The organism is Paenibacillus sp. BIC5C1 (genome assembly GCF_032399705.1).
Lineage (GTDB): Bacteria > Bacillota > Bacilli > Paenibacillales > Paenibacillaceae > Paenibacillus > Paenibacillus taichungensis_A.
The window spans coordinates 3,979,339-4,094,681 of record NZ_CP135922.1; the positions used below are offsets into that span (position 1 = coordinate 3,979,339).

95 protein-coding genes and 2 pseudogenes (1 of these 97 running past the window's edge) are annotated in these 115,343 nt (G+C 43.8%); 28 read left to right on the forward strand and 69 right to left on the reverse strand.

All coding sequences use genetic code 11. The features are described 5' to 3' along the window. Both map and RS891_RS17670 read right to left on the reverse strand, forming a co-directional pair. Window positions 1-301, reverse strand: the 5' portion of a protein-coding gene (gene map / locus RS891_RS17665; RefSeq protein ID WP_113054299.1) for a type I methionyl aminopeptidase. It extends 446 nt beyond the left edge of the window; the window shows 301 of its 747 coding nt (coding positions 1-301); it begins with the start codon at window positions 299-301; its stop codon lies beyond the left edge, outside the window. A gap of 27 nt (window positions 302-328) precedes the next feature. Next, window positions 329-1,051, reverse strand: a complete 723-nt coding sequence (locus RS891_RS17670; protein ID WP_315792662.1) for a TetR/AcrR family transcriptional regulator — start codon at window positions 1,049-1,051, stop codon at window positions 329-331. A 200-nt stretch (window positions 1,052-1,251) separates the two neighbouring features. Between RS891_RS17670 and RS891_RS17675 the strand changes: the two genes are divergently transcribed. Both RS891_RS17675 and RS891_RS17680 read left to right on the forward strand, forming a co-directional pair. Further along, a complete protein-coding gene (locus RS891_RS17675) occupies window positions 1,252-1,806 on the forward strand; it encodes a GNAT family N-acetyltransferase (RefSeq protein WP_315792664.1) in 555 nt (184 codons plus the stop codon). A gap of 24 nt (window positions 1,807-1,830) precedes the next feature. Next, entirely contained in the window at window positions 1,831-2,355 is a 525-nt protein-coding gene (locus tag RS891_RS17680; protein ID WP_315792666.1) for a DinB family protein, read from the forward strand. Between the two features lie 151 nt (window positions 2,356-2,506). Here the strand turns inward: RS891_RS17680 and RS891_RS17685 are convergent, their stop codons facing one another. Next, window positions 2,507-3,217, reverse strand: a complete 711-nt coding sequence (locus RS891_RS17685) for an SDR family NAD(P)-dependent oxidoreductase (RefSeq protein WP_113054303.1) — start codon at window positions 3,215-3,217, stop codon at window positions 2,507-2,509. 101 nt (window positions 3,218-3,318) lie between these two features. On the opposite strand from RS891_RS17685, the gene RS891_RS17690 reads away from it, so the two are divergent. Beyond that, window positions 3,319-3,678 (forward strand): MerR family transcriptional regulator, encoded by a 360-nt coding sequence (locus tag RS891_RS17690; RefSeq protein WP_315792668.1) that lies wholly within the window; start codon window positions 3,319-3,321, stop codon window positions 3,676-3,678. A gap of 219 nt (window positions 3,679-3,897) precedes the next feature. Here the strand turns inward: RS891_RS17690 and RS891_RS17695 are convergent, their stop codons facing one another. Further along, window positions 3,898-4,443, reverse strand: coding sequence for a hypothetical protein (locus tag RS891_RS17695; RefSeq protein ID WP_315792670.1), 546 nt, complete (start codon window positions 4,441-4,443; stop codon window positions 3,898-3,900). A 365-nt stretch (window positions 4,444-4,808) separates the two neighbouring features. Between RS891_RS17695 and RS891_RS17700 the strand changes: the two genes are divergently transcribed. Then, on the forward strand, window positions 4,809-5,765 hold the full coding sequence (locus RS891_RS17700) for a zinc-binding dehydrogenase (RefSeq protein WP_315792672.1): 957 nt from the start codon (window positions 4,809-4,811) through the stop codon (window positions 5,763-5,765). A 93-nt stretch (window positions 5,766-5,858) separates the two neighbouring features. On the opposite strand, the gene RS891_RS17705 is transcribed toward RS891_RS17700, so the two are convergent. Further along, a complete protein-coding gene (locus RS891_RS17705) occupies window positions 5,859-6,761 on the reverse strand; it encodes an AraC family transcriptional regulator (RefSeq protein WP_315792674.1) in 903 nt (300 codons plus the stop codon). Between the two features lie 238 nt (window positions 6,762-6,999). Between RS891_RS17705 and RS891_RS17710 the strand changes: the two genes are divergently transcribed. Together RS891_RS17710 and RS891_RS17715 are read left to right on the forward strand one after the other, a co-directional pair. Next, window positions 7,000-7,827 (forward strand): helix-turn-helix transcriptional regulator, encoded by an 828-nt coding sequence (locus RS891_RS17710; protein WP_113054308.1) that lies wholly within the window; start codon window positions 7,000-7,002, stop codon window positions 7,825-7,827. Between the two features lie 124 nt (window positions 7,828-7,951). Continuing rightward, window positions 7,952-8,290 carry a cupin domain-containing protein gene (locus RS891_RS17715; RefSeq protein WP_315796351.1) on the forward strand — a complete coding sequence of 113 codons (339 nt, stop codon included), beginning with the start codon at window positions 7,952-7,954 and terminating at the stop codon, window positions 8,288-8,290. A gap of 136 nt (window positions 8,291-8,426) precedes the next feature. Here RS891_RS17715 and RS891_RS17720 read toward each other — a convergent pair whose 3' ends face one another. Then, window positions 8,427-9,083 (reverse strand): TetR/AcrR family transcriptional regulator, encoded by a 657-nt coding sequence (locus tag RS891_RS17720; protein ID WP_315792679.1) that lies wholly within the window; start codon window positions 9,081-9,083, stop codon window positions 8,427-8,429. A 159-nt stretch (window positions 9,084-9,242) separates the two neighbouring features. On the opposite strand from RS891_RS17720, the gene RS891_RS17725 reads away from it, so the two are divergent. Then, complete coding sequence (locus RS891_RS17725; protein WP_315796353.1) at window positions 9,243-10,433, forward strand: YhgE/Pip domain-containing protein; 1,191 nt, start codon at window positions 9,243-9,245, stop codon at window positions 10,431-10,433. Window positions 10,434-10,594: 161 nt separating this feature from the next. On the opposite strand, the gene RS891_RS17730 is transcribed toward RS891_RS17725, so the two are convergent. From RS891_RS17730 to bglS, 3 genes are all read right to left on the reverse strand, one after another. Beyond that, complete coding sequence (locus RS891_RS17730; RefSeq protein ID WP_315792681.1) at window positions 10,595-13,093, reverse strand: FAD-dependent oxidoreductase; 2,499 nt, start codon at window positions 13,091-13,093, stop codon at window positions 10,595-10,597. Beyond that, complete coding sequence (locus tag RS891_RS17735; protein ID WP_064637503.1) at window positions 13,090-13,404, reverse strand: ArsR/SmtB family transcription factor; 315 nt, start codon at window positions 13,402-13,404, stop codon at window positions 13,090-13,092. Before RS891_RS17735 ends, RS891_RS17730 begins: the two co-directional genes overlap by 4 nt. Window positions 13,405-14,043: 639 nt before the next feature. After that, window positions 14,044-14,757 carry a beta-glucanase gene (bglS, locus tag RS891_RS17740; RefSeq protein WP_315796355.1) on the reverse strand — a complete coding sequence of 238 codons (714 nt, stop codon included), beginning with the start codon at window positions 14,755-14,757 and terminating at the stop codon, window positions 14,044-14,046. Window positions 14,758-15,149: 392 nt separating this feature from the next. On the opposite strand from bglS, the gene RS891_RS17745 reads away from it, so the two are divergent. From RS891_RS17745 to RS891_RS31705, 3 genes are all read left to right on the forward strand, one after another. Then, entirely contained in the window at window positions 15,150-15,767 is a 618-nt protein-coding gene (locus RS891_RS17745) for a TetR/AcrR family transcriptional regulator (protein WP_113054315.1), read from the forward strand. A 30-nt stretch (window positions 15,768-15,797) separates the two neighbouring features. Beyond that, entirely contained in the window at window positions 15,798-17,312 is a 1,515-nt protein-coding gene (locus RS891_RS17750) for a DHA2 family efflux MFS transporter permease subunit (RefSeq protein WP_113054316.1), read from the forward strand. A gap of 158 nt (window positions 17,313-17,470) precedes the next feature. Next, the gene (locus RS891_RS31705; RefSeq protein ID WP_397386961.1) at window positions 17,471-17,746 is read left to right on the forward strand and encodes a YetF domain-containing protein; all 276 of its coding nucleotides are present in this window, start codon (window positions 17,471-17,473) and stop codon (window positions 17,744-17,746) included. A 30-nt stretch (window positions 17,747-17,776) separates the two neighbouring features. Here the strand turns inward: RS891_RS31705 and arsC are convergent, their stop codons facing one another. The 6 genes from arsC to RS891_RS17785 all read right to left on the reverse strand — a co-directional run bounded on the left by arsC (window position 17,777) and on the right by RS891_RS17785 (window position 23,066). Continuing rightward, entirely contained in the window at window positions 17,777-18,196 is a 420-nt protein-coding gene (gene arsC / locus RS891_RS17760) for an arsenate reductase (thioredoxin) (protein ID WP_315792688.1), read from the reverse strand. Between the two features lie 29 nt (window positions 18,197-18,225). Next, a complete protein-coding gene (locus RS891_RS17765; RefSeq protein WP_113054318.1) occupies window positions 18,226-19,521 on the reverse strand; it encodes an arsenic transporter in 1,296 nt (431 codons plus the stop codon). A 74-nt stretch (window positions 19,522-19,595) separates the two neighbouring features. Further along, complete coding sequence (locus RS891_RS17770) at window positions 19,596-19,922, reverse strand: ArsR/SmtB family transcription factor (protein ID WP_315792690.1); 327 nt, start codon at window positions 19,920-19,922, stop codon at window positions 19,596-19,598. Window positions 19,923-20,061: 139 nt separating this feature from the next. Further along, on the reverse strand, window positions 20,062-21,462 hold the full coding sequence (locus RS891_RS17775) for an NAD(P)-binding domain-containing protein (RefSeq protein WP_315792692.1): 1,401 nt from the start codon (window positions 21,460-21,462) through the stop codon (window positions 20,062-20,064). Window positions 21,463-21,540: 78 nt separating this feature from the next. Continuing rightward, entirely contained in the window at window positions 21,541-21,987 is a 447-nt protein-coding gene (locus tag RS891_RS17780) for a MarR family winged helix-turn-helix transcriptional regulator (protein WP_113054543.1), read from the reverse strand. Between the two features lie 122 nt (window positions 21,988-22,109). After that, window positions 22,110-23,066 carry an IS30 family transposase gene (locus RS891_RS17785; RefSeq protein ID WP_315792510.1) on the reverse strand — a complete coding sequence of 319 codons (957 nt, stop codon included), beginning with the start codon at window positions 23,064-23,066 and terminating at the stop codon, window positions 22,110-22,112. A 432-nt stretch (window positions 23,067-23,498) separates the two neighbouring features. Between RS891_RS17785 and RS891_RS17790 the strand changes: the two genes are divergently transcribed. Both RS891_RS17790 and RS891_RS17795 read left to right on the forward strand, forming a co-directional pair. Continuing rightward, window positions 23,499-24,023: a hypothetical protein gene (locus RS891_RS17790; RefSeq protein WP_315792694.1), complete on the forward strand. Its 525-nt coding sequence runs from the start codon at window positions 23,499-23,501 to the stop codon at window positions 24,021-24,023. Further along, window positions 24,005-24,259, forward strand: a complete 255-nt coding sequence (locus RS891_RS17795; RefSeq protein ID WP_315796356.1) for a cupredoxin domain-containing protein — start codon at window positions 24,005-24,007, stop codon at window positions 24,257-24,259. Before RS891_RS17790 ends, RS891_RS17795 begins: the two co-directional genes overlap by 19 nt. Before the next feature lie 142 nt (window positions 24,260-24,401). Here the strand turns inward: RS891_RS17795 and RS891_RS17800 are convergent, their stop codons facing one another. The 13 genes from RS891_RS17800 to pdxS all read right to left on the reverse strand — a co-directional run bounded on the left by RS891_RS17800 (window position 24,402) and on the right by pdxS (window position 40,743). After that, on the reverse strand, window positions 24,402-24,527 hold the full coding sequence (locus RS891_RS17800) for a dihydroorotate dehydrogenase (RefSeq protein ID WP_113054320.1): 126 nt from the start codon (window positions 24,525-24,527) through the stop codon (window positions 24,402-24,404). Between the two features lie 388 nt (window positions 24,528-24,915). Further along, the gene (locus RS891_RS17805; RefSeq protein ID WP_315792695.1) at window positions 24,916-26,397 is read right to left on the reverse strand and encodes a glycoside hydrolase family 32 protein; all 1,482 of its coding nucleotides are present in this window, start codon (window positions 26,395-26,397) and stop codon (window positions 24,916-24,918) included. Between the two features lie 11 nt (window positions 26,398-26,408). Then, window positions 26,409-27,653, reverse strand: coding sequence for an MFS transporter (locus RS891_RS17810; protein WP_315792696.1), 1,245 nt, complete (start codon window positions 27,651-27,653; stop codon window positions 26,409-26,411). Between the two features lie 205 nt (window positions 27,654-27,858). Beyond that, the gene (locus tag RS891_RS17815; protein WP_113054545.1) at window positions 27,859-28,842 is read right to left on the reverse strand and encodes a LacI family DNA-binding transcriptional regulator; all 984 of its coding nucleotides are present in this window, start codon (window positions 28,840-28,842) and stop codon (window positions 27,859-27,861) included. 198 nt (window positions 28,843-29,040) lie between these two features. Continuing rightward, a complete protein-coding gene (locus RS891_RS17820) occupies window positions 29,041-30,123 on the reverse strand; it encodes an ABC transporter substrate-binding protein (RefSeq protein ID WP_315792698.1) in 1,083 nt (360 codons plus the stop codon). A gap of 347 nt (window positions 30,124-30,470) precedes the next feature. Further along, entirely contained in the window at window positions 30,471-31,037 is a 567-nt protein-coding gene (locus RS891_RS17825; protein WP_425476094.1) for an LOG family protein, read from the reverse strand. A gap of 146 nt (window positions 31,038-31,183) precedes the next feature. Beyond that, window positions 31,184-32,062 carry an RCC1 domain-containing protein gene (locus RS891_RS17830; protein WP_315792700.1) on the reverse strand — a complete coding sequence of 293 codons (879 nt, stop codon included), beginning with the start codon at window positions 32,060-32,062 and terminating at the stop codon, window positions 31,184-31,186. Window positions 32,063-32,268: 206 nt separating this feature from the next. Continuing rightward, window positions 32,269-33,621 (reverse strand): FAD-binding oxidoreductase, encoded by a 1,353-nt coding sequence (locus RS891_RS17835; RefSeq protein ID WP_315792702.1) that lies wholly within the window; start codon window positions 33,619-33,621, stop codon window positions 32,269-32,271. 184 nt (window positions 33,622-33,805) lie between these two features. Further along, window positions 33,806-35,857 carry a serine hydrolase domain-containing protein gene (locus RS891_RS17840; protein WP_315792704.1) on the reverse strand — a complete coding sequence of 684 codons (2,052 nt, stop codon included), beginning with the start codon at window positions 35,855-35,857 and terminating at the stop codon, window positions 33,806-33,808. A 118-nt stretch (window positions 35,858-35,975) separates the two neighbouring features. After that, entirely contained in the window at window positions 35,976-37,274 is a 1,299-nt protein-coding gene (locus RS891_RS17845; protein ID WP_315792706.1) for an ATP-binding protein, read from the reverse strand. Between the two features lies 1 nt (window position 37,275). Continuing rightward, complete coding sequence (locus RS891_RS17850) at window positions 37,276-38,016, reverse strand: LytR/AlgR family response regulator transcription factor (protein ID WP_315792708.1); 741 nt, start codon at window positions 38,014-38,016, stop codon at window positions 37,276-37,278. 181 nt (window positions 38,017-38,197) lie between these two features. Continuing rightward, entirely contained in the window at window positions 38,198-39,493 is a 1,296-nt protein-coding gene (locus RS891_RS17855) for an MFS transporter (RefSeq protein ID WP_315792710.1), read from the reverse strand. A 365-nt stretch (window positions 39,494-39,858) separates the two neighbouring features. Further along, the gene (gene pdxS, locus RS891_RS17860) at window positions 39,859-40,743 is read right to left on the reverse strand and encodes a pyridoxal 5'-phosphate synthase lyase subunit PdxS (protein ID WP_218642256.1); all 885 of its coding nucleotides are present in this window, start codon (window positions 40,741-40,743) and stop codon (window positions 39,859-39,861) included. A 131-nt stretch (window positions 40,744-40,874) separates the two neighbouring features. Here pdxS and RS891_RS17865 point away from each other — a divergent pair, with 131 nt between their 5' ends. Continuing rightward, window positions 40,875-42,365 (forward strand): MocR-like pyridoxine biosynthesis transcription factor PdxR, encoded by a 1,491-nt coding sequence (locus RS891_RS17865; RefSeq protein ID WP_315792712.1) that lies wholly within the window; start codon window positions 40,875-40,877, stop codon window positions 42,363-42,365. 167 nt (window positions 42,366-42,532) lie between these two features. Here RS891_RS17865 and RS891_RS17870 read toward each other — a convergent pair whose 3' ends face one another. The 3 genes from RS891_RS17870 to RS891_RS17880 all read right to left on the reverse strand — a co-directional run bounded on the left by RS891_RS17870 (window position 42,533) and on the right by RS891_RS17880 (window position 46,865). After that, window positions 42,533-43,801, reverse strand: coding sequence for a cytosine deaminase (locus RS891_RS17870; protein ID WP_315792714.1), 1,269 nt, complete (start codon window positions 43,799-43,801; stop codon window positions 42,533-42,535). Beyond that, window positions 43,770-45,050 (reverse strand): cytosine permease, encoded by a 1,281-nt coding sequence (gene codB / locus RS891_RS17875; protein ID WP_113054333.1) that lies wholly within the window; start codon window positions 45,048-45,050, stop codon window positions 43,770-43,772. The genes RS891_RS17870 and codB overlap by 32 nt, the downstream gene beginning before the upstream one ends. A gap of 408 nt (window positions 45,051-45,458) precedes the next feature. Next, the gene (locus RS891_RS17880; protein ID WP_315792717.1) at window positions 45,459-46,865 is read right to left on the reverse strand and encodes a family 4 glycosyl hydrolase; all 1,407 of its coding nucleotides are present in this window, start codon (window positions 46,863-46,865) and stop codon (window positions 45,459-45,461) included. A 177-nt stretch (window positions 46,866-47,042) separates the two neighbouring features. Between RS891_RS17880 and RS891_RS17885 the strand changes: the two genes are divergently transcribed. Continuing rightward, window positions 47,043-47,894, forward strand: coding sequence for a helix-turn-helix domain-containing protein (locus tag RS891_RS17885; protein WP_397386963.1), 852 nt, complete (start codon window positions 47,043-47,045; stop codon window positions 47,892-47,894). A 67-nt stretch (window positions 47,895-47,961) separates the two neighbouring features. On the opposite strand, the gene RS891_RS17890 is transcribed toward RS891_RS17885, so the two are convergent. Then, complete coding sequence (locus RS891_RS17890) at window positions 47,962-49,110, reverse strand: phosphotransferase enzyme family protein (protein WP_315792721.1); 1,149 nt, start codon at window positions 49,108-49,110, stop codon at window positions 47,962-47,964. A gap of 122 nt (window positions 49,111-49,232) precedes the next feature. Beyond that, window positions 49,233-50,159: an ArsR/SmtB family transcription factor gene (locus RS891_RS17895; RefSeq protein WP_315792723.1), complete on the reverse strand. Its 927-nt coding sequence runs from the start codon at window positions 50,157-50,159 to the stop codon at window positions 49,233-49,235. Between the two features lie 172 nt (window positions 50,160-50,331). Between RS891_RS17895 and RS891_RS17900 the strand changes: the two genes are divergently transcribed. From RS891_RS17900 to RS891_RS17915, 4 genes are all read left to right on the forward strand, one after another. Further along, window positions 50,332-51,825, forward strand: a complete 1,494-nt coding sequence (locus RS891_RS17900) for an arabinosylfuranosidase ArfA (protein WP_397386964.1) — start codon at window positions 50,332-50,334, stop codon at window positions 51,823-51,825. Between the two features lie 339 nt (window positions 51,826-52,164). Then, a complete protein-coding gene (locus RS891_RS17905) occupies window positions 52,165-53,769 on the forward strand; it encodes a type 2 periplasmic-binding domain-containing protein (protein ID WP_315792725.1) in 1,605 nt (534 codons plus the stop codon). Window positions 53,770-53,801: 32 nt separating this feature from the next. Further along, complete coding sequence (locus tag RS891_RS17910; protein ID WP_315792727.1) at window positions 53,802-54,692, forward strand: ABC transporter permease; 891 nt, start codon at window positions 53,802-53,804, stop codon at window positions 54,690-54,692. A 15-nt stretch (window positions 54,693-54,707) separates the two neighbouring features. Then, window positions 54,708-55,598 (forward strand): carbohydrate ABC transporter permease, encoded by an 891-nt coding sequence (locus RS891_RS17915; protein ID WP_315792729.1) that lies wholly within the window; start codon window positions 54,708-54,710, stop codon window positions 55,596-55,598. Window positions 55,599-55,705: 107 nt separating this feature from the next. Here RS891_RS17915 and RS891_RS17920 read toward each other — a convergent pair whose 3' ends face one another. From RS891_RS17920 to RS891_RS17930, 3 genes are all read right to left on the reverse strand, one after another. Continuing rightward, a complete protein-coding gene (locus RS891_RS17920) occupies window positions 55,706-57,448 on the reverse strand; it encodes a cache domain-containing sensor histidine kinase (protein WP_315792731.1) in 1,743 nt (580 codons plus the stop codon). 22 nt (window positions 57,449-57,470) lie between these two features. Next, window positions 57,471-59,093, reverse strand: coding sequence for a helix-turn-helix domain-containing protein (locus tag RS891_RS17925; RefSeq protein ID WP_181586641.1), 1,623 nt, complete (start codon window positions 59,091-59,093; stop codon window positions 57,471-57,473). 211 nt (window positions 59,094-59,304) lie between these two features. Next, window positions 59,305-61,569, reverse strand: a complete 2,265-nt coding sequence (locus RS891_RS17930; protein ID WP_315792735.1) for a glycoside hydrolase family 3 N-terminal domain-containing protein — start codon at window positions 61,567-61,569, stop codon at window positions 59,305-59,307. A 200-nt stretch (window positions 61,570-61,769) separates the two neighbouring features. On the opposite strand from RS891_RS17930, the gene RS891_RS17935 reads away from it, so the two are divergent. Further along, window positions 61,770-63,791 carry an ATP-dependent DNA helicase gene (locus tag RS891_RS17935; protein ID WP_315792737.1) on the forward strand — a complete coding sequence of 674 codons (2,022 nt, stop codon included), beginning with the start codon at window positions 61,770-61,772 and terminating at the stop codon, window positions 63,789-63,791. Window positions 63,792-63,937: 146 nt separating this feature from the next. Beyond that, window positions 63,938-64,465, forward strand: a complete 528-nt coding sequence (locus RS891_RS17940; protein WP_315792738.1) for a DinB family protein — start codon at window positions 63,938-63,940, stop codon at window positions 64,463-64,465. A gap of 3 nt (window positions 64,466-64,468) precedes the next feature. On the opposite strand, the gene RS891_RS17945 is transcribed toward RS891_RS17940, so the two are convergent. Further along, entirely contained in the window at window positions 64,469-65,545 is a 1,077-nt protein-coding gene (locus tag RS891_RS17945) for an NAD(P)H-dependent flavin oxidoreductase (RefSeq protein WP_315792740.1), read from the reverse strand. A gap of 132 nt (window positions 65,546-65,677) precedes the next feature. Between RS891_RS17945 and RS891_RS17950 the strand changes: the two genes are divergently transcribed. Then, window positions 65,678-66,553: a LysR family transcriptional regulator gene (locus tag RS891_RS17950; RefSeq protein ID WP_315792741.1), complete on the forward strand. Its 876-nt coding sequence runs from the start codon at window positions 65,678-65,680 to the stop codon at window positions 66,551-66,553. 133 nt (window positions 66,554-66,686) lie between these two features. Here the strand turns inward: RS891_RS17950 and RS891_RS17955 are convergent, their stop codons facing one another. From RS891_RS17955 to RS891_RS17965, 3 genes are all read right to left on the reverse strand, one after another. Further along, entirely contained in the window at window positions 66,687-67,865 is a 1,179-nt protein-coding gene (locus RS891_RS17955; RefSeq protein WP_315792330.1) for an IS110 family RNA-guided transposase, read from the reverse strand. A 315-nt stretch (window positions 67,866-68,180) separates the two neighbouring features. Further along, window positions 68,181-68,645, reverse strand: a complete 465-nt coding sequence (locus RS891_RS17960; protein WP_315792742.1) for a phage tail protein — start codon at window positions 68,643-68,645, stop codon at window positions 68,181-68,183. A gap of 19 nt (window positions 68,646-68,664) precedes the next feature. Further along, window positions 68,665-69,144, reverse strand: coding sequence for a GyrI-like domain-containing protein (locus tag RS891_RS17965; protein WP_113054346.1), 480 nt, complete (start codon window positions 69,142-69,144; stop codon window positions 68,665-68,667). A 107-nt stretch (window positions 69,145-69,251) separates the two neighbouring features. Here RS891_RS17965 and RS891_RS17970 point away from each other — a divergent pair, with 107 nt between their 5' ends. Beyond that, complete coding sequence (locus RS891_RS17970) at window positions 69,252-70,214, forward strand: helix-turn-helix transcriptional regulator (RefSeq protein WP_315792743.1); 963 nt, start codon at window positions 69,252-69,254, stop codon at window positions 70,212-70,214. 191 nt (window positions 70,215-70,405) lie between these two features. On the opposite strand, the pseudogene RS891_RS17975 reads toward RS891_RS17970, so the two are convergent. The 3 genes and pseudogenes from RS891_RS17975 to RS891_RS17985 form a co-directional block, all read right to left on the reverse strand. Continuing rightward, window positions 70,406-70,901 (reverse strand): annotated as a pseudogene (locus tag RS891_RS17975) (hypothetical protein); the annotation flags it as partial. Beyond that, complete coding sequence (locus RS891_RS17980; RefSeq protein ID WP_315792744.1) at window positions 70,901-71,416, reverse strand: P-loop nucleotide/nucleoside kinase family protein; 516 nt, start codon at window positions 71,414-71,416, stop codon at window positions 70,901-70,903. The gene RS891_RS17980 and the pseudogene RS891_RS17975, both read right to left, overlap by 1 nt. A gap of 49 nt (window positions 71,417-71,465) precedes the next feature. Further along, on the reverse strand, window positions 71,466-72,377 hold the full coding sequence (locus RS891_RS17985) for a helix-turn-helix transcriptional regulator (RefSeq protein ID WP_315792745.1): 912 nt from the start codon (window positions 72,375-72,377) through the stop codon (window positions 71,466-71,468). 109 nt (window positions 72,378-72,486) lie between these two features. Here RS891_RS17985 and RS891_RS17990 point away from each other — a divergent pair, with 109 nt between their 5' ends. Then, complete coding sequence (locus tag RS891_RS17990) at window positions 72,487-72,951, forward strand: VOC family protein (RefSeq protein ID WP_315792746.1); 465 nt, start codon at window positions 72,487-72,489, stop codon at window positions 72,949-72,951. After that, window positions 72,941-73,522 carry a YdeI/OmpD-associated family protein gene (locus RS891_RS17995; RefSeq protein WP_315792747.1) on the forward strand — a complete coding sequence of 194 codons (582 nt, stop codon included), beginning with the start codon at window positions 72,941-72,943 and terminating at the stop codon, window positions 73,520-73,522. The genes RS891_RS17990 and RS891_RS17995 overlap by 11 nt, the downstream gene beginning before the upstream one ends. Window positions 73,523-73,672: 150 nt before the next feature. Here RS891_RS17995 and RS891_RS18000 read toward each other — a convergent pair whose 3' ends face one another. The 5 genes from RS891_RS18000 to RS891_RS18020 form a co-directional block, all read right to left on the reverse strand. Further along, the gene (locus tag RS891_RS18000) at window positions 73,673-74,641 is read right to left on the reverse strand and encodes a hypothetical protein (RefSeq protein WP_315792748.1); all 969 of its coding nucleotides are present in this window, start codon (window positions 74,639-74,641) and stop codon (window positions 73,673-73,675) included. After that, on the reverse strand, window positions 74,638-75,132 hold the full coding sequence (locus tag RS891_RS18005; RefSeq protein WP_315792749.1) for an RNA polymerase sigma factor: 495 nt from the start codon (window positions 75,130-75,132) through the stop codon (window positions 74,638-74,640). Before RS891_RS18005 ends, RS891_RS18000 begins: the two co-directional genes overlap by 4 nt. A 331-nt stretch (window positions 75,133-75,463) precedes the next feature. Then, window positions 75,464-76,528 carry a Gfo/Idh/MocA family protein gene (locus tag RS891_RS18010; protein WP_315792750.1) on the reverse strand — a complete coding sequence of 355 codons (1,065 nt, stop codon included), beginning with the start codon at window positions 76,526-76,528 and terminating at the stop codon, window positions 75,464-75,466. A 157-nt stretch (window positions 76,529-76,685) separates the two neighbouring features. Next, complete coding sequence (locus RS891_RS18015; protein ID WP_315792751.1) at window positions 76,686-77,576, reverse strand: AraC family transcriptional regulator; 891 nt, start codon at window positions 77,574-77,576, stop codon at window positions 76,686-76,688. Between the two features lie 273 nt (window positions 77,577-77,849). After that, window positions 77,850-78,530: a TetR/AcrR family transcriptional regulator gene (locus RS891_RS18020; protein WP_315792752.1), complete on the reverse strand. Its 681-nt coding sequence runs from the start codon at window positions 78,528-78,530 to the stop codon at window positions 77,850-77,852. A 171-nt stretch (window positions 78,531-78,701) separates the two neighbouring features. Here RS891_RS18020 and RS891_RS18025 point away from each other — a divergent pair, with 171 nt between their 5' ends. After that, window positions 78,702-80,054: an MATE family efflux transporter gene (locus tag RS891_RS18025; protein ID WP_315792753.1), complete on the forward strand. Its 1,353-nt coding sequence runs from the start codon at window positions 78,702-78,704 to the stop codon at window positions 80,052-80,054. Window positions 80,055-80,151: 97 nt separating this feature from the next. Here the strand turns inward: RS891_RS18025 and RS891_RS18030 are convergent, their stop codons facing one another. The 7 genes and pseudogenes from RS891_RS18030 to RS891_RS18060 form a co-directional block, all read right to left on the reverse strand. After that, window positions 80,152-80,790, reverse strand: coding sequence for a sugar O-acetyltransferase (locus RS891_RS18030; RefSeq protein WP_315792754.1), 639 nt, complete (start codon window positions 80,788-80,790; stop codon window positions 80,152-80,154). Window positions 80,791-80,987: 197 nt separating this feature from the next. After that, a complete protein-coding gene (locus RS891_RS18035) occupies window positions 80,988-81,209 on the reverse strand; it encodes a DUF896 domain-containing protein (RefSeq protein ID WP_076289250.1) in 222 nt (73 codons plus the stop codon). 66 nt (window positions 81,210-81,275) lie between these two features. Beyond that, window positions 81,276-81,392, reverse strand: a pseudogene (locus RS891_RS18040) (LLM class flavin-dependent oxidoreductase); the annotation flags it as partial. A 288-nt stretch (window positions 81,393-81,680) separates the two neighbouring features. Continuing rightward, on the reverse strand, window positions 81,681-83,315 hold the full coding sequence (locus RS891_RS18045) for a type 2 periplasmic-binding domain-containing protein (RefSeq protein ID WP_315792755.1): 1,635 nt from the start codon (window positions 83,313-83,315) through the stop codon (window positions 81,681-81,683). Window positions 83,316-83,391: 76 nt separating this feature from the next. Further along, window positions 83,392-84,288, reverse strand: coding sequence for a carbohydrate ABC transporter permease (locus RS891_RS18050; RefSeq protein ID WP_113054359.1), 897 nt, complete (start codon window positions 84,286-84,288; stop codon window positions 83,392-83,394). Window position 84,289: 1 nt separating this feature from the next. Continuing rightward, complete coding sequence (locus tag RS891_RS18055) at window positions 84,290-85,183, reverse strand: ABC transporter permease (RefSeq protein ID WP_113054360.1); 894 nt, start codon at window positions 85,181-85,183, stop codon at window positions 84,290-84,292. A 109-nt stretch (window positions 85,184-85,292) separates the two neighbouring features. Continuing rightward, window positions 85,293-87,758 carry a beta-mannosidase gene (locus RS891_RS18060; RefSeq protein WP_315792756.1) on the reverse strand — a complete coding sequence of 822 codons (2,466 nt, stop codon included), beginning with the start codon at window positions 87,756-87,758 and terminating at the stop codon, window positions 85,293-85,295. Between the two features lie 127 nt (window positions 87,759-87,885). Here RS891_RS18060 and RS891_RS18065 point away from each other — a divergent pair, with 127 nt between their 5' ends. After that, window positions 87,886-88,746, forward strand: a complete 861-nt coding sequence (locus RS891_RS18065) for an AraC family transcriptional regulator (RefSeq protein ID WP_181586642.1) — start codon at window positions 87,886-87,888, stop codon at window positions 88,744-88,746. A 233-nt stretch (window positions 88,747-88,979) separates the two neighbouring features. On the opposite strand, the gene RS891_RS18070 is transcribed toward RS891_RS18065, so the two are convergent. After that, a complete protein-coding gene (locus tag RS891_RS18070) occupies window positions 88,980-90,443 on the reverse strand; it encodes a sensor histidine kinase (RefSeq protein ID WP_315792757.1) in 1,464 nt (487 codons plus the stop codon). A gap of 1 nt (window position 90,444) precedes the next feature. Beyond that, the gene (locus RS891_RS18075; RefSeq protein WP_315792758.1) at window positions 90,445-91,161 is read right to left on the reverse strand and encodes a response regulator transcription factor; all 717 of its coding nucleotides are present in this window, start codon (window positions 91,159-91,161) and stop codon (window positions 90,445-90,447) included. A 161-nt stretch (window positions 91,162-91,322) separates the two neighbouring features. Between RS891_RS18075 and RS891_RS18080 the strand changes: the two genes are divergently transcribed. Continuing rightward, window positions 91,323-92,087, forward strand: a complete 765-nt coding sequence (locus RS891_RS18080; protein ID WP_315792759.1) for a hypothetical protein — start codon at window positions 91,323-91,325, stop codon at window positions 92,085-92,087. 200 nt (window positions 92,088-92,287) lie between these two features. On the opposite strand, the gene RS891_RS18085 is transcribed toward RS891_RS18080, so the two are convergent. The 10 genes from RS891_RS18085 to RS891_RS18130 all read right to left on the reverse strand — a co-directional run bounded on the left by RS891_RS18085 (window position 92,288) and on the right by RS891_RS18130 (window position 111,738). Continuing rightward, window positions 92,288-94,804, reverse strand: a complete 2,517-nt coding sequence (locus RS891_RS18085) for a glycoside hydrolase family 38 N-terminal domain-containing protein (protein ID WP_315792760.1) — start codon at window positions 94,802-94,804, stop codon at window positions 92,288-92,290. Between the two features lie 24 nt (window positions 94,805-94,828). Next, the gene (locus RS891_RS18090) at window positions 94,829-95,797 is read right to left on the reverse strand and encodes an ROK family protein (protein ID WP_315792761.1); all 969 of its coding nucleotides are present in this window, start codon (window positions 95,795-95,797) and stop codon (window positions 94,829-94,831) included. Further along, on the reverse strand, window positions 95,794-97,698 hold the full coding sequence (locus RS891_RS18095; RefSeq protein ID WP_315792762.1) for a class I mannose-6-phosphate isomerase: 1,905 nt from the start codon (window positions 97,696-97,698) through the stop codon (window positions 95,794-95,796). The genes RS891_RS18090 and RS891_RS18095 overlap by 4 nt, the downstream gene beginning before the upstream one ends. A 95-nt stretch (window positions 97,699-97,793) precedes the next feature. Then, window positions 97,794-98,720 (reverse strand): AraC family transcriptional regulator, encoded by a 927-nt coding sequence (locus tag RS891_RS18100; protein ID WP_113054369.1) that lies wholly within the window; start codon window positions 98,718-98,720, stop codon window positions 97,794-97,796. Window positions 98,721-98,823: 103 nt separating this feature from the next. Beyond that, window positions 98,824-106,074 (reverse strand): endo-alpha-N-acetylgalactosaminidase family protein, encoded by a 7,251-nt coding sequence (locus tag RS891_RS18105; RefSeq protein ID WP_315792763.1) that lies wholly within the window; start codon window positions 106,072-106,074, stop codon window positions 98,824-98,826. 34 nt (window positions 106,075-106,108) lie between these two features. Further along, entirely contained in the window at window positions 106,109-108,283 is a 2,175-nt protein-coding gene (gene gnpA, locus RS891_RS18110; protein ID WP_315792764.1) for a 1,3-beta-galactosyl-N-acetylhexosamine phosphorylase, read from the reverse strand. A gap of 14 nt (window positions 108,284-108,297) precedes the next feature. Continuing rightward, the gene (locus RS891_RS18115; protein ID WP_315792765.1) at window positions 108,298-108,480 is read right to left on the reverse strand and encodes a DUF6903 family protein; all 183 of its coding nucleotides are present in this window, start codon (window positions 108,478-108,480) and stop codon (window positions 108,298-108,300) included. Between the two features lie 6 nt (window positions 108,481-108,486). Next, window positions 108,487-109,380, reverse strand: a complete 894-nt coding sequence (locus tag RS891_RS18120) for a carbohydrate ABC transporter permease (RefSeq protein WP_315792766.1) — start codon at window positions 109,378-109,380, stop codon at window positions 108,487-108,489. An 11-nt stretch (window positions 109,381-109,391) separates the two neighbouring features. Further along, window positions 109,392-110,285: a carbohydrate ABC transporter permease gene (locus RS891_RS18125; protein WP_315792767.1), complete on the reverse strand. Its 894-nt coding sequence runs from the start codon at window positions 110,283-110,285 to the stop codon at window positions 109,392-109,394. Window positions 110,286-110,379: 94 nt separating this feature from the next. Next, window positions 110,380-111,738, reverse strand: coding sequence for a carbohydrate ABC transporter substrate-binding protein (locus RS891_RS18130; RefSeq protein WP_315792768.1), 1,359 nt, complete (start codon window positions 111,736-111,738; stop codon window positions 110,380-110,382). Window positions 111,739-111,965: 227 nt separating this feature from the next. Between RS891_RS18130 and RS891_RS18135 the strand changes: the two genes are divergently transcribed. Then, entirely contained in the window at window positions 111,966-112,799 is an 834-nt protein-coding gene (locus RS891_RS18135; protein ID WP_113054374.1) for an AraC family transcriptional regulator, read from the forward strand. A 111-nt stretch (window positions 112,800-112,910) separates the two neighbouring features. Here RS891_RS18135 and RS891_RS18140 read toward each other — a convergent pair whose 3' ends face one another. Beyond that, window positions 112,911-113,858, reverse strand: a complete 948-nt coding sequence (locus RS891_RS18140) for an ABC transporter substrate-binding protein (RefSeq protein WP_315792769.1) — start codon at window positions 113,856-113,858, stop codon at window positions 112,911-112,913. Between the two features lie 31 nt (window positions 113,859-113,889). After that, window positions 113,890-115,197, reverse strand: coding sequence for an NtaA/DmoA family FMN-dependent monooxygenase (locus RS891_RS18145; RefSeq protein WP_315792770.1), 1,308 nt, complete (start codon window positions 115,195-115,197; stop codon window positions 113,890-113,892). Window positions 115,198-115,343: the final 146 nt, after the last annotated feature.

Genomic DNA, 115,343 nt, shown 5'->3' on the forward strand with positions numbered 1-115,343 from the left:
CCCCGTATTCCGCCACGATGTCGAGTTTCAGCAAATCACCGTTCATAAGTACCCGGTTCGAGGGAATACCGTGGGCCACCACATCATTTATCGAAATGCAGGTTTCGGCGGGAAAACCATTATACCCTTTTGTAAACTGCTTGCCACCAAGTTTGCTGATGTGTCTAGCAACAAAATCATTGATTTCCCGCGTGGTGATCCCAGGCTCGATCAGTTTGGTTACCTTACGATAGCAGTCCGCAACAATTTGGCTCGCCGGCTTCATTTCTTCAATTTCTCTAGGTGATTTTATAATGATCATCTTTTATTTATTCGCTCCTTATCGATCCTATAATTTTAGAAACCGGACGATATCCACTGCCTCTTCGTGCAGCTTTTCACGGCGCAGCGAGAGTGAGGCGCAGCCAACCAAGGCGGCCAACAGCATTTCCGCGCGCTGTAGCCGATACGACTGCTCCGCCTTGTTTCCGCTGGAAGCGACATCCTCGTCCGCCGCACGCTCGGTCTCCACAAGCGCGGCAATCGGCGCGAGCACTTCACCCTGAAAAGCGGCCGTGAGCTTGCTCGAGCGTGCTTCAGGTAGCGAGGAAAAGCCCTCGAGAGACAGCTTATACAGTAGGTATAGGGCGTGGTCCTCCGCCCAAAGCTGCAGAATCCGCACGCTGGCGCTGGCGACAGGGCCAAGCTCTTCGGTAGCAGCCGTTTCACGGATTTCGCGTCTGGGTCCTGATGCAGCTGAGTTCCCGGTGTCCACCGCTGGAGGCAAGTTAACATGCCCGCCTGTCATCTCCACCCCCGAAGTCGAATCGTGCGGGGCTACTGGTGCTCCCCCGATCCGCTCCAATGCGTCCCACAACAGATCGTGGAGCAAATCGCCTTTATTGCTGTAATAGTGGTATACCGTGCCATATCCGAGTCCTGCCTGTACAGCCACATCGCGGATTTCGAGTAGAGGTCCTTTATTCAAAAACACATCGGCAGCGGCTTCACGGATTTGCGCCAGACGCCGCAGCCGGATCTCTTCGTTTTGTTCTTTCGTGCGTGGAGTCATCTCGTCCGCCACCTCTTTCTTTTTTTGACCTACTATTATGTCAATATAAAACATTGGTTTACGAATAACAAGAGAAACGCTGTTATAGAAATTCTATTTTATTCACTTTTATGTATTGTGCTAGTAAAATACTATTATTAGGAGAGAAAAAAGGATGGATATTCGACGAATTAAAGTACATTTCAGAGTGGAGCGATAATATGAAGAAGTCTCCGTTGTATGCAGTAACAGATCGGCTTAATATCAGACAATTTGGCTTGCAAGATATGCTGCCTTTCTACGAGTACCGAGCTAATCCAACCGTTTCCCAATTCCAGTCCTGGGAGAACTATACTTATGAGGATGCCGAATTGTTTGTCGAAAAGCAAATGAACCACATTCCTAACCAGCCAGGTACATGGTTTCAATTCGCTCTTGCCTTAGCGGATTCGGATCTGCTTATTGGAGATTGCGCTCTGCATACACCACTTAATGAACCGAGAATTGTGGAGATTGGGTTTACCCTCTCCCCTGAGTATCAAGGACATGGATATATCCATGAAGCGCTAAAGGCGTTGTTGGATTATATTTTTAGAACACTGGGTAAACACAAGGTAATTGCATTTACGGATGTACGAAACGACAAATCCATTCGTGTTCTTGAACGCTTAGGCATGAGGCGTGAAGGGCATTTGTTGCAAAACTACATGTCCAAAGGACACTGGGTGGACGAGTATCAGTACGCCATTCTCCAATCAGAGTGGTTAATTGACTAATCAATTCATGAGGAGAGGTGCTCTATGCCATTCAAAATGACAGAAGCCATTGAGATTCTGGAGCGTACACCACAGACGTTAAAGCACTTGTTATCTGGACTTTCCGAAGGCTGGTTGACTTGCAATGAAGGGGAAGAAACCTGGAATGCTCAGGAAGTCATCGATCACCTTATTGAGGGAGAGAAAACCAATTGGATGACCAGGTTAACGTTTATTTCCAATGAGGGGGGAAGCAATAAACCCTTTCCGGCATTTGATCGTTATTCGCATTTAGGTAGAACATCGGAGGAATCGATCGAGGATAAGTTACTTGAATTTGATATGTTGAGAACACGGAACATTACCGGACTCAAGGAACTAATGGATTCTGAAGCAAAGCTGGAGCAAACGGGAACCCATCCCGCATTTGGTACAGTCACAGCCAGCGAATTAATTGCTACATGGGCCGTTCATGATTTAACACACATCGCACAGATCGTTCGGATAATGGCCAAAAGATACGATTCGGATGTGGGACCTTGGAAAGAATATTTGGGTATTTTAAAATAAAGACCACTCAATATAATCGTGTCATATCTCTTCATTGTTAAAAAAAACAGACGTACCATGGGATGCCCCAAGCGAGTACCCCGGTTTAATACGTCTGTTTTTTAACGAGTACACAACGTACTTTACGATAACTTTGATTTGCAGATCTGCATTACCAACCGTACACGCCCTGCTCATTCAAGAATTCGCCGTTATGATGTTTGCCATCTGTCGCATAACCCACAATAATCGCAGCGGCCTCTTCTTTCGATTTCCCCCCTTCAGCATTACCGTTTAGGTCTGTTGATGTGAAACCGGGGGTTACCGCAAATACTTGAGCTCTGCTTCTTTTCAGTTCATACGCCATGGAAACTGTCATAGCATTGTTGGCGGTTTTGGATGAGTTATAGTCGAACGCGTTTAAAGCAAACCCCGCATTTTGCATATGATCCAGCGAAGCCATGTCGGTCGATACATTAACAATTGTGCCTTCGTTATCTTTGATTAACGGGAACAAGTGCTGGTTCAGACGAAAGGTTCCGAAAAAGTTGACTTCGAAAGCATTCCTCAGATCCTCTTCTTTGGTGTCCGTAAAGGAACGGGAGAAAGCACCCGGCATACCTGCATTATTGATCAGAAGTTTTAAGTCCGGATAATCCTTGATTATCGTAATGGCTGCCCGTTTGATGCTTTCCAAGTCACTCATATCAATTTGCACAAAATCTATGTCTAACCCCTCGGAATTTAACTCAGCTACAGCCGCTTCGCCCCGTTCTGCGCTGCGTGCACCAAGTATGACTCTCCAGCCGGCCTGACCTAACTGCTTGACGATTTCGAATCCGATTCCTTTATTTGCTCCAGTTACAAAAGCCGTCTTCTTCATGCAAATCCCCTTTTCTCTCATTTGATTTCATTAACAATGTATAAGTTACTATGCTACACTTAGTGTAGGTCAACCATAAATTTTGATAAAAGAGGGTTAGCATGTTAACGATTGGTGAAGTAGCGAAGAAAGTCGATATCGCTATCGGAGCGATACGCTTTTACGAAAGAAAGGGACTGTTGAAGCCTGCTGCGCGAAGTGAGCAGAATAACCGTCTTTACACGGAAGATGATCTGAACTGGCTGGTTTTTATCAAGTGCCTTCGCGAAACCGGGATGAGTGTGGAGGACATCAAAACGTATTATGACAAGGTAAATGAAGGAACCTCAACTCTGCCGGAACGAACCAAACTGATTCAAGATCAAAGGCAGAAGCTGTTAGAAGATATCGAGGAGAAAAAAGCGCAGCTCGTTCATTTGGATAACAAACTGGAGCGATATTATCGCGGAGAAAATTATTAAGATAAGTTGAGTTTTAAAGAATACTCCTTTAGTACAAGAAATGAACTATATCTTTCCTCTCTTGTACTGTCATCAGCCAAATAAGACGTTGAACCAAAAGGCAGCCGATCACTTCAATTTGGATCGCGTGCCTTTTGGTCTTATCAAGCACCCTTTCGCGACTGCACCGTTCCCTTCACAAGCAGTCTTCTGGCGAGCCATTACATAAGAACTGCCTGACTAAGCGAGTGGCTTAACAACTTGCGGTAATGACCTTTCGTATTCCTTATATAACACATAACGATAAACACCTCTGGACGAATTTACTGCTTCCCTAGCATGCTCAATGGCTGCTTCATGGCGACCTGCTTTGAGTTCTATTTCCGCGAGCAGCGCTGATTTCATCCATTGCTTTTTGATAGACTCTAGGCGATTTCGCGCCTGACCACTTTCCCCATCCTCCATTAGTAGAATCGTTTCGTAATAAGCGCGGTAATCGGCAAAGCGGATGTTGTGCACGGCTTTTCGAACAGCATTCATATCCTTGCGATAAACGCCGTAAGCCGCCTTGTAAGGCGCCTGTGCCGTTTCTTGCTTATATTTACGCATAAGCTGTTCCATAATTATTACGGCCTCATCTTCAAGTCTGTTCGCAAGTACGTAATTAATGTAAAGTCCCGGACTATTTTGCTGACTACGCAAAAAGGACTCCACACGGTCCATACGCTTTTCCAGCGCTAAAGGGTAATACACGCGGATTATAAAAGCAACTAGAGAAGCACCCATTCCAACCCCTATTGTCAACACTGGAGAATAGTCATTGAATATCATAAAAAAGACAAGTACGAACACTACGCAATAAAACACGACTTCCCACCAAAAGAACTTCATTATTATTCTCCTCCGAACAGCGTAATTAACAATCAATATGTATTATATCAAAAATATATTTCTTTTTTTGTGAATTATTAGGCGATAAAAGATATGAATTAGTCTACCTTTTTTTCTCTCTTTTTTTTTTGGAGTTAGTTTATAAAAAATAGGATTGTGCAATATATCTACAGAAACAGGCAAGCCCCTCCACTCTTTTTATGCGAAATTTATTTAGTAGACAGTCGCGGTTTGACCGTCAAATGAAGGAGGTAATATTGATGTCAATGATGAAAGCAATTCAAGTAGCAGCCAAGGGTGAACCGATGCGACTGGTTGAAGTCCCCATCCCAGCCCCTAAAGAAGGACAGGTACTTCTGAGAGTAGAAGCTTGTGGTATCTGTCATGGAGATGCAAAAGTTAGTGAGGGGGCCACGACTTCTTATCCAAGAATTCCAGGACATGAAGTAGTTGGTATCGTAGAAAAACTCGGGGTAGGAACGATGAAATGGAAAGTTGGTCAACGTGTTGGTATCGGCTGGCATGGCGGGCATGGCCATACAACAGCCCTTACAACGGACGGGGGTTATGCAGAATATATGGTTGCCTATGAAGATGGGTTGATTACAATTCCACAAGAAATCTCGGCAGGGGAGGCAGCCCCACTTCTATGTGCAGGAGAAACCGTCTTCAGTGCATTGCGAAACAGCAAAGCTCGCCCTGGGGATCTCGTCGCAATCTCGGGTATTGGCGGACTTGGGCACCTCGCGATTCAGTATGCAAAGAAAGCTGGATATGAGGTTATTGCCGTATCTCGTGGGAAAGAAAAAGAGAAACTGGCAAGGGAACTTGGCGCACATCACTATATTGATGCCGATACAAAAAAACCTTCCGACTCCTTAAAAGCTCTAGGTGGCGCAAAAGTTATTCTCGCAACAGCTCCCAATGGAAAAACTATTTCTTCACTTATCGGTGGTTTGGGAACAGATGGAGAACTAATCATTGCCGCCGTTTCGGATGAACCGCTGGAATGGTCTGCTATGGATTTTCTGAATGGTCCCAGCAATGTCAAAGGAACATTTACAGACATTAATGAAATGGAGGCTGCAGTAAGGTTTAGCATACTAACAGATGTGCGGCCTATGATTGAAATTTTCCCTCTGGAAAAGGCCCCTGAAGCATTTGAACAAATGATGGCTGCCAAAACTCATTTCCGTGCAGTTTTGCATATTTCTTAATAGTATAAAGATACGAGAAAGAAGGGCACTCCGGAGTGCCCTTCTTTTGTAAATCTCCTCATTTATATCATCAAGCAGATTTTTGAGAGTAGGCTAAGTTCCTGCTCTAAAGCAATCACGTATTTCTTGAACATCCTTCTGTGGTGACCGACCAAATAATCGACGGTAATCCCTTATAAACTGGGAAACACTTTCATATCCTACCTCTAATGCTGCGTCGGTTACATTGGATGCAAGATCAAGCATCAGCCGTCGGGATTCTAACAAACGAAGTTTCTTTTGACATTGCAATGGGCCCATTCCCACAGCTGTTTTGAATTTTTGATGAAAGCTAGATAAACTCATATTACTTTGTTCAGCTAAATCCTCCATCGAAAATGTTTCTTTGTAATTACTTTTAATCCAGCTATTAATGTTATATATAGTACCTGCCTGTTGAATTGAAATCATGCTTTGCAAAAAAAGTTTTCCATACGGACCTGCAATCAAGTTGAAGATTACTTCCCGTTTCAGATGTTTGCTCATAAATGAAAGTTCATTATTATTATCATTCATATCTATAAGACGCAGAATAACCTCTAATAATTTTGTATTGCTTTGTTGAGTTGTGGAGGGGTCTTCTATCTCAAATAACTTTTCAGGCAAATCTCCATCTATATCCAACATAACGGAAGTCACATCATCTACTAGAAAATCAATCGATATAGCGAGAAAAGGTGAGTCCACCGTTGCAAACAGAGTATGACCAGATAACGGGCTATCTATTGCTGATATTAGAAATTCGCCAGGTGAGTAGTCCTTAATACCTGTTGAAAAATGAAGTCGCATCGTATCGCTTACAACGAGCAGTATATACGGATTCTGTATTTCGGGAAGATCAATATTTTGCTGACTGTATCGGTACATATTTAAATATGGGATGTTAGTGGTATTTTTACCTTCTGTTATCCCAATTTGATTTATTTTAAGCTGGAGGTTTTGAAGCAGCTTTTCCATTAGTTTTCATTCCCTCGTAACGTCAAATATTTTGTATGTAGTTTATCATATCACATCGATGGTTTAGTGATTTGTACCTTTTCTCCGATTCGTATTCTGACTTGAAATTAGCCGAATTCGGTATTTTTATTGTTTATAAATATTGACACAATGATAATCATTATCAATAATGTGGAGTGAGTTGTACAAGATAATCGCAAAGTCACCGGCAACCTACTATCGAAATGAGGTACACAACGTGAAAATAGACGTGAATCAGTTAGCAGAACATTTTGCACACATTCCTTTTCAAGTAGAAGGAATATATCGATATGCTACATATCCAGGGGTGTCTCACGCTGATTATACCGATTCTTTTCCCGGATTTGTGTTTCCCCTTACAGGAAAGATACAATTTCAATTTAATGGAACCCCTTATATCTTTTCGCCAGGCAAAGTGGTACATGGTGGTGCAAATATGAAATTGGATGAACAAACGTTTGATAACTCCAATTGGGAATATATACTTGTTTTATACCGGATATGCAGCTCAGAATTAGAAGAATCAAGCTTTTCCCATCAGCATTTTGAATTATCAACGGGACACTCCCCTCGTCTTATGGAATTAATTAAGCAGTTATGGCATGTGTATAATCAACGTGGCGGCATTTCGATGTTTCAAACTGAAATGCTGTTTCGCGATGTGCTGAACGAAGCCTTAATAAGCGTGGCGAATAGACAAATGAGCAGTGAATCAAAGGCTTTATTCGAACGGGTATCTAATTATATCCATGAATACTACTATCATGGCCTTACCATAACATCGCTCGCAGAACAATATAACGTTAATCGAAATCGGCTTTCTTACGTATTCAGAAAACATGCAGGAATGGGACCGGCAGAATATCTATTAAAATATCGTATAAACATGGCACAAAAAATGCTATTTACAAGTGACGTGCCCATACAGCAAATTGCACAAACGGTTGGAATTGCTGACCCCTTTTATTTTAGTAAAGTGTTCAAGAAACAATTTGGATTCTCTCCTACTGAATATCGACAGAAGTTCATCAATAATCCATGCTAACTTCAACAGGCATCCATTTTAAAGCCAAAATTAAATCAGTATACTTATGGCAGGCCAAGGCAACATGATATCTGAATTAAGTATGCAGCATTATATTGTAGGTGAAAAATAAGGAGGGCTTACTATCCATTATCAAACGATTAAACTAAGCGAGGAACTGTCTAAAATAAACGAAAATTGGTCACCCCAACTAATTGGTGAAATGAATGACTATCAATTTAAAATTGTTAAGATAGCTGGCGATTATGAATGGCATGTTCATCCTGAAACCGATAAGTTATTTTTCGTGATTGAAGGCGAGATGATCATTGATTTTCGTGATGGTCAGGTGAGAATTTGTAAAGATGAGATGTTTATTGTCCCGAGGGGACTCGAGATCAAACCCTCCGCTGAAAAGGAATGTCATATCATGTTAATGGAACCCAAAAATGAAGGAAACACCGGTGGAACTGAGTCCGCATAAACAGTCTACTACGTATCGTTGAAGGGAATATGTATTCAAGGAATTTGCTTGTATATTCTAGAAAGGAGCTGAATGCAAACGCTCCTTTCCAAATTACCTTTTTTACCGAAAAATCATGTCTACAACAATCTACTTCTCATTCCTCATTCTGTGCTTTTTCTCTCCCGTTTGAATGGGGATTTCCTACTCTCCGCATCAGGGTTTCCAAAGGGCCACGGCTATTTATTTGAGTTATCATCAACGCAACCTCCCGAGTCGATAGATCGTTTCCTTGTTCCATCCAGTGAGTTAAAAGTCCGATACTGGCCGAGGAGGTAAAGGCCAAAAAGTAATCCCAGGGAATGACGACAGCAGGATCATCTGGCATAATTGTTTCAAAATGTTGAAGCATCCGTTCCGCTATCAGTTCTTTAATCTGAATGGGCAGTTGTAAATCACCATTAGGACTGAGCATGATCCGCAGGTAGTCCGCATGTGACAACAGATATTCCAACAGCTTAAGGATAGCCGGGTATGGTTCCCCTCGCTCAGCATAATGTCCTACCTCCAACGGGTTAAGCTCCACTGAAAGAATCTTTATTCCTTCGAAAATCTCTTTCTTCAGCTGATCAACAAGGTCTGCCACATCCTTGTAGTGCAGATAAAATGTACCCCGGTTTATTTCCGCTCTTTCTGCGAGATCCATAACACTGATCTTGCTCAATCCCTTTTCAGCCGTGAGCTCTAACAAGGCCTGCCGAATAAGTTTCTTCGTTCGGATCTTGCGACGATCTTTTTTTAATTCATGCTCCACTTTGTGTTCACTCCTAATTCAACACCTTTTAGGGCAGTGTTGATTAATGCTCAGTTTATAAAAATGTGATTATTGTTTTTTTTCGTGCAATTATTATAATCAACTTTGTGATGAATAATCAACATCATGATCATTAAAAGGGAGTGAAACGTATTGCATCTGTTCAAAAACAAGATGGTCTTGATGTCACCCATTATTGCTTTGGTTATCATCTTTGTCTTCTCGCTGACTTTATTTCCATCCGTCCAGCCTAAGCCCGACAGCTTACCCGTCGCCATCGTCAATGAGGATCAGGGGGTACAAATCCCCAATCAGCCTCAGATGAATATGGGACAAAAAATTGTGGAAATGATTCAAAAAAGTTCATCATCCGGAGATGATACAGAGCCGGCGGTAAAATGGGAGTCGGTAAACAGCCTGGAGGAAGTCCAACAAGGACTAGACCTTCAGAAGTATTATGCAGCCTTGGTTATCCCACAGGATTTCAGTTCAAAGCAAGCTTCACTCATGACTTCGGCCCCTTCTTCACCTGAAATACAGATTCTGATTAACCAGGGAATGAACATGGCCGCGTCTACTTTGTCTGGACAAATCTTAAACGGAGTCGTTGATAACATCAATAACACGGTACGCACGCAACTACTCGAAGAATTAAAAGCAAAAGGCACAACCCTGACCGTAGAACAAGTTGCTTTTTTGGTGAATCCCATTGCCAAAGATGTGACCAATGTAAATGAAGTCGGCACACACAGTGCAAACGGCAATTCCCCCATTTCTTTATTCCAGCCGCTGTGGATGGCCAGTTTGGCAAGTTCTGCTCTTATTTACACGGCGGTCAAAAAAGCGCCTGTCACTACACGGAAAGGTCGCCTTTCTGTTAAAGCGGGACAGATTTTGACGGGTGCTGTCATTGCTGTTGTCGTAGGATTTGGCTTCACCTGGATCGCAGATCGGATCGTTGGGCTGCAAATAACGAATTTTACCGATACTGCCCTGTTCCTGTCCATTTCGTCATTCAGTTTTTTCCTCATGATCTCGGCCGTCATTTCTCTGTTGGGGCTTGGGGGAATAGCCATTTTTGGCTTAATGCTCTTCTTTGGTGCACCGCTGCTTGCATTGGCGCCAGAAATGATGTCTTCTTTTTATCGGGAGTGGGTGTATCCGTGGCTTCCGATGCGTTTTATGATCGAAGGTTTACGGGGAATTTTCTTCTTTGATCACGGGTTAAGCTGGAGTTCACCACTTTCCGCTCTTGTCTGGATTGGACTTGCGGGAATGCTCATCATACTGGGTAGTGCGTTCATACCGCAACGTCATAAAGAGAGCCGCAATGAAATGATGAGCACATAATCTGGAGAGCGCATAAAGTCCTTTATATGTGACGACACCGTCCAGTTAAGCTGCCAAAGACATAAACGAAACAAAGCCCCTTCACCAATGAAGGGGCTTTTACTATTTTTAAGAGATAATACATGTCACTACACAGCTGAATGGTTTACTACAAACCGATTTTAAATAAATAGATTATGATTTGCATGAGCTGCCTGTCCAAGATAGTAACCCACTCCACCAATGTTAACTGAATCCATTAATTCTTCACGCTGAATCCCCATCAAATCCATGGACATCTGGCAAGCGACAAACTCAACTCCCTGCGCAGTTGCGGTCTGCATCAGTTCTTCCAAAGAAGCAACATTATTATTTTTCATAATGCCTCGAATAATCTTTGGACCCACTCCGAGCATATTCATTTTGGACATGCCTAGCTTGTGGCTGCCTCGTGGTAACATCATGTCAAACATACGGCCAATCATAGTTTTGGATACAGGCTGTGGCTGATGCTTACGAATAATATTTAATCCCCAGAATGTGAAGAACATGGTTACTTTACGTCCACTTGCTGCTGCCCCATTGGCAATAATAAGAGAAGCAATCGCTTTATCCAGATCACCACTGAAGACAACCATCGTGCTGGCAGGCTCCTCTTTAGGCGTTTCCATAGCTGAAGATGTGGTCTGCACGGCATTTTTCTCGATAACTGCTTCAATCGTACCGCCTTTGGATCGTTCCAAGTGTAAGAGTGAGGAGCCAGACATGGTTGCCCATGCTTTCACATCTTCATAAAATCCTGGATCGGAAGCTTTCACCCGCAAAGTCTCGCCATTCGATAGTTGATCCATTTTCTGCTTAAGTTGTATCAGCGGACCGGGACAACTTAAACCGCACACGTTCAACTCGTTATCAATACGCTGTGGCTTTGCAGAGATTGGATTGGAAGGCTCTGTTTCCTTTACAGCATATTTCGGATTGTTGTTCTGATCCTGCCCGTTATTATTTTCATCGTTTCCGGGAGAAATTGGAGCGGGCTGAAATTGTGCTTGGCGGTATGTTTTATAGCCTCCACTCAGATTTTTCACATTAAAGCCATGCTGACGCAAAATCTGCGAAGCTGTATATCCACGCAGACCAATCTGGCAGTATACCCAAATATCTTTGGCTGGGTCTAATTCATCTAACCGCTGACGAAGCTCATCCACTGAAATATTTATGGAATCCGGAATATTTCCATTACGGTGCTCCAGCTCACTTCGTACATCCAGCAATATCGACTGCTCCGAGTGGCGTTCAGATAGCTGATCATAGGTGAACGTTTCAACACGTCCAGCTGTGATATTTTCAGCTGCATATCCAGCCATATTAACTGGATCTTTCGCAGAGGAATACGGTGGCGCGTAACTCAATTCGAGCTCTGTCAAATCCTTGATATGACCCCCAAAATGAATGGCAACAGCAATATCATCAATCCGTTTATCCACACCGTCATAACCAACTGCTTGTGCGCCTAAAATTTTTCCTGCCGGTGTAAACAGCAGTTTAAGAGTAATCGCGCTGGAACCCGGATAATACGATGCATGAGATGCAGGATGCACGATTACAGTTCGATAATCGATGCCTAGACGTTTTAGTGTTTTCTCATTACTGCCTGTAGCTGCTCCAGTCATTCCAAACACTTTAATAATGGCTGTTCCTTGTGTCCCCCTGTAAATGGAACTTAGTCCGGCAATACGATCTGCAACAATGCGTCCCTGTTTGTTTGCAGGTCCAGCAAGCGGAATAGCTGTCTTTGTGCCATGAATGGTTTCAGTTACTTCGATGGCATCACCAACAGCATAGATATGTGGCACACTGCTTTCGAGAGCCTCGTTGACCATAATATGTCCACGTGTTCCCAGGGAAACTCTGCTATTTCTCACAAAAGCTGTATCTGGGGTTACTCCTATTGCAAGAATAACCAGGTCAGCTGTCAGAACACGACCATCAGCAAGCTCAACACCAATGCCATGTTCAAGTGAATGAAAGCCCTGTACACGTTGGGAAAACAGCAGCTTCACTCCATTTTGCTCCATTTCCTGTGCCAAGGCTGCTGCCAGCTCAGCATCAAACGGGGTGAGCAGCTGACCATTACCCTCTACCAACGTTACATCCAACCCGGCTTCCTTTAAATTTTCCGCCATTTCGACACCAATAAATCCCCCACCTATAACAATTGAAGATTCGTTGTTAGATGAATTTATTTGTTTCTTGATCCGATCAATATCTGGAATGCTCCGCACGGTATAAATCAGTGGATTATCCTTACCTGGCAGATTGGGTATGATTGGCTTGGCGCCTGGTGACAAAATCAGTTCATCATAGCTTTCTTCATATGAACCACGCTCCTGGCTTTGTACCCGAACTGTACGAGTATTGGGATCAATCGCGACGATTTCACTTTCTGTACGCACATCAATATTAAAACGGTCAGCCATTCCTTTAGGCGTTTGGACCAGCAGACGCTCTCGATCCTCAATCGAGCCACCAATATAATAAGGTAAGCCACAATTGGCAAATGATATATAGGGTCCTTTTTCAAATATGATAATTTCGGCATGTTCATCCAGACGGCGCAGACGGGCAGCTGCTGATGCCCCACCCGCTACTCCGCCCACAATCAGTACTTTTTTGCTCATGATTCACAATCTTCCTCTCCAAACAAAATAGGGATCATCTGTTCAATCCGTTGGTCGGCAAGCACGTAATTTACTTCAAGACCATTGCGCTCAGTCGTCACAATCCCTGCACTGCGCAGCTTCTGCAAATGCTGAGACACTGTTGATTGGGGAAGATCCAAACACTCCTGCATATATGAAACATTACATTTCTTTTTTCTCATCAACCCACGCACAATGCACAGACGAATCGGATGAGATAGAGCTTTCAGTAAATTAGCAGGTTCATCGAACTGTTTTAAATTAGTGCTATCAAAAGCTTCAGTATTCAAAATTACCCCTCCTGAATCGTTATATCGTAATATTACGATATTTTAATTATAATGTCAAAATTTTTTCATCCCTCGATTTAACTTCAACTTAGATTCTATAAAATGTCGCATCAAAATAATAAAAGCCAGTAACACCAAGACCATTAAGAAAAGCCGATACACACGCAGAAACTGTCATGTTTATCGGCTTTTGGGCTTTCCATCCTATTATGATTGACTCTTCCCTGTTCCTCAGAATCCATATAAAATTAAAGACCTGATAAGAAAGAACATACACAGAACACTCAGCAATAGAAACATCATTGCTGACTGACGATCATTTTTCCACAATCGAATGGTATTAGCAATACTTAAAATTGCCAATGCAACCATATTAATTCGAGTATTCATCTCAACAAAATTAATACACAGGAGAACAAATACCATTACCCCGACAAAAAGAAACCATATTGGTATATTCTTACTAAGTCGTTTAATCATTTTCATTCCCCTTAAAATTTTTTATTCTAACTCTAATAGGGTATTCTTCAAGTTTATTGAAATACCTTCATATTTTTTTATATTAAGCTTTGCTGTATATGTACTCTTTTATTTTAATCTAAATCAAAAAGCAGCCGGTGAGCGGCTGCTTCTGCATCATTAGTTACTCGTATATTTAACCCAATCGTATTCTGCATACAATGGATTGGCACCGTTATAAGGACCTAGCCAGCTATCCACGCCGGTTCCATTCCATATATTCATCATAATTCTACCGGGTGTTACGGGAATATTGCTGGTTGCAGTATGCTTCAATACGCCATCTACATACCATTTGATATAACCTGCTTGCCAATCGAAAGCATAGGTATGAAACCCCTGTGATGCATCAAACCCAAGGTTAATAACCTTCTCATGACCACCAACCCCATTTGTATAATAATTAAACTGCACTTTGGTCGTGTCCTTTCCCAAGAATTCAATATCAATTTCATCCCATTGTGTGCCATGAGCAGGTCCTGTGTACGTGAAAAAGGAGGAGACAATGCCCGTATTTTTGGCAGGCTTCATACTGACTTCATACAGTCCGTATCCGTAATTATTTGTGGATCGATACTCCCCGCAATCAAACTTGTTGTACGCAGAACTTGTCAAACCAAGCTTGAGCTTTCCATCGTTTGTAAAATTGACATTGTTGGCTCTCCACGTGCAATTGAACATATTTCCGTTGGAATAACCATCTGCCTTTTGCCATGTTTCCGGGTTAAAATAAGTTAGTGGTTCCCAGAATACATAACTTGCGAAAGCACTTACCGAAACAAATAAAGATACCACACCTGCCACCACCAAAGTGTACCAAGACTTCCTCTTCATCATACACCTCCATAAACGATTCCACACATGTACGAAGTATGGGCAAGTGATTCCCGAAAAATGAGTAGATTCTCTTGCCGCAGCAGATATGTAAAACGCTTACATGGTTGGTGTTTCCATTCTATCTGGATGTGAAAAGGGTAACTATAATAATCTTTAAAGATAGATATTCATTTCTAAAGATTGACGTGAGGATAAACTACCTCACTTGCGTCAATCATCATGGATTCATGTGCTGGATGAAGAGAGTCAAACCTGCTGATTTCAATTGATCCAAAAGAAAATATGACACGGTGTCATTTTTATTGTTGACGTATGACATTGGTGTCATATATAATTCGTTAATCAGCAATTGTGACACGGTGTCACTCATTAAGATTGGAGGATTATATTTGCCAAAAAAAACATTTTTCCACTTATCGAAAGATAAACAGGACACGTTAATTCAATGTGCCAAAAGGGAATTTTCTCGGGTTCCATTACACGAAGCATCCATTGCCAATATTATCAAAGATGCCGGGATCTCCAGAGGAAGTTTTTATCAATACTTTGAAGAAAAAGAAGATCTGTATTATTACCTGTTGAACCAGTCCTCGCAGAAAAATAGTGAACGATTTATTGCAGCTTTAAAGGAGAACAACGGAGATATATTCGAAGCTTTTATCGATTCATTTCAATTTATGATTCAGAATCACACCAATCAAGAACACAAAAACTTTTTTAGAAATGCCTTTTTAAATATGAATTATAAAACAGAAAAAACATTTACGAAGAACATTTATGAAGAAAATCGGGATAATCACCTTTTACCTATCATTGGGTTAATGAATACAGAAACATTAAATATACAAGGTGAACGAGAATTGCAGCATATTCTAAAAATTATTATAGCTGTAACTTTTGATAACCTTATTCAAATATTCGTAAAAGATTTAACCTATGAAGAAGCTTTAAAAAATTATGGTGAGCAAATGGAACTGCTAAAAAGAGGATTTAAAAAAATTCAATAATCAGAAGTGTAAAAAGGAGAAAACAAATATATGGATTCAGCTTTACAAGAAAAAAAACCACCCTATTTAATGATCGCCATTCTTTTTATCGGCGCATTTGTTTCATTTCTCAATAACTCGCTCTTAAATGTAGCACTGCCATCCATCATGGTGGATTTGGACATTAAAGATTATTCCACGATTCAGTGGCTTTCTACTGGCTATATGCTGGTCAGTGGTATATTGATTCCGGCGTCAGCATTCTTATTAACACGTTTCTCCAATAGAAGTTTATTTATTACCTCCATGGCCATTTTCACTTTAGGTACGGCCATAGCAGCCGTTGCACCAAACTTTGGTTTATTGCTTACAGGAAGAATGGTTCAAGCAGCAGGCTCTTCAGTAATGGGACCCCTGTTAATGAATATTATGCTGGTAAGTTTCCCACGTGAAAAACGCGGAACAGCAATGGGTATTTTCGGATTAGTTATGATTACTGCCCCTGCAATCGGGCCAACATTATCAGGTTTTATTGTAGAATATTATGACTGGCGTTTACTTTTTGAGATGATTTTACCGTTAGCCGTCATTAGTTTACTGTTAGGAATCTGGAAATCCAAAAATATAATGCAGCAAAACAAAAGTGCAACACTGGACTATTTCTCGATCATATTATCATCCATTGGTTTTGGTGGTTTGTTATATGGGTTCAGTTCTGCAAGTTCAGATGGCTGGACAGATCAAGTCGTTTTAATCACTTTAATCGTTGGAGCTATTGCCCTGATCGCCTTCGTTGTGCGTCAATTGAAAATGGATACACCATTATTGGATTTACGTGTTTACAAGTATCCAATGTTTGCCCTTGGCTCTGTTATTGCGATTGTAAACGCAGTGGCAATGTTCTCCGGAATGATTTTAACACCAGCATACGTACAAAACGTAAGAGGTATTACACCACTTGATTCAGGTTTAATGATGTTGCCTGGTGCAATAATCATGGGGATTATGTCACCTATTACGGGTAAACTGTTTGATAAATATGGCCCACGTATTCTCGGCATAATCGGGCTTACAATTACAGCGATCTCAACGTACATGTTGGCAAACCTACAAATCGACTCTACTCACACTTATATTATCCTTGTGTATACTCTGCGTATGTTTGGTATGGCAATGGTGATGATGCCTATTATGACAAACGGCCTGAATCAATTGCCAACACGCTTAAATCCACATGGTACAGCTGTCAACAATACAGCTCAACAAGTGTCCGGTTCAATTGGTACGGCTATTCTGATTACTATTATGAATTCGGTGACAAAAACAAAAGCTGAAGATTTAATGACTGGTGTTGATCCAACAACTTTGACAGCAGCCAATAAAGCTTTATTAACCCAAGAAGCGTTATTAGCCGGAATCCAATATTCATTCTATATCGCACTTGGCATTAATATTGTCGCATTAATATTAGTTTTCTTCATTAAACGAGCGGAAGTCAAAGATGAACCTGTCGAGGCTTTAAAAAATCAACAGGGGAAAACTAAAACAAAACCCGCAGTAAATTAATTAAAAGCATTTGACCAAAAACAATACTGACAAAATAAGAGACGAAATTAAAGAATATACAATATAAATGGAGCTTACTATCGTTAAGATAGCAGGCTCCATTTTTTCTCTCCTCTAAACGCTTTATGATGATCAGATCAACATATCTCAACTTTTATATGCACTGGCAGTCTAAACTACCTTCAGCCCAAGATTTGGGGACTCGAACACATTCCGATAGTTTTCCTAGTACAGTGATTGATAAAGGGGAATTACTGAAAATGTCGATGAAAGGAGAGGAAATTGATGCGGATAAGGTAAGATTCGAGATGCAAAAACAGGGATATGACCATATTAAGGATATAGCTTACGCCGAATATGGTGAGGATGGAACGCTTTATATCATACCGAGAAAGAGAAAGAAAAACCGAACGATCATTAGAAATATGACATAAAGCCGGGAAAGATACTCCCGGCTTTTCGTGTTACTTTCCAGTTTCAGCGAACGTCTGTATCCGCACCCCAATCTGGTCACGAACCCTTTGGAATACAGCCCATCTCTCTTCTTCTGTACCTTGCGCTTTCGCGGGATCATCGAATCCCCAGTGTTCTCGCTTCACTTGTGGAGGGGTCATTGGACATTTATCTGCCGCATCCCCGCATAATGTGACGACGAAATCTGCACTGTTCAGTAGCTCGGAGTCAATGATGTCCGAAGTTTGGCTTGAAATATCGATACCTGCTTCGTTCATCGCTTCAACTGCTTTTGGATTCAAACCGTGAGCTTCGATTCCTGCGCTATAGATGTTCCAGTCCTCACTCAGATATTTCTTGGCCCAACCTTCAGCCATTTGGCTCCGACACGAGTTGCCTGTGCATAGGAAATAAAGTGTTTTTTTGTTCATGTTCATCATCTTCTCCTCGTTGTTTGAATTTATAGAATGCTTAACCACAGATATAGACCCACTAGCGTAATCAGTAGAGTCGGAACTGTGATAATGATACCTGTCTTAAAGTAGGTGCCCCATGAAATTTTGACACCTTTGGTGCTGAGCACATGAAGCCAGAGCAGTGTTGCCAGTGAACCAATCGGTGTAATCTTGGGACCTAGATCGGAACCAATAATATTGGCGTAGATCAACGCCTCCCGAACGGTTCCCGTAGCCGTTGTTGCGTCAATGGCGAGTGCGTCAATCAAAACCGTAGGCATATTGTTCATCAGAGATGAAATGATCGCAGCAATAAAGCCCATACCAATCGTTGCGACGAACAATCCTTGATCTGCCACGGCCTGGATGGCTACGGCCAGCAGATCCGTCAGACCCACATTACGCAAGCCATAGACCACGACATACATACCGATAGAGAAGAATACGATTGCCCAAGGCGCTTCCTTAACGACTACTTTAGTCGGTACAGCAGAGCTTCGAGAAGCCATAATCAGGAAGAATATAGCCACGACTCCTGCCACAATAGATACAGGCATACCAACAAATTCACTGCCAAAGTAACCGACGAGCAGGATGCCAAGTACAATCCATGACAACCTGAACATCTTCAGATCTTTGATCGCTGTTACAGGTGCTTTCAGTTCACTGGCATCAAACCGTTTGGGAATGCTTTTCCTGAAAAAGAGATATAACACACCGATACTTGCAGCCAGTGAAAACAGATTCGGAATAAACATTTTGCCTGCATACTCCATGAAAGTAATACCGAAGAAATCGGCAGATACGATGTTTACCAGGTTACTTACAACCAGTGGCAATGAAGTTGTATCCGCAATAAATCCGCTGGCAATAATGAAGGGAAATACTTTCTTCTCATCAAAATTCAATGCGCGGACCATAGCCAGAACAATTGGGGTCAGAATCAGTGCTCCTCCGTCATTGGCAAAGAAAGCAGAAACTACAGCTCCTAAGATGGAGACGTATACAAACATCCGAACCCCTCTGCCATGAGCCGCCTTCGCCATATGTAAAGCTGCCCATTCAAAGAAACCGATACGATCCAAAATCAATGAGATGATAATAATGGCCACAAAAGCAAGCGTGGCGTTCCATACCATTTGCGTAACATCCCATACGTCCTTGAAATGAACTACGCCTACAAGTAACGCCAGAATTGCTCCGCCGCAAGCAGACCACCCTATGGACAGGTTTTTAGGCTGCCAGATGACGAGCACTAACGTTATCAAGAAGATCATGCAAGCAAGAAAAGTAGAAAACAAACATATACGCCTCCAATCAAATTAAATAAATTTTACATAATCATATAACAATATACTTATATATTGCTCAAAAATTAATTACATACGGATGAAATGTTCTCTTTATTTAGAGACTTAAGAAGGGCTGCAGAATCCGGCATGAATTCCAACACAGATTTAATATAAGGTGTATCCTCTACATTCAAAGAGTAATATACCCATTGTCCACGTTTATTCTCTTTGACCAAACCTTGATCCTTTAACTTGCGCAAATGCTGACTGACCCCAGGTTGCGACATGTCCAAAATGTCTACAAACTCACATACACACCATTCACGTTCTTTGAGGAGTGTAAGTATCGTCAGACGAGTCTTATCCCCCAGCAATTTTAACTTTTCCGATGCTTCTTGAATAGAATCCATATCACTTACCTCCTTCTCTTTATATAAGCACATGCTTATATTATAATGTAGAATTCTTATTGTCAATTTTAATATCCAAGTTAACCTGACAGTATTGGTTAACAGTCGAACCATCACTGTCAGGTTAACCTATTCTACATTAATTGGAACAAGATGAACTACAATCACTTGTCCGCTCGGCTACCTGTACTTCTGAACGATTCAGACTGCATACACCCGTTTCAGGTAGATCCAGTTCTACTTTTGTAGCTGCATCCAGGTCACCTGCCAGAAAAGCTACCACCGAACGAACTTGTTCATATCCGGTAGCCATCAGGAAGGTTGGGGCACGTCCATAACTTTTCATCCCAACAATATACAATCCTTGTTCCATATGACGCAATTCCTTCTCCCCATGAGGACGAACTGTGCCGCAACTATGAACATTCGGATCGATTAACGGAGCAATGGTTGCCACACTTTCTGTGGTCGGGTCGATACTCAGCCGTAGCTCCCTGAGGAAAGACAAGTCTGGCCGACTTCCGGCATTCACGATGATCTCATCAATATGTGCTAGCATCTGTGTCACACCATGTTGCTCTCCGCTTATGGTAATTTGCTTCCCTTCCTGCTTCAGTTCCTGAATATGGAACGGTGTAACAACAGTAATTTTTCCGGAATCCACCAGTTCATGAATACGACGTCCCAGTTCTCCTCGCGCTTCGAGCTGATCACTCGCTTCTCCGCCGTATGCTTCCTCCACGTGATCTTTTCTCATAATCCAGGTCAGTGTCATACCGGAATTTATTTCTTGAAGCATGGCAAGATCAAGTAATGTATTCAAGGCTGAGTGTCCGCTTCCTACTACTGCGACATGTCTATCTGTGTAGCGCTCTCGATCTACTCCAAACACATCCGGAATGCCATAGAATATATGGTTACTAAGAGCTTGTTCCCCAGGAGTCAACACGCCGCTGGCGAGTACAGGGTTAGCATGCCCCCAAGTTCCTGATGCATCAATGATAGCTCTCGCCTCATACCGCTTAGTCTCATCCTCTTCTTCAACGTAGATCATAAAGGGTTGTTTTTCTCGGCTCGCTGTTTTCATTTTATCTGTATTTTTGCGACTGATCCCCACAACACGTGATTTTAAATGAAGATTGGACTGAATCTCCGGAAGTTCTGCGAGCGGGAGCAAATACAGATCTCGCAGTTCATGCCCTGTCGGTAAAACATCGGGAGCAGGGGCAATCCATCCGTTCTTGGATAACAATCGTCCAGCCGCTTTATCTACGTTATACTGCCATGGTGAGAACAAACGAACATGGCCCCATTGGGAGATATTTTCACCCACTTTAGTCCCCGCCTCAAGAATAATAAACGATTGGCCTGCTTCAATCAGATGAGCTGCTGCAGCCAAACCAATAGGTCCTGCACCAATGATAACAACAGGTAGATGGGTTAACTCTCCTTGATTTAAAGATTCCGAAGGGGAAACCTTCTTTTTCTCTAAAGTGGGAGCACAGCAAGAATCAACTTGTTTGAATTCAACGTTTTTCATATCAATGTACCTCCAGTATGTTTAATAAAACTTGCATTTTACAAGTATTAGAGCAATATAACGAGGTAATGAAGCTCATTACCCCAGCGGCGTACAACACATTTTCGATTTTAGCATGCTCTCATTGAGCAGTTTAATGGATTGAATGACCGTCTCCTTTTCCGTATCCGTCATGAAAGAAAAAACCTCATCCAGATGAGTATTCATCTGATGATCAATAGCCGTTGTTACAACCTCCCCTTCGTCTGTCAAACTGAGAATGTATACTCTACGATCCTCAGGCAGTGGTGTCTTTTGAACCAAATTTTTCTTAATCAGTGTCTGCACTTGACGACTAAAGGTTGTGATATCCATGGCGAGCGTTTCAGCAATTTGTTGCATGGACGGCTCATGTTGATGGTTAATTTCGTATAGAATATGGCTCTGAACCAGCGATATTTCATGCTCTCCAACCGTGCAACAGTTTTTATCCAGTAAGCCGAAACGGCGGACCATGATTTGTAGTGGCTCTCTGGGATTCTCAATATCTGACACATCATCACCTCTGGTCATCATTATAAACAAATTACTTGCAGTTTGCAAATATAAAAATTAACACTCTCAATCTATCAAAAAAAGTAATTTAGATTTTTATGTCTGACGGATTGTCAAGCCAAGTGCGACAGTTCCTCTGAAAAGGATTCGTGAGCGGTTCTCCAACTCAGGCATTTACGTGGTCTATTATTGATGAAGTCAAGAGCGTTTTCCAGAGCTTCATCTGTGATTTGGGCGAAATCCGTCCCTTTGGGGAAAAATTCTCTCAGGAGACCATTCGCATTTTCATTCGAGCCGCGTTGCCAAGAAGAATAGGGATCTGCAAAATACACCCGCACGCCATGAACGGCTTCCAGGCTGGTGTAACAGGCGAATTCCTTGCCACGGTCCGCGGTAGCGGTTTGAAATGCACGGATAGGGTACTGCGAAGCCGCTACTCCAAAGGCAATCTCCATGGATAACGCGGTACGATCAGGCATGCGAATCGCTGTGTACAAGCGAGTCTTTCGTTCAATGAACGTCGCTACGCAGCCCTTGCTTTTCCCACGGCCCGAGACCACCGTATCCAATTCCCAATGGCCGAAGGTTTTCCGGTGACGAACCTCTTTCGGGCGCTGAGAGATGGACTTACCCACTGCAAACTTGCCGCGTGTTTCTGCTGGCTTCTGCCTCTTCCCTTTGTGCCTGAGAACGGCAAGCACACCGTTCACCAGACGGCCTGTATACAGCCAACGATAGATCGTTTTAAAACATACCATCGCTTGACCTTCCTGACGCAAACGCTCTACGATCTGTTCGGGAGACCAGGTCGCCTGAAGCTTTTCTTCGATGCGACTCGCGAGTTCGGGATTCCACTTCCCTGCGGAAACGGAGGCCTTACGGCGATGGACATAGCCCTCTTGAGCGTTCGCCGCGCCGTAGGGGTGTTCTGCTGTATTTCGGCGGAGTTCCCGGCCAATGGTGGCATGATGTCTGCCAAGTTCCTTGGCAATGGCTCGGGTACTTTTCCCCTGCTGGTAGAGGATTTCTAGCTTGCTGCGCTCGATTATGCTAAGATGTGTGTAGCTCATGGTGGATTCTCCTTGTGTGAATGTGGTGTAGGAACCTTCATTCTACACGAATCCGGCCATGGGCCCTTTTTTATTTATTTCCAGTAGGTGTCGCACTTCATATTACAATCCGTCGTCTAAAATTTTAACTATAAATTAATTAATAGAAAGAGGTAGCAGGAAAATGTCAAATTATCTTCATACTATTACGACAATCATTTGACTTGTCTGTGACAGTAGTCACGTTCTTATGATAATTCTGATATATAATGAGATGAATGATCTTGATCGTAATGTCAATGAGTAGAAAACTATGCATTATTACTGTAAGGATATTAGGAGGAATAAGATTGTGTTATTAGCGATTTTATGTATAGTATGGTCGTACTATTTACAGCATTCATTGTTCCTAAAACGTATAAGCGAAAAGAAAAACTTACAGGTATGCCTGGCATGATGATCGCTATGACCATTGGCATGATGTCCAGCCTTGCACTTGGTGTACAATTAGGCATTTTGTTTCCACGTGATTTAACAGTCCCATCCATTGCCGCCATATTGTTCGGCCTAGGAGCCGGTTACTTCACAGGCAAACCTATCAGTATATTGGCAACTTTGGATGGAATGTTGGCAGGAATTATGGGTGGCATGATGGGCGCAATGCTCGGGGTAATGATTGGTCCTTCCTATATCATGATGATATTTGTTGATATCCTATTTATTTTTATTTTGAGCGTTGCTCTTCAATTGTCCAATCAAGAAACGGATACTAGCGATAAAACAAATAAAAGTGGGATTGGTATGCCGTTTATTGGAGGTATACTTACTGTAGATTTTGGGATTGTAGCTGTGGGTGCAACGTTATTTTACCAATTTCAACCGAATGATACATCGGCAATTAAATCACAAGAATCACAGATGAGCAAGCTAATTCTAATCAAGAAAATTCAGGATATCAGATTGTTTCCGTCGACGTAAAATCAGAAGGTTTTAGTCAAGAAAATATTGAAGTAAAAGCTGGCGTTCCAACAAAAATAAATTTCATAAAACATACAGGTTATACATGTATAAGAAGTGTTCAGTCTAAAGATTTAGGAATAGATGTGTATCTTGAAAAAGGAGATAACTTCATTACCTTAAAAGATCTGAAACCTGGAACGTACAACTTCAATTGTGGCATGTACATGTATTATGGAACAATCACCGTAGTATAAGCGAGAAATGTAGGATCATAATAGGGAACTTTATGTCAGTGAATCATGACACAAAGTTCCCTATTTAAATTGCTTTCATTAACCATATTACAACAACATAAAAAACCGCCAGCGAAAGCTAGCGGAAATTATATATCATCTATTAAACCAAGAAAGCTTTGGAGATGATAACCAACAGAATAAACAATACCAGAATCGCGCCAACGGACGTGAAACCACCGTATCCTGCCCCAAGTCCGCCTACATTTCCATATCCAACTTCACTCATGCTTCTTCCCCCTCTTCTGTGGTATGTGTTAGATTATTCAGAATTTGTTAATTTGACAAGGCTAAAAATAAAAATAGGCTACTGTTTCGGCCTCCCTTTCAACTGTAAGCTTTTTGTAAGTTGCAGGCACCGATTCCAGTTACGAAATGACTAACTTTATTTACGACATTTCCTTGCACGATGAACTTGAACTGCTAGTTAAAAGTGGCCTCATCCCACTTCAGTCCGTGCAGTCAGCAACGTTGAATCCGCTAGAGGATATACAAAATACGCCAAGCACTTCCCTTCCCGAATTTGAAGCGGAAGGGCTTGGCGTGTCCGTATCTACTCAACAAAAAAGACCGTTTCCGAGTCAATGTAATGTCTCGAAAAACAGTCTTCTTCATCGTTATTCAGCTTGCCAGATATCGTTCAGCTTCCAATATGACAACCCATTTACTTGAGTCTCTCCGCCCTCAGTGATGAGTTCAATATATGAGAGCTTCCCACTCGGATAGATACGACTTGTCATCGTAGCTTGCCCTTCATTTGCGAACATTTCAATGGATGACCGATCCAGAAATACATGTAGTGTCAGCCGTCCCTCAGCATTTAAGTCTGCACGACGAACGCCATCCGTCTTCTTCCCTGATTTGGAACAATCAAGCTTAAGCTTCTGATCTGGAATGGAATAAGTAATTACCGTTTCCTCCTGATCTGTACTGCGAAGCTTCAAGCCTACCCGTTCCGCACTTGTCTTCGTCAGGTCGAACACGACTTTCACTTCAAGCAGATCCGCTTCAACTTCTGTCATGAAACTTCCTGAAATCACGTGATTCTGATACACAACATGTTCTCTTTGGCGAAGCAGCTTCATTTCTTCTACCGGATTCATCAGAACCTTGTCATTTTCACCCAATGTAAGTACACGTGGGATGGTGAGCGCACCGCACCAACCGTCTGCTTTTGTTGGCATATCCGCTTCCCACATATCCATCCAGCCAATCGCAATCCGGCGACCTTGATCATCTAAGAAGGTTTGAACCGCGTAGAAGTCATGACCATGATCAAGCTCAATGAACTCTCCATGCTTGTATTTATTATGTTCATAATCATATTCCCCAACATAGTACCCAGTCTGGAATAAGTTATTGTACTGATCTCCTTGCGCATCAATACCTTGAGGAGAGAACATAAATACATGCTTGCCGTCTAATTCAAAGAAATCCGGGCATTCCCACATGAATCCCATTTCCTTGTCTCCCTGTAAAAGCACACCATGATAGGTCCACGTTCTAAGATCCGCAGATGTATACAGAATAACACGCGGTTCCTCTTCTTTCGTACTGTTCCCCAGGATCATGTACCATTTACCCTCATGTTTCCATACCTTCGGATCACGGAAATGCTGGGAGCTATCAGCCGGAGGCTCTGCGATCACGGGATTCTGTTGTAATTTTGTGAAATGAATGCCGTCTGTGCTTACTGCCACGTTTTGATTTTGGAAGAAAATATTGTTCAGTTGATCAATGTAATGATGTCCAGTATAGATCAATGTCAGTTCGCCGTTATTATCAACTGCGCTGCCTGAGAAGCATCCATCCAGATCACATGCATCTCCAGGAGCTAATGCAATCGGACAATGTTCCCAATGCACAAGATCTTTACTTTTGACGTGACCCCAGTGCATGGGTCCCCAGTTCTCATCATACGGATGATGTTGATAGAAAGCGTGATATTCGCCTTTATACTGAATTAATCCATTTGGATCGTTAATCCAGTTTGCTGGTGCCATAATATGATAGCCTAAGCGGTAACGCTTGTTCATTTTCCCTTCTGCCTGTTTCAAAGATTCCTCAGCTTGCTTCGTATTGTTGTAAAAAGTGTTCATATGTTTTCCTCCTATGCTGGTTCAATATGCGAGTTAGGTTTAGGATCCAGCTTATTCAAGTTTTTCGGCTCTCTCTTTAAGGTAAAGATTGAGATTGTCGTAAAGGCAAATACGAATATCCCCATAAGCACGTAAGTATTCGAGAAACCTCTGATGTCATAAAGAGTACCGGCGATGGGTGAGAAGATCGAAGCTCCTACCTGACTCGTAAACTGGAAACCAACCAGATACAAGATCGATGACAAACGCGTGTCGAAATTAGCAGCCAAGTATTTGAATACAGAGATTAGCATAATGGGCAGTTCCAATGCATGAATCAATTTCATAGCCGAGATACCGTAAGGTCCGATAACGAGGCCGGAACCCATAATACGGAATGCCATTAAGAACCCTGCCAATATCAGGCCCTTCTTAGCTCCAGTTTTGTTTACAATAAATGGTGCTAGGAACATCATGCCTGCTTCCAGGAACACTTGGAAAGAATTTAAGTAACCGTATACTTGATTGCCTAATGCAGTGCTCGAGAATGTCGATGAGAAGTAAATCGGGAATTGCTGATCATACACATTGTATATACACGTAACTCCAAGCACATATAAAATGAAGAACCAAAAGTGCTTATTCGCAAACAAATTACCGACTTGTTTAAAGTTAATGGATTCAGCTCGTTCCATCTCGGATTCTGTCATCTTGACCTTAATTGTCATCATGATGATGAACAGAACGATAGCAGAGACGGATGCAATCCAGAAGTTAATGTTCGGGTTGATATTAAAGAACTGACCAGCAAAGAATGTTGCTGCCGCCCAACCTAGCGAACCCCACATCCGAGATTTACCATATTCAAAGGCATATTTACGGCTGACTTTCTCGACATATGATTCAATAGCACCAATTCCGGCCAAGAAAGAAACACCCAGGTATAGTCCACCTACCACTGCACCAAGAAATACATTGTACTGAAGTAAAGGTCCGTAGATAAAGATATAGAATGGACCAACAAGTAAGAGCAAACCGCTAATTAGAAATAAAATATGCTTTTTCAATCCGATTTTATCCGAAATATAGCCATAAAGCGGTTGCATACATAACGCAAAGATAGCGTTTACAGTAAAGATAATACCAGTCTCAGCACCATTCAGACTGATTTCTTGCCCCAGCCAAATGGAGAACAATGAATAACTTGCTGACCATGTAAAAAAGAAAAAGAAGAAATAGGCGCTTAGTTTCCAATACATGCTCTTTGAATGTCTCATCTCGAACGCTCCTCTAAGTTGAACATTTAATGTGAATGTAAGCACTTTAATGCGCTTGCAAAATCGATTATATGTCAACCGGTTTCATATGTCAACCGCTTGACATATTTTCGAAAGAAAAAGGAGCTTCCCTTAATCCCAGCATCCAAGGGTTAGCTCCATCCGTCTTGTATTCGAAAATTTTGTAGTGATATGAACATTAGAGTTACACTGTACCAGCTTCAATAAGTTTCACAGGCAGATACGTTTCTCGCGGCACCTTACTGAATTCACCTTCAATTTCTTTAATAACTAGCTCGACAGCAGATCTTGCAATTTCCTGTATAGGTTGCTGAATCGTCGTTAATTCAGGAAGCAAGTTACGAGTCGTTTCGGTTCCGTCATAACCAATGACACGAATATCTTCAGGAACACGTTTACCACGTTGTTTTGCTTTAACAATAAATGAAGCTGCCACCAAATCATTACTCGCAAACAGTCCATCTACTTCGGGATGTTCATCAAGCAAACGCCCAATCGGTTCATCGTGATTCTGTTGATGGAATGGATCATATACTTCATAAGTGATCGCCTGGCGACCATGCTGTTCCATGACATCTTCGTATGCTTTTCTTCTTAAGCTTGCAGGAGTTTCCAATTCGACAGGTCCATTAATATGCAGGATGTGCTTGCATCCCTTCTCAATCAGCAGCTCGGAAGCCATTTTTCCGCCCATGTAATTATCCGATCCTACGACAGGAATCGTATCCGATAAGAAGCGATCAATCGCAACGACCGCAATATTTTTCTGATCATAATTCACAATACCTCGGTTATGTGTTCCTACGATAATGCCGTCAACTTGATTGCGCATCAGCATATCCACATATGCTTCTTCTTTATCCAGCTGATTCAAGCTATTACAAATCAGTAGTTTAAAACCTGATGAGGCACAAATATTTTCAATATGAAAAGTCAACTCTCCAAAAAAGGGGTTGCTTGTTGTGGGTATGATTAATCCAATGAGGTTGGTTCGTTTACTAAATAATGACCGAGCTATATCATTTGGAAAATAATTTAGCTGCTGCATCGCGTCATGGACTCGATTCTTTGTTTCCTCACTTATGTAACCTCGATTGTTAAGCACCCGAGAAACCGTCGTAGGTGAAACTCCTGCTAAATCTGCAACATCATTAAGTTTAGGTTTCATTAATTGCTCCCTGCCTTCTTTCCATACCATATGTCCAATTATCCCTCCATTTTAACATGGTTAAACGTGAAAGGACATGCACCAGCCTATAAGAGTCGCAGCTCAAATGAAAACGACAGCCCAGTAAATTACTGTTCTGCCGTTATAATAAACAGGATATTAATTGCATGCATGATGATCAAGCGAGCACATCTGCTCTTACAAATTCAGATCATCTGCGAGTGCTTCAACTCCTGTGAAGATGGAATCCCCATAACCCCAGAAGTTGTTGAAATCAATAACATAAATTTTCTTGTTTTTAATTGCGTTAATACTTTGCAATTGCTTGTTGGCTAGCAGCTTTTCAATCGTTTGTTCCGGATCAATACCGCCGGCATATTTCGAAATAATCATGGCATCTGGATTGATCTCGATTAGCTTCTCCAAACTGAGCGTGCCTTCTTCGTTAATCAGCATATTATGCATATTGATTAATGACATTGCACTTTCAATAAATGTGTCTCCATTTCCGTTGTACACTCCAATGGTTCCATCACCATTATCAAAGAAAGATGCATAATTGATCGTTTCAGCGCTTGCCCGAGCCGATAACGCTTTCTCGCGTGCTTTGAGCTGTTCGATATATGCCGCTGCATTCGCTTGTACGTTAAATATTTCACCTAGCTCAGTGATATCCTGATATAGATTATCTAATTTTGCATCTGTAACGCTAGTACTTTGTACATATGTTTTGATGTTCATCTCATTCAGACTGTTTACAGTGCCAACGCCCCAATCAGCATCTTCAAACAATCCCCCACGCCCCATAACCAGGTCAGGAGAAGCACCTATGGTTACTTCCTTGCCTACATAACCTTCAGATAACACAGGAATTTTTTTGAAATCTTCAGCAATATCATCAGGCACATTGCCAAACAGCGCCGCTACGCCAACAATCTTGTCAGTCAAACCAAGACGAATCAATAACTCCGCTGCACCTTGTGTATTGGCAACCACTCGTTCAGGTGCTTTATCAAAGGTTTGTTCCTTTGCCACCCAGGTGCCGTTTTCAGTTGTATAGTTTGAAACAACGATTGGGTATGTTGTTTGAGCTGCACCTGTAGCATTTTCATCCGTTTTTTGCTCATCTGTTGAAGCATTCGTAGCGCTATCCGTCACGGCTCCCTGTGAGCTTGTGTCTGCATCTTTGCTGCTACCATTACTACTGGAGCAAGCTGCAAGCACCAGAACAAGTGCAGTAATTAAACAAAGGATTGCTCCTTTTTTTACTCGTAAAAACATTCAAAATCTCTCCCTTTTCCTTTTTCTTTTGGCCAATATGTATCATATATCATAGTCATTGTCAGTATACAGCAAATGTCGAATAACGTAAATGATAATGATAATTATTATCACATTAAAATTTTCGATTTATAGAGAAGCACATTCCATTCGTGAAATTTCCAATACCGATTAACTATCCATTCTCTAGAAGCCGTCCGTTTCTAGTAGCAAATCCAGATAATACAAAAAAAGCCGCTATAATAGCGACTTTCAATGGGCCATAACCGATTGTCCCAGCCAGCACGTGCCGTCTTCGAACCTTCCACTCAACCCCGTAATATTGCCCCTGCCCCTGATAGTAAACATTAGTTATATTGACGAATATCAGGCGGTACATAAGTACTTATAAAAGTGTTAATTTCGTCTAAAGAATCTGTAACAAGTATCTTTTGTCTATCTGTTTTCGTTAAGAAACCTTCTTCAACCATCTTGTCATAAAATTGGCCAATCAGATCATAATAGCCGTTCACATTGTAGAAGATGCATGGATTGACATGCTGCCCAATTCTCCCCCACGAAATGACCTCTGTAATTTCTTCAAGTGTCCCCGGTCCACCTGGAATTGCAATATAGCAATCTGCAAGTTCAATCATTTTAGCTTTTCTCTCATGCATATTGGACACAATAATGATTTTGTTAAGCTGCTCATGGGCCAGTTCTCTCGCTTGCAAAAAGGTAGGTATAACCCCAGTAACAATACCACTACGTTGAATCACAGTATCCGCGAGCACTCCCATTAATCCCGCTTTTCCGCCACCATAGACTAGTTCATGTTCCTGGTTAACAATCCAGTTACCTATCTGAACAGCAGCTTTCTCGTAAATGGCGTTGTTACCTTTACTTGCACCACAATATACCGCAATCCGTTTCAATTCAATTCCCCCATCTATTCATACTCATTAAAAAATTGCTCTGAAAATCCGATTATAGACTCGGTTGAACAGAAGCTAATCTATGTTATCAAAAAAAGAACAAGCATGCTATATTGTTATGGAAATATATGAATATCAACAGTAGATTAGCCGCGCCAACTGCTTACATCACATTGACCATATTCATTATCACCCACAGCAACCACCGTACCGTCTGATTTAATGCCGAGAGTATGAGCACAACCCGCAGCAATCGCCACAATGTCACTCCAGTCACCTACATTGCATTGATCGTACTTATTCCAACCCACGGCAACCACCGTACCGTCTGATTGAAGGCCTATGGTATGATTACTGCCTGCTGCGATCGCCACTATACCACACCAGTCGTTTACTTCGCATTGGCCATGTTTATTCCTACCCACGGCAACCACCTTACCGTCCGATGTAAGCCCCACCGTATGAAGATACCCTGCCGCTACTTCAACAATGTCGCTCCAGTCGCTTATATCGCACTGGCCATACTGATTATTGCCCACAATCGTCACGGTACCATCTGATCTAAGCCCAACGGTATGCCAGTCACCCGCCGCTACAGCAACCATATCACGCCAGCTGCTTACCTCGCATTGGCCTTCATTATTTCGTCCCACAGCAATCACCGCGCCATCCGATTTAAGACCAACGCTACGACGCCAACCCGCAGCAATTGCTACAATATCTTGCCACTCGTTTACCTCGCATTGATTGTGTATATTCCAACCCACAGCCACTACAGTGCCCTGAGAGGTTAGGCCGATGGTATGCGCATTACCGGTGTTCGTCGCCATATGAACATTACCAGCAGCTACCGCCACCATATCGCTCCAACCGTTTACATCACATTGTCCAACTTTATTATCACCCACAGCCGTCACTGTTCCGTCCGATCTAAGACCAATGGTATGACGTCGCCCCGCCGCTATGGCGGTATATTTAGGGCGCTTCTCCTTTAACGCCGCTTCAACCGGCGAAGTATAATCCATCTTTTACCTCCTTGAAATAAATTGCCTTAACACCGTTGCAGTATGAATATTATTTTTTTACATCTTACTCTACAATAAATAGTAAATACAACAAATAGAACGGTCGAGCATTGAAATGATTTAGAATGATGTTCATGCCTATTCCGGCTATTCTCACAGTAAAAAACCGTTAACTCTTCTCAGAATTAACGGTTTGAAATCGTACCCTATTTTAATTTAGCCGGTGGAATACTTTGCGGGTTATTAAATACATTTTTCGGATCGTATTTTGCTTTTACTTTTCTCAATCTGGCGTAGTTCTTGCCATAATAGGTCGGCCCTGGATTTTTAATACCTTGGTCTGGTACGTTAATGTAGGACCCTACAATATAAGGTTGTAATTTCTTTCTCGTGTTCCGAGCTAAAGCAATATTTTTAGCTGCACGGGATGGCTTCACCCATGAGCTGTTCCATTCCACATAAAATTCAGCTTTTCGCCAGTAAAACGCAGTGGCTTGAGGAGCAACTCGACTTACTGCACCGCCCCAGTTAAGGAAATAGAAACCGGCTGGTGTACCTTCCTCAGCATTTTCCAGAAACTCACGCATGACTTTGAAGGCTTTATCCGGGAATGGCTGTCTGCCAAAGCCACTGGAAAACTGGTTGCTGTACCTTTGGGTGAGCACGGGATCTGGGGCTAGCAAAAACTTCGTGGCTGCCCTGTATGGCAGGTACAGAATACTTTTTTTGGTAGGCGTTCCTACGCTAAGAATGGGTTCCAACTGACGGAGGGCTTCAGTCTTCGAACCGAGGTATACTCCTAACATGCTAACATTTCCGCCTTTTTTGGGACCAACACTTAGTTCACTTCCCAGCTTGTTACTGGCATTAGGTGCCCAAACTTGCCATTTCTTCACGACTTTTTCGAACTGTTCCCATGGCCATGTGATACTAAATACAGTAGCTTTGGCTGGAGCGCGCCGCACTTTGAATTTATATTTAGTGTACACACCGAAGTTACCGCCTCCGCCGCCACGTGTAGCCCACAGAAGATCGGAATTTTGCTTTTTGTTTGCCCGAATAATTCGCCCTTTAGCGTCAACCATTTCGAGTTCAATTAGATTATCACTGATGAGACCCGTTGTCCTTTGCAGTGGACCAATTCCGCCGCCAGGTGTTATCCCACCAATCCCTACCGTTGGACTGTCACCAAATGGGGCCATAAAACCTTGTCGAGCCAACGTATCCACGATTCTTCCTACTCGATTACCTGTCTCAACAACGGCCGTTCCGCTTTTTTTGTTTAACTTGATTCTCTTCATTTCGCTAACGTCGATGACAATACCACCATTGACTTGAGATAGGTTGGACTCTAAAGCGTGCCTCCCACTTCTCGGACGAATAGGAACCTTATTTTGACGCGCCCATCTTATAGCATTGGCTACATCCTGTGTTTTTTGAGCAAACACAAAAACTTTAGGGAATCTGTCCGTATGCGGATCCCAGTTCTTCCTAGCCACTTCATATCCAGGATCGCCTTTAAATACCACTCGCCCTGTAAGCTTAACTTTTGAAATCACGTATCTATCCAACTCCTTAGTTATGAAAACATATAATTTTCATTAACAAATTAGGCTGATTCCATATAACCTATGAAGGAGAATCAAGTTGTGTTTGGCGTATAACAAAAGAAAAATATCGGATCCCGAGCAACCTACGCTCAGAACCCGATATTTTCGAATGAAATCATTCTCCCTTATGCAATCATTTTAGTTGAATCTTGAAGACATCTCCTGCTTCACCACCAAAGACGATAAAACCACCTATGGGAAGCAGCGTTGATTGTTGATGCGTTGCTTTCGAAAATTGAACCACTTCACCTTTAGCGTTATATACCGCATAACCTCCGCTCTTTGGAGAATCAACCGTTAACGTTTTGTTCGCCGAGCGGGAATCGATGGCATACCACCGAGCTTGACCGTTTGACGGGATGGTCGTGATGCCTATTTTGCCACCAAAGATTGGTTTAATGGCCTCCTCTGCAATATACTCCTGTCCATCCTGAATTAAGTACTCCGCTTCATTCTTAGTGCGGAAATGCAGGTCGAAAGCATCTCTTCCGTTCATAACAGGAATCTGGGCGACATTCTCTGCATTGTCTGGATCCACAACTCGGGTACCGTTCGCATACCCGTTCTCCACATCTACGGACAGGTTTTTGATCAGCATGGATGGAACCAGATAGAAGATCGACGTTATCTTTTCGTCCAGCGCGTAATATTTCGAGCCGTTTCTAGCCTTCCATTTCTCTTTCGACGCAGTGTCCAATGAATTATTTTCCAATTTTTGATAATCATATGTGGTCATCGCCGTTTGCCCTAATCCGGGCAACGTGATATTCGCCTGAACTTTAAAATATACCTTGTTGTTGCTTTCCTTCTCGAAGTTGACCTTCACACTTCCATCGCTACTCGTAAATTTCCCTTCACCTGTGTACACGTAATTCTGCTCCGGGATAAGTCCTCCCTGCATAGCCGGAAGTGCGATCTCTCCATTCTTAACCTCTATATCAAGAGTTGAACCTACCGTTCCATAGAGACCGGAATACGCCGTCAACTCAGCAGGCATCTTCATTTTGACTGGTGGTGAGAATGTCTGTTCAGGCTCTATCTCATCAATGATGCCTTGATCCTCAAGAACCTCCAGCAGAACTTTAGTAGCAAACATCTGATTATAGATAGAAGACCCACCCGAAGAAAGGACGGCCATCGATATATCATGTTCAGGTATAGTGATTAGCGATGCATGATACATCATGGTGTCTCCACCTTTGGAAAGTGCAGTAATGCCATAATCGCTGAACGGTGCAAGTGCTACAGCATCCCATCCTAGTCCATAGTTGAAGGTATTTCTCTCTTCGGACACCCATATTCCTTGACGATATTCATGTTTTTGCATGGATTCTGCTGCTGATTTGGACAGAATATCCGGTTTGTTTCCTATCAACATTTCAGCGAACTTGCTTAATTCTTCTGCAGTCGAGTAGACTCCACCCGCACCGATGATATTGGCATTTTCAACAGGCAGTTTTGTTTCAAACGAAGGCCAATATGTTTCGGATAATTGGTTTTTATCAAAAGAATCAAGTGGTGTCTTGGTTGCTTGCAGCTGTAACGGATCACTGATGAACTTGGCAATAAATTCGCTATAGCTCAATCCACTCACCCGTTCAACCAATATCTCAAGCAACTGAAAGCCATCATTGCAATAGACGGAATAGGCTCCCGGGTTTGATTTTAATTTCTCTGACTTAAGTTTGAGTAGTAATTCATCATGATTGCGGGTATCCGTATCGTCAAATAACATACTGTTGCCATAATGGGTACCATAGAGCCCGGAAGAATGATTCATGAGCATTCGCGGGGTTATTTGGGTATACCGGGCATCTGCCATTTCAAAATCTTTAATATAGGATGTGAGGGGCTGATCCAGATTCACTTTACCGGAATCCACCAGCATCATGGTGGCAGCCGTGACAACCATTTTGCTAACAGAGCCTATTCCAAACATCGTATCCTTATCGACAGGTGTCTTGGATGCTTTGTCCTGGAATCCAACACTGTCGGATAAAATGATCTTCCCTTCATCCATGATCGCATATTGTAAACCTGTGACACCATAGTTCTGCACCATCTCTGTGGCGAGTCGCCCAGCCTGATCCTCAATCGCCCCCATCTTGTTCGTCTCTGCCCTGACATCTGTCAGCGGAATGACTACAAGTACAGCCGTACATAACATACTGATTAGTTTCTTCATAATAATATCTTCCTCCCTTATGATACTGCTCATATGATTGCATTCATCATATCGGGGAATAAGCATATATAACGATAACGAGCCCTGAATGGAAAAAAACAATCCCCGAACGGTATGTTCAGAGACTGTCCATGTCAAAAGGAAGCACAACCATGTTATTAAATGTCCGATGATGATTCTCGATACTCATATGTCCGCCATACTTGTCGCACATCCTCGATATATTCGTTAAGCCGATCCCATGAAACTCGGGATTGGGCTTCTCACTCTTGAAGTGAGCCAATTTTTGTTCCACATGATTTAAAATCTGGATTACAAGTGTAGACGCCGTGGAGTGAATTGCAATCAGGATATACCTGTCTTCGGCATGTTTAACTTTCTTGGAAGCTTCGATGGCGTTATCCAACATATTGCCGAGCACAACACACAGATCATAACGATCGATATGAAGATGTTGTGAATGGAGTTGAATACGGGTGTCGACTTTGATCCCGTTTGCCTGCCCCACGGCGATGGTATTCGTAACAAGAGCATCAATAACAAGGTTGCCGGAGTTCACCCGCTGGTACGCCCCTTCGATCTTATTTAATGTGAGTTTAATATGCTCACCTGCGGCATCAAGCTTGTTTTGCTTGATACACTCTTCAATGTACAGGAACTGCTGGTTGGTATCATGGATGATGCTTTTCACGTTTTTGAAACTGTGCACTGTCTTCTCATAGTTGGCGTCCTGATAGTCCATCTGACGCTGTAGTTGAACATTTTCATGTGCGAGCTGAACCTTTTCTACCATATTATCGAATAGATAAACAATGAATACATTAAGAAAAAGGGAGCCTAACACGGAAACGACATAATATATGTTTTTTTCACTATAAGTTGAGGCCACATTGATCTGATAGATCGTAATGGTAGGTACAATCAGAAACAAGAAATAATAACGATAATGCATAGCGAAACTTCTCCGTTTGGCAATCAAACGCACAATCTGGATCACAATGAACATGATACCGCAACCAAGCAGCATCACTTTGGAGAACACCCAGTGATAATCCACGTTGAAATGATCCCATATGCTGTAATCCGTGGAATCAATCGCACTCATAATATATACGGCAATGTAATTTACCGTTGTGAGCAGTACTGCATAGAGGATGGTAAATGCAATTTTTTTGATGAATTCCACCTCATAGGATTGTGCCAGGCTGAAGATGAATAACAATGCAAAAGCGGACGAAACGACAGGTGAAAATGAAGATACCAAATAGAAATACCCCAGTACAACAAATACAATGAAATAGATCGCTCTGTATGGCTTTCGTCTGGACTTGCCCAGCACGGAATTGAAGTAAAAATTCACCTGGAATGCCATAAGTAAAGGAACGACGAAGACGGACAAGAGTACATACATATCCATATCACTGAATCCTCATGATCATATATTTGGTATAGGCATCCTTGACTTCCTTGACTTTGGAGCGCCCTATAGGTAATTCCGTACCATTTAACATGACGACTTGGGTACCCACAAACTTCTGGACATGCATCAGGTTGATGATAATTGAGCGATGAATTTGCAAGAAACCATGGTCTTTCAAAGCGGCAGCATAACCGGATAGGATGCCTTTGCTCTCATGCGAGTTTTCCTGAGTCACAAATTTTAATTTGTTCTTGATCGTCAAACTCTTCATAACCTCAATCCAGAGAATATCATCGTATTTCAATAGCAGCTCTTCATAATCTGACTTAATCAGTACATACTTTTTGTCCAGCGCTTTAAAATATTGGCACAGCTTAATCATCTTCTCCTCGAAGATATCCGGCAGGATTGGTTTGATCAGATATTGAAAAGTTACCACATCAAAGCTCTCCACCATATACTCCGGATAGCTTGTCAGAAACATGATTTGCACATCCAGATACTTCATATTCCTGATTTCTTTGGCTGTCTGGATTCCGTTCATTCCGCTCATCTCCACATCCATGATGAGGATATGAAACGCGTCTCCAACGTTATTATAATGTGAGACGAGCTGCTCACCGGATGCAAATAATGTAATTTGGAAATCAATATTCGTTTTTAGAGACAAGGAGATAAGCATCGTTTTTACAAGTTCTCTTTGTTTCTCCTCGTCATCACAGATTGCAACATTGAACATGTTTGAACATCCGCCTTTCATCGACATCGATGCTGAATTTCACTCTCAAATATACTATTTTATCACAGGTTTAAGGATGAAATTCGGATGAAACGCATGATACAGACTCTAAAATGCACAAAAACCGTTAACCTTTTCAGATTAACGGTGTAATTTTTAAATAGTTATGAAGCCTCCAGTATTATGATTTGGGACGTACCCAAACAACTACGGGGATTAGAAGCAAGGACAGGAAACCGCCGATTAGGGAGAGTGTTGAAAAACTTGTTTGTGCCACAACCATGCCAGACATAGCGCCTCCAGAAGCCCCTGCCAAAGCGATCAGCACATCCACCATCCCTTGAGTCTTCGCACGAACCTGAGGAGGGGTAGCATCGACGATGGTCGCAGTTCCACTGATCAAACCAAAATTCCATCCGAGCCCAAGAAGGGCTAAAGCCAGGATAAGGAGTACCATGGAATCAGCAGGTGCAAATGCGGCCAGCAAACCTGCAATTAGCAATGTCACGCCAGAAGCATAAGACATCAACGTACGCCCAAACTTATCGACGAGAACACCGGTAATCAAAGAGGGCAGATACATGGCCGCAACATGGATACCGATAACAATGCCTACATCGCTTATTCCATGTCCATGATGTGTCATATGAACAGGAGTCATGGTCATAATGGCAACCATGACAATCTGGGTAAGAATCATGACCGTTGCGCCGATGACGATGCCACGCTTATGGACGCTCGTTATCCTATTATTCGGTTGTTCTGTTCGATCATGTCTCTCTTTTTCCGCAATGGCTTGGGCCACCATGAAAGGATCGGGACGCAGAAATAGGAGCAGTACCACTCCGGCAACAATGTAAGCTACTGCCGCGAGCATAAACGGTCCCGACAATGCTGGAGCACCTATGGATACGGAAAATCTCCCCATTACATTTACTAGATTGGGACCGGCAACTGCACCAAATGTAGTGAACACCATGGCCATGCTTATTGCTTTCGCTCTTTCTGTGGGCAGTGCCAAATCGGTACCCGCATATCGAGCTTGCATATTTGTCGCCGTACCTCCCCCATAGACTAACAATGAAAGAAAGAGTAGCGGTAAATTGTTGAATATAGCCGCAAGCACGACACCAACCGCGCCAAGGCCCCCTGCCAGAAATCCGGTGGCCAATCCAATTCTACGGCCCTTTCGCTGAGAAAGGCGACCCACAAGCAGCGCCGCTGCGGCAGAACCCAACGTAAATAGTGCTGTTGGGATTCCGGCATAACGGTCCGTTCCTAGCATATCCTGAGCGAGCAATGCTCCCACTGTGATGCCAGCGGCGAGCCCTGCACCACCAAATATTTGAGATGCGATGACAATGCTCAATGTTCTTTTTTGCAGCTGACGCTGCTTCTCATGTGACTCTACGTATCCTTGAATTTCTGCGTTAAGGCGTCCATTCTTATCTTGATTCTGGATCGTTTCAAACGACATACACGTACACCTCTTTATTTAACGAATTGAATGAATAATAACTATTGTTCCTTGTGCTACACTCCTTCTATGTTGACATCAGACTTTATTCTTGGTTCGGCTAATTTCATTATATAAGAGTACAATCAGCCTACAATCCCAGAACGATGGGATATTGACTTGGAGAAGGAGCCACCTTTGTAGCCGACATTAGATAAAGCCATGTTATTCACAACAACTCTCTCAAAAACAATAAAAAAGCCGATCAATTTTATCCATTGATCGGCTTTTCTTGATATCTACTCCTACTCCATTCAAGCTCAATGCTCATATACAGGCTGTGTAGAATCATAACAATATTTTAAAACTACTGTTCTATTTACGCCTTACCAACCGCGGTTGGACATGCGCTCTTCTGGAGCCAATTTAGAAATTTCAATGCCTTTCATAGGGGCGCCCAAGTTTTTGGATACTTCGGCAATTAGCTTGTAATCCGTGTAATGTGTAGTAGCTTCAACGATTGCACGAGCGAATTTCTCAGGGCTATCTGATTTGAAGATACCTGATCCTACAAACACACCGTCTGCTCCTAGGTGCATCATTAGTGCTGCGTCTGCCGGAGTGGCTACACCGCCTGCTGCAAAGTTAACGACAGGAAGTTTTCCATTTTCATGAACATCGCGCAGTAATTCATAAGCTACGCCCAGATTTTTTGCTTCAGCGTATAACTCATCCTTGGACATGTTTTTTACTTTGCGGATCTGGCTGTTAATCAGACGCATATGACGAACTGCCTCAACAATGTTACCTGTTCCAGGCTCACCTTTTGTACGAATCATCGAAGCACCCTCGCCAATACGGCGAAGAGCTTCTCCCAAATCCTTGGCTCCACATACAAATGGTACGGTGAACTCATGTTTATCGATATGGAACACTTCGTCTGCAGGCGTAAGAACTTCACTTTCATCGAGATAGTCCACACCTAGAGATTCAAGTACTTTGGCTTCTATGTAATGACCGATACGAGCCTTGGCCATAACCGGAATAGATACAACCTTCATAACCTCTTCCACGATGGTTGGATCTGCCATACGAGCTACACCGCCAGCTGCGCGAATATCGGAGGGTACCCGTTCAAGAGCCATAACAGCTGTTGCCCCTGCTGCTTCAGCGATTTTAGCTTGCTCTGCATTCATGACGTCCATGATGACGCCGCCCTTTTGCATCTCAGCCATTCCTCTTTTTACACGATCTGTACCTGTTTGCATGATTGTATTCCTCCTAATTAATGTATTGTTTCACTTCAACCTATGATTTAGTATAGAATGAGAATGGATAACTAAAAAGATCCAATAATTTCGGTTTTTATTGTACCACTTCTAAATTAACCTCTGGAGGGCATATGCAATTTCATGTAGCTTACAGTTCATATTTGAACCGAAAATATACCAAGATGAAGTCTCTCTATCATGCGATTCGTGATGCTATTCATGAAGGCAATCTGGTGCATGGCGAGAAGTTACCCTCTACGAGAGAATTAGCTGCGACGTATCACATTTCCCGAGGCACAGTGAATCAGGTATACGATACGTTGACTGCTCAAGGTTACATTCATTCAGAGCATGGAAAAGGAACCTTTGTTGCTTATCAGTTGGATTTAAGCAATGATGTATCCAACGTGAAGGCTTGCACTCATCACTTATCTGCCTGGGGCAATCGTATTCAGCAGTTTGAACAGCACACAAATCATAGGAACTCACAAACCAATGCACAAACAAGCATTTCCAGAATAGAAAGCGACGAAGTTATTGATTTTAGCAAATACCAGCCTGATTTCTCCAAATTCCCATACGATGAATGGAATAATCGATTGTATGCTGAGATACGAAATCGGGAGCATCACATCGAAACAACCTCTGTTCTTGTAAGTTCAACTGGAGAGCCGAAATTGCGAGAAGCCATTGCTGCCTACCTTCGGCGGATGCGGGGCATTCAAGTCGATGCAGATCATATTGCAGTGACTGCAGGCTCTATGCAAGCTATAGCTCTGCTCACTCAAATACTTGCAGATCCTGGAGATCATGTAGTGACCGAAAGCCCTTGTTATGTCGGGATTTCTCAAGCCGTGTTGGCTGCGGGTGCTAAGTTAATTGAAGCCAACCTCGATGGTCAGGGCGTTGTTCCGCAAAACTGGGACGCACGTATGCTGTTTGTCACGCCGTCACGACAATTTCCTACGGGGGAAATGCTTAGCCTTGAACGCAGACAAACATTGCTGGACTGGGCACATCGTCGTGATGCTATGATTGTCGAGGATGATTATGATAGTGAATTCCGATATCGTGGAATGCATGTTGAACCGCTGAAAACATTGGATAAAGCGGGACGCGTAATCTACCTCGGTAGCTTCACGAAAACCTTGCCTTTAGAAGTACGGCTTGGTTATGTTGTTCTCCCCCCCACTTTGGCAGACACCTTTAGGAAAGCACAGGCATTATACGAGCCCAGACCTGTCAATCTGATCGAGCAGCGGGCATTAGCAGCATTTATGACAAGCGGCCAATATGAGCGTCATCTGCGTAGGATGAATCGTTTATACAGTCGCAAATTTCATCTGTTACTCAAACTTTTGAACGAGCAACTCTCTACATGGTTTGATTGGGTGGAAAACGAAGCCGGTCTGCACGTGTTTGGCTGGTGGCGAGGAGATGCGTCCACTTATGAAGTCTTTCGCGCATCGGCTAGGTCAGAAGGGGTTATATACTCAGAAGTCAGCAGTTCAACGTCTGATGGTACAAAGTATGGTATCTATTTATCCTTTGCACATTTGTCAGATGTTCAATTACAGGAAGGCGTATCCAAATTAAAAAATGCCGTCATAGCTCCATTGTGAACTTTTTCTCTTTCTTGTCTCTCTCGTCTTTTAAAAAGGAACACCAAAAATCCCCTCTGTTGTACAGGAAGAGTTCACAATCACGGAACTCTATTGACCTGTCCACCCTGAGGGGATGTATTGGTTAATGCAAGGGCTCTGGTTAAAGCATCGCACTTTTCATTTGATTATTTATTGAAAGTAACCTTCTCCGAACCACCTTCAAGAATGATCGACGTATCTCTCGGTTTTGTTTCCGCGATTTTGCGGCCACCTCTATATGAGTAAAGTACACCAGCCTGTTTGCGAACAGCCTCGTATTCGTTCTCTGCTTCAAGAACGATGAAGTTGGCAGGTTTTCCTACTTCAATGCCGTATACATCCTCGATATGCAACGTTCTTGCGCTGTTTTTCGTAATGAGATCGACCGAATTTACGATTTGATCATAACCCAGCAACTGCGAAGCATGAATACCCATGTGAAGTACTTGGAGCATGTTGCCCGTTCCCAGCGGATACCATGGATCGAAAATGTCATCATGACCGAAACATACGTTAAGACCAGCTTCCTGCAGCTCTTTGACACGAGTCAGACCTCTTCTTTTTGGATACGTGTCGAAGCGTCCTTGCAGGTGAATGTTGACCAACGGATTGGAGACGAAATTGAGGTCAGCCATCTTCAGCAATCTGAACAATTTGTACGTATATGCGTCATTGTAAGACCCCATTGCCGTTGTGTGACTTGCCGTGGTACGAGAGCCCAGTCCACGTTCGTAGGCTTCCTTGGCAACGACTTCCACAAAGCGGGATTGCTCGTCATCGATCTCGTCGCAATGGATGTCGATCAAACGATCGTATTTTTCGGCAAGGTCAAAAGCAACCTTCATCGAATCAACGCCGTATTCTCTCGTGAATTCGAAGTGCGGAATGCCGCCGACAACGTCAACGCCCATTTTCAGTGACTCTTCCAGCAGTTCTGCACCGTTCGGATAGGAATGAATACCTTCCTGTGGGAAAGCCACAAGCTGGATGTCGATGTATGGTGCCATCTCTTCTTTTACTTCAAGCATCGCTTTGACTGCCGTCAGGCTTGGATCTGTAACGTCTACATGTGTCCGAACATGTTGGATCCCCTGCGCCATCTGCCATTTCAGTGCTGTTTTGGATCGGGTTTTAACATCTTCATGTGTCAGGAATGCTTTGCGTTCCGACCAACGTTGGATGCCTTCAAATAGCGTTCCGCTCAAATTCCATTCCGGCTCGCCAGCGGTTAACGTTGTATCCAGATGGATGTGAGGCTCAATGAATGGTGGCAGTACAAGTGAACCGTTGACGTCAAGTATCTCCTCATTTGCAGTGGCTTGAAGCTCCTGCGTAATTTGTTCGAACTTCCCGTCCTTCACGATGATATTCCATAGACCTTCTTTACCCCGCAATTTTGCGTTCTGTATAATCATTTATTTTCCCCTTTTCTTTGTTGGATTCTTTGTTAGGAACGATCAACATCAACACGATGTAGGCCACCGCCGTACCGAGTAGTGCATTCAGTGGTGTAACTCCTGGAGCCAGCTGAGCAAACGCAACGCCGATGGCCCAAGCAACCATTGCTACCCAGTTTACCGTTTTGAAACTCATCTCGGCAAACGGTTTATAGTTTCTGCGTTTCACGAAGAAGTAGTCCGCGATGATGATGGCACCAATGGACGGTACCGCCGCGCCCAGCACATTCAGAAAGCTGACGAAATTGTTGTACATCCACATGGCGAATACTGTACCCACAATGCCGTTTACGATGACGAAGAACTTTTTCGAAATTTTAGTGATGTTGGCAAAACCAAGACCCGATGCATATAAGGCATTATCGTTGGTTGTCCAGATATTGAGTCCAAGAACGATGATCGCGGGAATGAGCAAGCCTTGCAGGAACATGACCTCAGAGATATCAGCCAGGTTATATGCCATTGCACCAACTGCCCCGAACAGGAACATAAGCGAGTTCCCAAGGAAGAAGGCAATAACCGTCGCGGTAACCGCCTGCTTGGACGTCCGGGAAAATCGGGCAAAATCGGGCGTCAGCGTTCCGCCACTAATAAATGAACCGATACAAATGGTCAATGCTGCTGCCGCGGTGAGTGTCTCTGTCGGCGTGTAATCGAGCAATCCTTGCAGACCCCCCAGCGAGCCTGCCCCTTCGAACATGGAGTAACCGCCGAGAATGGCAATAGCAGGAACCGCGATATAACCCAAGATGACGAGCGACTTCATACCGAAGATGGCTGATGCCGTCATAGCAAGACCGAACAACAAGATTAACAGATACACGTTCCAATCCATCGCTTTGGCAACCGGAATTGCGAACATGGCCACGCCTACCCCGAACCATCCGACCTGTGTGAAGCCGAGCAGAAATGATGGCAGGTACGATCCTTTCGCACCAAACGCATATTTAGCAAGTAAATGTGTGGAAAGGCCTGTCTTGGCAGCGATATGCGCTAGTGCTCCAGTATAGATACCGAGCACCAGATTGCCCGCAAGCACGATGCCAATGAACTCCATGAACGTCAAACTGACTCCAAGCGTCCCCCCTGCCAACATACTCGCCGAGAAGAAGGTGAAACCCAACATGACGGATAACGTCTTCCAAAAATGATTTCTCTGCGTTTTTGGCACCTCTTGCCATGAAAACTCTTGATCTTGTTTGCTCATCAGAATACCTCCAGCTTAAAGTGTATCTGATACCAAAAAAAGCAGAAAAAAGAGGCTACTCGTCAAGTTATACACTGACAAGTAGCCTCTTTTTGCATCATAATCCGCGCGAAGACGCAGAGCATCCCTGAGGGGATCTGCCCTGTTTCACGCGTGATTATAAAATCCGCTGCCCTTGCCAGCCTCTCTGGACTGAATTAAAGGTACCAGTATTCAATTACATTTATTATTTTAGAAAACGCCGCAGATGTCAATGTCATTATTATCCAAAGGTTATAAAACCCTTCTACAACAAGCTATTTTTATACTTATTTATCTTTTCAAATAAACTAGCACTTATTAATAAAATCAAAGACCACGTAGTTTCCTTCAGAAGGGTCAACGTGGTCTTTGATCGTTATCTATACTCTAGGTATACTGCAGTCTGTCCTTGTACCAGACGTCGGGAATCATATCGCGCTCCAGTTCCAACAATTCATGAATGATCTTGTCCGCATCACTAATGGAACTCACGAGCGGGTCGGTGAGCATCGCCCTTCTCAGTTTCTCGTAGCTCTGTTCCAGAACAGCTTCGACCGTCAGCTCATGCGTATCCAATACAAGTTCTTGCATACCTCTTACACCTCGCGGCATCTCGCCTACATGAATTGGTTTCACTCCATCCATGCTCACGTCGCATAGCACTTCCAGGAACGAATCGGCATTCATATTGGTTACCGCGTCTTGATTAAGCGTATTAATGAAAAACTTCTTCCCCAAATTTCCTACCATGTTCTCAATGATATCCGTCGCATGATCCGGGCCAAAGGTACTCATGTAATCGGCAATCGGGATATTCCCCGCAAGAAAGTCATCTACCTGACGCCACATTTCGTCATGACGCTGATACCTGTCCTCTGTCTCCCAGATGGACAATGGCGAGATAGCGTCTCTAGTCTTGCCGAGACCTTGCCAATACCGAACGTATTCCTTCGTATGCGCCGTGCAGGTGGGGATGATTCCGAAAATATCATACAGTTCGTAGGTAATCGCATCGTTAAAAATAGCTTTTGCGCCGCGATCACCGCCGTTGTTCTCATCACCTGCCATTTTGCGCATGGCTTCCGCGATTAGGGGCATCACATTTTTCCCTTCGAATTCAGCTTTAAGCAGCCAAGTGAAATGATTGACGCCAGCGATGCGGAAATCGAATCTCTGGTCGATCTCTTGGGTGAACTCGTCTGACTTTTCGATAATTCCCGCTCTTACAGCGTAATAGGCTTTCTTATGCGGCATATGATGACTATCGCACAGGGCAAATGATTTCAGCTTCGGCGCATAGCGATGTAATGCGATACCATGAACGGTAGACGGATTAATATAATTAATGACCCAGGCATCAGGACATAGCTCTTCAATGTCTCTGGCGCATTCCATAATAACCGGAAGCTCTCTCATTGCCCTAAAGATCCCACCCGGGCCAATCGTATCGCCGGAACACATGCGAATGCCGTATTTTAGAGAGACTTCGCAGTCAATTCCCCGATATTTGACCGATTGCTCTGCAAAGCTAAGCACAACGAAGTCAGCTCCCGGCAGCACGTGTCTTCGGTCCACCGAACCCTCAATCTTCAAGGATACATTGTTCTCACGAGCAACCATCTCTGCCAGTTTTACCATTTTCGAGAGCCGCTCCTCGTCCGTATCCACCAAAGCCAGCGTTCCCTGATTCAGATATGGGGAGTGAACCATCTGCCAGATGGACTGACGACCGAAAAACAGACTGCCTGCCCCTATAACGACTACCTTTGGATGCTGTGTGTTTGTAGCATTCATCAATAACCCCTCCTCGTAACGATATAATTTCATTATAGGTGAGCGGGCTAGAATCGGAATGTGTGATAGTTTTCAAAACATGTCATATGGTACGATAATCAACAACAGATAAACCATTGGTTATATTAGTTAGAAATCGGAGGATGTCATAAAGTGGAGAGAGACGAGATGAACAAAATGCATGCAGGGACTGTAAATATGAGTATAATCGATGAACTTTCGGAGTATATCACACTGCGCATGAGCTCTTATTTGGAACAAACTCACGACAGCAATTGGATGGAGCACAAGTCTCATTCCGATTATGATCTGTGGTTCATTACAGCAGGCTCCGTCCAGATCACCATCGATGGGATCGAACATATGGCGGACCCGGGTGACATTGTATTTTTTTATCCGGATATGCCCTATCTGGCTTCCACGACTGGAGAGCAGTGCCGATTCATATACATGCACTTTGATTTCAGCATAGCTGAGCAAAAGCGAATTCTGGGCGAGTTTCAGCTGCCGGGGATCGTACCGGGCAACCTGGTTCGGGATGAGTCAACGCTGTTCACCTCATCCTATCGAAGGTTCAAGCAGGACAGCGGCGCATTCGGAAGTCCACTCTATTTGAAAGCTTCCTTACTTCTCGTCATTGCAAAAATTTTGGAGCTTCACGGGCATGGTCTGTATAACGGTGAATTTCTAAAAGACCGAAAACCGAGGAAAACGGAAGGAAGTCTGGAGGTTCTGCAGAACGTATTCCCCTATGTGGATGCGAATCTGCATCGTATCATCCGAGTTAGCGAGCTTGCAGCCATTGCAGGAGTCTCTGAGAAATATTTTATTTCTTTATTCAAGAAAATTTTAGGTATTACGCCGGGGCAGTACATCAATCAAATCAAGATGAATCGGGCACGAGACTACTTGTACGAGAAAAAGTATACGATCCAGCAAATTGCCGGATTTCTGGGCTATCCCGATCCCTTCACCTTCTCCAAAGCATTTAAAAAATTTTACAACGTGCCTCCTTCCAAATTTGAATAGAGCGCCATCACTAAACAAAGAGGCAACCGGTATATGCCGGCTGCCTCTTTGTTTAGTCACTGGTTATTCATGCTTCAGGTGTATGTTCCTCAGCACTCCTCATAACGTTAAAGGGTGCTTCACTAGAATACATGTCATGGAAAAATCCCCTGTACAGTATATCCTCTTCCAGACATTTAATGAGATACAACAGTTCATCGTCATCCTCAGGTTCTTCACCAGTATGCTGCAGTTCCTCAAATTGACCTAGAATATTCTCCAAAAGGGTGACTTGAATAAATAAAGGCAGCTTCTCCAACATCGAATCTTCGATCTTGGTTTCGGAAATATAACCAGCGAGGGCGGTTTCAAAATAATCATCCATGAACGATTTCCGTTTACCGGCGTCAGGTTCGAATTGGATCCAGCCCACACCATGTGTCCAGAGATCTGCCAGGTCATACATATACCAACCAAAGCATGAATTATCGAAATCATATACGGTGATTTGACCATTATCAAAATCGATTGAGTAATTCCCATCGTTATAATCGAAATGGATCATCCCGAATGTTTCCGGGTTTGTATCCAAACCTTTTAAGGTATCCTGGAGCTCGACCATCTTCCCCTTAAGCAGTAGGAATGATTCAGGTATCAAGTTATTGATATATTCATCTTTGTAATTGTCAAAAAAATGATGCCGGCGATGGACAGGACTATACTCTTTCGATAATTGGTGCATTTTCCCCAGGACTTTACCGCAATTATAATAGTATTCGGTAAGTGGAACACCTTCCCGATACTGATAATTATTTTCTACCAGCAACTTTCCCTTGGCCTTCACAAACATACTGATAAAGAACGTATGCTCATCATAAGTGATCTCTTCAAACAGATGGCCCTTTTTCGAGTTGACTACATTCGATACACTTGCCTCATGCTCAAATAAATAACGGACAAATTCCAGTTCTGCCAGGAAATCTTCTCGCTTTCTGTCAGGCAAAAAAGACACTCGAAGGATTAGTGATTCACACCCCTCTTGCTCACAGGTATAAACGACATTCCGCCCACCCTCATGAGGTGGAATAAGCTGAATGCTGTAACCCTCCAGATCGAACAACTCCGATACCAATGCCAGTACATGCGTGTTGCTGATGTTAACAGCCTCGTTAAAATTAATAATAATCTCCTCCAGTAAACATTGTCGGGACGGTTTCCCGCACTGCAATGTCCACAAAAGGAATCCCTATCCCTCAAATATCCTTCTGTGAACCTAAAGCACAATCACCTTGTTAGTCATTTGAAATTCGCTCCTTTTTGTTCAGATGTGTATATCTTATCCTATAATTCCATATTATTCTAGCCTTCTTGTAACAATGCTGTCTCGTAATAGTACCGAATCAAAATGTCCTGATCGTAGTTGCCGAACCCCTTCCCGAACAGCGTAAGTCCACCCCGGCCGGGTACCACTTCTTCCGGGGTTAATCGAATGGTCCAATATGGAGCAGCATTGAGATTCAAATCATGTATTCTTACATCCGAGATGCGCTGGCCATCGATAAAGGTTCCTTCAACGTTGATACGAAGCACTTTCAATACGCCGTACTGGTTCACATCGGCATGCCACCACTGCGGCGTGAGTCTGCCCTTACGGTCTCCAAAGTCACCCGGGCTTGTCCAGGTTCCGAGGTGATGGTTATTAAGTGTAAAACGGATGTCCGACGGCCAGTTTTCATTAACTTGTGGAGCCTCCGAGCCAAGCTCCAGCGATATTTCGATTTCACGGAGTTCCTGATCTTTGTACAGATAATTAGGGACCTTATATTCAAGGAAGCCTCGTGCCAACCAGAGTATGCCCGCATTCACCCGGCTGGGATCCATGAAGCAGGCTGGCGTGTCGTATTGTCCAATCATCTGGGTTGTCGTCGCGAGCCCGCATGTTGGCCACGCTTCGTAATCCGTATATTGCCCTACCGGAATAGATACCTCGTGGTACGGTACATCGAGCGGTTCAGGTGACAGATTGATCAGCATAAATTCTTGCTGAATAAAACAGTACTTATACGTCCCGCCGTTCTCCCGTTTCATTCGACTGCCTACAATCCCGGCCTTTTGCAGCTTGCTCACATGGGTACTAACGATGGCTTTACTCAGATACAGCTCCTTGGCGAGCGCATTAATGTGCATTTCTCTGTTCAGCAGCAATAAACGAACGATATGTAACCGGGCTTCACTCGCGAGCGCTTCGTAAATGATCAGTGAAGATGCATCCGTACCAAGCATCATCTGTTTCACTCCCCTATTTTGAATTCGCTATTTTACGAACCCTGTAAAATAAACTTGCTCCCATATTGGCATTATGATACACATAGATTAAGAAATCAAATTTCCGATTTCGCTTTAGAGCGAATCCAATAAAATTCATTCTATGGAGGTTTTCATTTTGCTTACATCCAAGATGCTTATTGATAAAGAATTTCAGGTAGCCGAGGTGGATCCGCGTCTTTACGGTTCCTTTGTTGAACATTTGGGACGTGCCGTTTACGGTGGCATTTACGACCCTGGTCATCCTACTGCTAATGAACAAGGTTTTCGCCAAGACGCCATTGAAGCAATCAAAGCGCTAAATGTGCCCATTGTTCGTTATCCAGGAGGGAATTTTGTATCCGGTTACAATTGGGAAGATGGTGTGGGGCCTGTAGCGGAGCGGAAACGCAGACTTGAGCTTGCCTGGTGGACCATTGAAACCAATGCGGTCGGCACCAACGAATTCGCGGATTGGGCGAAACTTGTTGGAACCGAGGTCATGATGGCAGTTAATCTCGGCACCAGAGGCATTGATGCGGCAAGAAACCTGGTGGAATACTGCAACCATCCTTCGGGTACCTATTGGAGTGATCTGCGTATTTCCCATGGTTATAAAACCCCTCATCAATTTAAAACGTGGTGTCTTGGTAACGAAATGGATGGACCTTGGCAGATTGGAGCCATGACCGCTAGCGAATATGGCCGAATTGCCAACGAAACGGCGAAGGCGATGAAATGGGTCGATCCCAATATTGAACTGGTGGCATGCGGTAGTTCCAGCCGAGGCATGAGTACTTTTGCAGAATGGGAAGCGACTGTTCTTGATCTCTCTTATGAAAATGTGGATTATCTGTCCTTGCATGCGTACTACAACAATAACAAAGACAACACATATGACTTCCTGGCTACATCGCTGGATCTGGATCAATTCATTGACAGCGTCGCTTCGATCTGCGACTATGTGCAAGCTAAGAAACGCAGTAAAAAGAAATTGATGCTGTCGCTTGATGAATGGAATGTCTGGAACTCGATTGGCACAAGCCGAGCCGAAGAACGCTGGCAGATTGCTCCTCCGGAATTCGAAGATGTATACACACATGAAGACGCCTTGGCCGTAGGATGTTACCTTATTACGCTTCTCAAACACGCGGATCGTGTAAAGATGGCCTGCCTTGCACAGTTAATCAATGTCATTGCCCCAATCATGACCGAGAATAACGGAGCCATCTGGTTCCAAACAACGTATTATCCGTTCATGCATGCATCCAACTTCGGACGTGGCACCGTGCTTCAGTCCATCGTATCTTCTCCGAAGTATGATTCTAAGGAATTTACGGACGTGCCTTACCTTGAAGCGATCAGCGTACATGATGATGAAAATGGAATCATCACCATCTTTGCGGTGAATAGGCATCTGGACGAACAAATGGAACTCCATGTGGATCTTCGCTCCTTTGGGGAAACGACTTTCATGGAGCATATCGTAATGGAGAACCCGGATTTGAAAGCCGTTAATACCAAGTCGAACCCTAACAATGTTGTTCCTCATTCTGGCGGATATACCAAGGTGGATCAAGGAAAAGTCCAATCGATCCTGACCAAAGCGTCATGGAACGTCATTCGTTTTAAAACACAGCAGGCTTGAGCTAACTATATATGGACTACCTAAATAATGATTGATAAGCATGATGGATGTTCATCACATTAAACAAAGACCTCCAGTCTTCTCACGAAGCTGGGGGTCTTTTGGTGTTTCATTAACCCACAATTCAAATCTATAAGAGGATTTTGGAGCCATGAGTAAAAAAAGATTTGGTGAAAAGTAAAAAAAGTGCACAGACCAATTTTATCATTCCTCCACTTTAATCCAAAAGTAAAAAATATGCGGATTCTCGTCAATAACCTTTATATCCCGTTCTCGCTTTCTCGTTTAGACTATTTTCAAGAAAACGTATTCAAATAGGATACTCAAGGGGGAAAGGAAATGAACAAGAAAACCAAGACTTTAATGTTGTCCTTATGCATGTCGACCCTGTTACTCGCTGCCTGTACGAATGGAAGCACTATCGAGAAAGGTACATCCAATACCGATTCGGATGCCAACGAGGGCGGAATAACGACCATACACACCGTAACGTCAGAATATACTTCTGCCAAATATCCAAAGGGCGATGATATCACAAACAATGTGTGGATTGAGCGATACAAAGAACAGTTTAATATCGATGTCAAAACAGACTGGGTCAGCGATGAATATGATACCAAATTGAATTTGGCTATAGCATCGAATGATCTTCCCGATGTGTTTAGGGTTAACCCATCACAGTTAAGGCAGTTGGTCGAAGCAGATATGGTCATGGACCTTACTGACGTCTTTGAACAACACGCTTCAGGACGTCTCAAAGGCTACATGGAAGCAGATGCAGACAGTTATGAATCAGGTAAGAAGGACGGCAAGCTGTACGGGATACCGCAAATGCACTGGGGATTAATTGAACAACCAGACTTCATCTGGATCCGAAATGATTGGAAAGAAGAACTGGGTCTCCAGGATCCAAAATCTGTAGAAGACATCAAGAACATTGCACTTAAATTTATGGAAAAGCACGGCGGGTATGGTATAGCAATAGATCAATCGCTCGATTACCTCAACCTGCTCGCCATTGCATGGAATGCGCATCCTGATATGTGGATGGAGGATAGCAGCGGGAAACTAGTATATGGTTCAGTTCAGCCAGAGATGAAAAATGCACTGACTGAATGGTCCGAATGGTACAAGCAAGGCATTATTGATCCGGAATTTGCAATCAAAGACTTTAATGCGATGAACGCGGATATCGTAGCAGGCAAGGTGGGCGTACAACCTTATTACCAGTGGTGGGGTTATAATCCTGGTGTCGATACAGTAGCCAATCTGGGAAAGGACGCAATCTTCTATCCGTATATCATCCCTACCATCGATGGAAAGGAAGCGAAACAATCCATTTTCTTCGCCAACAACAATTATATTGTCATGAAAAAGGGATTCAAGAGCCCTCAAGAAGTGATTAAGATTTTGAATGACTATGCTTACATCGTTGATGAAGGCAATGGCAAGGAGTCCAAAGAAACACTGTCCGCTCTGCTGGACAACGATATTGCACATGTAGTAGGGGCGTTCCGTGTACTTAATCCGAATTCCGATTACGAGCAGTTCGAAGCTGTATCAGCAGCCCTTCAATCCGAGGATACCAGTGGACTCACAACTTCGGGAATGTGGCAGAAATATAATAACAGTGTTGAGTTTATGAAAAATGCAACACCGGGAGCAGTGGGTGATTATTTGCAACAAGGTGCTCCAAAGAATGCGTATGGTCTGGCTAAGAAAGTACTCGATAACGAGAACTACACAAAGACGGCATTGTGGGGTGTCTCACCAGAGGTGCTGTCGAGTTACGGCACAACGCTGGATGATATCCTGACTGAAGGCTTCACCAAGATCATTATGGGCAGTGAAAATATCGATTATTTCGATGTTGTCGTCCAAAATTGGCGAGCAGCCGGTGGCGATGAAGCAACCCAGGCAGTCAATGACGCCTACGGAAAATAATAATGCGGTTGCCAAGAACGGAGGAATAATGAATGCTGAGAAAATGGAAACAGCAGAGTCCCTACCATCTCATGTTGATCCCGAGCCTGGTCTTGGTCTTCATCTTTAGCTACATCCCTTTTTACGGACTTATTATTGCATTTCAAAAATACAATCCCGGTCTCGGTTTTAACTCTCCATGGGTCGGATGGGATAATTTTTCGCATGTATTTAGTCAGCCGAACTTCGTAAGAACCATCTGGAATACGCTGTATATGTCCGTCTTCAAGATACTCGGCGGCATTATCGTGCCCGTTATTTTCGCATTACTGCTTAACGAGGTACTGCACAGTGGAATCAAACGTACATTTCAAACACTCGTATACATTCCGAACTTTCTTTCTTGGGTCATTATGGCTGGCATCATGCTGGATATACTTAGCTCTGATGGCATTATCAACACATTTCTAGGCGTGTTCGGGATTGCACCTATTTCTTTTCTGGGCACACCGTCCATATTCCCTTGGACCATGATCGTAAGTGATATTTGGAAAGGCTTTGGATTCGGGACGGTTGTATATTTGGCAGCTCTAACCAGTATTGACCCTGGTCTATATGAGGCAGCGGTTATTGATGGAGCTAAACGTTGGAAACAGACCCTCTACATTACTTTACCCCTTCTCATGCCAACGATTGTCTTAATGACTGTGTTGTCACTTGGTAACGTCCTCAACGCCGGATTCGACCAGATCTATAACCTGTATTCCCCTGTCGTGTATCAGACTGGAGATATTATTGATACCTATGTATACCGTCTGGGAATTCAGCAGGCTCAGTATTCGATTGGTACCGCTGTCGGATTATTTAAATCCATCATTTCCAGTGTTCTCGTTGCTGTATCGTACTTCCTGGCCTACAGGGTAGCAGGCTATCGTATCTTTTAAGGAGGAACTACCATTATGATCTATGATAAAAGTGTAAGTAGGCGCTTGTTCCATATCCTAAATTACACGATATTGCTTCTAATCTCCCTTCTATGTATCCTACCATTTATCAACCTGTTGGCTGTTTCATTCAGTAGCAGTTCCGCTGTATCTGCGGGAAGCGTGACGTTCTGGCCAGTTGAATTCACGACTAAGGCTTATGAATTTGCATTAACTGGAGGTTCATTTTTCTCCTCTCTCTGGGTGGCGATCCAACGAACTGTTCTCGGAACGTTTGTGAATCTGGTTCTGATCGTACTCACAGCCTACCCGCTATCCAAATCCAAACAAAAATTGATGGGTCGTAACATCTACATGGGATTCTTCATTGTGACCATGTTATTTAGCGGAGGATTAATTCCTACCTATCTGGTGGTCGTCAAAATGGGATTGATTGATTCGATTTGGTCTCTGATTCTGCCCGGAGCTCTACCCGTGTTTAGTATGATTATTCTTATGAATTTCATTAGAGGTTTGCCAGAGGAGATTGAAGAATCGGCAATTATCGACGGTGCCGGGCCTATACAGGTATTGCTTCGTATTCTACTGCCGCTCCTCAAACCCGCTCTCGCAACGGTCGGTTTGTTCAGTATCGTCGGCCATTGGAATTCATGGTTCGATGGCATTATCTATATGAACAATCCAGCCAATTATCCATTACAAAGCTACCTACAGACCCTGCTGCAAAGCTTTGAGCAAATTATGCTGAAAGCTGGATCAGACTATACTCAATTGTTATCAATGATGAACGCCAGAACTGGGCGCGCCGCTCAAATGTTCTTGGGTGCCATTCCGATTTTACTCGTTTATCCGTTCTTGCAGAAATACTTTACCAAGGGTTTGGTACTTGGTAGCGTCAAAGGGTAATTAAAAGAGCTTGCAGTTAATCCTGCAAGCTCTTTTGGTGTGTTCACCCTATGTAACATAGTTGGAATCGTTCTACTATGGTAAACATATGCATGAATCCATGTTGACTACGTTATTTCTATGATGGCAGGTAACAGAATGGTAAAAGTCGTGCCTTCTCCAATCTGACTAGCCACCTGTATTCCATAAGGCTTGCCGAAATGAAGTTGAATACGCCGCTGCACATTATGCAGGCCGATTCCTGTTCCTTTGTCTGCTTCGAGCTTATCTTCCATAAAGTTCTGAATCGTATGTTGATCCATACCAACGCCATTATCGCAGACTTCGATTACAATATCACTGCCCTGAGGTTGAATCCGAATGCTAATAGCCCCGTCTTCTTCGAATTCAGCCAAACCGTGAAAGATCGCATTCTCCACAATGGGCTGCAGGATCATTTTGGGCATATAATAATCGAGCAGTCTCTCCTCAATTTCATAATTCATCTGAATACAGTCGTAGTACCTGACATTCTGGATCGTCACATAATTCGCTATATTATCGATTTCTTCACGAATCGTTACGAGGGTTCCATCGGATCTTGTTGCATAACGAAGCATCGAGATTAATGCATCTGTCATTTCCACGATTTTGTCGGCCTGCTGCATGGAGGCAATCCATTTCACTGAACCCAGTGTGTTATACAGGAAATGAGGCTTGATCTGGTCGTGAAGCGCACGCATCTCGGCCTTTGCTTTCTCTATTTCTTCCTGCTGCATTCGCTCAACCATAAGCTTCAATTCATGTGACATCTTGTTAAATCGAACCGATAAATGCCCAATCTCATCGCGAGAACGAATATGTTCAACTTGTTCAAACTGCCCCTTCTCGACCAAAGAGATATTGCGCAGCAGCTTCTTGATGGGGGTGGTGATGACATGAGATAGAAAAATCGAAATAATGGCAGCAAAAAGAACCAGAACAATGGACAGTGTCACCAGATTATGCCCTAATATTTTGCCGTCCGCAGTCAGCTCATCCAAAGGCATGTATAAGTATGTAGTCCATTTCTGCTGACTAAGTGGACTGGTCACCACAACATTTAATGATTCGGGTGGACGAACATTGTCCCGGAACAATGTACCGATTAAGCGGTCATTCACGTTATAAACAATTTTGTCATTCTCATCGACGATCATGAACCTGGAACGTAGCCCTTCCTGCAAATTACGATTAACGATTTCGATGAACTTTATATCAATGCTGACGACAATCACGCCAAGCAGTTCTCCGCTAGCCACATCATGAATTTTGCGAGCGTGTGACACTGCCAGAATTTTATTCTTTAATTGCTCATCGATCCGGGTTGTCAATGTGATGGTTCGATCATTATCATGCATGAATTTTTTGAACCACAATTCGTTCGCCACTTTGAAGTCCGGGTCAATAGGCTGGTTAGGACTGACAAACAGATCTTGCCCCCCGTTCAAATTATAGAGGTAGATGGAAAATACGCGATCTTTCATCATGATATAATTCATCAAAATATTGTACGCGGCAATCTCATTTTGTTCATCACCCTCTCGCAGAAAATCCTGGATCGGAAAGCTTCCTTCATGGGTTGCAGATAAATTGTTGCTAAGGCCATTACTGGCAAGCAGCGTGATCTTCTCAATTTCCTTTAGGAACTCGTCGATGCGAATATTCGTCTGCTTGGCCAGATCGGTGAGCAGATTGGTGTAATTTTGTGCCAATAATCGCTCTGAGGAATAATACGAACTAATCGTCATCACAAATACAGGGAGAATGATGACTGTAATACATATCACCATGATTTTGTACTTAATTCGTAAGGGCTGGGCGTGCTTCATATGCTGCACCTCTATTCACGGATCATATTAATCCCTGCTGTTGTTCTCGATATTCCTCAGGAGTAAATCCTACGGATTTTTTGAAAATCTTACTGAAGTACGTGTAATTATGGTAGCCCACCTTGTCAGCGATTTCATATACTCTCAGTTCCCTGCTCAATAGGTAAGCCTTGGCATGTTCAATCCGAACACGTGTCAGGTAGGTGATAAAGTTCTCTCCTTTTTCCTGCTTAAACAATCGACTGAGATACGAAGGGTTGACACTGATCTGGTTAGCTATACTCTGCAACGAAATATCCTCGGCATAATACTTGTCCATCAACTCAATTGCGAGGTCTGTGTAAGAACGTTCCTGCATGATCAGGGAATCGGTTTTAAAGTAATACGCGATATGAGCCAGCATAACTTGGTGAATATCCTCCCAATACTCTCCCTTCAAAACGATTTCGTAAGGCGATCTATCGGTGAATGAAAGCTTGCCTCTTTCAGTAGCCCGTGAGAGATGGGAGTGTATGGTTTCCATCACCCTGATATATTGCTTGCGAATACTGCTCTCATCTGCTCGTTGCACCTCCAAATCAGAGCGGATTTCTTCAAGAAATTCCTCAGCCTTTATGTTGTCTTTACTCACCCATAATTTAAGGAAATCTCGTTCCTGCTCCGGACTGAGCACTCCATTCACTTCTCTCCGAGCTGGAGCTTGAATCACGTCCGCGTAATACAGAATCTGGTTACTGCCTTTAAAGAAACTTTGTTTTAGGGCGAATTCTGCTTCTCGACATGCCTTTCTTATGCCATGAAAACCGGAAACAATTGTACTTACACCCGCTGAGAGTGACAGATTCATAAAATCCTTGATTGAAGACAGAAGCTTATTACATAATTTGTTTAGATCAGCTTGCACAGACTCACTCCCAGGAAGAACATTGACAATAACCCAATATTCAGATGAGCTTTCCACGAAAATCTCTTTCTCCCATTTGGATGGAATGATCTCTTCCATAATATTCAGAATAGAGAATCGAAGTAGTTTTTCCCCCTTCTCGACATATTTCCTCTTCGCGTCCTCGTAATAGTTGACAACAAACTGGATGACGACCAACTTGTCTGATCGTATACGGAAATGCATTTCTTCAGCTTTGGATATCATATCCTTTTCATTTATGAATCCGCTTACAACATCTTGGAAGAAGCTATCTTTTAGATGTCTCAGGCTCTTGAAATAGTCATGTGTCATAAATGGTACGTTAGTCTTAGTGTCACGTTCACTTTTTAATTTCTCTTCAATGGTGGTAAGAAGATCAACTAGAGAGCTTTCTGTAATCTCACTTTTAATCAAGTAGTCTACAGCCCCAAGCTTCAGTGCCTCTTTTACATAAAGGAATTCGTCAAAATTGCTCAGGATGACATATTTGCAGGTTTTCAGCAAACAAGATGCCTCTTGTATGAGCTCTAACCCATCCATGATCGGCATCTTGATATCGGTAATAATTAGATCGGGGGTCACTTCTAGCGCGAGTTCCAACGCTTCCTTCCCGTTCCCCGCTTCTCCGGCAACATAGAAATTGTACTCTTCCCAGTTTAGCATGGAACGAATTCCAACCCGCATGAGCAGTTCATCCTCTACGATCATCAGTTTATACATGAGCATCCTCCAACATGAACCATTTTCACTATTTTACCATTAATCCAATTATTGCAAAGATGTCTAGCCGCCCTATTGATTGTGATTTTTAAGCGTATCACTGTTCAGAAAAGATAATGCCTTAGCATGATCGACGAAACGCAAACCCAAACACCAAAAATACTGATTCCGTATGTTGGAATCAGTACTTTTGGTCAGTACTAATCGTACTTTAATCCGTTCTCACAGGTAACTTACCCTCAGCTTTCCGTTGGCCAACCAGCACTTTGATCCCTGCTGTCGTATTGGGCTCCTGCTTTCCGTACACGGCAAGCCCTGATCGCACATTCTGTAAATAAATCATCTCGTACGGGTTGCCGAGCGACAATAGGGAGTATCGCTGATTACTCCTGTTCATCGTATCAATCAAGGTTTGATAATCGGACCATCCGAACTCACTGGCCACGTTACGGAACTGGTAAGATGCGAGAATGACGTAGTCAGCCTGTCCAATCGCCTTAAGGGCTTCATTCGTCTTCCCTTGTCCAATAAGAGAAATTTCTGTCTTCAGAGATAGGTTACTTGCAGCTTGTATCAGTTGCTTCTCGAGTTGCTTTCCCTGTTCCTGTTCAGCTGCGAGAATAACGACCCGGTCACCTTGCTGAATTTGATCCGGAAGTACACCCTCGCGGCTGGCCAATACGGTGACCGCTCTCTCTGCAATTTCCTGCTCCACCGCCCGATGCTGCTTCGATCCAATGACACCGTTAAGCTCGTTTAGCTTTTGCACCAGAGTCTGGCTGCGTTCAAACAAACCATATTTGGCTTTCAGCTCCAAAATTCGTTTTACTGAAGCATGAATGGTTTCGTCCGGGATCTTCCCGCTCTTCACCGCGTTCACCAGCGTTTGATGTGCAGCCGCCGGATCTTTTGGCATAAGGATGATATCAACACCTGCAGAAACAGCACGTTCCACGGCTTTATTCTCTCCAAAATGCTCCGCGATCGCCTTCATGGTAAATGCGTCAGAAATGATCAGACCCTCGTATCCCAACTCCCCTCGAAGCAGTCCGGTCAGCACTTTTTTGGATAAGGTTGCAGGTATGGGCACATTCTTTCCGTCTTTGAATGAAGTAACATGCTCGTTATCAATGGCAGGGAAAGCAATGTGTGCAGTCATGATCATCTCGACCCCGTTTTCAATCGCATCCCGAAATGGTTTTAATTCTACCGCATCAAGTCGCGCCCGGTTATGGGTTAGTACCGGCATACCGAGATGAGAGTCTACGGTTGTATCCCCATGCCCCGGAAAATGCTTAACTGCCGCGATCACCCCGGATTGCTGTAGACCCTTTATTGTTGCTAGACCAAGCTGCGTCACCAAATTCGCGTCTGAGCCAAACGATCGTATGCCAATGATTGGGTTGTCTGGATTGCTATTTATGTCGAGCACTGGCGCAAAGTTGATCTGTATCCCCAGTGCCTTTAGCTCTTCCCCTGTCAACTGACCAGCCGCTTCGGCCAATGCCGTATCTCCCGTTGCGCCGAGCGCCATTTGCCCCGGCAGATTCGTCCCGCCCGGTATCCGCTTAACGACGCCTCCTTCTTGGTCGATGCTAAGAAATAAAGGAATATCACCGGCTTCTCTTTGCATGTCATGTGTGAGCGTTGTCAGCTGCCTGATATCTACAATATTTTTATCGAAAAGAATAAGCCCGCCCAAATCTTGATCATGAATGCTGCGTTTCAGTCCTTCATTAACGGTCGTAGTCACTTTACCGTTCCATTGCCTAATGTCCGGCATAAGCATCTGGCCGACTTGTTCGCTTACGGTCATATAGGATATCAGCTTGTCCCAATCTTGAGTACGAATAGCCGCTTCGCGTTCGAACCGAATCACTCGTGACATAAACACAGCATATTCCGCTCGCGTGACCGTTTGATTCGGACGATAGGTACCATCCGAATACCCGCCGACCAAGCCGTTGGAGCTCAAGATGAGAATGGGTGCCTCAGCCCAATGTTGTTTCGTATCTGACCAATTGGCTGGCTGCTTGCCTTCCAAGAGTGAATACGCACGCGTAAGGAATGCCGCAGTTTCGGCGCGGCTAAGCGGTGCGTCCGGCCGGAAGGAGCCACCAGGAAATCCGCTGGCAAGTCCGTTTTTTGATGCTAATGCTATTTCCCGATAAAAGGGGTGCGTTGTCGGAACATCCGAATAAGTCGTTGTACCTTCCACCGGCTTCTCCAGCTGTTGAGGATAAAGCTCCCGCACCATAAACGTGACGGCTTGCGCCCTGGTTACCAACCCTTGGGGCTTAAATATTCCATTTCCATACCCTGCGACTGTTCCACGTTCGGCCATATACTCGATACCGTCTTCTGCCCACTTCGAATGCTGCAGATCGGTAAAACGTTCTTCCGCATCTGCACTTCCTGCCCATATGAGCATAGAACCGAGAACTGCACCAAATATCGCTATCATTTTTAGTTGCATCTTTTTCACTCCTGTTGCTGTTCTATGTAAGATAAATAGACGCTTTTGATATACGTTTTGTTGCGTTTGGTCGCTGTTTTTATCGCCCTGCTACTTATCCCCCTAAGATCACTTGACTGTTGTCGCAGCATCTAAGATAATTACAGTTTGACTAAAAAATTCCTTACTAGAGGACCATTTATTTGGAAGGGGGGATCATTATGAACTGGTTAAATGAACTCTATAAAATAAATAAGCGCGATTCAAAAAGAGAAATCGAACGATCCTTGGTTGACGCCATCTTCCGAATCTATGATCGGTTTCCTCGAATTGGCCTTAGAGAGCGAATCGGGCAGCAAGAAATGTCTCTCGATATAGCCGATGCTTATATCCATGGGCATAACGCTATGATTGAAGCTGGTGTCGGAATCGGCAAGTCTTTTGGCTACCTGATACCCAGCCTGCTCATGAATCAAATATCCCAGAAACCGGTCATTATAGCTACATCCTCCATTCAGCTTTCGGAACAGATACATAAAGATTTACGGGTCATTGGCAGTCGGTTGGGCTTTACAACGGTTCGCTCTGTCGTTGGGAAAGGTATGGGCCAGTATGCCTGTCGAAGTAGGGCCGCGGAATGGACTAGGCCTGATGATCCGAACACCTCACTGTCTACCCTTGCCCAGCGCATTTTAGATTTTGAAATTGATGAAAGAGCGGATATTAAAGCTGGAATTAGTGATGCCGAATGGTCCAATTTTTCCGTAAATGATTGCAAATTTGAACGTTGCCATCATAAAAATGCATGCTTGTTTTACGATATGAGAGCTAAATTAAATGCAAAGGCTCATGAGATTGATTTTATTATTGTGAACCAGGACCTGCTCATACGGGATTTGATGAAGAAAAAAGAAGGAACCAAGAGTATCATCTCGGAACAGCCTGCTCTGATCGTCATTGATGAAGTGCATAATCTGGAAGCAAAAGTTCGAGATGCCAGAACGCTCGAGTTCACTTATCGGGGAATCTGCCGCATACTGGATAACACTGCGCAGCTTCTCACGAAGCAGTCCGGGGATAAAAGTCTTTTTTCGCAATCCAAGTTTATAAAAAAATGTGCCCAGCGTATCTTCCAACAGATAAACGCGGATTTGCTACACCATGCCAAGCAGGATAGCGATCGTATAAAAGTGTCGGAGATCAAAGGTATACCGTTAAACCAGGTCTCGAACGATTTGAAAGATCTCAGTCTTCGCCTTTCCATTTTGACCTCCCGCCATGAGCGGGAGATTGATGACGCTTTTGAAGCTATCAACGGGCTTATTACCCTCATCCATGTTTTGGCTGAAATAGAGGATAACTATCTCATATGGGCAAGCAGTCCACTGGGAGTAGCCACGATCAGCATCTGTCCCAAAGATATAAGCCAATTTCTGAAGTACGCTTTATTTAATGGAAAGTCGCCTGTTATCCTAACGTCGGCAACACTGTGCCAAGGCGGGGAGACACTGGAGGAACAATACTCTTATTTGACGCAATCCCTCGGTTATAAGGGTGAATTTATGGATCGAAAATCCTCCCCTTTTGACTACACCAACCATACCATGATGTACATCTCGAACAAGGTTCCATATTACCACCATGATCAGCGTGAAAACTATCTTGAAGCAGCCTACAACGAATTGGTTCAACTTTGTAATTTAACACAAGGAAGAACAATCGTCCTTTTTTCAGCAAAGGAGGACATGAAGTACATTCATAAGAAGCTGATTTCGAGAACCAATGAGTATACATGGGCAGTCCATGTTCAAAAAGAAGGATCTTCCCAGGACAGTGTCATCACCGAATTCAGGAAAAGCAATGGTGTACTCCTTGGTACCGGTGTATTCTGGGAAGGTGTGAATATTGAGGGTCCCGACCTGTCACAGGTCATTATTTTCCGGCTGCCCTTCCCTGTTCCTTCGGATCCTATTTATGAATATAAGGCATCTGTAACGAAGAATCCGTTCATGGAGGTATTTGTACCGGATATGCTTCTACGGTTACGGCAAGGAACTGGACGTTTAATTCGCAGTGAAACAGATCTTGGCATACTCAGCATACTAGACTCCCGTCTCAGTACCGCGGCAAAAAAGAGTTACCGGGCACAGGTGCTGGACACACTGCCTTTCAAAGAAGTGACTGAGGATTTTTCGATTTTGGAGAAGTTTGTTCAAAAAAAGGGGATACGGCGTACGGATTGAAAGTGAAACAACCCAACCATATAACTGCTCAAATCACATGAAATAGGTCCTTCCGCCCATAATTCGGAGGGGCCTATTTCAATGCTGGAAGTAAGATATATGCTACAATATATTCCAGATCAATGAATCCCAAAGGAGGCATTTACATGGTTGAAAGACCAACTACAGAGGAGTATGCAGCTTTTTATGAAGGGTACATCCAGCTTGTTCCCGAAGGAAACATCCTCGAACGGTTAGAGCTGCAAGCCAACATCGTACAAACTTTGCTTTCATCAATGACAGAGGAGCAAGCAAATTATCGTTACACCGAAGGCAAATGGAGCGTGAAGGAAGTCATCGGCCACCTTTTGGATAACGAACGCATCATGAGCAGCCGATTGCTTCGCATCGCCAGAGGTGACAAAGCAAATCATCCTGGCTACGATCAAGACGCGCTTATGCAGAGCGATCCTTTCAACGCATATACCGTAGCCGATTTGAACGAAGAATATGCCGTTACACGCCACTCAACCATTCTTATGCTCCGCCGCCTCACACCGGAAGCTTGGCTCTGTAGAGGGATCGTCAGTGATAATCCTGCTTCAGCTCGTTCGATTGCCTATATTATGGCCGGACATGAGCTTCACCATTTATCAGTACTTCGCGATCGTTATTCGCTGGATGTGCAATTATAATCACTACTGAATAATAGCTCCGGCTTCTTCTACAATTTGAATAATGATATCGCTTGCAGATTGGTTATCTGTTAACATTCTCGTTCCCTGACCTGCCCAAAGGGCCATATACTCGGGATTATTTTGCTTAGCAGAAGCATTTCTAATCTCTCGAGTTAATGTATTTTGGGTAGGAAAGGTCAGCGACTTCATGCTGGATGCTTCCCAATGTTGTATAAAGACGTTCTTGATGCCACGCGCTGGCCGTCCAGAAAAGGCATTTGTAATTACAGTGCTTTCCTCTGTGCTATCAAGCAACGCACGTTTATATACCTCATGTGCGCCAGACTCTATTGATGTCAAAAATCGAGTCCCCATTTGCACCCCTTGTGCCCCTAAAGCGAGTGAAGCCACCAGTCCTCTGCCATCCATAATTCCTCCGGCAGCAATGACAGGAATATGGACGTGATCTACAATTTGTGGGACAAGTGCCATGGTTCCGATATTTGCTCCACTGGACTGAGATGATACATCAAAAGTTCCTCGATGCCCTCCTGCTTCACTACCTTGTGCAACAATGACATCACATCCGCGCTTTTCCGCTTGAATAGCTTCCTCTACCGTGGTGACCTTACTTATAATTTTGATGCCTAACGATTTTGCTTTCTGCACATGAGACTCGGAAAGCAATCCAAACGTTGTACTAATAATCGGAACTTTTTCGTCCAGCAAGATAGCAAACTGTTCTTCAAAATGATTGGGAGTACGTATTTCATCTTGAGTACGCTTCTTCACACCCAAAGATCCTCGAATCGGTGTCAACTCTTCATTTACTACCTCAAAATTCGTATAATGATCCGGTCCAACATGAGCAAAAATATTTATGGCAAACGGTGCTTGCGTCCGTTTTTTAATCTCATGTATGGCGCCTCTTAGTTCCTCAGGACTCATATAGGCAGCGCCTAACGTCCCTAACCCACCTGCATTAGAAACCGCAGCGACTAGGGGTGCCATGTTTGCAATACCGGCCATCCCTGCAAGAACGATTGGATAACGAATATTGAAGCTTTCACAGAACTTACTGTTTAATTGAATAGACATCGAGGTTACCTCCTCATCAATTCGGATTCCATTCTTTATAGTTTACATCGAGTTTATCCATCTTGTATAATCCGTAAATCAGATGTTATATATCATGATTTCAGATAGATTGTTTTCTAAAGGAGGGTCAACTTGGATATTCACTTGCTGGAGATTTTCATCCAAACCGCTCATGAAGGAAGTATTTCCAAAACAGCAAAAAAACTAAATTATGCTCAATCCAATGTTACACACAAAATTCAACAGTTAGAGGCGGATCTTCAGACCATCTTATTCTATCGCCACAAAAAGGGAGTTACACTTACTCCTTCTGGACAAGTTTTAGTAGGTTACACCGAAAAGATTCTAAATACCATTAACGAAGCTAAAGCCGCAGTAGGAAGCAGCTCCATTCCTTCAGGTCCTCTGGTTATTGGTTCTATGGAAACCACTGCAGCAGTGCGGCTGCCTTCCGTTTTCGCACAATATCATTTGAAATATCCGAATGTAGATTTCTCTTTAGTTACAGGGCCAACAGAAAAGCTGCTTCATGGAGTCCTGCATTATGAGCTGCATGGAGCTTTTGTTTCCGGTCCGATTGAACACCCAGATCTCACGCAGGACAAAGTCATTGAAGAGAGGCTTGTTCTTGTTACTTCACCCAATTATCCCCGGATACTATCGATTCATGATTTACAAAATCATACGATGCTCGTTTTTCCCAAAGGATGTTCATACCGAGCCAAGCTTAATACTCTCCTACAAGAAGAAGGATTATTGCCTGTCAAATTAATGGAATTCGGAACACTCGAAACGATAATTGCTTGTGTTAGCGCAGGCATGGGCATTACATTACTGCCTTATTCCATCATTGCGGATTATGAAGTACGTGACAAAGTAACCTGCCACTCCTTATCGGAGAAGTATTCTTCAGTATCGACCATGTTTGTTAAACGAAAAGACACCCTCATTACACCGGCGCTATCTGCTTTTTTAGATGAAACTAAGAAAGAAATTCCCCAAAGCTAGCTGCACCGTTAAAACAAAAACCAGCTAATGTTTGTCAAGCATTTCAGGTTGGATGAGTTCTCTTTTCGTGTTATACTTTTTTCGACCAACACGAATAACCTCCACGGCCATGGAGGTTTTGGTTAAATATGGATTACGCTTGGTAGGGCTGCCCCTTCTGCAAGATGGCGAAAATGTGATGCAACAGCTTGTTCGCGCAAGCGATCACAACCACCTTGTAGGGCTTGCCCTCGTTTCTTTTTTTCTCGTAGTACGAATGGATTCTTGCATTTGCATTCTTCCGCATTCCGCATTGCACCGCTAAATACAGCGATCGTCTGAGCCTTTTAGAGCCTCGTTTCGTGATTCGTGTACTGGTCGCTGTGAACTTTCCTGAACTGAAAATCCCTGGGTCAAGGCCTGCAAACGCCACAAGTTGCTTCGCATCACTAAACTGTTTTACATCACCTAGTTCAGCTACAATAGCTGCCGCCAATTTCATTCCAATTCCCGGGATGCTTTTCACAAGTTCAACTTCGGGTAGGCTTGCCGCTATTTCCTCCATTTGCTTTTCGAGCCCCTCCAGTTGCCCGATTATTGTCAGCAATAACGTGACCATCCCGAGAAGAGCCTGGCTTTGAGACGGACTACGCCGAGTTTTTTTCCAGTCACACAGCATTTCCTCCAGTTTTCCGACTTTTTCAATCGCCCACTGCTGGGAACGAGATTTTCGTGTGCCTCCTTGAATAATTTCAATCCAATCCGCTGTACCTTCCTCTAAACAACGGGCTAGTATCGTCAATGACGTTACCGAAAACACATTCGAAAATAACCCTTCGTACCTCGGAAACACTTGCTCCAATAGGGCTCTACTGTTCAGTTTTGCCTGCACAAAGATTCCTGTAACGAATTCATGCTGCCGTGTCAAATGTTGCAACTCCGTATACGTCTCATCCCAGGTCCGGTGCGGCTTCACGTCGCCACGGTAGTACATCTCTGCCAGATGCCAAGCATCCAGTGCATCCGTTTTGACTTTGCGTAGCTGGGCTCCCTTGGCTCGTTTGGACTGCAACGGATTCACCATATAGTAGGTGTAGCCACTTCGTTCCAAGTACGAAACCAATGCGCGATGGTAATGCCCTGTCGCTTCCAGAACCACCACGGGCGCCAAGCCCGTTTCGGCCTGAAGCGTGTCTAGCATGACCGAGAAACGTTCGAATCCATTCTTTTCATGTATAATCTCTACTGCTTTGCCATACGGTTCATTTCTCTTCCTAAACGCTTGAACTACACTCGAACCTTTGGCAACATCCACACCGACAACAGGTTCCATGTCCTCACTCCTTATCTTTTGTTTCGCCGGTCCTTTTCCACGATGGTTCCAAACCCATAGCTTCGCTTGTTATACGGGGTCAACTGCCCCTACCAGCCCAAACATGGTCTTTTGGAGGTCGTGGGAGAACTGTTTTTGTTACGAGGTCCTAGCCCCTAAAGCCGCCACGTTCTCCCGGCTCCCCCCATCGTAAAACGACCACAAAAAAAGGCCAACCAGTAATTACTGGCTAACCTGATAATACGAAAAAGCCGCTAAACCAGCGACTTTCAATGGGGCTATGCTCTGCTTTCTCCACATGTGCTTTTGCCCACTTCAATACTCTCTCTTGATTACAAAAAATGAGCCCCGAATGGTTCCAGCTAACTTAGATTTCTGTCTGGCAAACTTAAACTTGCCTTCCAACTCCGCTGGAACTTCCATCCCCTCAGAAAGCTTAAAACCCACGGCCCGTTTCTTAGGGTCATCCACCGTATACATAACATTGAGTCCAAGACCATCTTCATAAAAGACGTAGGAAAATCGAATGTTTTCCACTTGAAAAGCTGACGTCTCCAAAGGCTTGGCGGCAAACTCAATATCACGTTCTTCCTTCAAAATTCGTGTTACATAGTCAAGGGTGTCCTGACTTTGGCTAGCAGGAACAACCGTAAATTCATGCTTATATTTGTTCATAAAGTAACGGGCTTCATTCGCACGCAAACCTGCAAGCGCTGCTGCTACTGGTGAGGACTCTAATCCGACCGTAGACACATTTTTAAAATCAACGATATACGACATCCCGATCTCTCCTTCAAGTTTATTTCCTAATTACAGGAATCCATATTTCACCAAATAACAAACCGTTTCGTTGTCCCATCTCAACCGTAGTATTTGGCCCACCAACATAAGCATAATTCGTTTCCGTTGGAAGGACTTGACCAAAAGCCACGCCAGTAAGGTTATTACTTAACTCATCGGACGTTGCCCCTTCCCCCTTAACGACCAGATATTCACCTTTAGGGAATTGGATCACTCTGGTTGCTTCTGGCAGTGTTTCTTCTGTCATGACGCCAGCATAATGCATCATCTTGTTATTCACCGCTTCGTTCACGGCAAAAATATAGTCATTTGTCGCTATTGCTTTTAAAGAGTCCAGACTTCCATCTTCTTTCACAGCCGACCAAAAATCAGCCTTTTCTTTGTTAATACCAGCATAGTCTGTGTAGTTGCTCTTAAGCTCAGTTCCAATACCCAAAACGATAAAGCTGTCTTTTTCTTCAAAATTATAATTACTCATTCGTAACACCATCCTCTTTAAATTTATCTAAGCATTTGTCTTTTCACTTGATGAGTTTATAATAACCTTAAATCATGTCAAATTATGATACTGTTTAGGAGGACCCGATGAAAAAAGTAGAACGGATTAATATCATCATGAGATATATCAACAACCGCGCTCACTTTACCATTTCTGAAATCATGCGGGAATTTAACATCTCTCGTTCGACCGCTATTCGAGATATCCGAGAGATTGAAGCTATGGGCATGCCACTTGTCGCTGAAGTTGGGAGGGATGGGGGTTATTTTGTCATGAACAACTCTGTCCTGCCTACGGTCCGCTTTACCGATAATGAGATCAAAGCTCTTTTTCTCGCCTTTATGGCAACCAGAAATCAACAACTCCCTTATTTAAAGAGTCGTCAGTCTTTAACTGAAAAGTTACTGGGCCTTATTTCCGAAAATCAGCAAGATGACCTTGTTCTTTTAAATCAAATATTGCTTTTTGAAGGGACCAACCCCCATAATCCCGACTTGCTTGATTTGTCAGACCTGCCCCACCCTATGCTGGAAAAACTCATCCAGCTTCTTCTTATAGAGAGCTCTTTGTTGGTTACCATCCAAGAAGAAAGGGAAATAAAGTCTTATCCCATTTATCTCCTGCACCTTTATCGTGAAAAAAGCCTGTGGATCATTGAAGGCTTCGACTTGGAGGAAGAAAAGAGACGGATTTTATCTGTCGACAATCTCACCCATATTGAACCTTTTCCTACGAAGAAAAAGGTAAGTAAGAAAAAGATTTTAGAAAAATTAAGTAAGCAGGAAGAAATGATCAACCTTGTCCTTGAACTTGGTCCAAAGGCGATTGCACAGTTCAAGAAATACCACCCTTTAAAGCTTTCACTTTCTTATACGAACCCTTACCAAACTACTGCCGTTATAAAGACGTTTATCAATGTTCGTCATGCAGAAGAATTAACCGAAATATCCAATTGGTTGCTTTTCTTAGGTGGAGATATCCAGGTCAAGGAGATGCCAGAAGAAATTTTAGCATGTGTACAAGAGAGATTAAACTTATATTGCCCTTAAGTAGTGGATAGTTAAAACCAAATAAAATTTGGACTTAATCGTGCTTTTTATTATCTGCTGTTTCTACTGAGATCTACTATGGAACATTATCCCAATTGCCCTAAGCTTTAAGGAAATGTTTAGCGATAAAAAAACGTATTAAGGAATTATCTACTCAACACGTTTTCCTGGTGATCTACAACTCATTTACATCATCTGTTATTGTTAAGCTCTTCAAAGAACTTAATATTAGTCTCGAAATCAGGCACGGTTTGAAATTCTTCAGCTTGTTTAACTAATCTTACAACCTTATCATTATAAGGTGTTGAGAAGTGTTTCAATTCGTTCCTGATTGTTTCATCGGCAACACGGACGCACTTACCATACTAATATCAAGATCAAGCACGACGCCATACTCCACGTTTAATGCTGCAGATAGGCCGCTAAATGCATTGTTAATAAGCAATTTGGACCACTTCGTGCCCATCAGGTTATCGGAAATATGTGTTCCACCCACAAGGTCTAGTATAGATTTGATCTGTTGAATTCTTTCGGTTGTTTCACCATTTAATACGACAACAGGTCTTGTAGAACGGACTCGTTATATGGCTGTTTAGTTAAAAGCAAGACTAGATCATAAGTTCCTGACAAGTCGTCAGGACTAATGGCCTTCACCTTTGCCTGAAAATCCGCAGTGCCACTGGTTTTCATCTAAAGTGCTGTAAAATATCATTTACTGATTGCTCAGGTGACTGCTCCGAACTGTCCAGCCAAAATCCGATTTGAGGCGTTTCCTTCAAAAAGTCTGAATACAAATTCTCTACCGTAAAGCCAGTGTACCCGACCTTTCCTCTTGATTTTTCACGCTCTTTTACTACCTCTACCTTAGGACACAGCACAACTAACTGAACCGGATAACCCTTTAACTGGTCCATCATATAAACTAATTCCGCACCATAGTAATTATCCTGCAAAACTACAGAAAAGCCATTTTCATAGTACGTTTTTGCAGCATTTGCGGCTAACTGATAACGTAAATATAATTGACGGACTGCTTCTTCCGACGGTTCAGCAGACATGTCTTCGTGTCCGGATACAATCATGCGACGGAATATATCACCACGCAGATGCACGGCTTTTCCCAGCTTGGAAGCCAGCAGCTCCGACACTGTTGACTTACCAGAAGCCATTAAGCCTGTAATTAAGCAGATCACTTTTTCCATAACTAGTACCTCCTTTTATCATTAAAAGAGAAACATTCCACATGGGTTCTTAGACATATTTATTTATCATGGCATTTAGAAACTCCCGGAATTCTTCAACATATGCTTTAGGTTCTAAGATTTCCAAATCCGTTCCAAAACTAGCTAAAAACCGAAATCCAAAGTGGTTTTGTGGCATATCTATTTCGGCTATAAAGAGTTCAGAATTGTAAGCTTCAATCCTTTTTTGACCGTATCTTTCAATAAATTGATCTTTTATTCGACGTGAGATCAATACTTTAATTTTAATTAGTTTAGGTTGATAATATTGCTCTGTTTTCTGTTCAGTCACATAATCTCTAGCAACAAATGTTTCGATATCGATCTTCAGATTATCCGTTCTGGACAATTTAAAAGTTCGATATTCCATTCGATCTAAACAAAACCCCTTCAAATACCAACTCATTTCACTAAATTGAAGCTGGTATGGCTCGACCCGTCTCTGCGACTTGACTCCACTTTGATCTATATAATCAAATGTAAGCAACCTGCCTTGCTCTATTGCTTCCTGACAAGTCTTAAAAATTTGTACAATTTCAGGACGACCATCCCAATTGTAAAAAGACAGTTGAATTGTACCTCCCGAAGTCGTTGAACCTATCATCGATTCAATCTTTTTAAGCGTTGATTCTACTTCGTCACTAAAAAGAATTTTTCCCAATCCGCCCAGTGCAGTCAATATATTTTCTAAATCTTTGCTCCTTAAAAGCCGTTTGTCTATTTTGTATTCATCCATAATTCCGTATCCACCGTTCACTCCATTTATAGCATAAATGGGAATGTTGGATAATCCAAGTGTTTCCATATCACGTAGAATCGTTCTTTTGGATACATTGAATAATTTAGCAAATTCGGTGGCTGATACCACATTCTTTTGCAGCAAGATCATGATGATGGATATTAATCTTTCAATTTTGTTCATGATAGTCCTCTTTAGGTAAATAAATTTTGATCATAGTTATAATAGGTGACAATTTAGCTGTCACCTATTATAGCTTACACTTCATGTATTACAAGAAGGAGGTTTTATCATGTCAGTTATTGCATATTTAAATTTTGATGGGAACACAGAGCAGGTCATCGCGTTTTATTCAGAAGCATTGAACGCAAGTGAGGTAAAAAAAGTAAAATTCAAGGATTTTTCACAAGATCCAAACTATCCTTTGCCAGAAAATGAGTTGAATATGATTATGGAATCATCGTTAGAATTCGCAGGTGGAAAAATAATGATGTCGGATCTTCTTCCTTCGATGAAAAATGTAACGGGTGAGCTGGTTAAAGGCAACAATGTAATCATTAGTATCATTATTGATGATAAACAGGCAATGGAAAATTACTTTTCTAATTTGTCTGTAGGTGGATATGTGATTATGCCTTTATCAGAAATGCCTTGGTCTTCCTGCTTCGGAATGTTGGTTGATAGATTTGGTATCGTTTGGAAGTTTAATAGCGACGCTGATACATTCCTGGATAGTGTAATTTCTAATGCTACTTAATGAACTGCTTCCAGCAAAGTCAAAAAGCGAAATGAGATCTTGGTTTCAAGAACATTGCCTGACTGAACATTTTTGCTGGATCGTTGTGAGTATGAAATCAACACCAGGTACGCTGCTGTATCTGGATGCTGTTGAAGAAGCCTTGTGTTTTGGATGGATTGATGGACAAAAAAAGAAAATTTCCGAGACTCAATTAGCCCAAAGGCTATCTCCTCGAAGCAAAAAAAGTTCGTGGACTGAACTGAATAAAGAACGGGCCCGTCGCCTTGAATCGTTGGGCTTGATGACAGATGAAGGTCGAAAGGCTCTACCTGATCTCAGTTACGAATCATTTAAAATTGACCCTATTATTGAGCAGAGGTTAAAAGAGGACACGGATATGTATCAGAATTTCTCCGCATTCCCAGATCTTTATAAAAGAATTCGAATCGACACAATCCAAAGCTATAAATCTCAACCTGAGTTATTTAACAAAAGATTAGATAAATTTATAACTAACACCAAACAAAATAAAATGTATGGCAATTGGAATGACAATGGACGCCTTTACACCCCAAACACCTCACCTTGAATATTCAGGTGAGGTGTTTGATAATAGCAAGCGACATGATCGAAATTGGAATTTCCAACTTATCAATCAATGATCATTTGAAATTTTATCAGTCATAAAGATTTGATTGGTGGAGTTGCTTTATTGGATTTGTTGAGTCAAACTCCTTGATTACTCACCCAGGTTGTTCCAGAATGCTTGGAAGGAACCTTTCTCGATTTCGAAGAATACTGGTACATTGCCGTAACGAACCAGACCTTCCCCAAACAGGACTAATTGGACATTCGTCTTATCTTCGAGCGTCAGGTAGATGATCTTGCGATCTTCCTGCCCGTAAAGGCGCTCCTCCAGTTCAGGGCTTGTTGCTATAGGTTTGGCAGCATATAGCGCTGAGATAAAGTTGTTCAGTGATTTGTCCGCTGCGAGCAGCTGCATCTGCTGCAAGCCGTTGTTCCAGCTGGCGAAGGTCTCCCACTGCGCCGAAGCGACGTTGCCTTCGAGATGAAGCTTGCCGATCAGGTCTTCGCCACTGCCGATAGTGATGCCGTTGCTCTGGTCAAACAGTTGGGCGTACCCCTTACCATCGATCTCGGTGTAGGACATGATGCGGAAATTCGTGTCATAGCCGTTGACCGCATAGATGTCTGCTTCTCCAATGTTGGAGGCAAGCTCCGTGTACTCATTTTTGTCGCTCAGCTCATGAATGCCCCCTGTCGTAGTTCCGAGCTTCTCGCCTCGCAGGGCAAGCGCATCCGCACCGTCAAGTGATGTTGCGGATTGTGTATAGACATTGCCCTGATAGACCACCAGTTGAAGCATAGCGGCCTTCACGCCATTCTTGGAATCCGGCAGCTCCATTTTTGGAATCACCACCGGGTCGAATGACGCGCTCGGTGTGACCTGTGCCACCTGCGTCGCTGGCGCGGCTGGACCGATAAATTGCTGCCATATGCTTGGCGCCGCGAGTCCAACACTGGCAGCTATGACGACGCTCGCTGCAATGTATAGAGGTTTTCGCTTTCGCTTTTGTTCATGACGTTGTGTGTTTAAGGTTTGCTCTATCCGTTTTTTCATTTGGTCACTTGTTTTCATATGGTCCACCGCTTTCTTATAATTTCGTTTGAATTGTTCCTCATTCATAGGGGTTCTTCTCCTTCCAGCTCCAGTTTTAACAGCTGTCTTCCCCGCTTCAACCGCATCTTCACTGCAGACTCGCTGATCTGCAGAATCTCGCCGATTTCCCGGATCGGATAATCTTCGTAGTAATACAAATGAACCACCGTTCTATACTTGACGGGCAGTGACAGCACGAGTTCAATCAGTGCCTGATCTTCGGGGTTGTCTGTCGTAAGGGGATCTGCTCCCTCCAGCTTGACCTCCCGTTTGCGCCAGCCTCTGCCTAATAAGGATTTACAATGATTGGTGATAACCCGGATCAACCATGCTTTCTGATGTTCTGCATCGTTAAACGTAGGGGCTTTTTTCATTAACTTGATGAAGGTATCCTGAGTGGCTTCCTCCGCGTCCTCTCGCCTGCCGAGGTGCACCATGGCAATACGGAACAGCGTATCCGCGTAAGTCTCATAGACTTTCATCATATGATCTCCCCGTTGGGGTATTGATCGCTGCATGGTTGTTCTGCCCTCCTTTATATCTCTAACACTCTCAAGGACGGCATTTGGTCACATTTTGTTGTAAATTTAATATTTAGATATTTTTCTAACGGATGACCGACCAACCTCTTGCTCGCAAGGACGGATATGGATTTGTAAGATAAAACAATAAAAAGCCGCTAAAATAGCGACTTTGACGATTAAAAACCAATTGGGATTCATCATAGAGCGGAGCTTCTTTTGGCAATAATTAAACTTATTGGGGATTTAAACAGACAAAAAGCCGTCATTATGACGGCTCACATGTTTTAACGCATCTATGATAGTTACAGCAATAACAGAAAGCGTGTTAAATACTTCTATGGATCACAGATTTGGTCTCTGCTGCCTCAAAAATGGTCTCAATCAGTACAAGTACTCTGTGAACTTCATCATTCTTAATTGCTATCTCAGATTTCCCTTCAAGAACAGAGGCAAAATTTTCATAAAAGCTTTGCTCTTCCAAGTCCGGCTTTTCTATTCCAAACTTTAGTGTGGACTGTTCGGACGGCGGCGCCATCGTTTTGGTCAATCCCTGCCCCGCTTGAATAGGTTTCGGCTCTATATGTGCAACATCCGGATTTCGAGTGATAATCTCTCCACTCAAATCCCAGTCCCTAATCACTGCAGTACCTTCCGTTCCTTTCAGATACCATCTCGGTAACTTCACATAATTGGTCGTTCCCACTTCAATAAGTGCTGTCAGGCCATCTTTAAACGTTATATAACTCGTAAAACCATCATCCACTTCGGTTCCCAAAATATAACTCAAATTAGCCGAAACACTTTCAATTTGACTATCTGTAATCTGTAGCAGTTGGTCCAGCAAATGCACGCCCCAATCCAGCAGCATACCTCCACCGTAATCCTTCAGCTGGCGCCAATCGCCAGGAATGCCGTTGGCTCCTTGAACCCGGGATTCCAAATGGAATAGCTCCCCAAATGTCTTCTTATCGATGATGTCCTTGGCAGTCCGGAAATCGTCATCCCAGCGACGATTTTGATGGACCGTAAACACGCGTTTCTCCTCGTTCGCTACCTTGACGATATCATTAAAATCCTTGCTGGTTATTGTAACCGGTTTTTCGCAAATTACATGTTTACCAGCCTGCAGAGCTTGAATTGCTATATCTTTGTGAACATCATTAGGGGTAGCAATCAAAACGATATCCACCAGCTCATCTGTTAGAACAGCATCCAGATTTGCGTATGTTTTATAGCCGGCTTCCTTACCCAATTCCATCCGATATTCAACAGTATCGTATACCCCAATTACGGAAACCTGTGATACAGGCTCAATTAACTGGCAATGATAGCTGCCCATCCCCCCAAAGCCAACAATTGCTATATTATAAATTCGGTTATTCATTTTCATCGTCCTTTCCCTTTTTGAATATGCCTACATGTTAGATTTCACACAGCAAACTTTATGTAAAAAAGATGAGTGGCTGCGACCTTGATTTATGCAAGATGTATAGCACCTCAACTTGTTTAATACCCTTATCATACAAGTCTCACAAAAGACTATCTTCCTATTTTCTTGCTGTTTTATTCCCGGATATTGTCATGCGATACTTTAAAGGCGATGTGCCCGTCGCTTCCTTGAAGAAGTGATGAAATGTCTTAACGCTATTGAATCCGGCCTGTTCTGCTATTTCGGTAATCGAATAATTTTCATTGAGCAAAATCCATTTCGCTTTATTAAGTCGATATTCATTTAGAAAAGTTACAAAGGTCATTCCAGTATTTTTCTTAAAAAACTTAGTGAAATAATAAGGGCTGAATCCTATATAGTCGGCTACGTCTTTTAGTATAATTGATTCCTGGTAATGGCTTTCTACATATTCAAAAATTCGTTCCAGCTTTAATAGCATTTCTTTGGTCGGAGTCAGGATATTTTCCGAGATTTGGGGTCGATGTTTCTCACTCCCCCTTGGTACTTCTCTCAGAATAAAAGTCAACATTTCGTAAAGTTTGGCCTTGATCATATATGCATAGCCCTCTTTGCGCTCGTAATCTTCTGTGCTTATGTTTTGAAGAAGAGGAAGAAGCTTGGTTGCCGTTTCACGAGGCCAGTTCCTGCTGGATTGCTCTATTTCAGTAAAAATGTCACGAAGCGACCGATCATCGTAAATTAGTGTTGATACGTCTTGGAACAGACTCAGATCAAATTGAATAACAATTCGCTCACTATCAGGGGACGACAAAAAAAAGTGGACGTCACCGCCATTAATGAATTGGACTTCCCCCTGCTTCAGACGGATTACCTGGTCATTCAATCCCAAATCCAGGCTTCCCTGGGTAACATAAATAATTTCAATTTCTTTATGCCAGTGAGGATAACAGAGCACATCTCCTTGGTGAATAAAGCTTCGAAATGGGAGTCTTTTGTCAAGTTCCGGGATTTCCAGATATAAACTCATGTACGCTAACTGTCCTCCTTATATATGTTGCCTTCAATATATCCTGTAACCGTTCTCATAAAAACCTCTTGTGCAAATTCCTTATTTTCATTCTCTGTAGTTCCAATAATAATTCAAAAGGATATGTTTATAAACGTTTTTCTAATAACAATTGTTGTGAGTATTCCTGCGTCATCAATTCGATTTTGAAGGTAACAGTGCGATATAAAATTTAAAAATAAGCCTTATCAAAAACCGCAAATCCGATATTCGGATGTGCGGTTTTTTGACATTTTAATTTTCTTGTTCCTTTATCACCTGCTCAATTCCCGACAAAATCAGCTTCAAGCCGAACTCAAACGCTCCATCGCTCCCCATCATCTCAAACAGCCCACCCTTGTGCATTCTCCGGAACAGTCCTGCTTCTGTTTCGCTCATGGAATCCAGAAGCTGTATCATCTCCCCGCCCGGATGCTCTCCCTGGTCCTTAGTCATAACGGAGACCGTGCGCTGATGCTCATAATTATCCAGAACGAAGAAGAAAACATAGTTCACAAGCGTAAGAACGGCTTGCAATTTCTGCTCTTGCTCAAGTGGCGTCGATTCCATGCAGAGAAGCATACGGTTGGTGAAGCGAATCATGTCCGGCTCATGTGGTAGGGTCTGCATCATAAGCTGCGTGGAGCAGGGATAACGGCGGAGTACACTCCGTATCGATATTGCAAGGCCCTCCATTTGCACCTTCCAGTCCCCGTCGGATTGGAATTCGTTCAGGATCATTTTCGATATCTGGTTGGCCAGATGCTGGTAGAGATGCTGCTTGCTCTTAAAGTACCAGTACAGAGAAGGAGCTTGAATACCCAGACGATCGGCCAATCGCCTCATACTGAATTTCTCAATGCCTTCATCCCCCAGAAGCTCCCAAGAGGCTTCCAAAATCTTATCCTCCGAAATCTGAGGCTGTTGTTTTTTCATCCGTATCCGCCCTTTTATCTAACAGTGTAAGATTATGCTTTACAGGTTCATAAGTTCATGATAACATCTAACACTGTAAGGCACAAGCTAACACTGTTAGATTGAAAATTGGAATATCGTTCGAACTCCAAATCATTTCAAAAAATAAATGAAGAAAGTAGTGACTCACACATGGATGCAGAAAACCTCCATTATTTTGAAAAAGCACCGATCGCAAAAGCCGTAGCACACTTCGCTGTACCGATGATGTTAGGTACGTCGATGAGTGTCATCTATTCTATCCTGAACGCCTATTTCCTTGGTACATTAGGCAATACTGCCATGTTAACCGCACTCGCGCTAACCTTGCCATTATTCGCGGTGATTATGGCGCTCGGCAATTTGATTGGTATGGGTAGCGGTACATTCATCTCCCGTTTGTTAGGTGAAAAAAGATATGATGATCTAAAACATGTTTCCTCATTCGCTTTTTACAGCAGTTTAGTTCTTGGTCTTATCGTAATAGCCATCGGCCTCCCGCTGATCGACCCAATTGTTCATAGCCTGGGAGCAACGCCTGAATCCTTCGGATTTACAAAAGACTATGTCACGATTATGCTCATCGGTTCACCATTCGTCATATTATTCTTCACGCTGGAGAACATCGTGCGCTCGGAGGGTGCAGCAATCACATCCATGGTCGGTATGATTCTAAGTGTGGTTGTAAATATTATTCTTGATGCAATCGTCATCTTCATCTTCCATTGGGGGATAATCGGCGTTGCTTCTGCAACGGTCATTTCTAACCTAGTTGCCAGTATTTTTTACGCATTCCATATGGGATATAAAAGCCAATTCTTAACTGTCTCCGTAAAATGGTTCAAGGCTTCCAAGGAAATTATGAGTAATGTTTTCAAAATTGGAGTTCCTGTCTTTATTATGAGTATCTTCTTGGGTGCAATGTCGCTCATTTTGAACCATTTTCTTGTCGAATACGGAGATCAGGCCATAGCGGGGTACGGAATTTCATCACGTTTGTTGCAATTTCCTGAGTTTATTCTGATGGGCTTATGTGAGGGAGTTGTGCCATTGATTGCCTTCTCTTTTACAGCGAATAAATTACGCATGAAGCATACCATTGGATTCACGATCAAAGCGATTTTGGCGTTAGCTGTTGTGTTCGGGGTTATCGTCTATTTGATTTCCGACCACTTAATTGGTTTATTTACGAATGACCCGCAATTAATTGAAATGGGTAGCTACATTCTACATGTGACGTTCCTATCCTTGTTCATTACAGGAATGACATCGTTGTTTGTGGGGATCTTCCAAGCAACAGCGCAAGGAACCGCAGCATTTGTTATGTCAGTCATTCAAGGAATTACTCTGATTCCTGTACTCTATATCGCCAACCGATTGAATGGCTTCCATGGGGTTGTATGGTCACTCGTCATTGCCGATGTTGTCGCGTTTCTTGTTGGAGCCATCATGCTGTATATTCTTCGTAACAAATTGCAGCCGGATTTAGAGAATCTAGTGCATTAGAAAACAGTTAATAAGCTTTCCACCTAATCAACGAATTACTAATCAAAATAAGAAAACCGTTCCTCTTGTCTAGGAACGGTTTCTTATTTATGTGTTTTTATTCAATTACGCTGCAATCAGCAAGAACTTCTGGTTTATAGCGCATGCTGTCCGATTCTGTGATTGGACGAATGACTCTGCAAGGTACACCCGCTGCAAAAGATCCTTCAGGAATATCTTGGGTCACTACACTTCCAGCGCCAATGACGCATCCGTCGCCAATGGTAACACCGCCGCATACGGTGACGTTGGCCGAAATCCAAACATCATTTCCGATGGTGACAGGTTTAGCATAACAGAGCGACTTAGGTTCCCCGTTTTGGTCCAGCATTTGTCGACGTTCTGAAGCAATGAAAGGGTGAACCGGTGTAACAATGGTTACGTTAGGTCCAAAGCTGACGTGATCACCAATGGTAACCTTAGCATCATCCTGGACGGTCAGATTATAGTTCGCAAAAAAATGGTTACCGATTTCTGTGTGAACGCCATAATGAAAGAAAATGGGCCCTTGCATAAAACAACGCTCTCCTTTTCGACCCAGAATCTGCATGAGTAATGCTTCGCGTTCTTCCGTTTGATCCTCAAAAGTACGACTGTATTGACTACTAAGATTGTGAGAGCGAAGCTTAATAGCCTTAAGATCAGGATGGCCGGGGCTAAATAAGATCCCATTAAAAATACGTTCTTCTTCAGTCATGTTATCAACTCCTATTATAAATACTTCGATACATGAATCAACCAAACTCACTTTATACAATACCTTTATAATGAATATTTATAAAGTTTATAAAAAGCATCCTACGGAATCAACTACAAAACAAGTGTATTTATCCACACCATTTCTGTCAATGAATACTCGGAGGCTTTTCGTTCTTCCAACAACGTTTATTTTCCTTACAAACTGATTCCCTTTTCGTTTCGTACTTTGTCCGGTGTTACATCATTTCCATCTGGATCAAGTATGGTAAGCACTGAAAAAGTGTTTAGAACTTGCCCACGAATTTCCCGTAAATAGTCCTCTCGTAATACTTGTTGTTCAACTCGTTCCGCATTGGTCAAACCTTCTTCACGCTCTTTTTTCGCCAATTCATTAATGCGACCTAAATGTTTAATCATCCTTTTCCTCTCCTTCTTTACAATTAATCTTACTGGTAGTCTAGCACCGAAATGCATACATTGCACCTATTTATTAGATAACGCCGGGAAATATGGAACCACTTCCTGCCCTAATTCTTGAATCACCTCTTCAACCGGTCGTGTTCCATATTTCAAGTTGAATGCAAGATGATTCATACCTATTCCCACATCCCCAGAGCTTGGAACATTGGAATAAGACTCTATCGAAAATAAATCCGAGCGTAAGTTGGTCTTCTTTAAACATGTTTGTATAGTCCAGATGTGAGTCAAATTTATTCATTTCCTGACCTCCGCAAAAATATCCAATATTCAGTTGCAAAGGCAATGATAAACCATATGACCTTCAGAAAACAGTACGCACAATTTTGTTCTATAGGATAAAATTTGTGATATTGTATACTTTTTTATACCAAACGGGAACTGTCACGTTCGACAGTCCCCGTCTCCTAATTACTGCTTGCCTTGAAGCTCCTCATGCCATTCCTGTTTGAGCTCACTCCAATGTGCTCGTTTTTCCAGTGCAGCCTGGAAATCACTCCAAGCCTGTTCAAATTGTGAGTCATCCTTAGCCATAATCAGCTTGGCTTTGTACTCTTTTCGCACATTATCAAGTTCAGGCAAATATTTCTCCCATAAGCCGCCCGGTTTGGCCTTCACCATATCGTAGTTTTCAGCAACCCGGGTCCCACCCATTTTGCCAATCTTTTCGGTGAATTCGATCGTTTTAAATCTTCCTTTCGGATCAGTAACCCCATAATTCCACCACGGATACCAGTCATTACTATAGGAAGATGTTGCGTAAAGCTCTGGCGTCGTGCTTGCCTTCTTCGCCTGATCTCCAGAGTCATGCAAGGATTTATATTTCTCGTCCGTGTACACCCATTTTCCTAACGGTTTATCCACCCAATCCCAGAACACTCCTGGCGGACCTTCATTCACCACCTGCTGCTGTTCAGGCTTGGGCTGTAGTGTATAATCGAAGAAAGCAAGAATGGAATCGAGATTTTTAGTATTTTTATTGATATATACGTCATTGGCAGGATAAGGATTGATAATCTGATTAGCGCCAATCTCACTCACGCCATCCACTTTTGGATAGGGAATGACATCATAGTACCATGCCGGATCGGTTGGCCCATCAAGAACCTCCCATAATTGGGCGTCCATATTAAAGAACCCACCTGCATTCATGGCTACACGTCCTGATTTGTTTTTCTCTTTGTATCGCTCCTTCTTGTCTGTAATCGCTTCATGATCCAGAAGCCCTTCCCGGAACATGTTGTTCATCCATTGGTAAGCCGCTTTATATTGTGGATTGTCATAGATAAACTGATAGTCATTACCTTGCTTCTCTACTGGAATGACGCCGCCCGCTGTGCTGACCGTAACGCCAAATGTACTCAGGATGACATTTTCATCGCTTGCGTCAGAGAGAAAACTAAGGGGAATCAACGGTTTCCCGTTTGCATCTTTCTGCTTAGCCGACAATCTCAAATACTTCTCTATACCATCCAACGATTTCAGATCATCCATCGTCATGCCGATTTTCTCCAGTACATCTGTACGGACAAACCAGCCATAGGAAGCCCAACCAGGCCAAGGATCATCGGGATTTTGATCAAACCATGTCGGAATGGAATAGATATGTCCGTCCGAAGCTTTCATCTGATCCAGATAGATTTTCGGAATGGAGGCCAATCCAGGATATTTATCCGGCATATCAAAGTATTGCTCCAGCGGAAGAACGCTGCCCGAACGCGTCATCGCAGTGGTCACGACATCACTACGTGAGAACAGAGCTGCATCATCAAAACCACCGGTATTCAATTTCAGGTTCAGCTCGGTCATTACATCGCCCTGCGTAGCCTCCAGCCGAACGTCTATGCCCGGCTCCTTTTCTTTCCAATACATTTGGACCATGCTTTGGTTATTAATTGTTGCATTCCACCCCAGCCATAGCTTAAAGGAATTTGCAGAACTGCTGCCGCTCTCCGTACTGCTGCTTGAGCATGCTGTTATCCCAAACATCAGTAGAGCCAAGGATAATAGCGCCAGCTTTCTTCCCTTTTGTTGACGTAAACTCATCACATGTGTCCCCCTCGGTTATTTTGAATTTGTATAGGATTAGAAACCCCGTTCTGTTACTTCATTTTTCATTGGGTTATCCTTTTACTGAGCCGATAAGCACACCTTTTACAAAATACTTTTGCAGGAATGGGTACACACACAGGATTGGAAGCGCACTTACCATGACTGTCGCCATTTTGATGGACATGAGTGTAACGTTAGAGAGCATAGTGCCCCGGGCAAGCGCTTCCTGATTATTGTTGGATCCGAGGACAGTCGAGATATCCTGGGCAGACAGCAGTTGTTGCAAAAACGTTTGAACCGGTATCAGATTCTGATCTGAAACATAAAATGCGCCAGAAAACCAGTCATTCCAGTGCCCTACTGCAGTAAAAAGGCCAATGGCTGCAAGCATGGGTTTCGAAAGCGGCATAATAATAACGAAGAGAATGCGGACCGGATTGGCGCCATCAATCTCAGCCGATTCGATCAGTGCTTCCGGAATCCCCTGGATGAATTTCATCATCACAAACATATTCCACGCCGAGAAAGCGGACGGAATGATATACACCCAGAATGAGTTTAATAATGACAAGTGATTAAGCTGGATATACAAAGGGATTAATCCGCCACTAAAGAGCATCGTAATCAGCACGTATCCCAGGAGGGATTTCCTGAAAGGAAGCTGCCGATAGGACAAGCCATAAGCCGCCAGAAGTGTGATGAGTAAGCCGACAAAAGTGCCTACGATTGTTCGGGATATCGTAATTAAGTAGGCATGTTGAATAACCGAATTTCCAAGCACAACTTCGTAATTGTACAGAGTAAACTCCCTGGGCCACAGATAGACACCGCCTTTTGCGGCATCGCTGCCAACGTTTAAGGAAACGGCGAGCATATACGTGAATGGATAGATTACCGAGATACAGAGAAGTGCCAATAGAAACACAATAATTGTCTGGCCCACCCGTTCCCTTATAGAAGTTCTCATATTACCAAAGCCCCTCTCCGTTGAACTTTCGCGCCATCTGATTGGTACATAGTACCAACACCAGACTGATGACTGATGAAAGGAGACCCACTGCAGTGGCCATTCCAAAATAACCTTGCTGCAAGCCATTGCGTAAAATATATGTGTCTAGCACATCCGCGACTGGCTGATTAGCCGGATTCATCAGAGGATAGATTTGATCCATGCCCACTGCAATCAATCCAGGCATACTGAGAATCAACACGATGGAGATGGTCGGCATGATACCCGGCAGGGTAATGTTGCGAATTTGTGCGAGCCGTCCTGCTCCTTCCACCCTAGCGGCTTCATAGAGCTGCGGGTCAATCGTTGTAATTGCCGCCAAATACAAGATTGTATTCCAGCCTACCTCCTTCCATAGACCGCTCACTACGATCATGGGCCGGAACCACTCCGTGGATCCCAAGAAAAAGACTGAATCTCCTCCGAACTTCTCTATCAACTGATTGACCAATCCGCCGTCCAACGTCAGCAGGGATTGCAGAATGTAAGCCACCACGATCCACGAAAAGAAATGCGGAAGATAACTAACGGATTGAACAAACCGCTTGTATTTGTTATTTTTCACCTCATTGATGAGCAGTGCCAAAATAATAGGAGCTGGAAATCCGAACACAAACTTGAGAATCGCAATGTAAATAGTATTCTTCACCACAATCCAGAACTGTTCATCTTGCAAGAATGAGAAGTTTTCCATACCAACCCATTCACTACTCCACATCGTGCTGCCGATGTGAAAATCCTTGAATGCCACCTGGATGCCCACCATCGGAATGTAGCTGAAGAGAAGCAGCAGGATCGCACCAGGTAGAATCATTACATATTGCCAACGGTATTTTGCCAGTCGTTCAATCATTTAACCACCTCTGCCATCAGTATAGAGATCAATTGAAAGCGGTAACATACAACAACGATCGGATTTCTATCGATTGGATTGGCAAGATCAGAAAAGGCGAAGTAACAACTTACAAATCAAATACGCTGCGTACAATTAGCTGTGATTGCAGTTCTTCAAGGGATGCCGGTTTGTTGAGATCATCTTTCTTCAGAGAAACGGTCTTTCTTTCACCTGCTGACAAATCAAAATAATTGTTACTGAAAATACCGTCTAATTCACTGAAATCCAGTTCCACAAACCGTGCAAAGGCTTTCGAATTAACCGTAATAACAAAACGATCCTCTTCTTCTATCATCGTGGTCTCAATTGCAGGATCAACAAAACCAAAATGCTTTGGCTTCACAAATAACACCGTACCTTCGCTGACAACTTCACTATCCACCACAAAGGAAAACTGTAAATACGTATTCCGTTTCTTAGCAGTTGTATCGAGCATCTCAGTGAAATCAAGCTGTTCGAACAATGAGGTTGATAACGCTTTCAATTCGATTACTTTTGAAGAAGCTACGATTTTATTGGATTGCGAATCCATGAGCCTCCATTTCAATTCTCCTTGTACAGCTCTCCTACTCTCATTCGATACGTGAAGGTCTACCTTCGAACCATCTTCCCGAGCCGATACAAGAACAGGCGCGAAAAAACGTTTGGCTGCATAATGCAATGCTTTCCAGCGACCAAAGTAATCGATACTGGACCAGGAAGCAACAGGCCAGCAATCATTTAACTGCCAGTACAGTGCCCCCATACAGCGACCACGATGTCTGCGCCAGTGCTCTACCCCACATGAGATACCTTCAGCCTGAATGAGCTGTGAAGCGTATAACAGAGAATTGAAATCTTTTGGCAAGCGATATGTCTCCCCGATGTAATACAGAATTTTCTCATTACCCGTACCATTCTTCTGATGAGATTCCATGACCGGAGAGAAGATATTGCGATCTTCCGGCAATGTAAATGTCTCAATGGTCTTGTGATTCGGAAAGGATTGCAATCCGAATTCGGACATGTAGCGCGGGTACAATGTGCGGAATTCGGTAAAAGGTTTCTTGCCATGCCATACATCCCAGTAATGCATGTCTCCGTAATTTTCATCGTTTGGATTGTCAAAGCTGCCTTTGGATGAAGGTGAAGCTAACCAGTAGAACGTGTTTGGATCATATTCCTTCGCTATAGCCGGAAGTAATACCTCGTATTGCTTAATATAGTCTGCTTGTAACTGTAAGGATGTTTTCTTCGCCCAGTCCCACTCAACCCAAGCCATCTCCTGCTCATTGTTTCCACACCAGATTCCCAATGAGGCATGATGACGCAAGCGTTTCATGTTATCGATGGTCTCTTTTGTAATTGATTGCTTGAATTCCTCAGTCAGTTCATATACACCGCAGGCATACATCAAGTCCTGCCATACAATCAAGCCGTATTCGTCGCACAAATCATAAAAGTAATTCTCCGGATAATGTCCGCCACCCCAGACACGAATTGTATTGAAATGGGCTTGCGCACAGCTCTTGATCAATCGTTCTGTCCGACCTGGGTTACAGCGCGGCAAGATGTTATCTTCCGGAATATAGTCAGCACCCATAGAGAAAAAGGATATACCGTTCACTTCGAATTCGAAGGACTCGCCCCACTGATCCTGCTCTTGTTTAACAGTTAATGTTCTCAGTCCAATGCGCTTAGCATCACGATCCAGTTCCACGCCTTGTTCCATAAGCGTAACGCTCAGCTGATACAATGGCTGTTTGCCTAGACCATTCGGCCACCATAACTCGGGATGGTCCACTTCGATCAAGATATGATGATCCGCATCATTCACGACAGATGTGCATCCTTTCAATGTCTCCCCGGAAGGAGTATCCAATGTGACCGTGATCTCCCGCTTTTCTTCGACCCAACCAGATGCCCTTACGCGAACATCTAATGTCACTTTGCCTTCGCTATGCATCTGTGTAATGTAGACATCTTCCAAACGGGCATGATTATAGCCTTGAATGGAGATATTCCGCCAGATTCCCAAATCAGGTAATTGTGGCCCCCAATCCCAACCGAACATGGAGTGTGCTTTACGCAAATGGGAGATTCCTTCCACTGCATCACTGCAGTTAATCAACGGGCGCTCGGCTTGTTTACGCAGTACATACTCCACAGGGGAACGCAGAATAATGTGTATGGTATTTTCACCTTGTTTGATAAAGGAGGTAATATCGATTTCATAAGTACTGTGCATATTGCTTACATTCGCGATATTCATTCCATTCAGAAACAATTCGCCAATCGTATCCACCCCTTCACACAACAGGATGATCTGGTCGTGTTTAAGATCCGCTGCGCTCACTTCAAAAGAGTGTTTGTATTCATAATCATAATTGCACAGTTCAAGTGCCGCTTGCTCATGCTCGCGGTAGTAAGGGTCTTCCATTTGTCCAGCTTGAAGCAAATCATTAAAGACCGAGCCTGGAACCGTCGCCCGAATCCATTCGGCATGATCCACTCTCTTCATTTGCCAGCTGCCATTGAGATCGATAAGCAACATTTGTGATACCTCCTGATGTCTTTGTAATCTATTTCATTCTATCAAGAGGCCTCCATACTTTCTTATGTTGTGTTCACGGATTTCGTGTGCTATTTTGACATTAACAATAATTGGAGAGGTTCGAGCCATGATCAAATACACAGCGTCTACTCACATCCATCCCGACCTGCTCGTAGATCCATTCTGGGTCGATTCCTTATCGAAAGTATCACCTGAGCATACCCATGACTTTTACGAATTCTTCATTCTAAGTGAAGGGCAGTGCCAACATATCGTCAATGGAAGAACCCAGCATTTAAGGCCGGGCTGCCTTGTCTTTATTCGACCGGACGATATTCACCGTTATGAGCCGGAAGGCACTCAGGACTGCCGTTTTCTGAATAGCCCTTGTCGATCCGCAGTAATAGAAGAAGCTTTGGCCTACTTGAATGAACAGAAGTATGCACAAGGGCTCTTGCAGGCTCCCGTTCCCCAGATTGCCATGTTATCTCAGTTAGAAATGACAGAGATGGTTCGCAGCTTTGAACGGATTATGATGCTCTCCACAGTGGATAAGAAGAAAGCTCGCGTATACGCAAAAGGGCTGATTATTCAAATTTTTACGCAGCATTTCTTTGAGTTGGATACCATTGAACAACCCATTCTCCCGCTGTGGCTTGAGCATGCGATTTCCAAAATGCAACTGAAAGAGAACATGAATCGTGGTCTTCATGCCCTCTATGAATTGTCAGGTCGAAGCGTTGGTCACGTGAACCGTGCCTTCCGTCAATATCTGAATCAGACACCAACAGAGTATATTAATCAGCTTCGGCTGAATGTAGCCAAGAACTTGCTGCTCACGACTGAGCTTCGCGTGCTTGAGATTGCACTGGAAGCGGGATTTGAGAACGTCAGCCACTTCTACCATCAGTTCAAAAAATACTATAATCAAGCTCCGCTAGATTTCCGTAAAAACGCGACAATGAATAAGGAATCGCTGCTGCCATAAGGAATTCAAGGCACCCATATTGTGATATCTGCAGCATGCCATCCATCATATCCGAATCCAAAGTTTAAAAAAGCTCTCCCTATAGTGCAGGGAGAGCGGAGTAAACACAAAGCAAAATAAGCCGAGCATTGATATTGGCTATTGGCGACACGAACCCCTTCGAGCATTCCCTCTATTTCTCTCACTTCGAGGTTAGGTGCAACTTAGAAGGATATAGTTGCCGTCCTTTTCTTTCAGATATGTTGAGCCGCAGGGAAGCCGAACGAGATTACAGCTCCTCCTTCCTTACGGTTGGTGGCCTGAATCAGACCGCCGCACCGTTCCACAATGGCCCTGGCAATCGCCAGACCCAATCCGGACTCACCGTCTTTTCCTTTGACAAAACGGTGGAATAAGGTGGGCAACAGCTCCTGCGGAAAGCCGGGACCGTCATCTGAGACGGATAGCGCGATCTTTCCTTTTTCCAAGTTTGCAGTAATGTGAATTTCTTCTATAGCGTATCTTGCAGCGTTCGTCACGACGTTGAGCAGTGCCTGCAGCAGTTTATCCTGATCAGCCATGACGAACAGCTCCTTATTCTCCGAGCAGGCGATATGGAGTGTTAGTCCTTTCTTTACAAGCAGCGGATTGACTCGTTCGGACGTTTCCTTCAACAATTCGTTCAGACTGACTTTGGAAGGTTTGAAGATATCCTCTTCGCTATCCAGCTTCGCAAGCAGCGTCATTTCGGTGACAATCTTTCCTAATCTGCCACTCTCCCCCAGGATCACGTCCAGTCCTTTACGGACATTCTCCCCTTCAAAGATTCCATCTCGAATGCCCTCCGCATAGCCTGCAATGGACATCAGAGGGGTCTTCAGCTCATGAGAAGCATTCTGGAAAAACTGCTTCTGCACCTCATTGAACCTGTTCAGTTCACCAGCCATCTCGTATACCGTCTGTGCCACAGCTCCAATCTCACCGCCAGCCTTGACCAGCTGAACATCCGTGAAATGACGTTGTTTGACCTTCTTAAGTTCCTGCTTCAGATTCATCAATGGCTGAATCAGCCTTTTCGTAATAAACAAACTGAGCAGGAACATAATGGCCCCAACAATACAGATCACCAGGATGAGACGACCCAGAAGCGCCTGTTCGATAGCTTTAATCTTGCTCATAGGAGTCAACAGAGTCAGTGTTCCTTGGGGGATGGGACTGACATCCATCACATAACGTCCATCCGTTCCCTTCCACAGGTCCTTGATGCTGGACGAAGTGACCGCTGTGTATTTCGACAAGTTTGCTGGTACGACTTCAGTCAAGGTGTTACTGCTCGCCATTCCGGTTGTACCACTTACAGACAAAGTCCCCGACAGCACATTTCCGTTAAAATCAGTGACAAAGGCTTCAACATCCGCAGGAATGAGTGTTGAAGGAGCACTCATAGCCTCTCCCGTTACCAACTGTACGGACTGCATTCCCGTAATGTTTGAATTAGGCATCGTGACAGCAGTTCCAGTGGTAAGTACAGGACTCATTGTGAGATCTCCCGTTTTCGTTATAGAAGCAGACATCGCTGCACTTAACGTCTTGAGATCATTTTTCTCTGTCCCAATGAAATGATCCAGCAGCACGTAATGAAGTAAAACGGCCGTGACGGAGAGAATTAGAACCAGTGACAATCCGAACGCAAGGTTAATTTGATGAACAAGTTTCATATTACATTTCACTCCGATCTGTACGCATACGATACCCGTGTCCCCATACCGACTCGACGGGAAGTTCCTCAATCTTTTTGCGAATCCGCTTAATTAAATGATCCACGGCACGGTCACTGCCAAAATAGTCTTCTCCCCAGACAAAACTGAGCAGCTCGTCCCTCGTAAACGCACGATTTGGATGTTCAGCCAGTACCTTGAGCATGGTGAACTCTTTGCTGGTCAGGTCCACTTCTTCCCCTCGCCATAACGCCCGCCTCTCTTCCAACATTAATTGAAGCTCCCCCATATCGATTCGTGGCGTCGCCGCTTCGCTTACAACAGCTCTTTCTTCCGTACCGGTAAGTCTAATCCAACGTTCCAGCTGCCGCTTGATACGGGCTACCAGCTCACGGGGGCTGAAAGGCTTCACCAGATAATCGTCACTGCCCAGTTCAAGACCAAGAATTTTGTCCACCTCATTATCTTTCGCCGAGATCATAATAATAGGTACCTCTCCTTCATTACGGATGCGTTTGCACAATTCATAGCCGTCCATTCCGGGCAGCATAATGTCCATCACCCACATGCTCGGCGGACTTATTCTATATAAAGACCAGGCATCCTCGGCATTAGCAAGGCCTATTGTTCGATAGTTTTCTTTGTGCAAATAAGCTTGAATCAGTGTGCGTATATTCTCGTCATCGTCTACAACCGCGATGAGGTAATCGTTATTCATGAACGGGGCCTCCTGTACTTTTCTCTATAGTGAGTATACCAAAGGTATATATATGGAAAGAGCTTTGCCATTGTTTTTCCACAATTACACCAATATTGTGCCACACTCCTTCGGTAAATTGATAACTGTAAGACAAACCAAACCATAAGGAGTGTTACGAAATGAACTACAGTTTCAAATTCAGAAATGTTGCCCTGTCCGCCCTACTGCTCACTGCGATCTCCGCACCGATTGTCGCGAATGCCGACAGCGCCGCTAACACAAATGCTGTTACAAAAGGAACTGCTACCTTGCAAGAAGCGAAATCCGCCATTGCGACCTTTACATTGGCTAATCCAGTGGAGCAGGCCAAAAAGTACGCGCCAGAAACAGTAAGCGAATGGGAAAAAACGCTGGCCCGTTACAATAAACTGCTTTCACAAAACTATACATCCCGAGTAATGGCCACTTTGGTTGCTGTTGACGTAGACTCTGATGAATGGAAGAAAGTTTCCGAGAACGCCAAACCAGGTGAGATCAAAGAAATGCAGGCCTTAAAGCTTGAGGAAGGCAAACTTACGTCAGTTGAGAGTGTAAAAGCCGAAAAATTACCTAATTCCGAAAATAAGAACACCTTGTCTTTCTCCATTACCACAAGCAGTTCAGATCTGAAAGGATTAGTTGAGAATGCAGAATCTGGAGTGCCAATTGCCGTCAGCCCGCTGAATCTTGACGAAAAATCAACCGGAACAACAAGCGCGGTTATAGCAAATGCTGAAAGTCTTCAATTTAGCGGTACTACAGCTGCCAGTGCATTCTTCTTAGCACAAAGCAATTTGAATAATGCCGTAACAGCTAAGGACGAAGCTGCAATCAAGACTTCCCTTGCCGACCTTCTCAAGCAATACAAAGCACAAATTGCTGAACTAGAGGCAGCTCAAGAGTAGGTTTAAATACATTTCAGCTTTAACTACATCATTAAGCAAAGACGTAATCCTTACCCGAACTAAATGACCGGACGCCAACAACCAGCAAGCCTCCATATGGAAGCCTGCTGGTTGTTGGTTTATCGGCTATAAGCTATTTCTGTTATTGTTACCCACTGCCTACCCTGATCTTCAATGAGTCAGGGCTTTTGCCGTTATGTTTATTTTTCATTAACCCGGGTAACCACAAATGGCTCGTTCAACGCATGCAGGGCTGCGGCCATATCTTCAACCGAAAGGCTGCCGCCAGCCGAAATATGATATTGAAACTCATAGAAGCCGCCCAAGGTCGCTTTGAAATTCGTCTCCCAATAATTCGTCATCAGCCAGGCATAGGCTTCCGGTTGAGCGTCAGGCGCTTGCTGGGTGTGGACCTTTCTGGTCCCGTAATCCATCGTTCCCCATTGCACGAGAGGTGTGTCCGGGACAGCAAGCAGCAGGCTGCGGTCATTATCCTGCCAGGCAATGCCCGACTGTACAGCGGAATAGTCCAGGCAAGTTCCCGGAATCTGATCCTTCCAGGGGCGAACGAGGCCTCCTGGCTTGTCGGCAAACAGGGTAACTGGCCCAGTGCCTCCCGGGGTGAACGGTAGAGCCAGATAAACGTTCTCCGGATTCCAGATGCTCTCTTTATGGAACCGCGCCGAAATATCCATCCGGTTTTGACGGGTATAAATCCGCAAGTGCAGTGAAAAATAGGCGATGCCCTTGAGCTGATAACCAAGCTCAACGGTAGCATACAGCGGTCCATTATCCACCGCGCGCACAGAGATGAGCTGACCAACCGAACGCTCCACGTTAAGGCCTTTACGATTGCGTCCCATTTTGGAACGGACACTCCAAACCTGAGAAGCATCCGCAGGGTTCGCTGGATTTGTCACCTCATAGATGGGTGTAAACGCCCCATACAGATCATCCGCTTTCAACAGTTCGCGTCCTGTCTCCTTATCGATCCACGAGACAATGCCGCGCTCTTTCGACCAAGTCAAGCGTACAAAAGGGGACTCCAGCCCCGTTTGGCAAACGGAGACCGGCACTTGCTGTCCACCTGTCGTTAAGGAATACATATCCTCCATATCGTACACCTGGTCAGCGCCGATCAGCTTCGAATTGGAGGTTGACGTTAAGGAAGAAAGACTCTTCTGCGCTGCCAGAATTGGGCGCAGCATCAGTATGCAGCTCTCCATGCCCTGGAGCTTAAGCTCCGCAATAATCGTCTGTGGGTGGCTTGACTGCTGGATCAGCACCTGTCCCGTGTCCTCCCGGATTACTTCTGCTCCGTTCAATAGCTCATCCGGTTCCCATCCTTCAAGCTTCAACTCAACCAACTCGGTTACCTCCCGCTCCGAGAGATTCGTTACCTTGAAACGATAAGGGCGCCCCGGGTATAAGGTGGCGGCATTATCGGCAAGCAGCACCTGATCTAGCGCGCGGTAAGCAAGCCTGCTTGCCTCTGCGGCGTTAGCTGTCTTGCGAACCTCAAGCATCTGCACATTTTTGTGCCAAGGTTCATACACAGAAGAATGATAACCCCAAGTATGTTCCGCATAAAGAGTAAGCGCCTGCTCTACAGCCTCGATATCCTGGAGACTAACACTCTTCTGTTCAGGGTCGAGCTTTTCCACCTTGCGAAGCGTCCGCTGTGCGTCACGGTAAATCTGAGTGTGCATCGGTGTGGAGCTTACACCGTCCGACCACCAGTCTGGCCAATCGCCTTTATGCACAGGCAGACCGTCCGTCCCTTCCTCCTTCAAGCGGGCAAAAAAGCCGCTCAACGTGCTCATCTCCACGGAAATTCCCTCGCCGTTTTGACGGTTCCATGTATCAATCCATTCCATGATTGCGCTATTGGGCGATCCGTTGTCTGTGGGTAATCCGGACAGCATCATCGGCACGAAGTCATATGGATACTGTTCCGCCTCAAGCTGGGCCAAGTACCGGTGAATGCGAATATTGGCGATTTGATCATGAATGTTCGCCGGTTCCACAAGTCTGTGCCCGAATTCATCACGAATCATGTATTTGCCAAGCGCACCAGGGCAGAAGCCAAGCTCGTTGCCAAGCATGTAGTGGTCTCCATTCCAGACCAGCAGGCGTTCCCCACTTGGGGCTTCCCACCAGAAAGGAGACTGCTTGCGGCCCAGCGCATACATGCCGTGATGGGTATGTATACAGCTGAATAAATGTCGGATTCCGTTATCCAGCAGGCTGTCGGCATATCCCCAGCTGTAGCCGTTGATATCCGCCGTCATCGCACTGTCTATTGGGTGACCGATAGATTCGGCATAGGTCTGAGCTTTGCTGTGTATTTTGTTCAGCAACTGTAGGTCGGGCAGCTCGGTCATATTCAAATACGTGCCGGAGAGCTCGATATCGCCGCGCCGCACGGCATCGGCAAATGCAACTTTTTCCTCGTCTCGAGCCTGCTTCAAGAATTGCTCCACAGCCCAGAAGGTCTCACATGTCCAGCGGAACCCTTTCCACTCGGGGTTTACACCGTCATGAGCATCATTAACAATACGCAGTGCCTGACGGATAAAATCGATATGATATTGTTCAATCTTCTCCTGCCGGTCGGTATAACCAATGTCAGTATGGGAATGGTGAATGACATATATTTTCCATTTCCGTTCAAGTGTCGGGATGGCGGCCTGTTTGATTTGTTGTTCGAGTGTCATCTTTTTTTCTCCTTTATTGGTGGATTAGGTACCTTTTACGAGTTGGAAAATCCCGTGAAACACATGCTCCTGCATTTGTTTCTCATTATGCAGAGGCATCTTCTCGGGCAAGAGTGCTTCCGAAAGCGTCCCGCCAAATAGATCATGGGTTTCGGCAATTTGTCCCCCCAAGATCAGACGAGTGGGGCGAAACTCAGCCACGTACGGACGCAGCATTTCCCCAAGCCGCTGGCCGTAAAGCTGCCATACACGGATGGCAGAGTAATTTCCCTGTCTGGCCGCTATCGCCAGATGGTACACGTCCTCTCCCTGCCTTCGAGCATCATGGCTATCTGCCAAGGCCAAAATCCCTCGGCTTCCGAACAGATCATCCACGGTTCCTCCCTTGTATTGCTCGGCATACAACATGCCTGAGTCGGGAATTCCCCATTTTCCGCTGACAATGGACCGGTTCTCAACAAAAACGGAGCCAAGGCCCGTTCCCAATGTAAGGCAAAGCAATCTTTCCTGTGGAAAAAGCCTACTGACCCCCAGAGCGAACAGGGCAGCATCATTGCCAAAACGAATATCTGCGGCGGCAAGCTGGGTCATCCATTCAGGCGCGGAACCTTCTGATGCAAGCGCCGTTAATTCACTTCGCAGCAGTGTTTTTAAATTAACTTCATATAGCTGTTCGTATTTATTCAAACCCCGGATACGGGAAACACCTGTGTCGTATTCGAAAGGGCCGGGGAAAGCAAAGCCGATGTGAAATCTGGGAAATCTGACCCTGGTTCCTTTAACGGAACTTAGCTGCTGCATGTAGGCGAAGTATCCAGCTGCAAGCTCCTTAATCACGTCGACTAGGTTGACGGCAATTTCATACGCGCTACTGTCGGAGCGAGATGACCTTTTGACATAAAGTTGTGGTAGAAGATTCCCGTCACTCAGCACGACGGCACCCTTCAAAAAGGTCCCTCCGGCATCAATGGCAATCGTGACGTCAGGATTCATAAACGCTCACCAGATTTCCAGTGATGCGGAAGCAGAGACATGTTCCAGTCTGGCGAAACCTGTGCCCGGATCAGGGTGCATGGTCTGTCACTCAGACTTTCCAGACGGAAACCTCCGACGGAGGCAGGAACGATATACGCTTCGGCGTACCCCCACTCCACAGCTGCTGCCTCATCATCCAGTGGAGTCAGCCGCACACGGTCGCCTTCTACGAGGTTGAACATAACAAACTCTCCAGCCGTATCGTCGATCCACTCTCCGCCCAGTTTTAATCTTTTGATCTGAAAAAGCAGATCCTCCCGTTCGCCCAACAGCTCTTCCCTGCTGTCTCCCTGTACCCGGCTTTCCCTTGGAACCGCTATCAAATGCTTCTTAACGTAATCCGTATCAAACTGTTCCTGCATGTTGGCTCTGGCATGATCGCCGTTGATTGGACGGGGCAGTCCGTCTCTGTCCAGTCGCAAATGATCGTATATTTTGAAGGTAAACCACCAGGTTGTCGAAGAGATCTCCAGCACCAGATTGTTTTTACCCGAAAAATGTACGGCGCCCGGCGGGATCAGAAACAGGTCACCCTTATTCGCACCCCAAATATTTACATATTCTGGGATACTCAGCGGTTTTCCCAAGGTGTGGGCAGATTCAACCGCCTGAAGCAGCTCCTCCCCGGTTGTCCCCTCCTTGAAACCCAGTCCCACAAAAGGGTTGGCGCCTTCCTTCTGTTCCATAATGTAATAGGATTCCTGCTGCGTCATCGTTTCGTTGAAGGTCTGCTCGATGTAAGCCTGCTGGGGGTGGACCTGCAAAGACAGATGATCCCCGTCAATCGTATCGAGATAATCAAACCGGATTGGAAAATAGTCGCCAAACAGCCCGACATTGCGCTCGCCCATAATTGCTTCTGGATGAGCCGACAGTAGCAGTGGGAAAGGAAGCTCCAATATAAAATCCCGATAACCGATTAATAGCGTGTTCTCCGGTGCGATAGGTTCAAACCCCCATGCGCAGTTATTCCAATCCTTAGGCAGTTCGCATAGTTCTTTTAAATACTGTCCGCCCCAAATCCCTGGTGCAAAAAATGGCTTTACTCGAAAAGGCTGCTGGGCTGCTGAAGCCAAAAGTCGGCGCAGCATGGGGAGGGTGACCAAAACGGGTCGTTCCCTGTTGTTCGTATCCACGTAGTAGTCAAAATCATATAAGTGGTGTTTGCGATATCCCTCCCAGACAGGCCACTCCAGAAACAAGGCATGTTTATAGGTTTCTACCGTATCCCGGCAAGGACCTAATCCCAGAGAACCCATCCCCTGCTGATGCAGTTTCTGTTGTGCCTCTCTGGATAAGTCGCAAAACAGAGAAACGTTCGTTAAACCTGATGCTGTAGAAAGGAAACCAGCGCCTGGCCCAAAGGTCACAACGATGGGAGCTAACGGGTCTACGTTTGGCGATTGGGCCTCTGCATGTTCAGCGGAATGATAAAGCCGAAGTTGATCGTCAACATCACTGAGCCAGACTGACTGAGCATGTGGCCGGAAATAATCCTCAACGCTGACGTCCGAGGCCACAACGCCAAAAGCACGGTTATCCGTTAGGTAAGGGTGAAACTGCTGAAGCAAATCTGCAGAAGACTTTATATAAGCAGCGCTGTCTATTTCAATTAAAACCCTGCTATCTAGGTTGCAGCGCGACCGAAGTATTTCCAGACATTCGCTGAATGCGACACCATGCGTACCGTCAATGACCATATAAAAAGGAAGCGAATCATTCTGTACACATTCAGGCCAAATTTGATCAAGCCATTGTTCATACGCATTCCAGATCCCCGGTTCTGGCTCTTGGTCGGGATGAAGCCGAATGATATTGACTGGGTTGGTTTGAAAGGGCAAAGGGGCTATTCGGGGCATGTTTAAAACCTCCAACTCTATATCGATTTATGTTCATCATTGTATAGGGAGTTGGAGGTGCTGTCTTTAAACGATCAAGCTGTGTTTTTGTACAATCAGGACATGCGGGGTGGGTAATGCATTTTGCCAGAGCGGCCTTCGGCAAACTGATTGCGTCGGAATTTGGCCGGAGAAACACCAAGCTCGCGGGTGAAGATCCGGGTAAAATAATGCACGGATTGGAACCCGCACTGGATTGCGATATCTTTAATTGGTGTCTGTTCATTTAACAGGAGCCAGGTGGCTTGCTGCACGCGTCGTTCCTGAATATAGTGGACAAAGGACTGCCCCAGATTTTCCTGAAACAACCGGGTCAGGTGGCGGGACGAAATGTGGAGGTGCCTTGATACCGTCATAAGTGTAAGCTCATTGACCAGATTATCATCAATGTATCGTTTGGCCTGTCGGAACAACGTATTTGGTTCCATGGGCTGCTCTCCCGTGTCGGCCGAATCTGTTCGAGTCGGAACGTGCAAATCTGCTATGGATAACAGCAGAGAAGCGGAAATTTGCTTTACAGCAAGAGGAAGAGTTGCCCCAGGCTGGTCGAAAGAAGTAATGAGCGCTTGCCATAAATGGCCAGTTGGCGTAAGGTCCGCTTGCTGCGCTACGCTTTGCCCAAGCTCGGCAAGACGACGAAAGGATTCAGTATAATAAACATCTGTGTGGGCTTCATCCAGTTCGAAAGCCACATAAGAAAGTGTCAGTCCGGTCTGGCTGCGAATTTGATGCCATACACCTGGAAGAGATAGAAATGCTGTTCCTTTATTTAAAGCATAATGCTCGTTTTGTTCTATGTAGCTTCCTTCACCGTCTACCACATAACAAGCCTCAAAAAAGGAATGCCGGTGGAAGGCATTGTCGAAATGATCGGGCATGAATCCCCAATATAATATGGACAATGAAAGCCCTGTTTGCTCCACTTTTGTAATATAACGATTGCATATTTGATTGGCCCGGCGGAAGCTGGCTTCGATGGTCATGGCGTTTCTCTCCCTTCAAGCTCTCATTATACGTTTGCATAACAAAAAGGCAAACCGGAAGTCGGTCTGCCTTTTTGAATATGTTTCAACCAGGTAAATCAGATTAATCCGTTTGGCAATACGTTAATAATCTGCTCAATAAAACAGCTGCCTCAGCCCGGGTCAGATTACGTTTCGGATTAAGTTTGTGATCTGGTGTTCCTTGAATGAGACCAAGCTCAATGCAAATCGCTAATGCTTCCCTGGACCAAATTCCTGCCTTATCCGCATCTTTGTACTTAGACAGTACCATTTGTGTTGTATTGGAGGCTTCTGGCAATCTGCCTTTCATCTCAAGCGTTCTTACTATAATAACGGCCATTTCTTCACGGCTTAAGGGTTTCATAGGTTCAAATAAATTACCCGCATAGCCCTTAAACAAACCTGCATTCGCCACAGCACGAACATCATCCTTATACCACTTATCTTCTGTTACGTCTTTAAATGATGATGACCCATCAACCTTAAGACCCAATGCTCGAGTTAACATCGCTGCGATTTCAGAACGGTTTATCGTCAGATCTGGAGCAAATTTCTGATCATTCATTCCCTTGATAATCCCTTTGCTTACAAGAGCTTCAATTTCCTTGTTTGCCCAGTGACCAACCGTATCGAGAAATGCTTTGGGTTTGGTATTACCCGTATCCGGCTTAGTTCCAGTTTGGTTATCCTGATCAGACCCATTATTTGTTCCTGTACCAGGATTAGGCTGGATTTCGGGTTTCGTACCTGTGCTTGCATTTGATCCGGTGTCTGGATTTGATCCTGGGTTTGTTCCTGTTCCTGGATTTGTACCCGGATTACTGCTGTCCTTCGCTTTTACTTTGACAGTCGCAATCGCTTTAATGTCCGTCCCATTGACCGCGCCTTTCACCTGAAAACTACCTGCCTGTGCATAAAGGGAAGGATCAATCGCTTCCCATACAACGGTAGCATTCTCCGTCGTATCATTACTCAATGTCACAGTCACTTGCGAAGGCAATATCGGTCTCGATCCAGCTTCCGTTTCAACCTGTACGTTCTCAATGGATACGATGCTAACTGCTAATTTTTCTTTAATGTAGAAATCATCGAGAATGAAGGCGTAATCAGAAGTAGGGTTTCCAGCACCTTTGGATACCATTTTGAAAATAACTTGGTAATCATGTTGAGCACCAGTTATGAATTTTTTCTGGAAGCGAATATAACCCCCGTCTTCACCCGCTTTATTACCCGGATTAGGTAGCGTGCTCAGTGCTTCCTTCAGCACAATTTCACCAGTGGAGCGTGATTGTACAGAAACCTCATAACCAGCATACTTTTCTAAGGTGTAAATAAAGCCTAAGTCATATTCTGTGTTTGGTTCCATTTTCACGCTGGATTCATTCGTTTTTATTAATTTACCAACATCGGTTTCATTAACTTTCAACGAATTCTCCCCATCCAGTACCCAGGTCATTACAGGACCAACTTTGTTCTCAGATGCGGATACAACGGGATTGTTATCCTGTTTATTGCTCTGATCGGTTGCTATATGAATTTTTCTATCCCCACCACCGTATTCAAAAGGCCCCCAGCCTTCATATACATTTTCAAAATCCTCATATACAACGTAGCCCTTATTTGCAGGATCCTTCTCTACAGTTGTATGCTTCCAAATTCGCACATCATCAAATTGAACAGTACCCGCTCCCGGATCAGCAACAAGTTTAACTGTCGCGGAATGAATGCCTACCGGAACCTTGAATTCCACATTCATTCTTTGCCACTTGGTGTCCACGTACTTAAAGGAGGATTTATGGATGCCATCTTGACCTGTCACATCATTGGAATAGGTTTGACCATTAACCGTGACCTGAAGTGAGGATTTTCTCCCTTTCTCAGTCTGTGTCCACACTCCGACAGTGTAATCCTGACCAGGCTGCAATCCGTTAATCTCCTGTGAGATTACACCTGAATCACTGCCGACCTCTGCGTATCTGTTCCAATTCGATTTGTTCATTTCTTTAGTGATATCGTATTCTGTATCCCCTTGAACAGTCTTGATTGTAATGTTTGCTGGATCATCGACTGTCCATGAACCGGGAACATTGAACTTCTCTGAATTGAAGGCAAAATCCTTGATCAAACTGCCTTCTCCCCAGTTCCCTGCATTAGGCACCAAAGTCAGGGCATCAGCAGATGCTGGATACAATACATAAGGCGTATTTTTCTTTGCCTTCGTAATCGTAAGAGATTCATTCCGGGCGACCAGCGTATCCACTAGAACTTTACCTTGTTGGGTCAATTCGTACATATTAAACTGCTTCACATCTTTAAATTCATCCGTCAACTGCCAGGTGGTCGTGTTACCTGTTGTGTTCCAATGATACAACTTCGCACCATCGTTAACACCCAAGGTTTGATTAGCTTTGATATCCCAAACCCATGGAATTAACGAGTTAGCCTCTCCTGTATGGCGCACTGATTCATCGGTAGTTGTCCCGGTATCTTTCCAAGAGGAGATCAGCTTGCCATTCTTGGTAAGCTCTATCATACCGGTGGATTTATTTCTCTTAGAGACGACATCATGATCAAAAGTTACTTGGTCTTCTTCATATTTCAGCACACCGAAATGCTGCATATACTTCGTCGGCAATACTTCATTGAAGAACACCGTTACACCCTGCTGTATGTCTGGCTTAGAATCCCCCCAAGTGGTCACACCAGGGATTTTTTGTCCTTTAAATAAGGCGTTCCCCACAAAAATATCGAGATTGTTCTTCACCATTCTAGAAAGGATACTCTTGTTGCCTTTATTGGGATATCCCAAATCCGGACCCCAGTGAACGAAATCCACACCCGGTTCTATCGGACCGGAGAATTCTGTTCCTACTTTGACTCCAAGTCCATTGGCATATTGCAACAATTTATAGGCATTGTAGTCATTGCCGGTATACACGTCTACATAATAGAAATCCAACACAGGATCTTTAGGGTTATTGGCGTCCTTGGTGAGATTATACAGATTGGTTAACCGTGATTTCAGTTCACCACTCAGGACATCCTTCGTTTGATCTACATAATAAGCCGTATCGATCCAATCCCAACCTTTGGATAATCTATCTAACTTCGGTCCATCTGTAGCCCCAGTTAGATTGGAGTAATCCAATTCGTTGGCATCAAGATGGTATTCGGTTGCATTCAGATGCACGCCGACGTGAAGGTTGTACTTATCCCCCTCATCGATCAAATAATTGAAATCATCCAATCCACCTTGTCTTACACCAATATTGGAGTAGGAAGGAATATCATCATCATGCCCCTCCGCCTGATACCCCTTATGCAGAATCATCTGTCCAAAACCATCTGTAAAATTATATAGAACTTTTCCCGTATCCAAACTGTTCAAGAACGGATCATTGGCTTGGCTGGCAAAGTTGAAGGCAATGTACATCATATTGTTCTTCATATCCTGCGCGCCAAATGGCTCATTGTAAATTTCCGTTCGGTAAGCAACAGCCGCATCCTGCCAATCTGTCTTATCGTCGTTATTGCGTTCCCCAGTAACGACCACTTCATACCATGGTAACTCTTCAGTTTCACTACTTTGAAGATGTCGGTACGTCCAACTGCCTGGCTTCACCGTTATTTTATTGACAAGTGTTTTTTTCTCTGTGGTAATTATCAATTTATTGCCACCGCTCATGACGTTGTCCTCTGCTGATGCTGCCAGGCCATCTCCACTCACCATAGCCATCGTTACACCTGTTGAACCGCTTTGCTTCATAAGAGACATATCGTCAACCAATTCCTCCGAGACGCCGTGCCACTCCCCGTTTGACTTACTCCATGCATATGATGCATCTTTCATTGAACTATTCACATGGATCAGAGCGTTGTTCATTTGAATCGAACGCACTAGGAAATCCGGGCCGTCGGAAATTTTATCCATTTCAAATCGAACTACATTGTTCGCCTTTGCCTCGAGATGCCCATCAATCACAACGCCGATCTCATCAAAAGTCATCGTGTACTGATATGTGCTAGCGTTCTCTTTCTTCGACACTGTACGTGGTACATAATCCTTATTATTAATCTTCACGCTATTCGTTTGCTCCACGTCAGCCTGCAGCGTGTGATGATCCACTTGATATTCTACAATGCCTGGAAAATCCTTATATATGGTAACGCTCAGACCATCTTTCTCAATCGTATCTGTTTCTTGCGCCAGCTTCAGCTTAGGTAGCGACTCCAGTTCCACCATTTTGAGGTTACTCAGCGTCATTTGTTTGGTTCCATACCATGAACGAACACCAAACCAACCCGGCACAACAGCCATCGATTCTTCAGATATTGAACCCATATCCGTAACTACGCCATCAGGACCCGTAATGTTGAGACTAACCGTTGTTCCCACCAGACGAAGCTCAATATGATAATTTGTATTTGCTTGCATCTGATACGTATTCGGAAAGGATATCTCATTCCCGTTACTTGTTGTGACCTTCCACTTGCCATTAATATCATGAACGACACCTACATATTTGTCAGCCGCCGAACCTCTCACGATAAAACCATAACGGCCACCATCTGCTCCTGCGGAAACATTCGTGTTAAAATCAAAATTGAGTAGCTGATCATTGAATTTAGGGCTATCCTTATCCACGGCTAATGAAACCCCTGGCATGTTCAATTGGATTTGGCTGTTTCCACCCGCGAGTACCTCTGGTTTACTGTTATCAAGAGGACCCCAGTTCTGCACATTATAATCTGGTGCATACACGCGAACCTCTTCTGCAGTGATCGCGTCTATCTTGGCTTGAATAGCATGGGTCGCAGAATTGTAGATGCCAAATGAACCTGGTGTATATCCCGTTACATTCACACTGCCAACCCTAATTCCATTCACGTAAAGACCTAGCTTGTTCTCGATCATTTCTACACGTAGCGTGTATTCTTTGCCAGAAGCAAGTGCAGTAGTAGCGCCAATCGCCAAGGCATCATTACTGCCTTCCAGCTTGTATTTCCAATTTCCCGGACTTTCCTCGTAAATCACGATATTTCCAAGGGTAATCCCCGCAGCTCCATCCGCCTGCATTTTCACTTGATATATACCGTTGGGTACTGGATTTACATCCTTATTGACAGCAGCCGTCCCAGCATCAAACATCCCTTGCAAATATCCATTTGCAACTTGTGGCGTATCCTTGAATCCTTCCCAATTCACGATTGGATCACCTTCATAATACTCTTCATATCTCAGTTTACCGGCATGCGGTGAAGACGTATTCATATCAAGGAATTCTTCAGTAAAAACAATATTATCAATATACATGTAATTCTGCGCAACTATCCCAAAAGACCCTTCCCCGAATTGCTGCCCTGCCGGTAAGTTGGCATGCAATGTAGCACCATTAATACTTAAGATTACAGAATGATCAGAGTATTGAAGTCCAACTTTGTTCCATGTATTAGGTAAAGGATTGAATTCCATCGCATCAGAAATGACAAAGTCAGTGCTGGTTCCATCCTTATTCAACAATACCCATTTCGTGCCCTCATATTTAACAATAGCACCCTCACCTATAACAAATCCGATATCCGTTGTTGCTGGCTTCACATCCAACATATATGTGGCGCTTTGCAAGGACGGTGCATCCAAGTTCATTACGTTGTCTTTGATATTGGAAAGTCTCAAGACCCGATTACTACCTTCGGTAATAATAGTGGAATCAGCACCAGTCCAAGTCCCTTTAATTCCATCCTCAAAATCATTACTGTATTGTGCAATTTGTTTGGGTTCAATGATCTGATTCGTATACTGCACATTGTCGATTTGTAGCTCTACAGTGCTTCTAATGCGAAGTCCGAAACGTCCAGCTGCTTCAGAATACTGTTCAAACGAAATGTCGCCAATCCGCTTTTTATTCAAAAAAACCGTTATTTTCTTACCATTAAAATTAAACATGAGATTGTTCCAACGCCCTTGAATCGGATAAGGAATCTCTTGCTTATCTCCCCAGCCCGTATTGGACTCCGGTATCCAGCTGCTTGGATCAACCCCTAGTTCATTGAAAATACTTGCTGAATCATTCATTCTGAAACCAAAAGCAAATCCTTGTCCGCTAACCAATTTGTCCGGATTAACCAGTTTGAAATCTAACGAAAGAGTTCCTTGTTGAATTTGTGGCGAATCCAGATCCACACCTCGTTCACTAGATCCTTTTTTAAGGGAAAGAACTTTATTGCCCGTAATATCCGTCACAACCGTAGCTTTCAGCCCCGACCAATGGGGTGTATAATTTGTGTCTTCATAATCTTGAACATAATTAACAATGTTTGCAGGTTTCTCCTTCGTCCCCACACCTTCAATTCGCAAACTTTTGATCGCAATCTCTCCTGTAGCATAGCGCTTATACAGCCCGATCTGCCCTAATCCGGATAACGAACTCAATAAATCAGTATTCTTATTGTAATAAGTCACGTCGTCTACAATGATCAAAAGCTTCGTACCATGAAAGCCGATCTGAATGTGATAATCTGTGTCCATTTTTAGTTCTGGTCCGTCAAATGTTTCCCACTTACTTGTACCATCCGGACTCTGAATAACCCATGTTGTGCCGGCATCATAACGAATAGCTACGCCTTGGTTACTATCATTAGATCCTAGAACAAATCCAATATTGCTTTGATTTGTGCTGTTATAACGCATCGTTGTATCTATGATTCCTCCGGAGAGCCAGGGAGCCTTATCCCATGTGGCTATAGCTCCACTGCCACCCAGATTGTTAATTGTTACTGTCAATCCATTGTTTACTGAAGTTGTTCCATTTCCTTTGACGAAAGTCATGGCTTCCGGTTCCATAGACTGATAGTTGTTTGTGTAGGAAACAACCTCTTGGCTACTTGGAACATTATTTTTTAATTCATCCAGGAATGTACCTATATCTACATTTCCTGTTGTTTCCTTACTCTTTTCAAGAACCGTGACTGCAGCTTCAGCTTTAATACTCGTTCCCTCTACAGATCCCTTTACGGTAAATGTCCCTACCTGCTCATAGTTAGAAGATTCGATTGAATCCCAGCTCACCATGACTTCTGCGGTAGTGCTGTCACTGTATACTGCTTGTATTACTGATGGGATTACTGGCTGCTCATCAACGAATGTTTCAACATTAATCGGAGGAATGCTTTCGATCGTTTTTTCCTGTGACACAATCGGCAAATCATCAAGTTCTTCTGAATTAGCATGAGCAGTATTGCTTGGGAGTACCATCAACTGACTTGAAGCAACCAATAAAACCATCATCCAAATCCATAATTTGAATATCATTTTATTATTTTTGCTGAGCATCAAATCATTCCTCCTACAATAGAATGCTGGATTTTTATATTTCGTACCACTTGATCTCATTTGCATCCAGCTTCAGTGAGAAGCTGGAGCCATCACCGCGGTAAACGACGGTCTCCTGTGGCTCATACGTATTATTCACCACGCAGTATTTGCCCTTTTCCACATAAGCATGAACCTCAACATTATAGTTCTCACTGAACCAGCTGTTCAGCTCCTGATCGCTGCGGGCGCTCCAGAGGATCGCACGGTACAGCAAGCGGCTGTTCTCGAAGCTGTATGGTAAACCGCTTATATATACGCTTCGCCCGTCACCGAATTCGTTCACCGCGAGTTGGACTTCCTTGTCCGTTTGACGGAGAATCGTAGTGCCTTCAAGGGCAAAAATATTTTTTTTGCCTTCTCCAAAGTCGATTTCCTTGCTTCCATCCGGATTGGTTTTACAATCTGCCGTAATGAAATGTTCATGCTCATCCCAGTTATATTTGTCATAACCTAACGTAAAACCGCGTTCTTCCTCTACACCGAGAATATTGGCCAGTTGGAAAAAGCGCCCGTTCGCTTGGTGTGCTGTGGGTTCGCCAACACCGATAAAGCCACCGCCTTCATAAACAAACCTTTTTACAGTGGTAACGATATCCGTATCCAGCCACCATTCTCCGCCCGTATAGGCCGTATCTGCATCTCCGACGTTTAATATGACGTCAATATCATCCAGGACGGAAGGGTTTTCTTTGATATCGTCGAAGCTGATGAATTTTACATCAAAAGGTGCGCCAGAAAGAGCTTCAATAATACCGGCATAACTGTAATTTTGCTTGTAATAGAGTGCATGATGGACCATATGGTTGCCCCAGGCCCGCATTTTGCCCCAACAGTTAAGCACGGCTACCGACTTGATGCAATACGGCGTCGTTCCCTGTACATTGTCATAGAGCGTACGGAACTCATCCGTAACGCTTTCTACATATTCAATAAACTCGGGAAAATCAAGGGCTAGCTTAAGATATCCGCCGTAGCCAATCCGATCGATCGGTTTGCGGAGAATCGCACGTCGCGCGGTGACCCAATTTACTTTGGCTTCCTTTACAGGGTCCCCGCCTGTATGAAAGGTATCCGGGAAAAAGTAAGGTAAGAAACGGCCTTCCGTATATTGCACGCCTGGGATATCGCTGATCAGTCTTAGTGTTGAACCGTTACCTACACTGCCAACTACGGCATCCAGACCGATTGATGCAAATTCCTCCATGAAAGGCTCTGTGCCGATCCAATGATCACCCAGGAACATCATGGCCTCCTTGCCGCATTCATGGGTAATATCGACCATTTCTTTGGCAAGCCTCGCCACTTCACGGCGCTGGAATGCTTGAAAATCACGGAACTCTTTCGTAGGAATTCGATAGGTGTTGTTGTAGTAACCTTGGTCGATAATAAATTCAGGTCTGAATCGGTAACCGATCTCTTCCTCAAACTGTTCGAGGATATAAGGACTTACTGAGGCTGAATAGCCGTACCAGTCCACATATTTTTCACGAGCGAGCTCATCAAAAACCAAGGTGAATTGGTGGAAAAAGGTTGTATACCGAATCACATTGACATAAGGATGATCTTCGATAAAATTGCGGACTCGCTCCATCGTGTACTTACGAGTCTTCGGTTGACGAACATCAAAGGTAATTTGATGCTCGACATCTTTCCATTCATTGGTGACCGCATTGTACATATGAACCGGATCCCACATAATATAAGCCAAGAAACTAACGGTATAGTCATGGAACGGCTGGGTTGTGATGGTCACATCACCGATTTTGTCGTCATAGTTCCATTGTTCGGTCGGAACAACCTCGCCGGTTGTACGATTGATGACTTCCCACCAACGCTGAATATCATCTCGACAATTCACTTTGAGCATGTCGACATAAATCCCCTTCATAAGGGAAATGGACATGCTATCGCCTTCAGCCGTATGAATGGGGGTCATCAAATACATTTGTTGAATCTCATCAGGGTTGGCATTTGCCCATACGTTATCCTTGCGGGTTGTATAATAGGTGGAATAGACCTTGGCATCGATATCCCGCAGCTCGGCGGGAAAGTCGGTTCCATCACAGTCGCGCACAGCGTCGGCTCCCCAGCGTTTCATGATCTCCAGGGTTTGCGGAATAACGTCTAAATCAGTAGGGATCGTTACACGTCCTCTTTTGGTACTCATCGTTGAAAACTCCTCTATTTATATTTTCGGTTATATAGCCACAGCAGACCAATCAGCATAGCAAGCCCAAGCAACATCAGACCCAGTCCGGGGGCTCCAATGTTCTTTTGGCCGATAATTACCAATCCAATACCGACGATAAAAACAATCAGCATCAACAAATTACGCAAATAATTCTTTGTAAAGTCTTCCATCATCGCACCTTACCCTTTCAGCCCGCCCATTGTCATGCCTTGGGTTAGCTTTTTTTGTACCAGAATATATATAATCAAGGTTGGAAGCATGACCAGCACCAGTCCTGCATACATCTGACCATACTGAACAGCGGATTTTTGCGCTGCCATCAGGTTCATTAAGCCGACAGGCAATGTCTTAAGGGTGGGTTTGGTCAGGAGTGTCATGGAGATGATATATTCGTTCCAATAGGACAGGAAATTGAACAGAATAACCGTTACGATGCTGGGTTTGGCCATAGGCATGATGACTTGCACCATAGTACGGAAATAGCCAGCACCGTCCACCGAGGCCGCTTCCTCAAACTCTTTGGGCAGCGATTTAAAATATCCCGACATGAGATAGATGGTGAATGGCAGGGCCATCGCAGCATATACCACTGCAAGAATAAACAGGTTGTTCAGCAAGATGGGGTGCCCCAGAATGCCGCGGAGCATCTTGTCGCCGTTGTTAAGCATCAGAAAGATAGGAACAATGATATAGTTGATATTAATAAACAAACCCGCCATAAACATCATATTCCAGAATCCGTTCCCTCTAAATTTAAAACGAGAAAGCACATAGGACGCAGGCAATGCCACCATAAGCAGAAGCACCAGTGCGATTACCGTCACCAATACGGAATTGAGCATAAAAGAACCCATTTTGGCCTTCAGCCATGCATCTGCAAAGTTCTGTAGATGCATCCCGGCGGGCAGTGTCCAGGGGCTGCCGTAAAACTCACTATCTTGTTTGATCGAGGCCATAAATGCCCATAGAACTGGAATGAGGATGAGGATGGCTAAAGCGATCAGTATAACGTAAATGAAGCCCTTATATAATTTGTCACTAACACCTCTCCGTGAGCGGTTGTTTGTATTCATCTTGTCCCCTCCTAAAATTCCAAATGCTCTCGTCTGGTAACTGCGTTTAGGATCCCAGCAAGCGCAAACGAGAACAGGAACACAATTACACCGATGGCCATCCCATAGCCATAAGAGGAATTAGTATAAGCTTCTTTATACATATAACTAAGGAACACTTCGGTGGCACCGTCGGGACCGCCGCTTGTCATCGTCATTACGAACAAAAAGCTCATGTTAATCGTACTGATGATGAAAAAGGTGAGCGTCGTCCGTATGTTCGTCCAGATTAACGGGATGGTGATCTGGAAAAACTGAGCCATTCGCCCTGCCCCCTCAAGTCCTGCCGATTCATATAAGCTCTCTGGAATGTTGGCCATACTAGCCATATACATCACCATGTAATAGCCGATCGCCTGCCAGATCATCGCGCCTGCAAGACTGAAAATAACCACTTTCTGATCTCCTAACCATAGGACGGGCTCTGCTTGTAACCCGCGAAACAGCTTTAGTAATGAGTTCAAAAGCCCGCTGTTCGGATCGTAAATCGCTGAGAAGATCGCACTGATGACAACCACAGACAGAATGTTAGGAATATAGAAGATTACGCGTAAAAAGTTTTGCCCCTTGAGTTTTTCACGTGTGAGCATCGATGCAAACAGAAGTGCCAGAGCAAAGGTCACGATTGTAACAAGAACAATGAGCAGAACACTGTTTTGAAAGGTCTGATAAAACTTGTCGCTATGAAACAGCTTATTGAAATTCTGCAAACCTACGAAGGTTTTGTTATCGGTATAGCCGCCCCACTTGTACAATGACATCCGAAAGACATCGATCGTAGGAATAATTAAAAAAATTGCAAAAAGGAGGACGGCAGGTGCTAGACAGAAGAAAATAAAACGTGCTCTTCCTTTTTTCATATCCATGACTTTCTCTCTCCCCCCAAAGGTCAGATCATGGTGGTCAGCGCAGTTCCGCCCACCATGATCCTGATACATGATCAGGGCCTCGGCCTCTTTATTATTTCAATGCTCCCCGCAAGGCGTCGCTTGCTTTAATGATTCCCTCAACCCACTGCTGCTGTGTTTTAGCACCTGTTACAAGGGAGTCAATGGAAGCAAACACTGCATCCGATATATTCACCCCTTCGACAGGGTCTGTTGTTGCAAATGCACCCATAGCAGCCTTTGCACCATTGTCATAGATGCTGTAGAAAAGCTTGTTGTCTCCATCCAATTTGTCGGACATACCTTTGATCGGTTGAATCGCGCCAACCTTTGAAAAGATAGCTGCTGCCTCATCGGAATAAAGATAAGCAATAAATTGTTTTGCCAGATCCGCGTTTTCCGCTTTGGCAGGAATCCAAATTTGTTCGAAGAAAGTATAAGAATAACGGTCTCCACCGTCTTTTATTGCTGGAAGAGCTGTGAAACCCCATTTAAAGCCTTCTGCTCGCGGAGCTTTGCTCATTTCGCCAACAACCCAAGTACCGTTAGGCATGAAGAGTGCTTTATTGTCCAGAATTAGTTGTTGGTTTTTGGTAAAGTTATCTTTGTTGGCATTTGCGGGAACCGTTTTTTCCGTGTAAGCAGCCAGTTTACCGATCAGTTCGACGGTTTGTTGAGCTTCTGGGCTTTGCCAAATGCCCTCGTTGTAATGTGTTACTTTGGTGAAGAAATCCGCGCCGCCCACCTCGTTGAGCAAGGCATAGAAGAAAGAGTCAAAGTAACCTGAAGTCGGATAAGCAAATAGTGAAATCCCCTCGGCTTTAGCTTGATCACCTAGAGCCCACATTTCGTCCCAAGTTGTAGGAACTTTCCAACCTTTTTGTTCAAACAATCCCTCGTTATAGAACAGACCGGTTGGGCTGTAGAACATAGGCATCAGATAGGTCTTTCCATCGTTATACGGATTCGTGATCGTTGTATCAGTGAAACCTGGAATGAGCTTATCCTTGACGGTTACACTTTCGCCGGGTATGGTCATGGACAGCACATCTGAAAGGTCAGTTAGGTTATTATCCTTTACAAAGGTTTCAGTCAAGCCCTTCGGCTGGCCCGTGGCCAAATGGATAACATCAGGAAACTCACCAGATTTCATGCTGGGCCCAATGACATCTTCAATATTTTTGTCAATCGTCGTTTCGACTTTCACACCAGGGTTGGCGCTTTCAAAGGCAGCCGTAATTTCCTTCCATACATCAGCTCCGTAAGCGGTTTCCAAAGCAGCTAGCTTAAGAGTACGTTGTTCCGTAGACGTTGCCGAGTTTGTGTTGGATGAATCCTTTGTTGAATCGGAGCCATTTTCAGAAGAGCTGCCGCAGGCTGCCAAGCTAAGAGTCAATGCTGCCGTGATTGCAAGGCTAAAAATCTTTTTCATAAATCCATTCCCCCTATATTTATTGATTGTTCGTAACCGCTTACATCCTTCTCGCCTTTCTAATTTATCTTAACGGCCTCTTTATATCTACATACATGTTGTCGTTGATTTTATATATCTTGCTAATATAATAAATTTATAAATTAACAATTTTTTCAGAGCATAAAACGTTGAAATTGGTTTAACTGTTTTTCACTTTATGAGATTGAGGAAAGGACGGATTGCTGATGGGAAATGTACGCTATTGGCTCCCTGGTAAGGGACGTGGAGAGATTCCCGCAAAGTTAATCTATGTTAGCTCTTCCATTTATGAAGGGGATTGGTTCAGCATTCGTCATTCACATAGCTTCGCCGAGCTGTTTTATGTCCGAAGTGGACGAGGAAATTTCATCGTAGAGGATGAGATTTTTTCCGTGCAGCAGGACGATCTGGTCATTGTGAACCCGAACGTAGAGCATACTGAAGTATCCATTGGCAGTGACCCTTTGGAATATGTAGTGCTTGGGGTTGAGGGGATGAGTTTTGATTTTGGAAAGAAAAGTGGAACCCGTAATCATGAAATCATCAATTATTCAAAACAAAGGAATGAACTCTTGTTGTATTTCAACGCTATGCTTTCGGAAACCGAAAACAAGAATGAGAACTATGAGGACGTCTGTCAAAACTTACTTGAGATTGTCATCATTAGTTTGATGCGAAGATCTGGTCATCCCTTCTCTGTTGTAACCACGCAAAGGGCTGACAAGATATGCAGCCGGATCAAGCGACATATCGACTCGAACTATGCTGAGGAAATCTCGCTCCACTCTCTTGCGGAAAAGGCGCATATCAGCAAATATTATCTGGCACATACTTTCGCTAAATATTACGGGTTGTCACCTATTAATTATCTCAATGAGGTCAGGATTCGTGCGAGCAAGGAGCTGCTGGAAACCACAGATCTTACCATTGCTCAAGTTGCGGAATCCACTGGTTTTTCCTCTCAAAGCTACTTCTCACAAAATTTCCGCCGGTGTTGCGGCCTAACTCCAAGCGGTTATCGCCTTCAGACCAAAAAATGAACTCAAATGAACTGCCAATTACGTAACTTCGAATGCGACTAAATACTTGTCTTCTGACATCAAAAAGTCCGATTGCGCTCAGTTTCAGCAATCGGACTTTTTGGGTAACCATTATTGTTCAGCCAATTTCAGAAAATACTCTGAGGCCAAACGGACAGCCAGGACACTCGCACTATTGAGGGAATTATCAAATATAAGAACATGGTTGTTTTTTACGGCCTCCAGTGAGTTCCATACCTTCGAAGATTGCTTTTCCTTCACGGCTGCCTTTGCAACGTCAATATCATGCTGAATAATAATATAATCGGGATTCATGTCGTATAGCCCCTCCAGCGTAAGCGCCTCGCCACCCTCAGGATATCCCTTCGGTGCCAACAATCCAAAGCCTGCAGTTTGATTGTAGTACATTGTATTTTTAGATCCTTGAGCATTAAAATTGGCTTTTCCATCAACTCGCAACAAGGCAAAGGTCTTATCCTCAAGAGTACCTAACTGATCTTTCGTTTTTGCTATCATTTTCTGGGTTTCCTTAATCAATTGTTCTGCAAGTTCTTCTTTTCCAACAACCTCTGCGAGCAGCATCGTTGTATTTTCCCAAGTATCGGTGTAGTCGATCAAAATGACTGGAGCAATCTTGTTCAACTCATCATAAATGGTATCCACAGACCCCTTAAAGGTTACAATCACATCAGGCTGAGCCTCAATAATCTTTTCCAAATTCGCTGAATCGCTGCCCAAATCAATAATATCAGCAGAGCCGGCGTAAGGCTGTAAAGTAGCAAACTTCTCCATCGCTTCCGTCGCGCTTATGGATGAAATTGGAGGCGTATCCAGAGCAAAAAAGTAATCTAAGTACAAGGGATGCAGCACCGCTACACGCTCTGGTCGTTTCTCAAGCACCACACCATTGTCGCTGGCATCCTTAATGTTTCTTGGCCATCCTTCACCCTCGATCTTGCTGGCCTCAGGAGTTACTGCAACGGGTTTTTCAGAACATCCAGCCAGTATCCCCCCTGCGAGTATAACTACAGATAAAATCAATCCGGTTAGTCTTTTCATATGTCCTCCCAATTACTGTGTATTCAATGTTTTATGCATCCCCTAAATGATCGCGCAATGTTTCCCCTGTATATTCACTTCTGAAAAGCCCTCTTTCAACCAGCTTCGGAATCAGCTTTTCAAAAAATATTTCCATCGATTTTTCTGAACCGCCTGGCAGGGCGATGAATCCATCAATAGCACCTGCCTCAACCCGCTCAATAATATCATTCATTACGGTCTCGACTGTTCCAACAGATACCCAATGGGCAGATCCAACAACCTCTGGCCGATTCAGAATATCTTTCACTGTAGGCTGGTATTTTGTAATATATCTTCGTAGCAGCTCGGCATGTGTACGACTGCGAACAGCCTGATCCGGATCAGGCAGCATATCCTCCGTTACGCGTTGATCCAAGGGAAAACCTCTTAAATCAAGCCCCATCAACGATTGCAGAGAGGCATGTCTGCGCTCAAGACTTAAATGGGCATGAGCAGCCTTATGTAATTCAAGCGCTTCTTCGTGCGTATCTGCCAGGAAAAAATATAACCCCGGCAAAACTTTAATCGTGTTCGGATCACGCCCATGTTCTACAGCTCTTTTTCTCAAATCAGTTCGCAATTCCACGCCCGATTCAAGATCCGGCATAGCCGCAAAAATAGCATCTGCTACGGAAGAGGCAAAATTCCTTCCAATATCCGAAGCACCAGCTTGAAACAGAGGAATGGTTCCCGATGGATGAGAAGGTAAAGTAAGCGGCCCTTTAACATTGAAAAATTCACCAGAATGATGAATAGCAGTCACTTTTTTCTTATCAGCAAACATGCCTGACTCACGGTCAATAACAATAGCTTCATTCGGAAAACTATCCCAAAGCTTGCATACCACATCCGTAAATTCTATTGCCTTCGCATACCGGTCTTCCGGTGATGGCATAGGTGAATTGCCAAAATTTTCAGCACCTTCAATAGAAGTGACAATATTCCATCCAGCACGACCATTACTTAGCCAGTTCAAGGATTGAAGCTGCCGGGCAACCACATACGGTGGATTAAACGTGGTGGAAATGGTCGTAACCAGTCCAATCCGGTTGGTCTCACGAGCTATTGCTGCAAAAAACAAAGTAGGATCCGGGCTGCCGAAATTAGAAGAATCGCCTAACATCTGCGGGCTAATATACAGATAATCAGCTCTGAAAAGAAAATCGAGCTTCGAGTTCTCCGCCATTTTTGCCCAATGAATATAATAGTCAATGCTTCCTGTCTGCTCCACTCCGCTATCCGGGTGCCGCCAACCGTCACCTTTATTCCATGTTGCATTCAAGGACAATCCAATACATAGTTGCTTGTTTGAAGTCATTTCTACCAACCTTTCTTATTTCTGATCATTGATGTGCGCCAAGAAAGCCCTACCTTCTATATTCAGGCGTCATTTATCAATAATGATTCTCATTATCAAAACAAAGTGTAGCAAGGATTTAAGAAAAGTTAAATACACAAGTTACA

Bases quoted from the DNA above. Each gene is read 5' to 3' on its own strand.
- RS891_RS17985 (WP_315792745.1), bottom strand. From the start codon at position 72,377: ATGAACAAAATTGAAAGATTAATATCCATCATCATGATCTTGCTGCAA.
- RS891_RS17930 (WP_315792735.1), bottom strand. From the start codon at position 61,569: ATGCAACTAAAAATGATAGCGATATTTGGTGCAGTTCTCGGTTCTATG.
- RS891_RS17730 (WP_315792681.1), bottom strand. From the start codon at position 13,093: ATGAGCAAAAAAGTACTGATTGTGGGCGGAGTAGCGGGTGGGGCATCA.
- RS891_RS17915 (WP_315792729.1), top strand. From the start codon at position 54,708: ATGATCTATGATAAAAGTGTAAGTAGGCGCTTGTTCCATATCCTAAAT.
- RS891_RS17920 (WP_315792731.1), bottom strand. From the start codon at position 57,448: ATGAAGCACGCCCAGCCCTTACGAATTAAGTACAAAATCATGGTGATA.
- RS891_RS18045 (WP_315792755.1), bottom strand. From the start codon at position 83,315: ATGAGTTTACGTCAACAAAAGGGAAGAAAGCTGGCGCTATTATCCTTG.
- RS891_RS17855 (WP_315792710.1), bottom strand. From the start codon at position 39,493: ATGTCGTTTGAAACGATCCAGAATCAAGATAAGAATGGACGCCTTAAC.
- RS891_RS17910 (WP_315792727.1), top strand. From the start codon at position 53,802: ATGCTGAGAAAATGGAAACAGCAGAGTCCCTACCATCTCATGTTGATC.
- RS891_RS18030 (WP_315792754.1), bottom strand. From the start codon at position 80,790: ATGACTGAAGAAGAACGTATTTTTAATGGGATCTTATTTAGCCCCGGC.
- RS891_RS18130 (WP_315792768.1), bottom strand. From the start codon at position 111,738: ATGAAAAAGATTTTTAGCCTTGCAATCACGGCAGCATTGACTCTTAGC.
- RS891_RS18025 (WP_315792753.1), top strand. From the start codon at position 78,702: ATGGATGCAGAAAACCTCCATTATTTTGAAAAAGCACCGATCGCAAAA.
- RS891_RS17960 (WP_315792742.1), bottom strand. From the start codon at position 68,645: ATGTCGTATATCGTTGATTTTAAAAATGTGTCTACGGTCGGATTAGAG.
- RS891_RS18015 (WP_315792751.1), bottom strand. From the start codon at position 77,576: ATGAGTTTATATCTGGAAATCCCGGAACTTGACAAAAGACTCCCATTT.
- RS891_RS18085 (WP_315792760.1), bottom strand. From the start codon at position 94,804: ATGACACTCGAACAACAAATCAAACAGGCCGCCATCCCGACACTTGAA.
- RS891_RS17810 (WP_315792696.1), bottom strand. From the start codon at position 27,653: ATGAGACATTCAAAGAGCATGTATTGGAAACTAAGCGCCTATTTCTTC.
- RS891_RS18010 (WP_315792750.1), bottom strand. From the start codon at position 76,528: ATGAAAATGAATAACCGAATTTATAATATAGCAATTGTTGGCTTTGGG.
- RS891_RS18080 (WP_315792759.1), top strand. From the start codon at position 91,323: ATGAACTACAGTTTCAAATTCAGAAATGTTGCCCTGTCCGCCCTACTG.
- RS891_RS17995 (WP_315792747.1), top strand. From the start codon at position 72,941: ATGCTACTTAATGAACTGCTTCCAGCAAAGTCAAAAAGCGAAATGAGA.
- RS891_RS17820 (WP_315792698.1), bottom strand. From the start codon at position 30,123: ATGTTTTTACGAGTAAAAAAAGGAGCAATCCTTTGTTTAATTACTGCA.
- RS891_RS17870 (WP_315792714.1), bottom strand. From the start codon at position 43,801: ATGATTATACAGAACGCAAAATTGCGGGGTAAAGAAGGTCTATGGAAT.
- RS891_RS18020 (WP_315792752.1), bottom strand. From the start codon at position 78,530: ATGAAAAAACAACAGCCTCAGATTTCGGAGGATAAGATTTTGGAAGCC.
- RS891_RS18115 (WP_315792765.1), bottom strand. From the start codon at position 108,480: ATGATGGAAGACTTTACAAAGAATTATTTGCGTAATTTGTTGATGCTG.
- RS891_RS17940 (WP_315792738.1), top strand. From the start codon at position 63,938: ATGGTTGAAAGACCAACTACAGAGGAGTATGCAGCTTTTTATGAAGGG.
- RS891_RS17680 (WP_315792666.1), top strand. From the start codon at position 1,831: ATGCCATTCAAAATGACAGAAGCCATTGAGATTCTGGAGCGTACACCA.
- RS891_RS17790 (WP_315792694.1), top strand. From the start codon at position 23,499: ATGATGATCGCTATGACCATTGGCATGATGTCCAGCCTTGCACTTGGT.
- RS891_RS18145 (WP_315792770.1), bottom strand. From the start codon at position 115,197: ATGACTTCAAACAAGCAACTATGTATTGGATTGTCCTTGAATGCAACA.
- RS891_RS17770 (WP_315792690.1), bottom strand. From the start codon at position 19,922: ATGGATTCTATTCAAGAAGCATCGGAAAAGTTAAAATTGCTGGGGGAT.
- RS891_RS17685 (WP_113054303.1), bottom strand. From the start codon at position 3,217: ATGAAGAAGACGGCTTTTGTAACTGGAGCAAATAAAGGAATCGGATTC.
- RS891_RS17800 (WP_113054320.1), bottom strand. From the start codon at position 24,527: ATGAGTGAAGTTGGATATGGAAATGTAGGCGGACTTGGGGCAGGATAC.
- RS891_RS17695 (WP_315792670.1), bottom strand. From the start codon at position 4,443: ATGGGTGCTTCTCTAGTTGCTTTTATAATCCGCGTGTATTACCCTTTA.
- RS891_RS18100 (WP_113054369.1), bottom strand. From the start codon at position 98,720: ATGACCATCGAAGCCAGCTTCCGCCGGGCCAATCAAATATGCAATCGT.
- RS891_RS17935 (WP_315792737.1), top strand. From the start codon at position 61,770: ATGAACTGGTTAAATGAACTCTATAAAATAAATAAGCGCGATTCAAAA.
- RS891_RS17865 (WP_315792712.1), top strand. From the start codon at position 40,875: ATGCAATTTCATGTAGCTTACAGTTCATATTTGAACCGAAAATATACC.
- RS891_RS18135 (WP_113054374.1), top strand. From the start codon at position 111,966: ATGGGAAATGTACGCTATTGGCTCCCTGGTAAGGGACGTGGAGAGATT.
- RS891_RS17670 (WP_315792662.1), bottom strand. From the start codon at position 1,051: ATGACTCCACGCACGAAAGAACAAAACGAAGAGATCCGGCTGCGGCGT.
- RS891_RS31705 (WP_397386961.1), top strand. From the start codon at position 17,471: ATGCACTGGCAGTCTAAACTACCTTCAGCCCAAGATTTGGGGACTCGA.
- RS891_RS17990 (WP_315792746.1), top strand. From the start codon at position 72,487: ATGTCAGTTATTGCATATTTAAATTTTGATGGGAACACAGAGCAGGTC.
- RS891_RS17885 (WP_397386963.1), top strand. From the start codon at position 47,043: ATGCATGCAGGGACTGTAAATATGAGTATAATCGATGAACTTTCGGAG.
- RS891_RS18105 (WP_315792763.1), bottom strand. From the start codon at position 106,074: ATGCTCAGCAAAAATAATAAAATGATATTCAAATTATGGATTTGGATG.
- RS891_RS18140 (WP_315792769.1), bottom strand. From the start codon at position 113,858: ATGAAAAGACTAACCGGATTGATTTTATCTGTAGTTATACTCGCAGGG.
- RS891_RS18055 (WP_113054360.1), bottom strand. From the start codon at position 85,183: ATGATTGAACGACTGGCAAAATACCGTTGGCAATATGTAATGATTCTA.
- RS891_RS18005 (WP_315792749.1), bottom strand. From the start codon at position 75,132: ATGCAGCGATCAATACCCCAACGGGGAGATCATATGATGAAAGTCTAT.
- RS891_RS17895 (WP_315792723.1), bottom strand. From the start codon at position 50,159: ATGATGCTTGGTACGGATGCATCTTCACTGATCATTTACGAAGCGCTC.
- RS891_RS18050 (WP_113054359.1), bottom strand. From the start codon at position 84,288: ATGAGAACTTCTATAAGGGAACGGGTGGGCCAGACAATTATTGTGTTT.
- RS891_RS17750 (WP_113054316.1), top strand. From the start codon at position 15,798: ATGGATTCAGCTTTACAAGAAAAAAAACCACCCTATTTAATGATCGCC.
- RS891_RS17815 (WP_113054545.1), bottom strand. From the start codon at position 28,842: ATGAAACCTAAACTTAATGATGTTGCAGATTTAGCAGGAGTTTCACCT.
- RS891_RS18070 (WP_315792757.1), bottom strand. From the start codon at position 90,443: ATGAAACTTGTTCATCAAATTAACCTTGCGTTCGGATTGTCACTGGTT.
- RS891_RS17805 (WP_315792695.1), bottom strand. From the start codon at position 26,397: ATGAACACTTTTTACAACAATACGAAGCAAGCTGAGGAATCTTTGAAA.
- RS891_RS18125 (WP_315792767.1), bottom strand. From the start codon at position 110,285: ATGGATATGAAAAAAGGAAGAGCACGTTTTATTTTCTTCTGTCTAGCA.
- RS891_RS17775 (WP_315792692.1), bottom strand. From the start codon at position 21,462: ATGAAAAACGTTGAATTCAAACAAGTTGATTCTTGCTGTGCTCCCACT.
- RS891_RS17675 (WP_315792664.1), top strand. From the start codon at position 1,252: ATGAAGAAGTCTCCGTTGTATGCAGTAACAGATCGGCTTAATATCAGA.
- RS891_RS18090 (WP_315792761.1), bottom strand. From the start codon at position 95,797: ATGAATCCTGACGTCACGATTGCCATTGATGCCGGAGGGACCTTTTTG.
- RS891_RS17850 (WP_315792708.1), bottom strand. From the start codon at position 38,016: ATGTTCAATGTTGCAATCTGTGATGACGAGGAGAAACAAAGAGAACTT.
- bglS (WP_315796355.1), bottom strand. From the start codon at position 14,757: ATGAAGAGGAAGTCTTGGTACACTTTGGTGGTGGCAGGTGTGGTATCT.
- RS891_RS17700 (WP_315792672.1), top strand. From the start codon at position 4,809: ATGTCAATGATGAAAGCAATTCAAGTAGCAGCCAAGGGTGAACCGATG.
- RS891_RS18120 (WP_315792766.1), bottom strand. From the start codon at position 109,380: ATGAATACAAACAACCGCTCACGGAGAGGTGTTAGTGACAAATTATAT.
- RS891_RS17785 (WP_315792510.1), bottom strand. From the start codon at position 23,066: ATGAGCTACACACATCTTAGCATAATCGAGCGCAGCAAGCTAGAAATC.
- RS891_RS17690 (WP_315792668.1), top strand. From the start codon at position 3,319: ATGTTAACGATTGGTGAAGTAGCGAAGAAAGTCGATATCGCTATCGGA.
- RS891_RS18000 (WP_315792748.1), bottom strand. From the start codon at position 74,641: ATGAATGAGGAACAATTCAAACGAAATTATAAGAAAGCGGTGGACCAT.
- RS891_RS17980 (WP_315792744.1), bottom strand. From the start codon at position 71,416: ATGGAAAAAGTGATCTGCTTAATTACAGGCTTAATGGCTTCTGGTAAG.
- RS891_RS17970 (WP_315792743.1), top strand. From the start codon at position 69,252: ATGAAAAAAGTAGAACGGATTAATATCATCATGAGATATATCAACAAC.
- RS891_RS17830 (WP_315792700.1), bottom strand. From the start codon at position 32,062: ATGGATTATACTTCGCCGGTTGAAGCGGCGTTAAAGGAGAAGCGCCCT.
- RS891_RS17840 (WP_315792704.1), bottom strand. From the start codon at position 35,857: ATGAAGAAACTAATCAGTATGTTATGTACGGCTGTACTTGTAGTCATT.
- RS891_RS18060 (WP_315792756.1), bottom strand. From the start codon at position 87,758: ATGTTGCTTATCGATCTCAATGGCAGCTGGCAAATGAAGAGAGTGGAT.
- RS891_RS17705 (WP_315792674.1), bottom strand. From the start codon at position 6,761: ATGGAAAAGCTGCTTCAAAACCTCCAGCTTAAAATAAATCAAATTGGG.
- RS891_RS17945 (WP_315792740.1), bottom strand. From the start codon at position 65,545: ATGTCTATTCAATTAAACAGTAAGTTCTGTGAAAGCTTCAATATTCGT.
- RS891_RS17925 (WP_181586641.1), bottom strand. From the start codon at position 59,093: ATGTATAAACTGATGATCGTAGAGGATGAACTGCTCATGCGGGTTGGA.
- RS891_RS18075 (WP_315792758.1), bottom strand. From the start codon at position 91,161: ATGAATAACGATTACCTCATCGCGGTTGTAGACGATGACGAGAATATA.
- RS891_RS17955 (WP_315792330.1), bottom strand. From the start codon at position 67,865: ATGGAACCTGTTGTCGGTGTGGATGTTGCCAAAGGTTCGAGTGTAGTT.
- gnpA (WP_315792764.1), bottom strand. From the start codon at position 108,283: ATGAGTACCAAAAGAGGACGTGTAACGATCCCTACTGATTTAGACGTT.
- RS891_RS17900 (WP_397386964.1), top strand. From the start codon at position 50,332: ATGCTTATTGATAAAGAATTTCAGGTAGCCGAGGTGGATCCGCGTCTT.
- arsC (WP_315792688.1), bottom strand. From the start codon at position 18,196: ATGAACAAAAAAACACTTTATTTCCTATGCACAGGCAACTCGTGTCGG.
- RS891_RS17880 (WP_315792717.1), bottom strand. From the start codon at position 46,865: ATGAATGCTACAAACACACAGCATCCAAAGGTAGTCGTTATAGGGGCA.
- RS891_RS18035 (WP_076289250.1), bottom strand. From the start codon at position 81,209: ATGATTAAACATTTAGGTCGCATTAATGAATTGGCGAAAAAAGAGCGT.
- RS891_RS17845 (WP_315792706.1), bottom strand. From the start codon at position 37,274: ATGGATATGTATGTACTCTTGTCCGTCTTCGTCGTTCCTTTACTTATG.
- codB (WP_113054333.1), bottom strand. From the start codon at position 45,050: ATGAGCAAACAAGATCAAGAGTTTTCATGGCAAGAGGTGCCAAAAACG.
- RS891_RS17905 (WP_315792725.1), top strand. From the start codon at position 52,165: ATGAACAAGAAAACCAAGACTTTAATGTTGTCCTTATGCATGTCGACC.
- RS891_RS18095 (WP_315792762.1), bottom strand. From the start codon at position 97,698: ATGCCCCGAATAGCCCCTTTGCCCTTTCAAACCAACCCAGTCAATATC.
- RS891_RS18065 (WP_181586642.1), top strand. From the start codon at position 87,886: ATGATCAAATACACAGCGTCTACTCACATCCATCCCGACCTGCTCGTA.
- RS891_RS17965 (WP_113054346.1), bottom strand. From the start codon at position 69,144: ATGAGTAATTATAATTTTGAAGAAAAAGACAGCTTTATCGTTTTGGGT.